We start from the raw sequence: 115,343 nt of genomic DNA on the forward strand, positions 1-115,343 counted from the left end.
CACAACCTCGCCCTCACCGGATAGTTCAACGGGCCGCGCAACGACCAACCGTGCCCGAGGCGACCCGAAGATCATTTACGGGACGGCCCTTAGGGGCGCGGGGCTGCATCACTGTGCGGCTCCGCCGCGCGGGCGCGACCAGCCACAAACAACCGGCACCCGCGCAGCAACAACAACCCCCACGACGAATAGGCGAAGAAAACCTAACGCCGCCGCATATCAGCAACCCGCGCCGCAGCCCGCTGCTCCGACCCGGGCGCCGGTTCACTCAGAACCGACGTCGCCCTGAGCCCCGCCGCGCCGCCGGACGGCACCCGCCGAGGTCCCGGGAGGGACACGTCTCGGCGCGGCTGGCGCGGGGGGACGGAATCACTCCCCGACGCCCCGGCGACAGCGATCTGCACACCCTGGTCGGCCAGCGCCTGCAACTCCGTGGCCGCACGGTCGTCGTGCGCCGGCGGTTCGTCGGTCACCAGCCGGGTGATCACATCGGTCGGCACGGTCTGGAACATCGTGTCCGTACCCAGCTTGGTGTGATCGGCGAGCACGACCACCTCCGCGGCGGCCTGCACCAACGCCCGGTCGACGGACGCCGACAGCATGTTGGACGTGGACAGCCCGCGCTCGGCGGTGAGACCGCTGCCGGAGAGGAAGGCCCGTGACACCCGCAGCCCCTGCAGGGACTGCTCCGCGCCGGAGCCGACCAGCGCATAGTTGGAGCCCCGCAGTGTGCCGCCGGTCATCACTACTTCCACCCGGTTGGCATGGGCCAACGCCTGAGCCACCAACAGGGAGTTGGTGACGACGGTCAGCCCGGGTACGCGAGCGAGCCGACGGGCCAGCTCCTGTGTCGTCGTACCCGCCCCGACCACGATGGCTTCGCCCTCTTCGACGAAGTTCGCGGCGAGGTCGGCGATGGCCGTCTTCTCAGCGGTCGCGAGATGTGATTTCTGCGGAAAGCCGGACTCCCGCGTGAACCCGCCCGGCAATACCGCACCGCCATGCCGGCGGTCGAGGAGTCCTTCTGCCTCCAGTGCGCGCACGTCCCGCCGTACGGTCACTTCGGAGGTCTGGACGACGCGGGCGAGCTCACGGAGCGACACGGCCCCGTTCGCTCGCACCATTTCGAGGATCAATTGGCGACGTTCTGCAGCGAACACGAAACTGACAGTAACCCCAACGACCGTCTGCTTTCAGCAGTTTGCGCCGAATAACAGAAGTTGTTCGCACAGAAGAGTCGGAAGTGGTATAGAGCCTACGCCTGGTGCTTATGCCGCACGAATGGTCGACAACTCCCTGTGACCAGCGGGGAATCGCTTTCGGCCGCCGCCGTCGGCCTAGCTCTCGCCGGTCTCCTTACGGGTATGGAGCTGTCGTGCCACCTCCGCGATCGACCCCGAAAGGGACGGGTACACGGTGAACGCGTTCGCGATCTGTTCGACGGTCAGGTTGTTGTCGACGGCGATCGAGATCGGATGGATCAGCTCCGAGGCACGCGGTGCGACGACGACACCGCCGACGACGATCCCGGTACCGGGACGGCAGAAGATCTTGACGAAGCCGTCGCGGATGCCCTGCATCTTGGCGCGCGGGTTGCGCAGCAGCGGCAGCTTGACGACCCGGGCGTCGATCTTGCCCGCGTCCACGTCGGCCTGCGTGTAGCCGACGGTGGCGATCTCGGGGTCGGTGAAGACGTTGGAGGAGACGGTCTTCAGGTTCAGCGGAGCCACCGCGTCGCCGAGGAAGTGGTACATGGCGATACGGCCCTGCATGGCGGCGACGGACGCGAGCGCGAAGACGCCGGTCACGTCACCGGCGGCGTACACGCCGGGAGCCGTCGTCCTGGACACCTTGTCGGTCCAGATGTGCCCGGACTCGCGCACCTTGACCCCGGCCTCCTCAAGACCGAGACCGGCACTGTTGGGGATGGCGCCGACGGCCATGAGGCAGTGGGTGCCGGAGATGACGCGGCCGTCGGAGAGGGTGACCTCGACGCGGTCGCCGACCCGCTTGGCGGCGGCGGCGCGGGAGCGGGCCATGACGTTCATGCCGCGGCGCCGGAAGACGTCCTCGAGGACGGCGGCGGCGTCCGGGTCCTCGCCGGGCAGCACGCGGTCGCGGGACGACACGAGGGTGACCTTGGAGCCCAGCGCCTGGTAGGCACCGGCGAACTCGGCACCCGTGACACCCGACCCGACCACGATGAGCTCCTCGGGCAGCTCGGTGAGGTCGTACACCTGCGTCCAGTTGAAGATGCGCTCGCCGTCGGGCAGGGCGTCGGGGACCTCGCGGGGGTGGCCGCCGGTCGCGATGAGGACGGCGTCGGCGGTGAGGGTCTCCTCGGTGCCGTCGGCGGCGGTGACGACGACCTTGCGGGAGCCGTCGAGGGCCTGCATGCCCTCAAGACGCCCACGGCCGCGCAGCACCCGGGCGCCGGCGCGCGTGACGGAGGCGGTGATGTCGTGCGACTGCGCGAGCGCGAGCCGCTTCACACGCCGGTTGACCTTCCCGAGGTCCACGCCCACGACCCGGGCCGCCTGCTCCAGGGGTGGCGTGTCGTCGGCGACGATGATGCCGAGCTCTTCGTACGACGAGTCGAAGGTGGTCATCACCTCGGCCGTAGCGATAAGGGTCTTCGACGGCACGCAGTCGGTCAGCACCGACGCTCCGCCCAGACCGTCGCAGTCGACGACGGTCACCTCCGCGCCGAGCTGCGCCGCGACCAGCGCCGCTTCGTATCCGCCGGGTCCGCCACCGATGATCACGATCCGAGTCACGTACTCCATTGTCCCGCACGCTTCAAGGTGCTACTGCCCGGGGGCCCGCCCGAGACGTCACTGTTACGGGAGTGACGCCCGATGCCGCTGCCGTACCCTCTCCCCATGTCGCTCTACGCCGCCTACGCCGGCAACCTCGACGCGCGGCTGATGACCCGCCGCGCACCGCACTCGCCGATGCGCGCGACCGGGTGGCTGAACGGGTGGCGGCTGACCTTCGGCGGCGAGCAGATGGGCTGGGAGGGCGCGCTCGCGACGATCGTCGAGGACCCCGACTCCCAGGTCTTCGTCGCGCTGTACGACATCGCGCCGATGGACGAGGACTCCCTGGACCGCTGGGAGGGTGTCGGCCTCGGCATCTACCGCCGGATGCGGGTCCGGGTGCACACCCTGGAGAGCGAGGAGTCGGCCTGGCTGTACGTCCTCGACGCGTACGAGGGCGGCCTGCCGTCGGCGCGCTACCTCGGGGAGATCGCGGACGCCGCGGAGTCGGCGGGCGCACCGCACGACTACGTGATGGAACTGCGCAAGCGCCCTTGCTGAGCACTCAGGGCTCTCTTCGTGCCCCATGGATCACTCCGGTCACACCCTTGGTTGGAAACGACAAGACAACGATCGATATCCCGTTCGCTCTGTCATCTACGCGCGTAGGCGGAAACCGGCTACGCTCATGCGCGTGAACGCATCTCTTCTTCCGGACGACATCCAGGGCGACCCCCACGCCGCCGCCGACGCCGCCGCCGCGCGCCTGCGCGAACTGACCGGCGCCGAGACCCACGACGTCGCCCTCGTGATGGGCTCCGGCTGGGCACCGGCCGTGGACGCCCTCGGCGCTCCCGACGCCGAGTTCCAGGTCACCGAGCTGCCCGGTTTCCCGCCGCCGGCGGTGGAGGGCCACGGCGGCAAGATCCGCTCGTACAAGATCGGCGAGAAGCGCGCTCTGGTCTTCCTGGGCCGCACGCACTACTACGAGGGCCGTGGCGTCGCGGCGGTCGCCCACGGTGTCCGCACCGCGGTGGCGGCCGGCTGCAAGACGATCGTGCTGACCAACGGCTGCGGCGGCCTCCGCGAGGGCATGCGCCCCGGCCAGCCGGTCCTCATCAGCGACCACATCAACCTCACGGCGACGTCCCCGATCGTCGGCGCGAACTTCGTGGACCTGACGGACCTGTACTCGCCGCGCCTGCGCGCCCTGTGCAAGGAGATCGACCCCACGCTGGAGGAGGGCGTCTACGCCCAGTTCCCCGGCCCGCACTACGAGACGCCGGCGGAGATCCGGATGGCCCGGGTGATCGGGGCCGACCTGGTGGGCATGTCGACGGTGCTGGAGGCGATCGCGGCGCGTGAGGCGGGGGCGGAGGTGCTGGGCATCTCGCTGGTCACCAACCTCGCGGCGGGTATGACGGGCGAGCCCCTGAACCACGAGGAGGTCCTCCAGGCGGGCCGCGACTCGGCGACCCAGATGGGCGCGCTGCTGGGCCAGGTGCTGGGCCGGCTGTAACCGGGCCCGAGCTTCCCATGCCCCCGTCGCTGGGGGCTGCCGCCCTCGGACGGGCTGAGTGATGCGGACCGGCGTTCACAGAATTCAGCCCCTCCGGCGTTTGAGGAGCGGGGGTCCAGGGGGCAGCGCCCCCTGGGACGGGAATGGGTAAGGGCGGCGGGGGCGAAAACCCCCGGCGGAACCCCACCCCCACCACACACGAACACGAGAGGTTGCCCGACGTGCACGACGATCTCATCGCACGAGCCAAGACCTGGCTGGCCGAGGACCCCGACACGGAAACCCGTGACGAACTCGCCAAGCTCATCGAGGCCGGAGACGTCACCGAACTCACCGCCCGCTTCAGCGGCACCCTCCAGTTCGGCACGGCGGGCCTGCGGGGCGAACTCGGCGCCGGCCCCATGCGTATGAACCGCACCGTCGTCATCCGCGCCGCCGCCGGCCTCGCCGCGTACCTCAAGGCCAAGGGCCAGACCGACGGCCTCGTCGTCATCGGCTACGACGCCCGCCACAAGTCCGCCGACTTCGCCCGCGACACGGCGTCCGTGATGACCGGCGCAGGCCTGCGCGCAGCCGTGCTCCCGCACCCCCTCCCCACCCCCGTCCTGGCCTACGCCATAAGGCACCTCGGCGCGGTGGCCGGCGTGGAGGTCACGGCCAGCCACAACCCGCCCCGCGACAACGGCTACAAGGTCTACCTCGGCGACGGCTCCCAGATCGTCCCGCCCGCCGACGCGGAGATCGCGGCGGAGATCGACGCGATCGTCTCCCTCGACGACGTCCCCCGCCCGGAGGCCGGCTGGGAGACCCTCGACGACGCCGTCCTGAACGCCTACCTCGCCCGCACGGACGCCGTCCTCGCCCCGGACTCCCCGCGCACCGCCCGCACCGTCTACACGGCGATGCACGGCGTCGGCAAGGACACCCTCCTCGCCGCCTTCGCCCGCGCCGGCTTCCCCGCCCCGGAACTCGTCGCCGAGCAGGCCGAGCCCGACCCGGACTTCCCGACCGTCGCCTTCCCCAACCCGGAAGAGCCCGGCGCGATGGACCTCGCCTTCGCGAAGGCCCGCGAGACCGACCCCGATCTGGTCGTCGCCAACGACCCGGACGCCGACCGCTGCGCCGTGGCCGTGAAGGAGCGCCGTGAGGGCGGGGACTGGCGGATGCTGCGCGGCGACGAGGTCGGCGCCCTGCTCGCCGCGCACCTGGTCCGCCGCGGCGCCCAGGGCACCTTCGCCGAGTCGATCGTCTCCTCCTCGCTCCTCGGCCGGATCGCCGAGAAGGCGGGTCTGCCGTACGAGGAGACCCTCACCGGTTTCAAGTGGATCGCCCGCGTGGACGGCCTGCGCTACGGCTACGAGGAGGCCCTCGGCTACTGCGTGGACCCGGAGGGCGTACGGGACAAGGACGGCATCACCGCCGCCCTGCTCATCACGGAGCTGGCGTCCGAGCTGAAGGAGGAGGGCCGCACCCTGCTCGACCTCCTCGACGACCTCGCCGTCGAGCACGGGCTGCACGCCACCGACCAGCTCTCGGTGCGCGTCGAGGACCTGTCGGTCATCGCGGACGCCATGCGGCGCCTGCGCGAGCAGCCGCCGACCGAGCTCGCGGGCCTCGCCGTCACGAGGGCCGAGGACCTCACGCAGGGCACGGACAAGCTGCCGCCCACGGACGGGCTGCGGTACACGCTCGACGGCGCCCGTGTCATCGTCCGCCCCAGCGGCACCGAGCCCAAGCTCAAGTGCTACCTGGAGGTCGTCGTCCCGGTCGGCACCCACGCCGACCTGCCCGCGGCCCACGCGAAGGCGTCGGACCTGCTGACGACGATCAAGCGGGACCTGTCGGCGGCGGCCGGTATCTGGACGCCGTTGGGGTGCCCCGACCGACCGGGGCACCCCAACGGGTGATTTCACCAGGCCGGTTGACGCGCGCTGCGGCCCCCGGCCCCCTCCCCGGGAAACGGTGGACGGACACCCCCGTCCACCGAGCCCCGGAGCCGCCCCGTGTCCTGGACCGCCCCCGAAACCGCCCCCGGCGGCAGCATCCCGGGCAGCCGGCGACCCGGGACCAACCGCGGCCCCCACCGCCCGGCCGTACACGCCCTGCGGCACGCGGCCCCGGCGCTGGCCGCCTTCCTCGCCGTACGCCTAGCGGGTCTGCTGTTCCTCGCGCTGTGGGCGCATCACCAGGATCACGGTGTCTGGCCGATCCTGGCGCGGCAGTGGGACTCGAAGTGGTACCTCGGGATCGCGGACCACGGTTACGCCCGTGAAGTCGGCCCCAAGGGCAACAACCTGGCGTTCTTCCCGCTCTACCCGGTCCTCGTCAAGGCGGTCGCGGCCGTCACCCCCGGCACCCGCGCCACCACCGGCCTGTGCCTCGCCGTCGCCGCCTCCTTCCTCGCGGCCTGGGGCGTCTTCGCGGTCGGCGACCGGCTGTACGGCCGCCGGGTCGGCGTACTGCTCACCACCCTGTGGGCGGCGTTCCCGGTCGGCCTGGTGCAGTGGATGGGGTACACCGAATCCCTGTTCACGGCGCTGGCGGCCTGGTCCCTGTACGCCCTGCTGGCCCGCCGCTGGCTCATGGCGGCGGCCCTTGCCGTGCTCGCCGGTCTGACCCGCCCGACCGGCATCGCGCTGGCGGCCGCCGTCACCGTGACGGCCCTGCTGTCCCTGCGCCGCGGCTTCTCCGTGCCCGCGCTGACGGCCGCTGTCCTCGCCCCGCTCGGCTGGTGCGGGTTCATCGCGTGGGTGGGGCTTCGGGTGGGCCGCTGGGACGGCTACTTCGCCGAACAGCGGGTGTGGAGCAACGAGATGGACGGCGGCCGGCGCACCCTGCGCGAGATCCGCCATCTGCTGGTGCGGGACGCGAGCCCGCATCTCTTCCTGGTCATGGTGACGCTGGTGCTGGTCGCCGCGGTGGCCCTGTTCGCGCTGTCGGCGCGCGACCGCCAGCCGCTCCCCCTGCTGGTCTTCACGGGCGTGACCCTGCTCATCGTCCTGACCAGCGGCGGCGTCTACTTCCCCCGCGCCCGCTATCTCCTCCCGGCCTTCCCGCTCCTCCTCTCCCTGGCCCTGCGCCTCTCCGCCGCCGCCCGCCGCCACCGGGTCGTCGTCCTGACGGCGGCGGTGGCGGGCTCGATGTACTGGGGGGCGCACATGGCGCTGGTGTGGCCGGGAGCGCCGTGACGCCGCCCTCCTACGGCAGCAGCACCAGCCCCGCCACGAAGACCAGCGCCAGGATCAGCGCGAGCGGCCACTGCGGACGTCCGCGCTCCCGGTCGCTCGCGGCGACGGTGGGCCGCAGCGCCGGGTCCTTCCACATCGCGGTGATCTCGGCGGCGGTGCGCTCGTAGGGGTGGATCCAGCCGCAGCGGAGCTCCAGCCTGGGCCAGCGGGCGCTGTGCATGGTCCAGGTGGTGAAGGTGGCCCGCTTGCTGTCGATCGTCAGCTCGCTGCCCTTGCAACGGACGACGCGGATGTCGTCCCAGGCGATGTGGCGGGTGCGGCGGAACCCGTTGAACCAGAGGCCCTCGCTGTCGGCGGTGACGGTCCACGCGATCCGGTGCGACAGGAACAGGGAACCGGCCGCCACCAGGGTGCCGCAGAGGACGTACCGCCAGAACCAGCCGCTCTCGTTCATGACGACCGGGACGAACCACAAGACGATCACGACAGCGGTGAGCCGGTCCGTCCACCCCGCACGCCACCGCCGTACGGCCCCCGACCCGGGCTCGGCGACCGCCGCCTCTGCGGCGATCCGGCCCAGTTCCTGGTACGCCGCCTTACGCGTCCCCGCCCGCTTCTCCCCCACGATCCGGCGCCGCCCGAACCCGTCCGACAGCGGCCGTACGGGCCCCTGCGAGCGCTCGGTCACCGGCGGCTCTTCCGGGTCCTCGTCGGCGCTGACGAGGAGGATCTCGGCGCCGTCGTGGGGGGTGCCGTAGAGGACGGCCTCGCGCAGGGGGCCGGGCTCGCCGCTGTCGACACGGTCGAAGAGCGCCTCTATCTCCGCCTCGTCCTCGTCGTCGTCCTCGTCGTCGTCCGCTTTCTCGAAGAAGGGCTCACCCTCGTCGTCCAGCTCCGACACCGAGACCGTGAACAGCGGCCGCAGCGCGCCCAGGTCGTCGGCCGCGTAGACCTCGGTCTCCACATCCGCGTTCTCCCGTACGAGGACGCGCAGGACGGGGACGGGGGCGCGGCGCAGCGCGGCGGCCCGGCGGCGGCCGAGGAGGCCGGAGAGTACGACGGTGAGGCCGAGCCCGCTCCCGAAGAGGGCAGCCGTGCGGAGGAGGCCGTCATCGGCCCCGGTCGTGGCGGCCGTCACGGCGCCGGCCGTGGTCACGATGGCACCGAACCCGATGAGGGCCTTGCCCCGCAGGAACGTCTTGCCCTTGTCGGGCAGTACGGCCGTCACCCCACCGGCCGCCGCCAGCGCCGTCTCCCGCTGCCGCCGCCGCGCGACCAGCCGCAGCATGGCGACCACCCAGACGAGCAGCAGGACAGCCAGCACGGGCACACTCACGGCCCACTCCATCGGCTGCTGGAGAGGGACCACGAACAGCAGAACCGGCACCGAGAAGCGCACCACCTCGGGCCGCGCCACCAGCCACACCCCGTGCAGCGCCAGTACGGCGGCCGCCCACGGCGCCACATCGGCGTGCCGGCTCAGCAGGAGCGCGCCGACCAGCCCGGCCACGACCGCGCCGACCTGCACACCCATGTCGAACCGTACCGGCACCCAGCGCGCGGGCGCGGCCTCCGCCCATCGCCGTGCCTGCTCCCCGTCCCAGGGAAGACAGCCGTCGGGTATCGCGGACGCGGGCAGCGGCAACGGCCGCTGGAGGTTCGTGCTCATCGTCTTCCAGACACTCGGACCACATGTGTGGTTGCAGTCCTCGGGTCCTTTTCCGGGCGGTACGCCGAGGTGGGCGCACATCATGGCGCCGGAAACCGTGAAGGGAAAGGCGCGTCAGCCCGTGGCCAGAAGGATCGCCAGCAGTACCGCTCCGGCCAGCGCCGGGCCGAAGATCTCGTACGCCCAGCGCACCGTCACCTCGCCCTGTGCGCTCTCCGCGTTCCCGCGGGTCTCCGCCAGTTCGCGCAGGTCGTCCATGACCTTGTCGTTCTTGGCCCGCGCGGGGCCCTCGTCGGGCGCCGGGCCGCCCGACAGCCCGAGCCCGAGCCCGCCCGCACGGCCACCGGCGCGCTCCCCGCGCTCGGCCTTCGCGATCCGGCGCGTCGCCTTCTTGCGGTCCCGCAGCGACACCGGAAGGGCCCAGAGCTGGAACTTGGTGCCGGACGCGGCGATGACCTCATTGGAGTAACCGGAGGCCAGCGAGGCGACCTGCCCCCAGGGCAGCACGACGATGCGGAAGGGGTTGCGGACGCGCAGGCGGTCGTCGTCGGCGAAGACGGCGGGGCGCAGTGTGAAGGCGACGATCAGCGGGACCACGAGGATCATCGCGGCGAGCGCCAGCCAGGGCGTGCGGTCCTCGCCCTGGAACAGGGCGTCGATGCCGAGCCAGAGGACGATGGCCAGCAGCAGGACGCCTCCGGCGATGCCGGCGGATGAGCGGTAGGTCCGGTCCTTGGTCGTCATGAGCCCGATTCTGCACGACGGTGCCGGGGACGCTCGTACGCGGTGCCGCCGTCGGAGATGAGCACCCGGGGGTGTACAGCCGCTACGCGCGTAGATATGCTCGGCTGGTGACCATGCCCACCACTGCATCTACCGCACACCCGCTTACGGATGTCACCGCGTCCGACAGCACGCTGCGTCGCTTCCTCCACGGGCTGCCCGGCGTCGACGCGGTCGGCCTGGAGGCGCGCGCCGCCTCCCTCGGCACCCGTTCCATCAAGACGACCGCGAAGGCGTACGCCATCGACCTCGCCATCTCGATGGTCGACCTGACGACGCTGGAAGGCGCGGACACCCCGGGCAAGGTCCGGGCGCTCGGCGCCAAGGCGGTCCACCCCGACCCGACCGACCGTACGACACCGGCGACCGCGGCCGTCTGCGTCTACCCCGACATGGTGGCCGCCGCCAAGGAGGCCGTCGCCGGTTCGACCGTGAAGGTCGCCTCGGTCGCCACCGCCTTCCCGGCGGGCCGCGCGGCCCTCGACGTCAAGCTCGCCGACGTGCGCGACGCCGTCGCCGCGGGTGCCGACGAGATCGACATGGTCATCGACCGCGGGGCGTTCCTCGCGGGCCACTACATGAAGGTGTACGACGAGATCGTCGCCGTGAAGGAGGCCTGCGGGACCAGCGCCCGTCTGAAGGTCATCTTCGAGACCGGCGAGCTGTCGACGTACGACAACATCCGGCGTGCCAGCTGGCTCGGCATGCTGGCGGGCGCGGACTTCATCAAGACGTCCACGGGCAAGGTCGCGGTCAACGCCACCCCCGCCAACACCCTGCTGATGCTGGAGGCCGTACGGGACTTCCGTGCCGCCACCGGCGTCCAGATCGGCGTGAAGCCGGCCGGCGGCATCAGGACGACGAAGGACGCGATCAAGTTCCTCGTCCTGGTCAACGAGACCGTCGGCGCGGACTGGCTGGACAACCACTGGTTCCGCTTCGGCGCCTCCTCGCTCCTGAACGACCTGCTGATGCAGCGTCAGAAGCTGGCCACCGGCCGTTACTCCGGCCCCGACTACGTGACGGTGGACTGATCACCATGGCATCCGCATCTGCTTTCGAGTACGCCCCGGCGCCCGAGTCCCGCTCGGTCGTCGACATCGCACCCTCCTACGGCCTGTTCATCGACGGCGAGTTCGTGGAGGCGGCGGACGGCAAGGTCTTCAAGACCGTCTCCCCCGCGACCGAGGAGGTCCTCTCCGAGATCGCCCAGGCGGGCGAGGCGGACGTCGACCGCGCGGTCAAGGCCGCCCGCAAGGCCTTCGAGAAGTGGTCGGCGCTGCCCGGCTCGGAGCGCGCCAAGTACCTGTTCCGCATCGCCCGGATCATCCAGGAGCGCAGCCGCGAGCTCGCGGTCCTGGAGACCCTGGACAACGGCAAACCCATCAAGGAGACCCGCGACGCCGACCTCCCCCTGGTCGCCGCGCACTTCTTCTACTACGCGGGCTGGGCCGACAAGCTCGACCACGCGGGCTTCGGCGCGAACCCACGTCCGTTGGGCGTCGCCGGCCAGGTCATCCCCTGGAACTTCCCCCTGCTGATGCTGGCGTGGAAGATCGCCCCGGCGCTGGCGACGGGCAACACGGTGGTCCTCAAGCCCGCCGAGACGACCCCCCTCTCGGCGCTGTTCTTCGCGGACATCTGCCGCCAGGCGGGCCTGCCCAAGGGCGTCGTCAACATCCTTCCGGGATACGGCGACACAGGCGCGGCCCTCGTCGAGCACCCCGACGTGAACAAGGTGGCCTTCACCGGCTCCACGGCGGTCGGCAAGGCGATCGCCCGGCAGGTGGCGGGCACGAAGAAGAAGGTCACCCTCGAACTGGGCGGCAAGGGCGCGAACATCGTCTTCGACGACGCCCCGATCGACCAGGCGGTGGAAGGCATCGTCAACGGGATCTTCTTCAACCAGGGCCAGGTCTGCTGCGCGGGCTCCCGGCTCCTCGTCCAGGAGTCGATCCAGGACGAGCTGATGGACTCCCTCAAGCGCCGCCTGTCCACCCTCCGCCTCGGCGACCCGCTGGACAAGAACACGGACATCGGCGCGATCAACTCCGCCGAACAGCTCGCCCGCATCACCTCCCTGGTGGAGCAGGGCGAGGCGGAGGGCGCCGAGCGCTGGTCCCCGGCCTGCGACATCCCGTCCGCCGGCTACTGGTTCGCCCCGACGCTCTTCACGAACGTCACCCAGGCGCACACCATCGCCCGCGACGAGATCTTCGGCCCGGTCCTGTCGGTCCTGACCTTCCGCACCCCCGACGAGGCGGTCGCGAAGGCCAACAACAGCCAGTACGGCCTGTCGGCGGGCATCTGGACGGAGAAGGGCTCGCGGATCCTCGCCGTGGCGAGCAAGCTCCGCGCGGGCGTCATCTGGTCCAACACGTTCAACAAGTTCGACCCGACCTCGCCGTTCGGCGGCTACAAGGAGTCGGGCTTCGGCCGCGAGGGCGGTCGGCACGGCCTGGAGGCGTACCTCGATGTCTGATCAGAACCGTCTGAGCGTCTTCAAGACCTACAAGCTGTACGTCGGGGGCAAGTTCCCCCGCTCCGAAAGCGGCCGGGTGTACGAAGTGACCGACTCCAAGGGCAACTGGCTGGCGAACGCGCCCCTTTCGTCCCGCAAGGACGCCCGTGACGCGGTGGTCGCCGCCCGCAAGGCGTTCGGCGGCTGGGCGGGCGCGACGGCGTACAACCGCGGTCAGATCCTGTACCGCGTCGCCGAGATGCTGGAGGGCCGCAAGGCGCAGTTCGTGCGCGAAGTGGCCGAGGCGGAGGGCCTTTCGAAGACCAAGGCCGCCGACCAGGTCGACGCGACGATCGACCGCTGGGTCTGGTACGCGGGCTGGACCGACAAGATCGCCCAGGTGATCGGCGGCGCGAACCCGGTGGCGGGCCCGTACTTCAACCTGTCCTCCCCGGAACCGACGGGTGTCGTCGTGGTCCTGGCCCCGCAGGAGTCGTCCTTCCTGGGCCTGGTCTCGGTCGTCGCCCCGGTCATCGCGACCGGCAACACGGCGATCGTGATCGCGTCCGAGAAGGCCCCGCTCCCGGCCCTGTCCCTCGGCGAGGTGCTGGCCACCTCGGACGTCCCCGGCGGTGTCGTCAACGTCCTGTCCGGCCGTACGGCGGAGATCGCGGCGCCGCTGGCCGCGCACCAGGACGTCAACGCGATCGATCTCGCCGGCGCCGACGACGTGCTGGCGAAGGAGCTGGAGATCGCGGCGGCGGACAATCTGAAGCGGGTTCTCCGTCCACAGCCTGTGGACGAGGTCGACTGGTCGGCGACTCCGGGGATCGACCGGCTGACGGCGTTCCTGGAGACGAAGACGGTCTGGCACCCGACGGGGTCGCTGGGCGCGTCCGGCTCGTCGTACTGACGCGGGCCGCAGAGACCGGAGAGCCGTGTCTCCCCTCCGTCCGGGGGAGGCGCGGCTCTCTGTGTGCCGTCGTCACTGGTTGTCGAGTCGTGAGTGCTCGTCGAGCCGTCAGTGGTCGTTGAGGAGACTCGCCGCCCGGCCGACCACCGGGATGCTCCCGATGGACTGCGCCTGCGCCCAGGGCGGCACGTTTCCGACCCCCTCTCCATGCACCGAGTAACCGGATAGACACGAAGGGTAGTTGAGGTGTGACGCTTGCTTCAAAGCCGGCCCGCGGGGTCGATGAACAGCAGGTGAATGCCTCACACTGGTGTCCCGTGAGTTCCCCTTCGTCCATACCTACGCGAGTCGTGCTGCTCTGCGGCCCCTCCGGCTCCGGCAAGTCCCTTCTCGCGGCCCGCTCCGGTCTTCCGGTGCTGCGCCTCGACGACTTCTACAAGGAGGGCGACGACCCGACTCTGCCGCTGGTGGCGGGGAGCTCCGACATCGACTGGGACCATCCCGAGTCCTGGGACGCGGACGTGGCGATCGCGGCGATCACCGAACTGTGCCGCACGGGCCGTACGGACGTCCCGCAGTACGACATCTCGCTCAGCGCCCGCACCGGCGCCGAGACCGTGGACATCGGGCGGACCCCGCTGTTCATCGCGGAGGGCATCTTCGCCGCCGAGATCGTCACGCGCTGCCAGGAGCTGGGTGTGCTGGCCGACGCGCTGTGTCTGAGCCGGGGCCCGGTGCGGACGTTCCGCCGCCGCTTCCTGCGGGACCTCAAGGAGGGCCGCAAGTCGGTGCCGTTCCTGCTGCGGCGGGGCTGGCGGCTGATGCGGCAGGAGCGGACGATCGTCGCCCGCCAGACCGCGCTCGGCGCCCACGCCTGCGACAAGGACGAGGCGCTGGGCCGGCTCGCGGCGGCCGCGGCGGGCCGCCGTCCGGCGGCTTCGACTCCGGCGGGCTGAACGACTTCAGTGCCTTCGTCGTCGTAGGACCATGACGATCAGACGTGGAGCACTGTTGGTGACGGCGGCGATGCTGGCTCTGGCCGGATGCGGCCAGTCGAGCGGCTCGGCCTCCTGCGCGGGCCTGGTGACCTATGACGGGCGGGGCTATCTGCCCACCGAGAAGTCCGCCTTCACCGTCGGCGAGCGGCTGGGCACCGCCACGGTCGAGGCCTGCGACGACACCGGGGACGGCGTGGACAACGGCTCTCCCGAGCGCCGGACCGGTGCGTACGCCATCGAGGGCCTCGACCCGGCCGAGGGGGTCGCCGTCGGGGACACGCCCGGCGAGGTGGCTCCCATGGCGGCCCGCTGAGCACACACCGAAGCGGGACTGGACGGACCCCCCGGCCCTCCAGTCCCGCTTTTTGGTGCTTCCCCCGTGGTGGTGCTTCCCCCGTTTCCCCCCGGTGGTGCTTCCCCCGTGAAACCCCCCGGTACTGCTCCCCCGTGTCCCCCGTACCACCGCACCGCCGTTACTGCTCCCCCGTGGCGGTGCTCCCCCCGACCCTCAGGCGACGAGCTCCCCGAAGGCGTCCTCCTCGTCACGGCCGAAGCTGAGGACCTCGTCCTCGCGCAGTCGACGGAGCGACCGCCAGATGCTGGACTTCACCGTGCCGACACTGATGCCGAGGATCTCCGCGATCTCCGGGTCGGTGCGGCCCTCGTAGTAGCGGAGGACCAGCATCGTGCGCTGGAGTTCGGGCAGCCGGGCCAGCGCCTGCCACAGGACCGCGCGCAGTTCGGTGCCGCGCATCGCGTCCGTGTCGCCGGGCGTCTCCGGCAGTTCCTCGGTCGGGTATTCGTTCAGCTTGCGGCGGCGCCACGCGCTGATGTGCAGATTGGTCATCGTCCGCCGCAGGTATCCCCCGACGGCGGCCTTGTCACTGATCCGGTCCCATGCCTTGTACGTCGAGAACAGCGCGCTCTGCAGCAGGTCCTCGGCCTCGAAGCGGTCACCGGTGAGGTGGTAGGCGGTTGCGTACAGGGAGGCACGACGCTCCTGGACGTAGGCGGTGAACTCCGCCTCCGACAGCGAACGACGCTCCCCCGAGCCCTCCCTGTACGCGCTTCCCCCGTGTGCTTCCCCCGTGAAACCGTCAACCACCGTCATGTACGCGGTGTGCTGACGCCCGGCGCCGCGAGCGCACCCCCGCCCGCTCACGGCCCCGGACTTCTCAGAACCCCGGCCCCCGTTCACGTCGTGCAGGCGCGTGACCACTGCGCTGGTGCTGTTGCTGTGCAGCGTGTTCATCTCGCGCCCCCCGTCGTGGACTTCCGGTGTTCGGCTTGCTCAGGCGGTGGAGTTCGTTGCCGCTTCCTTGCCTGTGCCGAAAAGCTTGCCCTCGCACCTTCATGGCCGTGTCCGCCGACTGTCACAGACCTGTCACAGGGGTCGGCCTCAGGGAGGACACAGCTCGGACACAGAGAGCTGCGCTGCGTGCACGTACCTGTACAGGAGTCGAAACCCGACCCCGCCATGGGCCAGAATGAGCCCCGTGCCTTCCCTGTTGCTGATCGAGGACGACGACGCCATCCGTACCGCCCTGGAGCTGTCTCTGACACGCCAGGGTCACCGGGTTGCCACGGCTGCCACCGGTGAGGACGGTCTGAAGCTGCTGCGGGAGCAGCGGCCGGACCTGATCGTGCTGGATGTGATGCTGCCCGGCATCGACGGGTTCGAGGTGTGCCGGCGCATCCGGCGCACGGACCAGTTGCCGATCATTCTGCTGACCGCGCGCAGTGATGACATCGACGTGGTGGTGGGCCTTGAGTCCGGCGCCGACGACTATGTCGTCAAGCCCGTGCAGGGGCGGGTGCTCGACGCCCGTATCCGTGCCGTGCTGCGGCGCGGCGAGCGGGAGGCCAACGACTCGGCCTCGTTCGGCTCGCTCGTCATCGACCGCGCGGCCATGACCGTGACGAAGAACGGCGAGGATCTGCAGCTGACGCCGACCGAGCTGCGGTTGCTCCTTGAGCTGAGCCGGCGGCCCGGGCAGGCCCTCTCCCGGCAGCAACTGCTGCGTCTCGTCTGGGAGCACGACTACCTCGGTGACTCGCGGCTCGTGGACGCCTGTGTGCAGCGGCTGCGCGCCAAGGTCGAGGACGTGCCCTCGTCCCCGACCCTGATCCGTACGGTCCGCGGTGTCGGCTACCGGCTGGACACGCCTCAGTGACACAAGTGCAAGGGGGGGTCCGCGGCTGGGCCGCGGCTCGCAAGGGACATCTGTCGCGGCTGCGGTTCACCAGTCTGCGTCTGCGGCTCGTGGTGGTCTTCGGACTTGTGGCGCTCACCGCCGCGGTCTCCGCTTCCGGGATCGCCTACTGGCTCAACCGCGAGGCCGTGCTCACCCGTACCCAGGACGCGGTGCTGCGCGACTTCCAGCAGGAGATGCAGAACCACGCGGGCCTGCTGCCCGAGCTCCCCGAACAGTACGAACTCCAGCGCACCGCGGCCGCGATGGCCAACAGCAGCCAGCGCTTCAGCGTGCTGCTCGTCGCCGAGGGCTCCGACGGTACGGAACTGTCCTCCAACTCCGGTGCCATGAACGGCTTCTCGCTGCAGGACGTGCCGCAGTCGCTGCGGGCCGCGGTGAACGACGAGCAGAAGGTCGACTCGTCCAACAAGTACGCGTACCACCTGTACTGGCAGCGGATCGTCGACGACGGCACCCCGTATCTGGTGGCCGGCGCCAAGGTGATCAACGGCGGCACCACCGGCTACATGCTCAAGTCCCTCGAACCGGAGGCGAAGGATCTCAACTCCCTCGCCTGGTCGCTCGGTATCGCCACCGGCCTCGCCCTCATCGGCTCGGCGCTCCTCGCGCAGGCCGCCGCCACGACCGTGCTGAAGCCGGTGCACCGGCTCGGGGTCGCCGCGCGCCGGCTGGGCGAGGGCAAGCTGGACACCCGGCTCAGGGTCTCCGGCACCGATGAACTCGCCGATCTGTCACGGACGTTCAACGACGCGGCCGAGGCACTGGAGAAACGGGTCGACGACATGGCCGCGCGCGACGAGGCGTCCCGCCGGTTCGTCGCGGACATGAGCCATGAACTCCGTACGCCCCTCACCGCGATCACCGCCGTCACGGAGATCCTGGAGGAGGAGCTGGAGGCGGAGTCGGGCTCGGTCGACCCGATGATCGAACCGGCGGTACGGCTGGTGGTCAGCGAGACGCGCCGCCTCAACGACCTCGTCGAGAACCTCATGGAGGTCACCCGCTTCGACGCGGGCACCGCCAGGCTGGTCCTGGACGACGTCGACGTCGCCGACCAGATCACCGCCTGCATCGACGCCCGGGCCTGGCTGGACGCGGTCGACCTCGACGCCGAGCGCGGCATCCACGCCCGGCTCGACCCGCGGCGCCTGGACGTCATCCTGGCCAACCTCATCGGCAACGCGCTCAAGCACGGCGGGTCGCCGGTGCGGGTCTCGGTCCGCGCCGCGGACCACGAGGTCGTCATCGAGGTGCAGGACCACGGGCCGGGCATCCCCGAGGACGTCCTGCCGCACGTCTTCGACCGCTTCTACAAGGCGAGCGCATCCCGCCCCCGCTCCGAGGGCAGCGGCCTCGGCCTCTCCATCGCCCTGGAGAACGCCCACATCCACGGCGGCGAGATCACCGCCGCGAACTCCGCCGAGGGCGGCGCGGTGTTCACCCTGCGCCTGCCCCGGGACGCGTCGGAGCTGGCCCAGGAGGGCGAGGGGGAGAAGAGCTCATGAGCGTACGGCGAGGGCAGGGACGTCAGGGCATGGTGACCGTACGACGGCTGCTGGCGCTGCCCGTGCTGGCGGCGCTGGCCACCGGGTGCGGCATCCGGGCCACCGAGGTCCCGACCGACTTCGGCCCCGCACCCTCCCGCGTGCACTGCTCGGTCTCCGAGCCGGAGGTGTCCGCGCAGTCCTCGCGCGGGCTGCCGGTGCAGGTGTTCCTGCTGTGCGGGGCGTCGCTGGTGGCCGTCGACCGGACGGTGCACGTGGAGGACGGTACGGCGGACTCGCAGCGGCGGGTGCTGGTCGCGCAGGAACTGCTGAACGAGCTGGCGGCGGCGCCCTCGTCCGGCGAGCGGGAGGCCGGGTACTCGACGACGGTCCGCGACGGCATGACGGTGACCGGGCCGCGCCCCCAGGACCCCGAGGACACCCTCCGGCTCAGCCACCCGCCGGGCGCCCTCACCAAGTCCGCCCTCTCCCAGATCGTCTGCACCTTCTCCGACTCCGCGGCCGCCGAGGGCGACGGCTCGGTCATCCTGGGCGGCCCCGACAAGACCCCCCTCCGCAGCTACGAATGCACCGACGAGGTCCGAGCGTCCCCCACCCGAACGGAACCACCGTCGACGGAGGTCACGGACGGCTGACGGGGGCGGCCACTCGGGGACGGCATGCTGCGGCCGCATGGGCGCGGCGGCGAATCACGGCCGCACAGAGCGGCGGACGGTGACCGCCGGCGGACGCACATGGGGTGAGGGTCCGCGGACACGCCAGGGCCACGGACGGTGACGCCCGAGGGGGCCAATGGCGGCGCACGCCGGGTGACGGGCCTACGGCCGCACGAGGCGGCGGAGACGAGGCGCCGGGGGCGGGTCACCCGTGGGACGACGCACCCCGGACACGCCAGGGCCACCGATGGCACCGCCCGAGGGAGCCGGTGGCGGATGCACGTGCGGTGACCGCTACGGCCGCACAAGCGCGGCGGAGACGGGACGCCCGAGGGCCGTCACACATGGGGCGGCAAACCCCGGACACGCCAGGACCACCGACTGCGGCGCCCGAGGGGGCCGGTGGCGGATGTGCGCGGGGTGACAGGCCACGGTCGCACGGCAGTCGCTCGCGGCCCGGTCAAGGGTGGGTCGGGCCTGCTGGACGTGGGTGTGTCGAGTGGCTCGGGTGGGGTGTGTCGGACGCCTCATCCGGGTGCCCGGAACCGATCCCGCCGCACGCGGCGTCTAGGGGGGCGTGCAGCGTCAAGGCTCCATCGGCAGCAGCGCCGTGATCCGTATGCGTGCGACAGGGGGTGTCCTCCTTGTCGCACACCTCGCGTTCGTCGCCTGGCTGACCCTGCGCCCTCTGGACGTCCCGTGGATGACGCCCCCGAACCTGACCCCGCTCGCCGGTATCCGGGCCGACCTGGCACTCGGCTGGCCGCAGGCGGCGCGGCGGATCGCGGAGGGGCTCGCTCTCCTCGCCCCGCTGGGCGTCCTGCTCCCGCTGGCCCACGGCAGGCTGTACGTCTCCCCGCTCGCGTCTCTGATCCGTTCGGTCGCCGCGGGCGCCCTGATCTCGCTGGGCATCGAGCTGCTCCAGACCGGCGTCCCCGGTCAGGTCGTCGACATCGACTCGGTGCTCCTGAACACCGTCGGTGTGGCGCTCGCCCACGCCGCCTTCATCCCGGCCGGCCGCGCCTGGCTCCGCCGCAGGTCCCGCTCCCTCAAGCCGGCACCCGTCCGCAAGGAGGACGCGGCTCAGGGTCGTACCCCGACGATTCCCAGGGTCGGGATCGCACCGTAGAGCGACGCTTCGTCCCCTTCGTCTCCGTAGCGTTGAAGGCAGATGAGGAAGCCGGAAAGGCCGCCTCCCACGACGCTCACGAAGGAGCCGCACATGTCCCGCCTTGCCCGCCCCACCAACGGCCGCATGATCGGCGGAGTGTGTGCCGCGCTGGCACGGCGCTTCGGCACCTCGGCCACCACGATGCGAGTGATCTTCCTGCTGTCCTGTCTGCTGCCGGGTCCGCAGTTCCTGCTCTACATAGCGCTGTGGATCCTGTTCCCGTCCGAGGACAAGGCCGACCGGACCCAGGCCGCCTGGTAACTCCCGTACACGCAGACGCCGATGGGGCGCACCCCGGACAACGGGTGCGCCCCATCAGGGCATTCGGCTGCGGTCAGCCGAGCGGGAGCCCGTTGACCGGCAGGCCCTGCGTCGGCAGGCCGGTCTTACCGACCGGGAGTCCGCCCAGCAGGCCCGCGACCGGCTTGGCCGGACCGTCGGCGAGGGCGCCCTGAGCGGCCGGCGCCACCGCGGCCAGGCTCGTGGCGACCGCCGGCTGCGCCTGCGACAGGGCCTCGCCGGCAACCGGCAGCGCCTTGGCGACGTTCTGCGCCGGGAGCGTCTGGGTGACGGTGTCCAGCGCCTGGGAGGCGTCCGGAACGGTCGGCGCGGCGTTCGCGGCGCCCGCGCCGGCGGCGGCGAAGGCGGCACCGAGGGCAGCGACACCGAGGGTCTTGGCAGCAGACTGCTTCATGAAAATGCGTCCTCGAAATGGGATGACGTGGGTGTGAGCGGTCCATGAACGTAAACACGCACAGGCACCCGCCGCAAACATCGAAATGCGGACGGATGGTGGACACCCGTCCGCATTCCGATTTCCGAGGCGTCCCCCGATCAGCCCTCCGACTCTACGGAACCGCTGGTGGACGCGGTCTGCTGGAACAGCCATTCGGACTTCAGCTCGGCATATCCGGGCTTGATGACGTCATTGATCATCGCGAGTCGTTCATCGAAAGGAATGAACGCTGATTTCATCGCATTGACGGAGAACCACTGCATGTCGTCGAGCGTGTAGCCGAATGCTCCGACCAGATGCTCGAATTCCCGGCTCATGCTGGTCCCGGACATCAGCCGGTTGTCGGTGTTCACGGTGGCCCGGAAGTGCAGCCGCCGCAGCAGCCCGATGGGGTGCTCGGCGTAGGAGTCGGCGGCGCCGGTCTGGAGGTTGGAGCTGGGGCACAGCTCCAGCGGGATCCGCTTGTCGCGGACATAGGAGGCGAGCCGGCCGAGCTTGACCGAGCCGTCGGCGTGGACCTGGATGTCGTCGATGATGCGGACGCCGTGACCGAGCCGGTCGGCGCCGCACCACTGCAGGGCCTGCCAGATGGAGGGGAGCCCGAAGGCCTCACCGGCATGGATGGTGAAGTGGTTGTTCTCGCGCTTGAGGTACTCGAACGCGTCGAGGTGCCGGGTGGGCGGGAATCCGGCCTCGGCGCCCGCGATGTCGAAGCCCACCACCCCCAAGTCCCGGTAGCGGTTGGCGAGTTCGGCGATCTCCAGGGCGCGGGCGGCGTGCCGCATCGCGGTGAGCAGGGCGCCGACACGGATGCGGTTCCCGCCCGCGCGGGCGATCCGCTCGCCTTCCCGGAAGCCCTCGTTGACGGCCTCGACGACTTCTTCGAGGCTCAGCCCGCCTTCGAGATGCTGCTCGGGCGCGTACCGCACCTCGGCGTAGACGACTCCGTCGGCGGCGAGGTCCTCGGCGCACTCGGCGGCGACCCGCACCAGGGCCTCGCGGGTCTGCATGACGCCCACGGTGTGCGAGAAGGTCTCCAAGTACCGTTCCAGCGAGCCGGAGTCGGCGGCCTCGCGGAACCAGGCGCCCAGCTTGTCGGCGTCCGTCTCGGGGAGTTGGGAGTACCCGGTGGCCCGGGCGAGCTCGACGATGGTGCCGGGCCGGAGCCCGCCGTCGAGGTGATCGTGCAGCAGAACCTTGGGTGCCCGGCGGATCTGGTCCGAGCTCGGGGTGGTTCCCGTCCGGTCATTCTGGCTCGTCATCTCCGCACTGTAACTCCTACGCGCGTAGATCGCGCGCTGTACAACTCCGCCGATACGTAACGGTGACCGCCCCGACGGGTGGAGTACACCGACGCTTCTGACACTGTTCTGTCATGGCACAGCAAGCGACGCCGGTTCGCACGGCCCGGCTGGGGCGGGCGCTCGGTCCGGAACCGACGGCGGTGAGCGGGGTGGTGCTGCTGCTCCCCGGCGGCGAGGCGACCTCGGACCGCAGACCGTCCCCCATGATGGCGGCCGCCTCCGTCCGCGGCCTCGGCCGCCGGCTGACCCGCGCGGGCCGCGCGGAGGGTCTGGCCGCCCATGTCGTCCACTACCGCTACCGCGGCTGGAACGGCACCGAGGCCCATCTCGCCCGGGACGCCGACTGGGCGGTGGCGGAGGTCGTACGGCGTTACGGCGACGTCCCCGTCTGTCTCGTCGGTATCGACATGGGCGCCCGGGCCGCGCTGCACGCGGGTGGTCACGAGGCCGTCAACTCCGTGCTGGCGATCGCCCCTTGGCTGCCCGAGGAGGATGTGGCCGCACCCCCCGAACCGGTGAAGCAGCTCGCGGGCCGCCGGGTTCTGCTGGTGCACGGCACGAACGACGAACGCACCGACCCCGAGCTGTCGTTCCGGCTCGCGGCGCGGGCGAAGAAGGCGAACCGGGATGTGTGCCGGTTCGAAGTGCACTCCGACAAGCACGCGTTGCGCCAGCACCGGGAAGAAGTCCTGGCGCTCGCCGAGGACTTCGTGATGGGCTCGCTGTTCGGGCGGGCGTTCTCCCGCCCGGTCGAGGACGCGCTGGCCGCGCCGCCGCCGCTGGGGCTGCGGATGCCGCTGGCGGCGGGCTTCGGGCGGTCACTGCGCCGGTAGTCGGCCTTCCCACTCGCTTCACACCCCTCTCATAACCCCCTTGCAACCTCTTACTGAAAATGATTATCGTCTTTACGTGCCCACGGGGGGCATGTCCATGACCTAAGAGGGGTCCTCTTTTGCGTACCCGCAACCGCCTGCTGACCGTCGCCGGTCTCGCCGCCGCCACGCTCGCCACCGCCGGTCTCAACAGCTCGGCGTTCGCCGCGACCACGCTGTCGTCCGGCCACGTCGACGTCCTCGACGCCGACTGGGACGGCTCGGCGCTGAGCCTGCACACCCACGACGAGGAGACCGACACCGAGTACGACCCGGCGGACGTCACCCTCGCCGTACCGGCCGCCGCGAAGGTCGCCAACCCCGGCTACTCCTTCCTCGGCGCGGGCAGCCAGGTCTGGCTGCTGCCGGACACCCAGGCCGAGGCGACCGCCGCCGGGGTGCTCTTCCCCGGCATCTCCACCGAGCACCTCACCACGGGGGTCTTCGCCAGCAACAACGTCACCTTCACGCTGGTCAGCGCCACTCGCAACGGCGCGGCCACCGAGGACTTCAGCGTCTACGCGGGCAGCGGCAGCCGCTGGTTCGACAGTGACACCGCCACCAGCAGCTTCAAGTCCAGAACCTTCGCCGTCGCCACCCACAACCACGCCAACTGGGCCTTCGAGGAGGCCGGTACCTACAAGCTGACGTTCCGGGTCAGCGGCACGGTCGGCGGGGCCGCCAAGACCGCCACCTCGACCTACACCGTCGTCGTCAGCTCGTGATGCAAGCCCTGACGCGCGGAAGACCCGCTTGCACCGCGGCCGCTCTCACCGCGGCGGCCGCCGTGCTCCTGGGCGCGGCAGGGCTGGTCGTCGCCGGCGGCAGCGGGGACGCCCGCGCCGCCGGCGGTGCCGTCGTGCTGAGCGAGGGCGAGCTGGACCTCACGCCCCGGCTCGTGGACGGCGAGCCGCAGTTGCAGATCGACGACCGCAGCGGCACCGCCCCGGTCGTACGCGAACCGTCCGAGGTCGTCCTGCACGTCGTGCCGTCCGCCCTGCAGTACACGCCCGACCCGGTGGCCACCGCGCTCGGTACGACCAACATGGACTCCTGGCAGCTCAACGGCTGGGAGGCGGAGAACATCTTCGCCGCCGAGCCCGGCTGGAAGGGCACCGAGGCGGGCGGGGACACCGAGGTCGCGCTCACCGGGTACGACGGGCCGGGGGTCTTCGGACTGGCCACGTACACCCGGGAGATCGACAGTGTGAACGGCCCGGCGATCGCCCATCTCGGCAGCGCGGAGGGGGTGCAGCGGGCCTTCACCCTGGCCGGGGACGAGGAACGGCTGCTGCCCGTCTGGGAGTTCACGGCCGAGGGCGTCTACCGTCTCACCTTCAGGGTGACCGCGGGCGGTGCGGCCGACACCGAGACACTGGCCGTGGTGGTCGGCGACGACATCGATCCGTCGACCGTGCTGCCGGGTGACGGGAGCAGCAGCCCGACGCCGTCCGCGAGCCCCACCACCACTCCCCCGGCCACCGCGCACGTCATCTCCGAGGGCCACGTCGACATGGCGGCCCGGAAGGTCGACGGCGACCTGGAGTTCCGGATCAAGGAGGGCTCCGAGCTCGACCACGAGTGGTACGAGCCGGGCCAGGTCGTGATGCACGTACGGCCCGCCGCCAAGCGGAAGATCCCCGAGGGGTACGACTTCCTCGGCACCCCGGGTGATGCGGTGTGGTGGCTGCCGTTGCAGCAGAACGCCGGGATCGTGTGGCCCGGTTGGAACACCGGGGAGTTCCCGAGGACCGAGCTCGACGGCAAGGTGTCGTTCCGGCTGGACTCCGTACAGGGGCCCGGGAACATCGCGATGTTCTACGGCGACTCGACGGGCACCGCGGTCGTCTCCCTGAACAGCGGCGACGGACTGCCCGACACCCACACCCTGGCCGGCGGGACGCACGCCCACTTCGACTGGGCGTTCTCCGCGGAGGGTGTCTACCGGACCACGTTCACCGTGAGCGCCACGCTCGCCGACGGCACAAAGGTCCAGGACAAGGAGACCATCGCCTGGGTGGTCGGGGACGGCACCGATCCGTCGACGGTGACCCCGGGGGCGGGTGACGAGCCGACGGCGACGCCTACGGCCACACCGACCTCGGCGCCGACACCGACACCGACGGCGAGCGCGAGCGAGACCGGGGCGGCCACGCCTTCGGCCTCCGCGTCGGACTCCGCTCCGGCCGCGGCTTCGCCGGGTGCTTCCGGAGCGATGGGCGGCGGCACGCCCGTCACGACCGGCTCGCTCGCCGCCACCGGCGGCCAGGCGGCGACGGTCGCGGGGATCGCGGCGGCGGCGCTGCTGGCGGGTGGCGGCGCGGTGTTCCTCGTACGACGACGGCGTACAGCCCAGTGAGAGGAGAAAGCCCCATGCGGGGCCGTCCCATGCGTACCGCGGCCGTGGCGCTCGCCGCGGCCTGTGTGCTGGTCGCCGGGTGCAGCCGGAGTCAGTCCGGGGCGTCCGAGGCCGAGTTGAAGGTCTCCACGACCACGGCGATCATCGCCGATCTGGTCCGCCAGGTCGGCGGTGACCGCGTCGACGTGACCTCGATCGTGCCGCACCACGGCGACCCGCACTCCTATGAACCGAGCCCCGGGGACGCGGCGAAGGTCGCCCGTGCGGACCTCGTGTTCGGCAACGGACTGCTGTTGGAGGAGCCCGGGATCATGAAGATGGTCCACAGCAACGCGCGCGAGGACACACCGAAGGTCGAGATCGCCGAGCGGCTTGAGCAGTACGGCGGCACGGTGATGAAGCTGGAGGAGGATCTCGGGCTCGATGTGCTGTGGCTGGGCTGGGCGGTCGAGGGCGAGGTGGCCGGGGACGGCTCCCAGGTCCGGACGACCGCGACCGAGTTGGAGGGGCCGGGAGACCTGCGGGTCTACCTCACCGACACGCTCGGCAGGCCCAAGGTGTACGTCGACTCCAGTGACGGTTTCGACGGCTCGGACTCCTTCGCGCTGCCGCCCGAGGCGCATACGCATGTCAACTGGGCGTTCAGCGAGCCGGGGATCTACCGGCTGACGGTCGAGGGGCGGACCGAGACGCTCGACGGCAGGACAGAGCGGTTCGGCAGCGGGACGTTCACCTTCGCCGTCGGGACCGCGGCGCCGAAGGGCGTCACCGTGCTCGACGGCGGGCACGCGGACGTGGCGCTCAACGCCGAGACCGGGAAGGTGTACGTCCGCGCCGACGACGACAGGAGCGGCGAGCGGACACGGCTCGCGCCCGACGAGGTCGTGCTCAACGTCCCCGACCGGGCACGGGAGTCGGTGCCCGAGGAGCCGTCGTACGCCTTCCTCGGGAAGGCCGGTGATCCGCTGTGGGTGCTGCCGCAGGCCGTGCTCGGCAAGCATGTGCACGGCGATCTGGACCCGCACGCCTGGGAGGACGTCGCCAACGCGGAGGCGTATGTGCGGCGCATCCAGGCCGAGTTGGCGAAGGCGGACCCGGGCGGGGCGAAGACGTACGAGAAGAACGCCTCGGCCTATCTCAGGACGCTCGGCGCGCTCGACGAGGAGGTCGGGCGGACGCTCGCGACCGTCCCGGAGCGCAACCGCAAGCTCATCACCACGCACGACGCCTTCGGCTATCTCGCCAAGGCGTACGGCATGGAGGTCGCCGGTTTCGTGGTGCCGGTGCCCAACCAGGAGCCCAGCGCGGCCGAGGTGGAGCGGCTCGGGGACACCATCCGGGAGAAGTGGGTCCCGGCCGTGTTCGTGGAGCCCAACCTGGCCTCGCGGGCGAACGTGCTGAAGCGGGTCGCGCAGGACGAGGGGGTCGAGGTCTGCACGATCTACGGCGACTCCTTCGACGACCAGGTCCACGACTACGTATCGATGATGCGGCACAACGCGACGGAGCTCGCCAAGTGCCTTGGAGGGAAAGCCTGATGACGGGCAGGGAACGGGTCGCGGTGGCGGTGACGGTGGTGCTGGCCGCCGTGCTGAACGGGGGCGGGGTCGCCGTCGCGGACGGGCCGTCGAGCGGGCTGGGGCGGATCGCCTACGCCGACGGGGAGTTGACGCTCGATCCGGCGGACGGGACCCATGTGGTCGAGGCCGGGGAGGCGGACTCGGCCGCGCCCGGCTGGGACACGACCGGAGTGCCGGCGGGTGTGCTCGTCGGTGACACGGTGACGTGGTCGCTCACCGGGGTGGACGGACCGGGAGACGTGACGGTGTCACGGTCCGGGCAGGACCGGCCGCTCTTCGACAGCTCGGACGACGTGCCCGACCGGGTCGAGGTACCGGTGGGCGAACAGGCCGTCACTCACTGGGAGTTCAGCGAGGAGGGCACGTACCGGCTGATCTTCGAGGCGGCCGGTACGGCGGCGGAGGACGGACGGGAGCTGTCCGTCGGGACCGTGTACACGGTCGTGGTCGGCGGCGACGACCGGCCCGTCGAGCCGCTCCCGGCCCCCGCACCCGAGGTGCGCACGCGTGTCCTCGCCGCTCCGGCGAAGCCGCCACGCGCCGCCGCCGTCTCGGACGCCACCTCGGACGTCGTCTCGACGCGCACGGTTCTCGACGAGGGGCACATCGACTTCGCCGCCCGGGTCGTGGACGACAGGCTCCAGATCCACGTCAAGGACGGGACGGTCCCCGGGAGGACGACCTGGCGGGAACCCTCCTCCCTGGTCCTGAAGGTGAATCCGGCCGCGAAGAACACCCTGCCCGACAACGACGCCTTCTCCTTCCTGGGCCGGCCCGGCACCGATGTCTGGCTGCTCGACCAGGTGCAGCAGGACGGGCTGCTGTGGCCCGGATGGTCGACGGACAACGTAGGGGCGGGGGCGCTGAAGGGCGGCGTGTCCTTCGCGCTGACCGGCGTCGAGGGGCCGGGCGCGTACGCGCTGTACACCTACGACGCGATGTCCGGCGCCGATGTGCTGTTCAACAGCAAGGACGGGGTGCCGGACTCCTTCGAGGTCCCCGCCAACACGCACGCGCACGGCGGATGGGCGTTCACCAAGGAGGGCACCTACCGGCTGACGTTCCGGATGAGCGGGAAGCTCGCCGACGGAACGGCCGTGAGCGACACGGAGACGGTGGCGTTCGTGGTCGGGGACGGGAACGCGGACGCGGTGCGTCCCGGAGGTTCCTCGTCGGACACGCCCGGGGCGTCGGACACTTCGAAGGGCTCTTCGTCCTCTTCATCCTCTTCGTCCTCGTCGGCCGATGCGGGCAAGTCCGGTTCGGGCACGGGTGGTTCCGGGCCGTCCGGCTCCATGGCCAGCACGGGCGCCGGCAGCCCCGCCCTCCTCGGCGCCGCGGCCGCCGGGCTCGCGCTCGCCGGCGGGGGTGCGGTGTGGGGCGTACGGCGTCGGCGGCGGGGCGTATGAGCGGGGTGCTGCGCGTAGAGGGCGCGTCGGTCGTGCTCGGGGGGCGGCTCGCGCTGGAGCAGGCCTCGCTGGAGGTGCAGGGGGGTGAGCTGGTCGGGTTGATCGGGCCCAACGGGGCCGGGAAGACGACCCTGTTGCGGGCGGCGCTTGGACTGGTGCCGCTGGCCTCGGGGGCGGTGTCGCTGGCGTCGCGGCCGGGGTATGTGCCGCAACGGCACGAGTTCGCCTGGGACTTCCCGATCGATGTCGCGGGGGCCGTGCTGACCGGACGTACCCGGGAGGTCGGGTGGCTTCGGCGGCCCCGCACCGCCGACCGGGAGGCCGCCCGGCGGGCCCTGGAGCGCACCGGACTCACCGCGCTCGCCCGGCGGCCCATCGGGGAGCTGTCGGGCGGGCAGCGGCAACGGGTGCTGGTGGCACGGGCGTTGGCGGCCGAGCCGCGGATCCTGTTGCTCGACGAGCCGTTCACCGGCGTCGACGTGCCCACCCAGGAGCTCCTCAACCAGCTGTTCCGCCGGCTCGCGGCCGAAGGACGGGCGCTGCTGATGACCACCCATGACCTGGCGGCCGCCGCTCGCACCTGTGACCGGGTGGTGCTGATCAATCGGACGGTCGTCGCGGAGGGCGGCCCGGAGCTGCTGGCCCAACCGGACCAGATGCTGCGGGCGTTCGGACTCGACCGGGCCATGCCTACGGAGACGGTGACGTGATCGACTTTCTGCTGGACCCCTGGGAACTGCCGTTCATGCAGCGGGCGTTCACCGTGGCCGCCGTGGTGGGGCTGGTGTGCGGGGTGGTCGGGGTGTACGTGGTGCTGCGCGGCATGGCGTTCATCGGGGACGCGGTGGCGCACTCGGCGTTCCCGGGGGTGGCGCTCGCCTACACCTTCGAGGGGAACCTGCTGCTCGGCGGGGCCGCCGCCGGGATCGTGACCTCGGTGCTCATCGCCTATGTGTCGCAGAACCGGCGGCTGAAGGAGGACACCGTCATCGGGGTCTTCTTCGCGTTCGCGTTCGGGCTCGGGATCGTCCTCGTCTCGACGCGGGACAGCTGGACCACGGACCTGTCGTCGTTCCTGTTCGGGCAGGTGCTGGCGGTGTCGGCGCAGGACGTGTGGACGGTCGCGGGGATCGGGGCGGTGCTCGTGGCCGTCGTCCTCGCGCTGCGGAAGGAACTGGTCGCGGTCAGCCTGGACCGGGAGACGGCCCGGGCGGCGGGGCTGCCGGTGTTCCGGCTGGACCTGACGCTGTACGTGGTCGTGACCTCGACGATCGTGATGTCCCTCGAGGCGGTCGGCAATGTCCTCGTCCTCGCGCTGCTCATCACGCCCGCCGCGACCGCCCGGCTGCTGACCGAGCGGCTGTGGACGATGACGCTGCTCGCGTCGGTGATCGGGTGCGCGGGGAGTCTGGCGGGGCTGTACGTGTCGTACGCGTACGACCTGGCGGCCGGGGGCTCCATCGTCGTCGTCCTGACCGGTGTGTTCGTGGTGGTGTGGTGCCTGGCGCCGAGGCACGGGCTGCTGGCGCGGCGCACGCGCGCGCGTGCCCTGCCCTCGGCGTCGGCGTCGGCGTCGGTCAGTCGGGAAGCAGACGGCCGCGCTGTGCCAGCAGGAACTTCTTGAAAGCCGCCACCGGTGGGGTGTCCGGGTGGCCGTCGAGCCAGGCGACGCCGATCTCGCGTACCGCGCGCGGGGCGGTGACCGTCAGCTCGACGACGCCCGGGCGGGCCACGGCGGGAGGGGGCAGGAGGGCGACGCCGAGACCGGCGGCGACCAGGCCCCGCAGCGTCTCGGCCTCCTCGCCCTCGAAGGCGATCCTCGGCTTGAAGCCGGCCTCCTGGCAGAGGTCGTCGGTGATGCGGCGCATGCCGTAGCCGGGTTCCAGGGTCACGAAGGTCTCGTCGGCGGCCTCGGCGAGGCGGACGCGCTTGCGGCTCGCGAGGCGGTGGTCGGCGGGGACGACCAGGCGCAGCTTCTGCTCGTCGAGGCGGCGCCCGACCAGGTCCGGGGCGTCCGGGACCGGGGAGGTCAGACAGAGGTCCAGTTCGCCGGCGCGCAGCCGCTCGATCATCGCCTCGCCGTAGTTCTGGACGAGGCTGAAGCGGACGCGGGGGTGGTCGGCACGGAAGGCGCGGATCAGGCCGGGGACCGTTTCCGAGCCCATGGTGTGCAGGAAGCCGAAGGCGACCTTGCCGGTGGCGGGGTCGGCGTCGGCGCGGACCTCCTCGGCGGCGCGGTCGATCTCGGCGAGGGCGCGTTCGACGTGGCCGAGGAAGGCACGCCCGGCGGGGGTGAGGGAGACGGTGCGGCCGATGCGGGCGAACAGGTCGACGCCGAGGTCCTGTTCGAGGCGGACCATGGCCCGGGAGAGCGTGGACTGGGGGACGTTCATCTCCTGGGCGGCGCGGGTGACGTGCTCGGTGCGGGCGACGCCGGCGAAGTACGCCAGTCGCGGGGCCAGCACCATCGACATCTCCGACGTATCCGCCGACATGTCTTCTGTGTCACTGGACGGTGACAGGCGAGGCCGTGAGCTGTGTTGATGCACCATGGGAACGATTATGACGAGTTCATGCATTGGACGCATGAACCGAGGCGTACGTAACTTCGAGACATGCCTGCCAGTACCGAGGCGTCCACGACCATGGGCGCCGTTTCCGCTGTTCCTGTCGTCGACTCCCGGATGGCCCCGGGCGGCCCCGGCTACCGCCGGATGAGCTTCGCCCTCTTCCTCGCCGGCGTCGCGACCTTCGCCCTCCTCTACTCCACGCAGGCGCTTCTGCCGCTGATCTCCGGCGAGTTCGGGGTGGCGGCGAGCGACGCGAGCTGGACGGTGGCGGCGGCGACGGGCGGACTGGCGCTGTTCGTCCTGCCGATGAGCGCGGTGTCGGAGCGGTACGGACGCCGTACGGTCATGACGGCGTCGCTGGCGGTCGCGGTGACGGTCGGTCTGCTGGTCCCGCTGGCTCCTTCGCTGCCGGTGCTGGTGGCGTTGCGGGCGTTGCAGGGCGCGGCGCTGGCGGGCCTGCCGGCTTCCGCGACGGCGTATCTGGCGGAGGAGGTCCGTCCGAAGGCGCTGGTCACGGCGATCGGCCTGTTCGTCGCGGGCAACAGTGTCGGCGGTATGAGCGGCCGGGTCATCACGGGCTGGGTGGCGCAGGAGTGGGGCTGGCGTGTGGCCCTCGGTGTCATCGGGGCGATCGCGGTGGCGTGCGCGGTGGCGTTCCGGCTGCTGCTGCCGGCGCCGAAGCACTTCGCCGCCGGGTCGCTGAAGCCGCGGGTGCTGGTGCGGACGGTTCGTGAGCATCTGTCGAACCCGCTGATGTGCCGTTTGTACGCGATCGGCGCGCTGTTCATGACGGTGTTCGGCGGCGTGTACACGGTGATCGGGTACCGGCTGACGGAGGCGCCGTTCGGGCTGCCGCAGGGGATCGTCGGGTCGATCTTCCTGGTGTACCTGGTGGGTACGGTGTCGGCGTCGACGGCGGGTCGGCTGGTGGGCCGTCTCGGTCGCCGGGGCGCGCTGTACGCGGCGGGCGCGACGACGGCGAGCGGTCTGGTGCTGTCGCTGGCCGACTCGCTGGCGCTGGTCCTGCTGGGGCTGGTGCTGATCACCGGCGGGTTCTTCGCGGGGCACGCGGTGGCGTCGTCGGCGGTCAGCAAGACGGCGACGGAGGGGCGGGCGCAGGCTTCGGCGCTGTATCAGTCGGCGTACTACATCGGGTCGAGTGCGGGCAGCACGGTGGGTGCGATCGCGTTCCACGCGGGTGGCTGGGGCGGGACCGTCTCGGTCGGGCTGCTGGCGGTGCTCGGCGTCGTGACGATCACGGTCCTCGGGACGCGGGCGGCGCGGGCTCGGCAGCGGGTCCTGGTGGCCTGAACCGGGGCTCCCCTTGTCATCCCCCTTGCTTCCCCCTGGTCGAGGTCGGTCGGCCAGGGGGACTGCCTTTTCTTCGCCCCCGCCGCCCCTTCCCGTTCCCGTACCTGGGGGCTGCCGCCCCCAGACCCCCGCTTCGGCCCTGAAGGGGCCTCGTCCTCAAACGCCGGACGGGCTGAAAACAGCCCCTCCGGCGTTTGAGGAGCGGGGGTCCAGGGGGCAGCGCCCCCTGGGACGGGAACGGGAAGGGGCGGCGGGGGCGAAGAACCCTCTGAGCTGCGCCTTCGCGCACTCGGCACGCCATTGTCAGTGGGCTGCGATAGCTTCGAACGTGCTGGGCGCAAAGGCGCGACACAGGACGCCACAGGGGTGGGTGGACGATGACGGACAGCACGACGACAGCGGACCTCGACGTCAGGCTGGAGAAGCACCGGGTCGAGCTGACCGGGTACTGCTACCGCATGCTCGGCTCGTCCTTCGAGGCGGAGGACGCGGTGCAGGACACGATGGTCCGCGCCTGGCGCAGCTACGACAAGTTCGAGGGCCGCTCAAGCCTCCGCTCCTGGCTGTACCGCATCGCGACCAACGTCTGCCTGGACATGCTGACGGCCGGCAACAAGCGCGCGAGGCCGATGGACCTCACCGACTCGACGCCCCTCGCCCAGGCCGCCCTCTCCCCCCGCCCGGACCACACCTGGCTGGAGCCGATGCCGGACGCGCGCGTGCTGCCGACCGTCGAGGACCCGGCGGAGGCGGCCGTCGCCAAGGAGTCCGTGCGGCTCGCCTTCATGGCCGCCCTGCAGCAACTCCCGCCCAAGCAGCGCGCGGTGCTGATCCTGCGCGAGGTGCTGGCCTGGAAGGCGACCGAGGTCGCCGAACTGCTCGGCACCACGGTCGCGTCGGTCAACAGCGCGCTGCAGCGGGCCCGCGCGACCCTCGCCGAGCGGGACGGACACGGCGGGGAGGCCGTGGTGTCCGATCCGCTGGACGAGGAGCAGCAGAAGCTGCTCGACCGCTATGTCGCGGCGTTCGAGGGCTACGACATGACGGCGCTGACGGCCCTGCTGCACGAGGACGCCATCATGACGATGCCGCCGTTCGACCTGTGGCTGACGGGCGTCGACGACATCACCGGCTTCATGACGACACTCGGCGCCTCCTGCGCCAACTCCCGGCTGCTGCCCGTCCAGGCCAACGGCCTGCCCGGGTTCGCGCACTACAAGCCGGACGAGGAGGCGGGCGGCTACACGCCGTGGGCGGTGCAGGTCCTGGAGATCTCAGACGGGCGGATCACCGGGTTCCACTGCTTCCTCGACACCGAGCGGTGGTTCCCGCTGTTCGGGCTCCCGCTGCATCTCGACGCCGTCGACGACACTCTCGACGACGCTCTCGAAGCGGAGTCCGACCAGGTCGAGGAGGGCGTGTAGGGCCGGGTCGGGGTCTCTGAGCCGGATCCGGCCCCCGGCCCGCCGGGCGGCGAGCTGGAGCCGCGCCAGCAGATCGACGACGGCGAGCCCCGGCGGTCCGAGCCCGCCCACGTCACAGTCCACGACCCCGGCCCCGGTCGTGTCCAGCAGCGCCCGCACGTCCTCGCACAGCCCCGCCACCTCGTCCCGGGTGACGGGGCCGGCCAGCACGAGCACGGCGGGTGTCATGGCATCCACGATCTGTAGACCGGGCGGGCGGGCGGAACTCATCGCGGCGCGGCGGTTCCACGGGTCGGGATCGCATTGACCTGGGCGCCGTCTTCCCCAGAGGGTTGGGTGTATGCCCCACGGATCAGCACCGTCTCGGATACCTGACGTCCTCCTCACCTCCGAGGAGGTTCCGTGCAGGGGGTGCTGACCGGATTCGCCGTCATCGCGGTGGTCATCGCGGTCGGGTATGTGATCGGGCGGCGCGGCTACCTGGGGGAGAACGGCCGTGAGGTCCTCACCAAGCTCGCCTTCCACGTCGCCTCCCCGGCCCTGCTCTTCACGACACTCGCCCGGGCCGACCTGTCGGTGGTCTTCTCCAGCCGCCTGGTCGTGACGGCCCTGAGCACGGCGGCGACGGCGGGCGTCTTCGTCGCGGTGGGCGCGGTACGCGGCTGGGGCGTGGGCCGTACGACGATCGGCGCCCTGTGCTCCAGCTACGTCAACTCCGGGAACCTGGGCATCCCGATCGCGGTGTACGTCCTGGGCGACGCGTCCCTGGTGGCGCCGGTGCTCCTCTTCCAGCTCCTGCTGCTGACCCCGATCGCCCTGACCGTCCTGGACCTGTCGGCGAGGGACGGCAAGGACCCCTTGTGGCTGCGTCTGCTGACCCCGCTGCGCAACCCGATCGCGGTGGGCTCATTGGCGGGCGTGACGGTCTCGGCGACCGGTCTCCACATCCCCTCGGCCGTCATGGACCCGGTCACCCTCATCGGCAACATGTCCGTCCCGGCGGTGCTGTTGGCCTTCGGGATCTCGCTGTGCGGCAGCACGATGCCGGGCCGGGGCCCGGACCGCCAACTGGTCCTGCTCTCCGTCGCGTTGAAGTCGCTGGGCCAGCCGGTGGCCGCCTGGGCGCTGGCGGTGGGGGTGTTCGGGCTGCGCGGCCACCAACTCCTCGACGTGGTGGTGACCTCTGCGCTGCCCGCCGCGCAGAACCTCTATACGTATGCGTCCAGTTACGGCGTGGGCGAGCGCCTGGCCCGGGACTCGATCCTGGTGTCGACGGTGCTGGCGGTGCCGGTGCTGGTGGTGGTCGCGGCGCTGCTCGGCTGACCGCGGGTGCGAGAAACGAGCGCGGGTCCGAGAAACGAGCACGGAAGAGGGGCCGGTGCCCGAAAGCACCGGCCCCTCTCACATCACGTCATGTCCCGTCAGGCGATCCGCTCCAGCACCACCGGCGAAGCCGTGAAGTCCGTCCCCGGCGCCGCGATGTCGTACGAACCCTCCACCGCCTGGAGCGCGTACTCGAAGCGCTCCGGCGTGTCCGTGTGGAGGGTCAGGAGGGGCTGGCCCTCGGTGACCGTGTCGCCGGGCTTCGCGTGCATCTCGATGCCCGCGCCCGCCTGCACCGGGTCCTCCTTGCGGGCGCGGCCGGCGCCCAGACGCCAGGCGCCGACGCCGATGTCGTACGCGTCGAGGCGGGTGAGGACGCCCGAGGCGCTCGCCTTGACCACGTGCTGTTCCTTCGCGACCGGGAGCTGCGCGTCGGGGTCGCCGCCCTGGGCCGCGATCATGCGGCGCCAGACGTCCATCGCGGAGCCGTCGGCCAGGGCCTTCGCCGGGTCGGCGTCCTTCACGCCCGCCGCGTCGAGCATCTCGCGGGCAAGGGCGATCGTGAGCTCCACGACGTCCGCCGGGCCGCCGCCCGCCAGGACCTCGACCGACTCGCGGACCTCCAGGGCGTTGCCCGCCGTGAGGCCGAGAGGCGTCGACATGTCCGTCAGGAGCGCCACCGTCTTCACGCCGTGGTCGGTGCCCAGGCCGACCATCGTCGACGCCAGCTCGCGAGCGTCCTCCAGAGTCTTCATGAAGGCACCCGAGCCGACCTTCACGTCCAGGACCAACGAACCCGTGCCCTCCGCGATCTTCTTCGACATGATCGACGAGGCGATGAGGGGGATCGCCTCGACCGTTCCCGTCACGTCGCGCAGGGCGTACAGCTTCTTGTCCGCCGGAGCCAGGCCGTCGCCCGCCGCGCAGATGACCGCGCCCGTGGTGTCCAGGACGTGCAGCATCTCCTCGTTCGACAGGAGCGCGCGCCAGCCGGGGATCGACTCCAGCTTGTCCAGGGTGCCGCCGGTGTGGCCGAGGCCGCGGCCGGAGAGCTGGGGGACAGCTGCTCCGCAGGCCGCCACCAGGGGGGCCAGCGGGAGCGTGATCTTGTCACCGACGCCGCCCGTGGAGTGCTTGTCCGCCGTCGGGAGGGACAGGGACGAGAAGTCCATGCGCTCGCCGCTCGCGATCATCGCGGCGGTCCAGCGGGAGATCTCGCGGCGGTTCATGCCGTTGAGGAGGATGGCCATGTTGAGCGCGGCCATCTGGTAGTCGGCGACCTCGCCGCGCGTGTACGCGTCGATGACCCAGTCGATCTGCTCGTCGCTGAGCTCACCGCGGTCCCGCTTGGTGCGGATGACGGAGATGGCATCCATCGACAACACAGTCATGGCTTTCCTTCCGGACGTTCACAGAAATCGCGCGGCCCCCCTGAGCGATTCAGAGGGGCCGCACGGGAGTTACTTGGTGAGATGTCCCGGCCCGAAGGCCTGCGGCAGCATCTCGGACAGCGGCAGGATGCCCGCCGGGGTCTCCAGCAGGAGATCGGCGCCGCCGAACTCGTACAGCAGTTGGCGGCAGCGGCCGCAGGGGACCAGGACCTCGCCCCGGCCGTCGACGCAGGTGAAGTGCGTCAGACGGCCGCCGCCGGTGCGCTGCAGCTCCGAGACCAGCCCGCACTCGGCGCACAGGCCGAGTCCGTAGGAGGCGTTCTCGACATTGCAGCCGGAGACCGTACGGCCGTCGTCGACGAGGGCCGCGACGCCGACCGGGTAGCCCGAGTAGGGGGCGTAGGCGTGGCTCATCGCCTCGCGCGCCACCTCCCTGAGGGCGTCCCAGTCGAAGTCGGCGGCGGCCGAAGTCACTTGCCCTGCCCCTTCCGGTACGGCAGTCCGTCGGCCTTCGGCATCCGCAGGCGCTGTGCCGACAGCGAGAGGACGAGAAGGGTGATGACGTACGGGCTGGCCGTCACGACCTGGTTCGGGACCTCGTTCGTGGTGGCGTACCAGACGAACATGAGGGCCGAGATCACGGCGGTGATGGCGGCGGGGACGTACTTCTTCTTCCAGACGAGGTACGCGACGCCGAACACCAGCAGGATCGCCAGGAGCAGGATCAGCGCGTGGACGTTGGTGACACCGCCGCGCAGCTTGAGGCTGTCGGTGTAGCCGAACAGGCCCGCGCCGAGGGCGAGTCCGCCCGGCATCCAGTTGCCGAAGATCATCGCGGCGAGACCGATGTAGCCGCGCCCGGCCGTCTGGCCGTCGAGGTACACGTTGGACGACACGATCGACAGGAAGGCACCGCCGAGGCCGGCGAAGCCGCCGGAGATGATCACGGCGATGTACTTGTACTTGTAGACGTTGACGCCGAGGGACTCCGCGGCGATCGGGTTCTCGCCGCAGGAGCGCAGCCGCAGGCCGAACGGGGTGCGCCACAGCACGTACCAGCTGGTGGGCACGAGGGCCACGGCGACGACGGTGAGCGGCGACAGGCCGGTGATCAGACCGCCGAGCAGACCGGCGATGTCGGAGACCAGGAACCAGTGCTTCTCGTTGAGGGTCTGCAGCCAGTCGGACAGGCCGGGGACGTCGAAGGTGCCCAGCGACTCGATCGGCGGGGACTGCTTGGAGGAGCCCTGCGGGGCGTCCTCGAAGGTGAACTTCGACAGATAGCGGGTGGTGCCCAGGGCCAGGATGTTCAGCGCCACACCGGAGACGATGTGGTTGACGTTGAAGGTCACCGTGGCGATGGCGTGCAGTACGGCGCCCAGCGCGCCGCCGACGATGCCGACGAGCACACCGGTCCACGGGCCCCACTGGTAGCCGGCCCAGGCACCGAACCAGGTGCCGAGGATCATCATGCCTTCGAGGCCGATGTTGACGACGCCCGCGCGCTCGGCCCACAGACCGCCGAGACCGGCGAGGCCGATCGGGACGGCGGCGCGCAGCGCGGTGGACATCTGGCCGGTGGACGTGATGCCGTCCGCGCCGGTGATCAGGCGGACGATCGACGTCAGGATCAGGACGCCCGAGATGATCAGGAGGAGGACGGGCAGCGACATGCGGCGGCTGCCCTTGCCGGGCCGCTTGGCCAGCGCTTTGACGATGGTCGCGGTGGTCATCAGACCGCCACCTCCTTCTTGGTGTTGGCGGCGGCCGCGGCGAGCTCCTCGCCGACGCGCTTCTGCTGGCGGCGCAGGCCCCAGGTGCGGACGACCTCGTAGGAGATGACGACCGCGAAGACGATCAGGCCCTGCATGATCGTGGCGATCTCCTTCTCGTACGGCTCGGGAGTCGCGTAGTCGAGAGCGGGGGACGCCTTGTCGAGGAAGGCCCACAGCAGCGCGGCCAGCGCGATGCCGCCGGGGTTGTTGCGGCCCAGCAGGGCGATGCCGATGGCGGTGAAGCCGAGGCCCGCCGGGAAGCTGAGGCTGTAGGTGTGGGCGTCGCCGAGGAGCAGCGGCAGTCCGGAGATGCCCGCGACGGCGCCGGAGATGAGCATCGCGGTGAGGACCATGCGCTTGGCGTTGACGCCGGAGGCCGCGGCGGCGGTCTCGGACTCGCCGGTGGCGCGCAGGTCGAAGCCGAAGCGGGTGCGGTTCAGGACCGCCCAGTAGCCGATACCGATGGCGGCCGCGAGGAAGACCAGGCCGTAGATCTCACCGACGTCGTCGCCCAGGTTGAGGCCGGGGACCCAGCCGGACTCCTTCATCACACCGGTGGTGACGTTGTCGCCGAGCGGGACGCCCCAGTTGTCGGTGAGGGTGAGGTAGCCGATGACGCTGGTGGCGATCGAGTTCAGCATGATCGTGGCGACGACCTCGCTGACGCCCCGGGTGACCTTCAGGATGCCCGCGATACCGGCCCACATGGCACCGGTGAGGGCGCCGACCAGGATCAGCAGCGGGACCTGGAGGAAGGACGGCAGCGCGACGTGCGCGCCGACGACCGCGGTCATCATGGCGCCGAGGCGGTACTGGCCGTCGACGCCGATGTTGAACAGGTTCATCCGGAAGCCGAGGGCGACCGCGAGGGCGGCGATGTAGTACATCGACGCCTGGTTGATGATCAGAACCTGTACGTCGGAGAAGCCGGCCTGCTCGATCATGAGCGAGTACGGCTCGATCGGGTTCTTGCCCGAGGCGATCAGCACGACCGAGGTCAGCAGGATCGCCGCGACGAGCGCCAGGGCCGGTCCGGCCACGGCGAGGAGCAGCCGCTCCTTGTCGAACTTCTTCATCGGGCCTCGTCCTCCGGGGCGCTGTCGTCCTCGACGTGCTCAAGGTGTCCGCTGGCGGCACCCGTCATGGCGGAGCCGAGCTCCTCCGGGGTGATGGTGGCGGGGTCGGCGTCGGCGACCAGCCTGCCGTTGTAGATCACCCGCAGGGTGTCCGACAGGCCGATGAGCTCGTCCAGGTCGGCGGAGATCAGCAGCACGGCCAGACCCTCGCGGCGGGCCTCGCGGATCCGGTCCCAGATCTGGGCCTGTGCGCCGACGTCCACACCGCGGGTGGGGTGGGCGGCGATCAGGAACTTCGGGTTGTGGCTCATCTCGCGGCCGACGATCAGCTTCTGCTGGTTGCCGCCGGAGAGGGAGGCCGCGGTGACGTCGATGCCGGGGGTACGGACGTCGTACTCCTCGACGATGCGGCGGGTGTCGGCCTGGGCGCTCTTCGGGGTCAGCCAGAAGCCCTTGGCGTTGGGCTCCTCGGTGACGTGGCCGAGGATGCGGTTCTCCCAGAGGGGGGCCTCCAGGAGCAGGCCCTGGCGGTGGCGGTCCTCGGGGATGTAGCCGACGCCGGACTCGCGGCGCTTGCGGGTGGCCCAGGAGGTGACGTCCTCGCCCTGGAAGAAGATGACGCCGGAGTCTGCGTTCTTGGTGCCGATCAGGGCGTCGATGAGCTCGGTCTGGCCGTTGCCCTCGACACCGGCGATGCCCATGATCTCACCGGCGTGGATGGTGAAGGAGACGTCGTCGAGAACCTTCTTGGCCTCGCCGCCCTCCGCGGCCAGGCCCACGCCGCCCGCGGGCTCGGCCTCGACGCCGAGGGAGGCGCCGCCGGACGCGTAGACGGTGAGGCCCTTGACCTCGATGACGGCCTGGTCGGTGACGGTCGACTCGGCGGTCTCGGGGGTGGGGAGCTCGCTGCCGACCATCATCTCGGCGAGCTGGCGCGGGGTGGTCTCGGACGGGACGGCGGTGCCGACCGTCGTGCCGCGGCGGATGACGGTGATCTCGTCGGCGACGGAGAGGACCTCGCCCAGCTTGTGGGAGATGAAGATGACGGCCAGGCCCTCGGACTTGAGCTCGCGCAGGTTGTCGAAGAGCGCGTCGACCTCCTGCGGCACGAGGACGGCGGTGGGCTCGTCGAGGATCAGGGTGGAGGCGCCGCGGAAGAGGACCTTGAGGATCTCCACGCGCTGGCGCTCGGCGACACCGAGGTCCTCGACGAGGACGTCCGGGCGCACGTTGAGCCCGTAGCGGTCGGAGATCTCCTTGATCTTCTTCCGGGCGGCGCCGCCGATGCCGTACAGCTTCTCGCTGCCGAGGACGACGTTCTCGAGGACCGTGAGGTTGTCGGCGAGCATGAAGTGCTGGTGGACCATGCCGATGCCGAGCGCGATGGCGTCGGCGGGGCTGGCGAAGCTCACCTGTTCGGAGCCGACCGCGATGGTGCCCTCGTCCGGCTTCTGCATGCCGTAGAGGATCTTCATCAGGGTCGACTTGCCGGCGCCGTTCTCGCCGACGAGGGCGTGGACGGTGCCCTTTCGGACAGTCAGGTGGATGTCGTGGTTGGCGACGACACCCGGGAATCGTTTGGTGATCCCCGCCAGCTCTACCGCGATCGGCGACTGAGCGGTGAGCGGAGGGCTGCTGGTCGCTTCGATGGCGCACTCTCCTTGGGAAAGGGGCCACTCTACGCGCGTAGCGCCCCTGCTTTAAATAGTGCCCGGACCTGACCGTTCTCTTTTGGCTGACGATCCGTTCCGAGCATTCTGCCGCGCGAACGGGGCGCGGGCGGCCCTGGCGCCGATCTCCCGTCGTCCGTCCGGAGGACGCGCCAGGCGTCGTCCGGCAGGCGGGAGATCGGCGCCAGGGCCGATCCTCCACGCACCCCGTTCCCGGGCCGTAACGCTGCCATTACAGCGCTTATTTGGCCAAGGCCTGTGACCGGGGAAGGTCAGCTGGTCTTCACCTTGATGGTGCCCGCGATGATGGCCTCGCTGGCCTTCTTGACCGCGGCCTGGATCTCGGCGTTGTTCGCGAACTCCGGGTTCGAGTTCGACAGGCTCACGCCGCCGTTGGAGAGGCTGCCGCGGATGACACCGGTCTCCGGCTTGCCGTCCTTGACGGAGTTGGCCAGGTCGTAGACCGCACCCTCGACGTTCTTCATGGCGGAGGTCAGGATCGAGGCCTTGTACGCCTTGAGCGCGTCCTGCTTGTACTGGTCGGAGTCGACGCCGATCGCCCAGATCTTGTTGGCGCTGGCGGCCTTGATGACACCCTGGCCGGACAGACCCGCAGCGGCGTAGATCACGTCCGCCTTGTCGTCGATCATGCCCTCGGCGGCGCTCTCACCCTTGTCGGGGCTGGAGAAGCCACCCTCGGCGGCGGTCTCGGTCAGGTACTGCTCCTTGACCGTGACGCCCTTCTTGGTGTCCTCGACGCCCTGCTTGAAGCCGGCGCCGAACTTGTGGATCAGCGGCACGTCCACACCGCCGACGAAGCCCACGACGTTGGACTTGGTGGACAGCGCGGCGGCGACACCGGCCAGGTAGGAGGCCTGCTCCTCGGAGAAGACGAGGTCCGCGACGTTGTCGGCCTTGGTCTGCTCGTCGTCGACGATGCCGAAGGTGGTCTTCGGGAACTTGGCGGAGACCTCCTTGACGGCCGACGCGTAGGCGAAGCCGACGCCGATGACCGGGTCGTAGCCCTGCTTGGCGAGGGCCTCCAGGCGCTCGACCTTGTCCGCCTCCGACTCGCCGTCCTGCGGCTCGACGGCCCGGGACTTGTAGCCGAACTCCTTGTCGGCCTTCTCCATACCGGCGGTCGCGGCGTCGTTGAACGACTGGTCGCCCCGCCCGCCGATGTCGTACGCGAGCGCGAGGCCCAGGTTCTTGCTGTCGGTGCTGCTGGACTCGGAGGACGAGCTGCCGCAGGCGGACACGGTCAGGGCAAGGGCTGCGGTTGCAACGCCTGCAACCGTGATACGGGACACCCGGCGCATGGAACGAGACTCCTTTGTGCAAGCGCCCAAACCAGGCGCTGGTTCCGCCGCAGCGTAACGCGCGTAGACCAGACGGAAAACCCCTTCTGTCCGGTCCGTTATCGAGCTGTGGCCACAGTTGCAGCACACATTACGGACAGCAGTACGCCCCTTGCGGTAGGCAAGGGGCGTACGACCTGGAACGGCGCCCGGAGGGGCGTATGAATGGGCCCTTACGGCCTTATGCGGAAGGTCTCACGACGGTCACGAGGTCTTCACGGTGACCTTGCCGTCGATGATCTCCTGCTTGGCCGCGTCGACCGCCGCGACGACGTCCGTCATGGCCTTGTACTTCGGGTTGGAGTCGGCGAAGCCCACGCCGCCGGACTTCAGGTCGCCGCGGACGACACCGGTGAGCGGCTTGCCCTCGTAGACGGACTTGGCGAGCTCGTAGACCGCGCCGCCGACGTTCTTCAGGGCCGAGCCGAGGATGTAGTCCTTGTAGTCCTTCAGCGCGGACTGGTTGTACTGGTCGGAGTCGACGCCGATGGCCCACACCTTGTTGGCGGCTGCCTCGGAGATCACGCCCTGACCGGAGAGACCGGCGGCGTGGTAGATGACGTCGGCGCCCTTCTCGATCTGGCCGCTGGCCGCCTCCTTGCCCTTGTCCGGGCTGGAGAAGCCGCCCTCGGCGGGCGTCTCGGTCAGGTACTGCGACTCGATCTTGATGCTCGGGTCGACGGACTTGACGCCCTGCTCGAAGCCGGCGCCGAACTTGTGGATCAGCGGGATGTCCACACCGCCGATGAAGCCGACGTGCTTGGCCTTGGATGCCTTGGCGGCGGCGACACCCGCGAGGTAGGAGGCCTGCTCCTCGGAGAAGACCAGGTCGGCGACGTTGGGGGCCTTGACCTGCTCGTCGTCGATGATGCCGAAGGTCGTGTTCGGGAACTTGGCGGCGACCTCCTTGACGGCCGACGCGTAGATGAAGCCGACGCCGATCACCGGGTTGTGGCCGGACTTGGCGAGCTCGGTCAGCCGCTGGACCTTGTCCGCCTCGGACTCGCCGTCGTTGGGCTGGACATCCCGGCCGCCGATGCCGAACTCCTTGTCGGCCTGCTGGAAGCCGGCATAGGCGGCGTCGTTGAACGACTGGTCGCCCCGGCCGCCGATGTCGTACGCGAGGCCGATGCCCTTGCCCGAGTACTTGCCGTCGGCGGACTTCGACGCGTCGTCACTGCCGGCACTGGTGCTGGACTCGCCACAGCCGACAGCCGCGAGGGCGATGACCGAAACGGCCACCACCGCTTGGGAGAACCTGGTCCTCCGAGAAATGGAACGCACAGCAAGCACCCCTTCATCCCACGGCCCGTCGAACGGCCCGCTTCCCCAATGAGCCGCCTCTGGTGGCTATTTCGGCGCACAGTAACGCGCGTAGAAGAGGAGGGGAACGGGGTTTCTCATGGCCGTTATCGAACCGTGCCGACATCGGGTTACGTTCGCGAGAACCCGGTTACATACGGGTGACACAAGGGGACGAAGGGGCGCCAAACCGGCCACCCCTTCACAAGATCTTCGTCGGCCCTCTCAGGAAGCTCCATCGAGCAGCGCGGCGGCTGTGAACAGCTCCACGCCGACCGTGATCGCCGACTCGTCGGCGTCGAAATCGCCCTGGTGGAGGTCGCGCACGGTGCGCTCGCCGGGCGTGCGGACCCCGAGCCGGGCCATGGCGCCCGGGACATGCTCCAGGTACCAGGAGAAGTCCTCGCCGCCGAGGCTCTGCTCGGTCCCCTCGACGGAGGCGGCACCGCGCCGGGCGGTCATCGCGTCCCGCAGCAGATCGGTGACGGCCGGGTCGTTGACGACGGGCGGCACACCCCGCACGTAGTTGATCTCGGACTTGGCGCGATGCAGGTTGGCGACCTCGTCGATCGCGGCGACCACGACGTCGGGCGCCTGCCGCCAGGCCTCGATGTCCAGGCAGCGCACGGTCCCGGACAGCTCGGCGTGCTGCGGGATGACGTTCGGCGCGTGCCCGGACTCGATCCGGCCCCAGGTCACGGCGAGCCCGGCCCGGGTGTCGATCCGCCGGGCCACGATGGCGGGCACGTCGGTGACGACACGGGCGGCGGCGGTCACCAGGTCGGTGGTCAGATGCGGCCGCGCGGTGTGCCCGCCGGGTCCGTCGAGGGAGATCTCCAGCCGGTCGCACGCGGAGGTGATGGCACCGGCCCGCAGCCCGATCCGCCCGGCGTCCACCCGCGGGTCGCAGTGCACGGCGAGGATCCGCCCGACCCCCTCCAGCACCCCGCACTCGATGGCGTCGGCGGCACCGCCGGGCAGCACCTCCTCGGCGGGCTGGAAGACCAGCCGCACGGGCCGGGGCAGCAGCCCCCGCTTGTGGAGATCGGCAAGAACGAGCCCGGCGCCCAGGACGACGGTGGTGTGCACGTCATGGCCACAGGCGTGCGCCCGATCGGGCACCGTGGACCGGTACGAGCACTCACTCTTCGTGTCCGGAATGGGAAGGGCGTCGATGTCGGCCCGCAGGGCGAGGGCGGGCGGCGCGCCGACGCTCCAGTCACCGATGTCACAGACGAGCCCGGTGCCCACCGCGAGCACACGGGGGTGCAGCCCGGCCTTCTCGAGCCGCGCCTTGATCGCCGCGGTCGTACGGAACTCCTGGTTGCCGAGCTCGGGATGCATGTGCAAGTCGCGTCGGAACGCGACGAGTTCGGCACGCAGCCCCTCGGGCAGCGTGCCGGGAAGCACGGCTTCCGCGGGGAGATCGGCCTCGGACTCTAGGGACATCAGTTGCTTCACCCTCTGAAGGGTAGGACGCCGAGGTGGCCAACTGACCCTCGATCAACAAAAGTTCAGCCCGTTAGGGGAAGAAAATCTGGCCGCCCTGCGCATACGTATCGACTGGGATGGGTAAACTCGCCCGACTTTCCGGCCGAGTGGATCATGTGATCCCCGGAGAGTGACCCGCGCCGGCCAGGACCGAAACCATCCGGCCACACCCGTCACGGCTGCCGTCACTCATCCACTACTCCACGGATACCACGCGCCGGGCCGCCCCGTCGGCTCTGTTCACCTGTCGGGACCGCACAACGCCGACAATCCACCCTGCCTCTACCGAGACGCTTGTTCCGGTCCCGGAATCATCACCGCCGCGCGACGTTTCCGCCACGCGGAGCGACGGGAGGGGCAGGATTCACCTGGACGGCGGAGGAGCGCGGGCCGCCACTAGGGTTCAGCCCTGTGAGCGCCGAGAACCCCGATTTCCTACGGGACACCCGTACCGCGTACGACACGATCGCCTACGACTTCGACAAGCAGTTCCCCGCGGAGGGGCTGGCGGGGCTGGTGCTGGAGCGGGCCCTGTTCGGGGCCTTCGCCGAGTGGGTGGGGGCGAACCGGGCATCCGGCCGGTCGGCCGCCCCCGTCGCCGACCTCGGCAGCGGGCCCGGGCACATCACCGCCCGGCTCGACGCCCTCGGGCTGCCGGTCTTCGGGGTCGACGTGTCGCCCCGGATGGTGGAGCTGGCTCGGCGGGCGTATCCGGAACTCCGGTTCCATGTGGGCTCGATGACATCCCTGGACCTGCCGGCCTCGACGCTGGGCGGGATCGTCGCCCTGTACTCGATCATTCATGTCCCGGACGATCAACTGCCCGCCACGTTCGCCGAGTTCGAGCGCGTGCTGGTACCCGGCGGGTACGTTCTCCTCGCCTTCCAGGCCGGGCGGGAGGAGGGGAACACCGAGCACCTCCACCTCGACGAGCGGTTCGGGCACGAGATCTCGCTCGACTACTACTGGCGGGACCCGGACACCGTGGCCGACCTGCTGAAGCAGGCCGGGCTGCGGCCGCACACCCAGGTGGTGCGCGAGCCCCAGGAGGGTGAGGTGCGGCCGCGGGCCTTCCTGGTGGCGCGTAAGGACACGGCCTAGTCAGGGCATGTCCTGGTCAGGACACCGCCCGGTCAGGGCACCGTCTAGGCGGTCGCCGCCACCGCCGACAGCCGGTGCACGTCCCTCGCCGTGCCGGTGACCCCGGACAGGAACCCCTGCGCGCGCGGCGAGGCGTTCTCGGTCAGCCAGTCGGGGTCGATGTCGCAGACCGCGACGCGGACCTCGGTGCCGGCCAGGGCCAGGGGCAGGGTGTGGACGACGGTGGAGGGGAAGCTGAGGATCGTCCGGCCGATGGGGCCGCGGCGGGCGATGAGTTCGAGGGGGAGGTCCGGGCGGACGATCTCCAGGCCGGTCTCGACCGCGAGGCGGTGGAGTTTCTCGGTGCTCTCGCGGCGGTGGGCGAAGTAGCGGGTGGTGCCGTGGGCCTTGGACAGGGCGCGGACGGCTTCGAGGTAGCGGTCGCCGTCGACCACGCCGGTCTCCACCAGCGACGTACCGACCATGTCGGCGCCCTTGCTGATGCGGGGCGGGCCGAAGCGGGAGCGGGTCCAGGCGAAGGTGTTCGACGACACCGTCACGCCCGCCGGGGTCTCCTCCATCGGCATCGACGAGAAGATCTGCACCCGGCGGTGCTCGCTCGGGGTCAGACGCCTGCGCGCCGAGGACGACACCGGCGCGAAGATCAGGTCGCGGGGGCCCGGGCGGCCGCCCTTGCGGTGCCAGCGCACCAGGCGTTCCCCGCGGGCCAGCTGGGCCACGAACTCCATGGTGGCCGTGCCGTCGTCCACCACGACCAGGTCGGGGGCGCGGGTGATCGTCAGCAGGAGCTGTACATAGCGGGAGAACGGGTCGCCCAGGACGACCCGCTCCGCCCGGCGGAGCAGACCCGCGAGGCCGCCGATGGTCTGGAAGGGCGCCGCGGCGCCGCCGCGGGCCTCCTCCCAGCGGACCTCGTGCCCCTCGTCCCGGGCCAGCTCGGACATCCGGCGGAGCTGGCCACGGGTCATGGGGTCGGTCGGGGACAGCACGACGAGGGTGAGCCCCGCGCCGGGTGCGTGGGCATGCGCCCACTCCAGCACGTTCAGGAGCTGTACCGGGCTCTCGACGAACGCGAGAGTGGAGTGGCCGGCAGATCCGGCGCGGCGGCTCATCGACGTACGACCGTCCCCTAAGTAGGTCAACTCAGAACTTCGGCCTCAGACCGAGACCGGCTCGCCCGCGGCCGCGGCGATCTCCGCCTCGGCCACGACGCCGGCGACACGGCGCAGCTTCTTCATCGGGCCGAGCTCGGAGTCGTAGACCTTCTTGACGCCGTCGCCGAGGGAGGCCTCGATGGTGCGGATGTCGCGGACGAGACGCTGAAGGCCCTGCGGCTCGACCGACGCGGCCTGGTCGGAGCCCCACATCGCGCGGTCGAGGGTGATGTGGCGCTCGACGAAGGTGGCGCCGAGGGCGACGGCGGCGAGGGTGGTCTGCAGGCCCGTCTCGTGGCCGGAGTAGCCGATCGGGACGTTCGGGTACTCCTCCTGGAGCGTGTTGATCACGCGCAGGTTGAGCTCCTCGGCCTTCGCCGGGTACGTCGAGGTGGCGTGGCAGAGAAGGATGTTGTCCGAGCCGAGCACCTCCACCGCGTGGCGGATCTGCTTCGGGGTCGACATGCCGGAGGACAGGATGACCGTACGGCCGGTGGCGCGCAGCTCGCGCAGCAGCTCGTCGTCGGTCAGGGAGGCGGACGCCACCTTGTGGGCGGGGACGTCGAACTTCTCCAGGAAGGCGACGGCCTCGGTGTCCCACGGGGAGGCGAACCAGTCGATCCCCTTCTCCTTGCAGTACTCGTCGATCTGGCGGTACTCGTCCTCGCCGAACTCCACGCGGTGGCGGTAGTCGATGTAGGTCATCCGGCCCCAGGGGGTGTCGCGCTCGATGTCCCACTGGTCGCGCGGGGTGCAGATCTCGGGGGTGCGCTTCTGGAACTTCACGGCGTCGCAGCCTGCCTCGGCGGCCACGTCGATGAGCTTGAAGGCGTTCTCCAGCTCGCCGTTGTGGTTGATGCCGATCTCGCCGCAGATGTAGACGGGCTGGCCGGGACCGGCGAGACGCTCGGAACCGAAGGCGCGCAGACGGGGGTTGGTGCTCATGGCAGACAAGTTCCTTAACTGGTGAGGGAGTCGAGAGAGGGGCCGAGGATCCAGCTGGCGATCTCTCGGATCGCGCCGTCACCACCGGGGACGGTGGTGACCGCACGGGCGGCGCCGCGTACCACGTCGTGGGCGCTCGCGACCGCCACGGGCCAGCCGACGAGGGCGAAGCACGGGAGGTCGTTGACGTCGTTGCCGACGTAGAGCACGCGCTCGGGCGCGATGCCCTGCTCCTCGCACCACTGCTTGAGTGCGAGGTCCTTCCGGTCGATGCCGTGCAGCACGGGGATCTTCAGCTTCCGTGCCCGGGCGGCGACGACCGGGTTCTGCTCCGTGGAGAGGATCAGCATCTTGAGCTCGCTCCTGCGGAGCGCCGCGATGCCGAGGCCGTCCCCGCGGTGCACGGAGACGAACTCCTTTCCATCGGCGTCGATCAGCACCCGGTCATCGGTCTGGGTGCCGTCGAAGTCCAGTACCACGGCGTCGATGTCGCCGTAGGTGGGGAGGGCGCCGGGCCGGTCGGCGTCGAACAGCGGCGCCAACGCCCGGGCCCGCGCGAGGTCGTGCGGGTCGTCGATCTCCAGCACCCGCGCCGGGTCGGTCCGTACGAGCTCGGTGCGGCCGAAGAAGCGGTGCTGGTGCTTGCGGAAGCCGGCCGCGTCCATCGCGTAGGCGGCGCCGGTCTCCAGCAGGTCCTGCGGACGGTCCTGGCGGCGGGGACGGTACGCCTTGTCGTGGTTGACGCCGTAACCGCCGCCGACGGCCGCGTCGGCCTCCGAGACGGTGCCCGCGGCGACCTCGTCCTCGGCGTCCCGCCACACGAACCCGTGGAAGGGCGCGACGGTGACGGCGGTGTCGGCGCCGTTCTCGACGATCGCGCCGGCGACCCCGTCGATGTCCTCACGGATCAGGAACGGGCTGGTGCACTGCACGAACACCACCACGTCGACCGCCGCGCCGTGCAGCGCCTCATGGGCGTCCATGGCGTGCAGCACGGCCGCCTCGGAGGTGGCGGTGTCCCCGGCGATCGCGGCGGGCCGCAGCACGACCTCGGCACCGGCCTCACGGGCGGCGGCGGCGATGGCCTGGTCGTCGGTGGACACGACCACGTCCGTCACGAGACGCGTGGCCCGGCACTCCCGGACGGCACGCGCCACGAGGGGCACACCGCCGACGGGGGCGAGGTTCTTGGCGGGCACACCCTTGGAGCCGCCGCGGGCGGGGATGACCGCGAGCACGCGACGCACGGTGGCGCCGGTGTCGGCCAGCGAGTCGGACATGGGTTGCACTCCTTGAAGTCCTTGAAGAGAGGGCGCGTCCTGTGCGCCGATCGCCGTGCTCACAGCTCCCCCATCCGCCGGATGACAGGGGCGACCCGCTGTACGCCGTGCCGGTAGGCACCCCGCGCCGCCCGGCGCACGATCTGCCGGACCGGTCCGGGCTCCTTGTCGGCGGCGGGGGCACCCGGCAGCGGACTGCCGTCGGGGCCGAGGTGATGGCGGGCGAGGATGCCCGGCAGATAGCCGGGAGCCGTGGCGGGCGTGTAATACGGAGTGAGCGGCGGCAACGCCGACCCGGCCAGCAGCTTGGTGATCCGCTCCCGCGCCGCGTCGAAGGCGGTCTCGTACGAACCTCCCCCAGAGGGGGGACCCCCAGCCGCGACCCCCTGCCGGGAGACCCACTCCGCATCCGGCGTCGGCCGGTACCCCGCGTCCAGCTGGTCCCAGGAGGCAAGGCACCCGGACCCGACGAAGTGATGGTTGCCGAGCACCTCGCGGACCCCGAGGTCGGTCAGGACGACGGTCGGGATCCGCCGGTGCAGCGATTCCAGGGCGGCCGTGGAACTGATGGTGACCAGCAGATCCGTACGGTCGAGGACCTCGCCCATGTTCCCGTACACCAGGCGGAAGTTGGCCGGCGGATCGAGCCGCTGGATCAGCTTCTGGTAGGGCTGTTCCTCGATGTGCGTGGTGTGCTCGCCCGGCTTGGAGCGGAGCTTCAGCAGCACTTCGCGCTCGGGGTGCAGCCTGGCGTGCTGGATGATCCGGTTCAGCAGGTACGTACGGTCCTTGCGGGTGTCCGGGACGGACGGCTGGACGGCGAACACCACGGTGTACGGGTCGTGTTCGCCTTCGTAGGCGGCCCCGCCGAGGAACGGCAGCGCCACCTCCGTCACCGACGAGGCATCGGCGCCGACCCCTTCGTACACGGCACGGAAACGCTCCGCGTCCTGGCGGGAGTTGGCGAGGACGAGGTCGGCCCCGTGCCGCAGCAGCAGGCCGTCGGCGAGCTTCTCGTAGACGACGCCGACGTAACCGGTGACGACGACGGGACGCTTCTCCCGGCCCTCCCAGACCCGCTTCAGCCCGTGCAGCATCGCCTGGACGCCACCGCCCACCAGGGCGATCACGACGACGTCGTACGACTCCTCGGACATGGCCCGAAGGAACTCGACGCTCGTGACCTCCCGCAGCGAGTCCGCCCGGACCCCGACCTCCGCGAGCTGGCGCGGGGTGGGGGTGGCGCGGCCGCGCAGCAGGTAGCCGTCGAGGGCGGGGCCCTCTTGCGCGTTCTCGTGCGGGGCGATGCGATGGGCGGTCAGGGCACCCCATTTCCAGCGGGTGTCGGAGTCCGCGAGGACCGCGATTCGCGTCGGCGTCGTTGTCGTTGCTGGCGTACTTGCTGGCACGTCGAAGACGCTAGGAAGCAATTCCCAGGAATGGCCCAACCGGGAATCAACGAAAAGTTAACAACAGCCCACCGAGAGCCGAACTGGCCCGTCAGAGCCCGGGAAGTACATGGGATGCACCGTTCCGACACATTGAGTTCACCCCCCGTACGATCACCGTCCAGTTGCCCTGCCGGACGGCCTTCTAGGCTTTCGCAGGTGCCAAAGCTTTCCGTGATCGTGCCGTTCTACAACGTGCAGCAATACGCCCCGGACACCCTCAGAAGTCTGCGGCTCAACGCCCGGAGCGACTTCGAGTTCATCCTCGTCGATGACAAATCGAAGGATGAAACGCCCGCCATTCTCGAACGGGCGGCCGAGTCACTTTCGGATGTCGCGCAGGTGAGATATATCCGCCATGAGGAGAACGGGGGTCTCGCCACCGCCCGCAACACCGGCCTTGACGCGGCGACGGGCGAGTACCTCACCTTCCTCGACGGCGACGACTGGCTCGCGCCGGGCTATCTCGCCGAGCTGGTGGCGGCCGTCGAGGGGCTGGGCTGCGACTTCATCCGCACCGACCACGTCCAGGCGACCGCCCGCGCCCGCACGGTGCACCGGGCCCCGGTGGGCCTGCGCGGCGAGGTGCTCAACCCGCGCGAGGCGATCCTGCCCGCCGACCGGACGACCTCCGTGGACTACGCGTACGCGTGGGCCGGTGCCTATCACCGCCGTCTCCTCGACAAGGGGCTGCTGCACTTCACGGACGGGCTGCGCACGGCCGAGGACCGGCCGTGGATCTGGAAGCTGCACCGGGAGGCGGAGTCGTTCGCCGTGGTGAGTCTGCTCGGGGTGTTCTACCGGCGCGGGGTGGCCTCCTCGCTCACCCAGATCGGCGACGCCCGTCAACTGGACTTCATCCGCGCCTTCGACCAGGTCATCGAGGAGACGGCGGGTGACCGGGACGCCGAGCGGCTGCTGCCGAAGGCGGTGCGCACCTACTGCGCGATCATCGCCCACCATCTCTCCGACGAGGCCAAGTGGGAGCCGGGCGTGGCCAAGCAGCTGCAGTCGATGAGCGCGGCGGCGATAAAGCGGATGCCGCAGGACGCGCTCGGCGACGTACTCGACACGATGGATCTGCGCCGCTCGTCCAAGCTGCGACGGCTGCGGCGCAAGGTCACCACAGCGAAGGCGGCCGCGTGATGTCCCCGACCACCCGTCCTGACTCCGGTCGTACGACCCAGATCTTCTGCGCCTCCACGCTGTACGGGGTCGCCACGCTCGCCGCCGCGCTCGACTCCGACCTCTTCGACGAGGCCGAACGCCGGGTGCTGCTGGTGTTCAACAACTCGGCGAACCCGGAGACCACTCCGGCGCTCGACGCGATGCCGGGCTTCGAGCCGCTGCGGGACCACTTCGACGACGTCCTGTCCTGGAACGAGGCCATCCGCCCCTTCCACCCGGGCTCGTGGACCCCGCGCACCGACGACATCCCGCTCTTCGAGCGCTATCTGCGGCTGCTGTGGGACCTCGGCGACGACCGGGTGGAGCTGGTCCTGGAGTCCATCCAGGTCACCCCCGCCCTCACCGTGGCCCAGCTGTTCACCGGGGCCCCCGTGCACGTGTACGCGGACGGTCTGATGAGCTACGGCCCGACCCGCAACAAGCTCGACCCGCTGGTCGGCACGCGGGTGCGCCGACTGCTCCACCTGGACCTGGTGCCGGGCGTCACGCCCATGCTGCTCACCGAGTTCAACGCACCGGCGCAGGTCGTGCCGACGGGCGCCTTCCTGAAGGTCCTCAGCGAACTCGGCGAGACGGTCACGGAGTTGCCCGAGCTGCCGGAGAACTCGGCGCTGCTGCTGGGCCAGTACCTCTCCGCGCTGAACATCCTCTCCGTGAAGGAGGAGGAGGACCTGCACGTGCGGATGATGCGCGGTGCGGTCGAACGCGGCCACCGTTCCATCGTGTTCAAGCCGCACCCCACCGCACCGGCCCGCTTCAGCCGCCTGCTGGAGACCGAGGCCGAGAAGCTGGGCGTCGACCTCACCGTCCTGGACACCCCCGTCCTCGCGGAGGTGCTGTTCGAGAAGGCCCGGCCCGCGCTGGTCGTCGGCTGCTTCTCGACGGCACTGTTCACTGCGTCCGTGTTCTACGACCTCCCGGTCGCCCGCATCGGCACCCAGGCGCTCCTGGAGCGGCTCACGCCGTACCAGAACAGCAACCGGGTCCCGGTGGTGCTGGCCGACGCCGTACTGCCGGACCTGGAGCAGCGGGCGGGCGAGGAGCCGCTGCCGGCCGACGAGCTGGACGGGCTGGTGACCGCGGTCGGGTTCACCATGCAGGACCGGATCTATCCGGGCCGGCGCGAGGCGGCGGAGAGGTACCTCGCCAAGCGGCTGCGCCCGCGCACCCAGCGCTACTTCAGGAAGAAGCGCCTCACCTCCCTGGGGCTGCCCGGCGGTATCCCGGAGCGGCTGGCGTTCCTGCCGCACAACTCCACCGCGCGGCGGGTGGTACGGCAGGCGCGGGCTTTGAAGAAGGCTGTGAAGCGCTGAGGAAAGCGGCGAGGAACGCGAATCAGACATGAACTCCCCGGAAAGGCCGTGGAAATACAGCCCAACCATCGAGTTACTCCGTTGATTCAATGGTGATGCGGTGTCCGTGTCCCTAGGATCACGGGCACCGCTATCCGAATCCGTGAGGCACTCATGACGAAGCTCGGCCGGCTCTACTCCCTCTTCGACAGCGTGACGCTGCCGGAGAACCTGCCCTACACCCAGTGCAGCACCTGGGAGCTGCAGTTCCTGTACCTGGTGGGGCGCCACCACCTCACGGGCCGGGACCGGATCGTCGAACTCGGCTCGGGCGGCGGCGGCTCGACGTACGCCCTCGCCCTCGGTCTCAGCGAAAGCCCGGTGTTCGACGCGAAGAGCGGGCGGCTGCACGCGTACGACTTCTTCCGCGTCGGCAAGGGGACGTTCGCCTCGGAGAAGTTCTTCGACTCCGGGCACAAGCCGGAGGACGACAACTCGTTCCTGAACGACTTCAAGGGGCGTCTGGAGCCCTTCCTGCCCTTCCTGGAGATCCACGCCGGTGACCTCTGGCAGACCTCCGACCCGGACGACACCAGCCCGGTGGAGTTCCTGCACATCGACATAGCCAAGACGGCCCGGGTGTTCCGCTGTGTGTCGGAGCGGTTCCTGAGCCGGATGAAGGTCGGCACGGTCGTCCTCCACCAGGACTTCGCCGGCCCCCGGCTGCCGTGGCTGCACCACAGCACGGGCGCGCTGCTGCCCTACATCGAGATCGCGGGCCCGCCGATCCGCTCCACCCTCGCCTTCGAGGTGACGAAGCCGATCCCCGCGGACGTCCTGAAGCGCATCACCGAGGACGACTACACGGTCGACGAGAAACTAGCCCTCATCTCCGCCGTCCAGGACAAGATCGACCGCGACCACACCGGCGGCATCCCCTTCAAGTCGGTCCTGGAGCTGTCGAAGGCGTACGTCGCCCACTACGACGGCCAGCACAAGCGTGCCTGGTCGATCGCCAGGCCGCTGGTCACGGACGAATATCTAAGCCGGACGCGCGCCGACCACTTCGAGCAGCTGAAGAAGGCGTACGAGGCCGAGCCCAAGGCCACGGCGATGACGCGGCTCAAGAAGCTGGTGGGGAAGAAGTAACTCCCCTCCGCGAGAAGCAACGTCCTTCCATGACACAGACAGCCGACCTGCTCCCCAGCGTGGCCGACGCCCGCACGGCGACCGGACCGCGCCGGGAACCCCGGTACCGGCGGCCCCTGTTCGCGCTCGTCGTCGTGGCGCTCCTCGCGCAGATGGCGGTGGCCATGCTCACGACGGCCGCGCGGCAGTCCCCGACCATCGACGAGCCGGTGTACGTCGGCACGGCCACGGTCTATCTCAAAGAGCACAGCCTGCGGTACAACCCCGAACACCCCCCGCTGGGCAAGCTCATCATCGCGACCGGAGTGCCGGCCGCCGACCCCCACCTCAAGGCCGGCTTCCGCGGCGACCAGAGCAGGCTCGGACGCCACCTGCTGTTCGAGACCGGCAACGACCCGTGGAAGCTGATGTTCTGGGCGCGGCTGCCGATGATCGTGCTGACGCTGCTGTTCGGGCTGGTCGTCTGCGCGTTCGCCCGTGATCTCCTGGGCCCCGTGGGCGGGTTGGTGGCCCTCGCGCTGTACGCCTTCTCGCCGGACGTCATCGCCCACGGCTCGCTGGCCACCCTCGACGTACCGGCGGCGGGCTTCGTGCTGACGTCGGTCTGGCTGACCTGGCGGGCCCGCAGGCGGCCGGCACTGTACCTCCCGTTGGCCGGAGTGGCGCTGGGCGCGGCCCTGGCGACCAAGATGAACACGCTGACGGCGGTTCCGGTGGTGCTGCTCCTCGTGGTGTCGTCCGTTCTGGCCGCCCGGGGCACATTCGGACGCGGTACTCGCAGTACGGCCCGCTCGCTGGCCCTCGGCGCCGCCTGGGCGGCCGGTACGGCGCTACTCGCGATCGCCGTCGTATGGGCCTCGTACCTGGTCGTCGACCCGCGGCTGCACTGGACGCCGCCCGCCGGCATGCCGACGGCACACGGTCTGAAGGCCACTGTCACCGACCTGCTCCCGCTCCCCCGCGAGTACCGGGACGGGATGCTGATCCAGTTCGGCAAGGAGGAGATCGTCCGGCCGGGCTTCCTGTACGGCCGGATGTACCACGGCTCGCTCTGGTACTACCTGCCGGCCGCCTTCCTGGTGAAGACACCGCTCGGCATGCTCGCCCTGTGGCTCGCGGGCGCCGTGGCGATGTGCGCGATCCGGCGGCTGCGGCCCGCCGCGGTGTACGTACTCCTCCCCACAGCCGTGCTGCTCGCCGCCGCGATGACCGGCACCCGTGACTACGGCACCCGGTACGCGATCTTCGTCCCCCTCTTCCTCGCCGTCGCGGCCGCGGCCGTGACAGCCGTACGACGAAGCTGGGCGAACGTCATGACAGCGTTGCTCGTCGCGTACGTCGCCGTCAGCTCACTCGCCACGTACCCGTACTACCTGCCGTACTCCAACGAGGCGTTCGGCGGACCGGCGAAGACCCATGAGTGGCTGCACGACTCGAACGTCGACTGGGGCCAAGACCTCGGGCGGCTCGCCGACCGGCTGCGGGAGCGTTATCCGGACGACAAGGTCTGGCTGGTCTACAAAGGCAGCGGCGAGCCCTCGTACTACGGCATCCACGCCTCCGACCCACTGACGGTCCCCTCGGACGAGGTGCACGGTCTGCTCGTCGTATCGGACTCCGAGGTCGCCCTGGCCGAGGCCCCGCTGCTCTCGCTGCTCGACGGCAGCCGGCCCGTCGACGAGGTCGGCCACTCGATCACTATCTACCGGCGGCCCTGATACCGCCGCCGTGGCCCGCTGCCCTGCTCACCCACGCACGTTCTGCAGGGACACACGCCGGAACACGATGGTCTCGTACGCCGTCCGAGCACCCGTCTCGTAAAGGACCCCCACACTGTCGCTGCCCATCTGCACGAGGTCCGAGTACCCGGCCTTCCGCGCGGAGAGGGTCAGCACCTTGCCGAAGGACCGCCCTCCATCGCTGCTGCGCCACAGCGCCATCGCCGCACGGTCGGTCGGCACAGAAGGCGCCGAGAACAGCAAGTCCCTGCGCTCCCCGGCCAGTTGCAGCAGGCTGCCCTCCACCAAGGGAACGTCGTCCAGTGAACTCTGCTGCATGAAGCCTCGGTCCAGTCCGGCGCCCCCGTCACTGGAATAGGAGTCCAGTCGGTTCCCCGGGCTCGTGCCCTTCTGGTTCCTGGCGTTGAAATAGAGCCGTCCGGACGGCAGTTGGGCCGCCGTCGACTCGTTGGCGTTGTACACGCCTTCGTAGGAGTCCTCGACGAAGCCAAGGTGCCAGGACCTTCCCCCATCATCGCTGTAGATCGTGTGCACTCCGTAGTACTTGGGTTCCTGACCGGTGTCCGACGACCCCGATGGCGGCGTCGCGGAGTGGTTGGCCGGGACGACCAGCCGACCCGCATGGTCACCCCGCGTCAGAGCCACGGCATGGCCCGGCCCTGTGGCATACCAGCGCCAGTCCGCCTTCTTCACGGCTGACGTGATCTCTCGTGGGGCGGAGAAGGAGCTTCCGCCGTCGACGCTCGTCTGCACGAAGACCCGTCGGCCGTCCTCTGCCGTGGCCTCACCGCGCAAGATCCGTGCTTCGGTGACGTCACCCCTGTGGTAGGTGGTGACGAGCACGATGTTCCCCGTTCGGGGATCGACAACCGGTGCCGGGTTACCTCTGGTGTTCCCGTCACCCTCCGCGACGACTTGCAGCCGCCCCCAGGTACATCCGCCGTCCCGCGACCTCCTGAGCACGACGTCGATGTCACCGTGGTCCTCCTTGCCGCCGGCCCGTCCTTCCGCGAAAGCGAGCAAGGTCCCGGCAGGGATCCGGACGACGGCGGGTATGCGGTAACTGGCATAGCCTCCAGCGCCCGAGACATAGGGCACCGAGGAGACGCATCCTCGTCCCGCCTCAGCGTCCGCGCTGTCGGCCCGATCCGCCCAGGGCCGGAAGAAGACCACCAGTACGGCAATACCTGTCGCGACAACGGCGAGCACGGACACACGACGGCTCGGAAGTGGGCGGCTCATTGCTCTCCAGATCGATGGGGCGCGTCACAGGACGGGACGCAACATTGCCGAAGGCCCCAGCGGAGTGATGTCCCGTGGGGCCTTCGCATTCACTCAACCGAGAGGACTCGGTCAGTCGGAGGCGAAGAACTCGACGATGTGACGGGCTACCTCGTCGAGTTCGTTGAGGGAGTACTCACGAGGCTCCGGACCGGATTCCTCCACACGAAATACCGGCCCGTCTCTCCGGAACCGGAACACTCGATCGTCCTGCCGGGGCGGGGGCGTGGTGAAGCGGAGGTCACCGTAGCTGATCTCCGGATAGAAACTCCGCAGTTCACCGAAAGACGCGAGACTGACGAGCAGCCGCTGGCCACCCGTGTGGTAGACCGAATCCAGCAGGTCCTGCCACTGGGCTTCGGCGACCCGTCCCTCCAAGAACGCGCGCGCCAGCCGCCCCGGTTGCATAAACGGGAACTCCGACACGTAGTCATCTAGAGGTTCACCATCCTGCCAGGCGGCAACCGCCCGAAGCGCCTGCTCGACGTCCTCGGTTCCTCCCCTCGCCCATTCAATGCGGGACTCGTGGATCGCCACGGAGAAGGACCTCTCCCAGGCCCCGACGTTGATCCAGACGTCACCACGATCAGTGGCAAGCATTGCCCCGGGGGTGCAGTCGAAAATCCCCTCGAGCATCAATCCGATCCCCGCAGCCCTGCGTTTGAGCGCCTTGGCCAAGCCTTCGGAAACGTCGAGGTCAGGGTAATGAAGAGCCGGATCCCATGAATCTTCCGGCAGCCTCTTGCTATTCATCCCAGGCAACCGATCCTTCGCACCTGCACATAGTGAACGGACTTCTGACCGGATCAAGTTTGCCGAAGGTGGACCAATCGGGCTCAGCGGGGCGGGGCGCTGGGGCGGACTTTCCACCTGGACCCACCTCGTAGAAGTGCACGGTATTCCATGACCGCTGACCATTGGCCACCGCCCTGGCGATCCAGCTCATCTCAAGCTCTGTGGCCAAGCCCCCCCTGAGACCGTTCCTGACCGCGCCTTCGAAATCTGTCTCCCATCCCGTTATGTTGACACGAAGCGTGACGTTGGGATCGCCGATCATTCGCTCCACAGGAAACTTCCAGCCGTCATCGGGGTTGGCCAGCATGTGGGTGTAGCCCTTCGATTCCGCCCACTCCCCGGTTCCCATGGTGCGCCATCCGAGGGCGAGATCGCAGTTGTGTACCAGGACCGGCGTGGAACCGGCGAGCACGTAATACGTGTGCAGTTCTTCGACGGTGAGGTTGTACATGTCGCCCGCACCGGCCCGGTTCCGTACGCCGACCAGTCGCACATGGCCGTCCTCAGCAGTGCTGAGGTCGTGCCCCGCGGTGAGTTCGCCGGCTGGGATCCACGCGTGTGCCGTGGCGTCCCAGAAGGGGTGCTTGAACGTGGTGGGAATGGTGACGGTACGGCCTTGCTCGTCACGGATCCTCAGGTCGACCAGGTCCGTGTCGCGGTGGCCACCCTGAGCGGTGACAGTGCGCGTCCCCTTGTGTTTGCCCGTCTTCGGGTCTGCCGCCTCCACCTTGTCGCCGGGTTTGATCTTCCCGATCTGTTTGGTGCGCCCGCCCTTCATGAGCACGCGGGTCGAGGAGGTGAAACTGCACAGGACCCGCCCGGCCTTGCTCATCGCGCTGATGAATCTCATGCCGCCCCGCGCGATGGCGCCGGCGTCGCCGGTGGACATGGCCAGGCCGAGGGTGTCGCACTTGTCCTGGTTGTGATTGAAGGCGCACTGGTACCAGGGTTCGAGCATCGTCATATCACCCAAGGCGGACATGACGGTCTTCAGGAGCTGCTTGTCGGAGTCGATTTCCGCCTGGGTGTAGCAGACGTCGTACTTTGGAAGGCCACTAGGATTGCCGACACACTTCGACGGCTTGAAGAAGTAGTCGTAAAGCTTCTGTGCCTTCTTCTGCTCCTTCTTCCTGAAGTATTCCTCGGTCGCCTTGTTGGCCTTGTTGACCTTCTCGATGTTCTTCTTCACGCACGCCGAGTTGCAGCGGTTGTCCTTCTTTCCGCACAGCTCGGGTTCGGCGTCGCACTTCGTGCGGCCTGTCGGATCCTTGTAGGTGACCGGGTTGTTCTCCGTGTAGCTGTAGCCGTTCATCTGCTGCGGGTCGGCCGAGTCCATGACCGGGTCGACGCTGATGAACCGGCCGGTCGTGGTGTCGTACTCGCGAGCGCCGAGATGGACCAGCCCTGTCGTGGTGTCGTCGGTGCCGCCGATGAAACCCCTCTGGCCGGGCCATGAGGTCGGGGCCTGGCCGCGGGCGGCGCCGAAGGGAGTGGAGCGGCGCTGCTGCATGGACAAGTCGGTGGCATTGACGGCGAGTTCCGAGGTGCCGTGGTGATCGCCGATGAGGAACGACAGCTTGCCGTCGTCAGTGCGGATCGCCTGGTTGCCGCCACCGAGGTCGTAGTAGCGGGTGGCCTTGGCGGTGGTGGCGGCCTTGGCGACAGTGACCTCGGTGGAACCGAGGTAGAGCGTGGTGTCCGCGTCGGTGCGACGGATCAGACGGTTGCCGTCGGCGTCATAGACGTATGAAGTGGTCTTGGTTCCCTCTGTGACCTTGGAGAGATGCCCCTCGGCATCCCAGTCGAGGGTCTGCTGGTCACCGCCGATCGTGCGGGTGCGGGTGTTGCCGACCCTGTCGTACGAGTAGGTGTCGATCGCCGTGCCGCCGGGTCCGGCGGTGGTGACCTGGGTCAGGCCATGCGGTCGCGGGGACTTGGGCGCGGGGTAGTCGTATGTGCGCTTGACGTCCTTGGCGGCATCGCCCGTGTTGTCGTGCAGCGTCTCGGTGCGCCGGTTGCCAGTGGCGTCGTAGGTGTACGACTGCCAGTAGGGGGCGGGTCCGCCGAGCAGTGACCCGGCGGTGGCGGAGCAGCCGGTGGCGCCCTGGGCCCAGGCCTCGGTGAGGCGGCCGAGGTGGTCGTAGCGGAAGCACTGGTTGTCGGTGCCGTCGCGCGACACGTCACTGATCGACGTGATGTTGCCCGCCTCGTCGTAGCCGAAGGTGGACGACTTGTCGACGCCGGGCACGCCCTCGCGGTCGACCCGCGTGTTGTACAGGCGCTGGGTGCCCCACTGGTAGGAGTTGTTGACCTGGGTCTTCTTGCCACCGCTCTGATAGGTGAACTGCAGTGGCTTGCCGGTGTAGCTGTAGGTGGTGCCGGTGATGTAGGTGACGCCGCCGGTGCCGGAGAGCGTGACCGGGCGCAGGACGTCGTCGTACGTCGGGGTGAGGACCTCGGCGGCGAGGCTGCCTACCGCCGGATAGCTGCTCGACTGGACGGTGCCGTCGAAGTTGTACTTGATGTTCGACTGATAGGCGCCGGCCAGGGCCCCCTCGGACGACGGGATCGTGGTGGTCACCCGGTTGGCGCGGTAGAGCGTGTCATAGAGACTGTACGTGGTGGTGTACGCGCTGCCGCTCACACCGCCGACGTAGCGGGTGGCGGTGGACAGCTGGCCCTCGTACCCGGCCGGGTCCCAGACGTGCTTGGTCAGCAATGGGCCCGTGGCCGTGCCGTCGTGAGTTTCCAGCTCACGGCCCAAGCCGTCGTAGACATGGGTGATGGTCTGCTTCGGCTCACGGTCGTCGGTGCTGGTGAGCAGCTGATTGCGGTCGTCGTAGGTGTAGGTGGTCTCACCCTTGTCGGGGTCCTTCGCCCCGATCTTGTTGCCCCGCTGGTCGTAGCTGTACGACCACTGGTTGCCGACAGAGTCGGTGACCGCGGACAGCCGCCCGGCGGGGTCGTAGTCGTAGTGGGTCGCGGAAGGAGTGCCGGTCGGCGTGGCAGCGTCGTACTGCAGCAAGTCGGTGGTGCGGCCGCGGGCATCGGTGACCGTGGTACTCGGGGTGCCACCGGCGGGCGGGGTGACCGTGGTGCGGTCGCCGCCGTAGCTGGTGCTGGTGGTGGCGAGCACGGTGCCGCCGTCGCCGTTGCCGGCCACCTGCCGGGACTTGGTGACGCGGCCGAGGCCGTCGTAGGTGTTCCAGGTCTGGGTCTCCACCGCCAGGGCATCGTCGAGCTTCAGCAGGTCGGTGGAGGGTGCGCCGGTGTTGTAGTACGGCGCGAAGACCTTGGCCGTCAGACCGCGTTCGTCGTAGAAGACGTCATTGATCAGCCGTCCGCCGGACGGACCGGGGGCCTGGGTCTGGCGGGCTCGTAGAAAGCCGTCGTACAGGGTGTACGAGGTGCGCTGCCCGCCATCATTCGTCAGTGTCTTCGTGGCCACCGCCACCGGCTTGCCGTCGGTGATGGTGTAGTCGAACTCGTAGTTCGGGGTCTGATTGTTGGCCTGTGAGCGGTTGGGCAGCCAGATCTTGAGACTGCGGCCGAGCGCGTCGTAGGTGGTGTCGGTGCGCTTGTTGTTGGTGTCCAGCACGGTCACGGGCAGTCCGCGCCGTGTGTCGTACGTGGTCTTGCTGGTCTGGGCGGTGGAGGCGGTGCCCGGGGTCGCCGGCGGGCTGGTGACGGTGACCGTGGTCGGGAAGCCCGCGGTCGGGTCGTACACCGTGGTGGTCGTCCGGCCGTCACTGCGGTCGGTCCGTGTCGGGACGCCGGTCTGGGTCGCGGTGACCGTGCCTGTGATGTCGGTGCTGGTGAGCTGACGACCGTAGGTGGTGTCGTAGGTGACGCCGGACTCCAGGTAGGTCGCCGTGGTGCCGTTGTGCGACTTCAGGCTCGCGATGCGCGTGGGGTCACCCTTGGTAGGGGCGGCGTCGTAAGCCTGCCCGTCGTAGGCAGTGCGGATGTCGGACAGAACGTCCTTGGCGCGGTTCGGAGTAGCGGCGCACTTGACCGCCACGGTCTCCACTCGCGAGGGCTTGGTGAGGATCCAGGCCGTGGTGTTGTCCACGTAGCTGGTGCGGGTGCACTGGTCGTCGGCCGCAGTGCCGGTGTCGCCGAAGTCCTCGAGCTGCGTGACACGGCCGGCGGTGTTCTCGTAGCTGTTGGTCCGGTATGTCTGCCGCCACTTGTCACCCACGCCGTCGTCGAGCGAGGTCCAGGTACGGACGGAGGCGGTGCCGGTCAGGTTTGCGGTGGTGGTGCCCCACACACGGACCCGACTGGCCGTCTGGTGGTGCCACGGCGTGCTGACGGTCTTCTCGAGCACCCGGCCACTGGGGCCGCTGTACTCCTCAGTCTTGTACTCGAAGCCGGCCGCGGAGTCGTGGTCGGTGATGGTGCCGCCGTTGTCGTCGGAGACGGTGACGGACTTGGTGCCGTCGGCGGTGGACGGACCCTTTCGGTCACCGTCCATGCCACGCAGGAAGTAGTGGTCGGTCTGCGACTTCATACCGACCGGATCCTGGCCGCCGGTGCGTTCTCGTATATGGCCGTAGCCGCGCCACTGCGACCAGGTCTTGTACTTCTCCTTGGTCAGGCCGTCATCGTCGGCGTAGTGCCAGGCCGCGCCGTCGAGGTAGTCGTAGCGGGTGACCATGTCCGGCGAGGAGTTGGTGCGGTCGGTCTCGGTGACCGACTCCACCACGTACTTGTTGAACCACTGCAAGGTCGGGCCGGCGTCACCGGACTTCGTGAAGTAGACGGGGTAGCAGCGGGTGGTGTTGGTCTGCGGGGCCGGGAGGTCGCCCGCGTCGCAAGCCGCCGCGGAGTAGTTGACGTCGATCTGACCGCCGGACTCGTCGGCGATGGTGGAGAGACGCTCCTTGATGAACGGCGCGGTGTCGTCACCGGCGATGTCGAGGCGGTTGGCGTCCTGGTGGTATCCGAAGGTGACCTTGGGCAGGGTGATCTCGGGGGTGGCCGACTTACCGGTGTGCTGGATCGAGTCGAGCAACAGTTGGTAGTCGATGTCTGCCATGCCCCAGCGGTGGTCCAGTGTCCAGGTGTCGATCGGGGTGTATGTGCCGTCCGATTTCAGCACTTGTGTGGTGACGCCGGTCAGGCGCTTACGGGTCCAGAAGCTCGGGGAGGCGGACTTGGTGCAGTCCTCCCCGGCCTTGCAATTCAGGTCCCACGGTGTGTCGTACCAGTAGAACTTCTGATCGTCGATCTTCGAGGCGTCGCAGGTCACACCGGTCTGCGGCAGGCAGCGCTCGGCTGAGGTGAAGGAGACCTTGGCCAGGGCCTTGGCCGAGTAGACAGCGTCCTTGCGCAGTCCGTATTCGATCCGGTCCAGGTAGCCGCCGCGGTCGTAGGCCGTCTCGTCGGCGGCCGTGATGTTCCGGGCGTAGTAGTTGGATTCCTTCTCGTAGTAGTAGGCGATCGCGTTGCCGTGGACGTCGACGGCGTAGTCGAGGTTCCACCGGTAGGCCTGCCGACACCAGGAGTCGGCGAAGGTGGCGGCGTGACAGGGCTCGCCCTCGTCGTCGCCGTAGACGGGGGTCGTCCAGGTCGACTCTGTTGTGTCCTTGCCGGACGCCCAGCCGGGCAAGCGGTTGTAGCCGAAGAAGTACTGGGTGCCGTCGGTCGTGGTGACCTTCCAGTACTCGTCGTCGCGGGCACCGTTGGAGCGGACGTCGGTGGTGGTGCCGTGGACACGTTGGATCTTGGTGCCGTCGTCGCCCTTGATCCTGAAGGTGTCCGTACCGGTCGGGATCAGCTCGCCGGCGCGCCCGTTGAACGAGATGGTGGCGTTGTCGTACGCCCAGCACATGTCGCCGGGCTTATTGCCGTCGGCGTTCTTCACGTCGTCCTCGGCGCAGCTCTTGTAACTGCGCTCGATGGAGCCGGGCCACAGGCTGAATCCGTCGCCCGCCCAGGAGGACTGGTTGTTGGTGGCGGACGTACGGCCGTCGATGGCCCCGGAGGAGTAGGACAGACCCACGCTGGGCGCGAACTTGCCCGGCACGCCCGGCACAGGCATGTCGTACGACCAGGAGAAGCTGCCCGAATTCAGGCTCGTCGACCAGGTCGCGGAGGGGGACAACTGGCTGGCGGTGTAGTCGCCGTTGTCGCTGGAGGCACCGTCGGCGGCGGCTGTGGTCGCCGCCAGCATCATCGGTCCGGTACCCGTGATGCTGATGTCGCCGGACAGCTGGGACCCGTCGTTGCGGGCGTCAATCGGTTGCTGCGTGCGGCACTTCGGGCGCTGCGGGGTCGTCACCGCGCAGGCGGGCAGCCGTACCAGCTTCAGGCGGGCGGCGTACGCACCGCCGTAGGACTGCGCGAAAGCGGAGTAGTCGACGCTGACGCCGACCTTGGCGCCCTGTGCGTCGGTCCCGCGCCGCAGAGAGAACAGCAGGCCCTCGACACCGGCATTCCGCGCAGCGGCCTCGTCCAGCACACGTACGGTCGCGGTGCCCGACAAGGGTGTCAGCGCCGCCTTCTTCACTGCGGGCGCCTTCTCTGCTCCCTTTGCTGCGGGTGCCGTGAGCGACACCGGCAGAGTTCCCGCCCGCCGGGTGACCGACTTCGCTCCTGGCCGCAGGGTGACCATGGCCGACCCGGCCTTCGGCCACGCACGCCGCGGCGCCGCGGCCGGCACCTTGCGCTGCCCGCCCGTCCCCCGCGGCAGCGACTTTACGGTGTGCCCGGACAGCGCCTTTTCCGATGCCGGGACCTTCGGCAAGTCATCCGCCTGCGCCACCGACGGCGTGAAGGCGCCCTGCAGCAGGGTCCCGACCAGCACCGCGGACACGGTCAAGGCGACTCTTCGCCGTGCTCTCGCCCACCCGCATTTGCTCACCGCCACAGCGGCCCCTCCTCAGCCCTGGAGCCCCCAAACAGGGGAGCTGTTCTGACGTGCGCGGACTTCTCTTCGATGCCACGGCGACTCAGCGGCGGGGGCGGGCCGGTGGTCCGCCCCCGCGCTGGTCTCGTCGGCTCTTACGGTCCGGGGACGGTGGACACGTCCGTACCGTTGGCCAGCCTGGCGATCTGCTCGTCCGAGGCCACGCCCTGGAAGGTCCACACGTCGTCGATCACGCCGGGCCAGTACTCGCCCCACGTGCCGTCGGTCTTGCCACGGCCGAGCTGAAGGCCTGCGGTGGCGTTGAACGGCAGGACGTTGGAGTTCCAGGACACCGAGTCGGTGCAGCCCTCGACATCCGGGCTGCCGTCCTCGTTGCTGTCGGCGCAGACGACCTGCTCCAGGTTGCCGTCGACGTACAGCCGCATCTGATCGGCGAAGGCGTCGTAGACCACCGCCAGATGGTTCCAACTCGTGTTGTTCATGAAGTTGGGATGCTCGGCCGCCGCTACGGTTGTGCCCTTGACGTCGGAGCCTGGCATCGCTAGCTGCCAGCGACCGGCGTTCACCGGGTCAGTCGCACTGGGCACATATCGCACCGCGAAGCCGCTGTTGACCAAACCCGCCTGCGAGAACACCGTCACCGGATGGTCCGGCCGCGCCGCGGTGCTCACCCACGCGGCAGCCGTGAAGCTGGTCCCGGTGGAGACGGGCGAGGTGGCCGTGGCGGCGTAGTCGCCGCTACCGTCCAGCAACAACCCACCGGTGCCTACGTAGTTGGAGTTGCCGGAGGTGTCGATCGAGGCGTTGCCGCTCAGCGTCAGCGCCCGGTTGCCCGAAGAGTCGTCGGCGGAGGTCAGCGGCGTGCCGGAGCCGGAGTCCAGCTTCCAGCGGCCCTGTACCACCGGACGGGCCTTGTTCAGCTCCTTGACCTCGTCGCCGGACAGGGCCCGGTCGAACAGCCGGACATCGTCCAGGTCACCCTTCATCAACGCTTGGGCGCCGCCGGTCGCCTTGTAGCCCAGGGTGACCGGGCCAGTGGCGAGCCAGGGGGTGGTGAAGGGCTGCGTGTCCTTCAGGACGCCATCGACGTAGAGCCGGATCTCGCCGGCGTCGTAGTCGTAGACACCCACGACATGAGTCCACTCTCCGAGCCGGGCGGCCGCACAGTTCACGTTCGCATCACAGGCGTTCTGCCGGGCCCGGACCAGCGTGGCGCTAGTCGAGTCGGAACCGGCTCGCAGGAAGACCCAGCCGCCCAGTGCCGAGGAGTGGACCAGTTCGAAGCCCGGGACACTGGTGCCTCCCTGGGTCACCGCCATCATCGCCCGGCTCTCCTTGTCCTTGGGCAGCCTGGCCCAGGCGGAGACCGCGAAGCTCTGATAGGTGTCCAGCACCGGCCGCGAGGTGATCACGCCGTCGTCGACGCCGTCAAAGGTTGCCGCGGTGCCGTCGACACCTGTCGAGCCCAGCACGGCTCCACCGTTGACGGTCGCCGTCAACTTCTGCGACCGACCGACGGCCGCGGTCGCCGTGGCCTCCTCGTCGAGCGGCCAGATCACTTTCGCCGGACGGTCGGTGTCCACCGACTGCTTGGCGTACAGGCGGGATATCTGCGTGTTGGCCAGTGGGTAGTCGAAGAACTGGACCTCGTCGATGCTGCCCCGGAAGAACCCGTTCAGCGCACCGCCGTTGTCCGTCGCCCCGAGCATGGTGCGCCCCCGTCCGTCCCACAGCGAGCTGTAGGCCGCCGTACCGACAAGCGCTCCATCGACATACAGCTTCACCTGGGAACTCGGGTTGTCGAAAACGCCGACCACATGTGTCCACACCCCGAGCCGGGCTCCGGAGCACTGCGTGTCCCCAGTCGCGCAGGCGGGCTGCATCGCACGGGACGCGGTCGTGTCGGCCGTGTCCTCCGTGTGCCGGGCGAACACCCAGCCGTTACGGGACGGCGAGTAGTAGAGCTCGTAGGCGGTGGCGTTCGCCCCGCCCTGAGCCACGGCCACGGCACCCGTAGCAGTGTTGATGTCGCCGAGCTTCGCCCACAGCGACACGGAGAAGCTCTTGCGCGTGTTGAGAACCGGGGAGGTGGTGGCGGCGTAGTCGTCGGTGCCATCGAATTGCAGGCCGTGGCCGAGGACGCCCTCCCCGCCCGGCGTCGCTCCGTTGAGCCGGGCGGACCACTCGCCGCCCACGCCACTGACCGTGGTGGAACCGGCCGACTCGTCGAGTTTCATGTTCAGCCGATCGGGCTGGCCCGCGTTGACCCGGAACTGGTAGGTGCGGATCTCACTACCATTTCCCGCGGCGTCGAAGGCCTGCGCGGTGATGAAGTTGACGCCGGACTTCGTCGGCATGAATCTCGTCGTCTGCGCGGCACCACCGGATGTGGTCAGCGTGTGCGCGCTGGTCGGATCACCGTTGATGCCGAACCAGTACTTGGACACGTCCGTGGACGAGGAGTCGATGGTGAAGGTGCCGTACCGGCCCACCCCGTCCAGCCACGGGTCGTTCGGGTCTTCAGAGTCCGAGGGTGGGTACTGGGTGGAGACGATCGAGGGACCGGCGGGCACGCCCCTGTCGTAGACCATGAGGCAGTCGGTCGCCGAACCCGCATTGCTCCACGGCGACCACTGAGCGCTGTCGTATGAACGCACATGCCAGCCGACGGCTTTGTCCTTGGGGATGCCCGCCGGAAGCGAGATCGAGAAGGGGGAGCCCGATTTCTTGTAGGTCGTCCGGGCCGAGGTCCAACGTGCCGTGTAGCCCTTGCCGTCACCTGTGTCCCAGGACGCCTGGAACTGCACCGCGATGTCATCGCCGTCCGGATCCGTCACGCTGTTCGCCCGGATCGTGGGCAGGATGCGAACCCGCTTGGGCGTGGAGGAGCAGGCACCGCCGGGGTCCTGCGTGAGCTGCGACATGCGGATCTGCGTCGGTGGACGGTTGTACTGGACCCGTAGCCATGCGTCGTCGGAGAACCGCTTCCAGGAGAGCACGTCGTTCTCGTCCCGGGCCTTCAGCCCGAACGTCGTAGTCGACCAACCGTTGGCCGCCGCCTGCTGAACCGCACGCAGAGCCCAGAACTCCACCGTGCCCCCTGGGCAGTCGCTGCTCCAACCCTTCGCCTCGCTCTGCGTCTTCTGCAGATCGGCCCAGAAACCGTCAGCGGTCTGCGTGTTCCACGTCGTCGAGGAGTTGATCCCCTTGGTACGCCACAACTGCACGTCAGTCTTGGTGCAGCTGTACGAGTGAGTCTCGTTGACCACGAACTCCGCCGACAGGATCGACTTGCCCGCGAAGCGCGAGGTCGGGACCGTGTAGAAGACACGCTTGACGTCCTCAGGCGCGCAACGCGCGTCGCCCGCGCAGTAGCCCATGCCCGAGTCGGAGTTGCCGTTGAATTTCCATTGTGGGGACGAGGCCCAGTAGCGCGAGACGAAGGTCCAGCTGCCAGCCTTCGGCGAGTACCACTGTGGGTCTATATAGACCGGGAACGTGGCGCTCTTCAGCAGTTCCTGGTCCGGCTTCAGCACCAGCGCATCATCACCCGAGGGAACGCTCACGCCGATGGGCGCGACCTTCGCAGACTCGCCAGGCCCGTGTGACGGACCACCTGCCTTGGCCAACGACCCGACTGCCGTGCGAGCCGCCCTGGCGGACGCCCCTTTGCTGGAGTCCCACATCATCGGTCGCGGGGCCTCGAAGACCGGCCCTCCGGCCCCCTTGTCGACCGCTGCGAGGCCGCCGCCCGCCGTGGTGCGTACGTCCATGCCGTCGGCGTCCATCGCCAACCGCAGCTCTGCCAGCTTCGGATTCGCTGCCGCTTCGGGTGTCTTGACGATCAGTACCTGCGAGGCGCTGTCGACGTCCGCCTTCACCTGGAGGTCCACGCCCTCGAGCACAGATGGATACGTGGCTGTGGCACCGTTGATCACCGGCTCCGGCAAGGCCGTCGGCCAGGACAGGGACAACTTCCGGCCCGCCCTCTCCAACGTGATCAGCGGCTGTTCCTTCCCGCCACCCGAGAACGCAATGCCCACCAACGCCACCTTGGGCCCGACGCTGCCGTCTGCACGCTTCTCCAGAGCGGTGTTGATGGCTTTCCACTCGCCATCCACTCGCGCCCGTACCGGACGCAAATGCTCCACGGCCTCGAAATTGCCGTTCGGCAGGGCGTATGTCTCGCTGGATTCACCACGCAGCGAGGTGATTTCCACCTTCGCTCCTGAGCGGGCGGCCTGATCGAAAGCGGCGTTTTCCGTCCCCTTCGCCGACGCGTCCCCCTGGGGCGCCTCCTGCTGTGCCTGGGGAGCGGCGTTCGCCATCCCCGTGAAGACCGGCACCATGCCGGCCAGCAACGTCAGACCTGCAACTGCGCTCACTGCTCGTGCAGCAGCGCGCATGCGTCTGGGAACCGTCATCCCAGCCCTCCCCCGGACTTTCAATCGGCAAAACGATCAAAGAACCGCCAAAGGAAGGTAAGTGGAGGTCCAGACCTCGTCCAGATCAACCGATCGACAAATACGGGGATTTGGCCGACAAGTATGTGGAGAATTCCTGTGATACCCATCACGGTGCCCGCACTTCACCTTTACGGCCGACGGCACATGAAAGCACATTCCAAAGCGTAGGAGAATTCAAGGTGAACACTCCATGGATGCGGCAATTTCTACATGCGCCAAACGACAGACAGCAGAACGCGCCCGGAGGCTGTGCACCCGGGCGCGTTCTGCTGTGTTTTTGCCTGCTGCGTGTCTGCGACGCCGAGGGAAGGCGCCCTCGAACTCAGCCCCCCAGGATCACCCTCAGGTCCGCCGCGTTCGCCTCCGTGACCTTCCACAGCTCCTGCTGGCGGCCATGGACGTCCGCGACCGTCTTGCTGTGGTCGGCGAGCAGGTCCTTGGAACGCTCGACGAGGCGGGCCGCGAGGTGGCGGTCGTGGACCGAGACGCCCCACTCCGGGCGCTCGATGTCGCGGAGGAAGTACGCCATCTTCGGGTGCGAGATGAGGCTGATGATGGGCGTGCCGACGCCGAACGGGATCATCCCGGCGTGGCCGCGCATGCCGATCACCAGCTTGGTGCGGGCGTAGAGCTCGCGGATCTGGTCGTTCTCGAAGTCGTACATCGGGATGACCGGCATCGAGACGCCGTGCTCGCGGCGCAGGTCGAAGGCGATCTTCTCGTCGTCGAGGGAGTGCGCGACGCACTGGACCTCGGCCAGCTCGCCCAAGTCCTTGACCGCCTGGGCCATTTGGGCGAGGAAGTAGCCGTAGTCGTGGCCGAAGCGCAGGCCCGCGCGGTCGTACGCGGCGTTGATGAGGATGGTGTTCTCGCGCTGCGCCGGGTCCTGCCAGCCGTCGACCAGCTGGCGCATGACCGTGGTGGGACAAGGCTGGAAGCGCACCTTGTCGTGCAGGCGCGAGGGCAGCATCGCGCGGACCTTCTCGATCGAGCCGTGGTTGCGCAGACCGAAGAAGGCGGACCGCTCGACGAGTTGGAGGAGCGACTCGCGGAAGCGGTTGGCGCGGTACGACTGGCCGTCGAAGGCGTTGAAGCCCACGGCGAAGACCGCGATCGGCACGTCGATGCGGCCCAGGAGCGCGTCGGGGACGTTCCACTGCCAGGCGCTGTTGCCGTTGGGCATGGTGTCCGGGATGAACAGGCCACCGCCGCCGATGACCAGGCCGCGGCGGGCGTTGACGCGTTCCAGGGCGGCCTCGTCGAAGAGCCGGTGGGCATGGACCGAGTGCCAGCGGCGGGAGGTGGTGTCCGGGCCGAAGGCCAGGCGGACCGTCTCCGGGAGGAGCTTGTCGCCGGCGTTGCCCTGTCGGTCCATGTAGAAGGCGACGTGGGCGAGTTGGTCCTCGGCGCTCCCCCGCTCCTGAGAGGGGACGGCCGCCGCGCGCTGCGCCCAGAGGCGGCTGGGGCGGTGGGTCGGGTCGACCGTGATGCCCGCGGTGGCGTACGCGAGGGCCTCGGTGGTGTCGCCGTGCACCCAGGCCATCTGGGCCAGCCGGGCATAGGCGGTGGCGGCCCGGTTGGGGGCGGCGGTGGCCAGCAGCAGCTGGGCCTTGGCCTCCTCGTACCGGGAGACGCTCATCAGGGCGTGGCCGAGCACCTCGTGCGGCCAGGCCTCGTCGAGCGGGATGCGGACCCCGCCGAGGATGTCGACGGCGTCCTGGTAGTCGCCGTTCGCGATGTGCGCGGCGGCGACCTTGCGGGCCACCTCCACATCGCCGGTGCGCTTGACGTGCGGGGTGCCGAAGTGGACGACCAGGTCGTGGTGGAGTCCGCCCTGCTTCTCCAGATAGGCCGCCTGGAAGTCGGCGTCCGACAGCTCGTACTCGCGCCATTTGTCCTCGGCCTGGCTGTACCCGGCCTCGCCGCCCTGCCACGGCTTGTGGCGGCCGGTGAAGTGCAGGATCGCGGTGTCCTCGGGGACCGGAAGGTCGCCGGAGAGCCGCCGCTTGACGAAGTTGTAGCGCGGGTCGAGGCGGACGAAGTCGCCGTCGAGGACCGAGTTGAGGATGCCCTGGTCGTGCTTGTCGAGCTCGTAGTCGCCGGAGCGCCCGCACTTGTCGAGCCTGGCGCAGAACTCGTCGCTCAGGTACTCGCGCTGGATGACGAGGAGCCCGGAGTTGAGCTTGTGCTGCCCGTAGAAGAACTGCGGGACGGCCGCCAACCCCTCGCGCAGCTGGAGGAGTTCACCGAGGTCACCGAGGACGACCATGTCGGTGTCGAGGGTGATGACGGTGTCGTACTCGCGGATCCTGAACACGTCGAGGATGAAGTACGCCTTGCGGACCAGGTAGTTGTCCTGGTCGCCCTTCTTGTACGAGTCGTAGTGCGTGTCGTTGACCCGCTTGAGGACGATCCTCGGGTGCAGGGCGCGGATCTGCGCCAGGGAACCGGGGCGCAGATCGTCGTAGAGGACGACGAAGTCCTCGCAGACGCCCGGGTTGGACAGGGCGAGGCTGCGCAGGAGGGTGAGGAAGCCGGGCAGGTAGTTCTCGTCGACGTAGGACGCGAAGGCGATGCGGCGCTTGCCGGTGAGCGCGTGGGCGTCGGTCGCGGGGGCCTGTGTCGCAGGCAGGGCGGTGGTCATCGCAGGGAGATCCTCATGTCGGTCACGCTCTGGGCCCGCTGCATGACCCATGCCTTCTCGCTGGTGTACTCGTGCACGGACGTGATCGCGAGCTTCATCGCCTCCTGGACGCGGTAGGCGCCGCTCTCGTAGAAGTCGAAGCCGATCAGGTCAAGGGTCGGGCTGACGTCCAGGAAGTCCAGCAGGTACAGCATGTTGAAGCCGGTCGTCGGGATGCCCGACCAGACGTCGGTGCCGAGCTTGCCGATGTTGCGGACGGGCCAGCGCAGCGACTCGTCGCCGAGGTAGGTCTGCGCGCCGGGCACGAGCCGGTTGCGCAGGGAGTACTTCCAGTCGCCGGAGATCCCGCCGAACACCAGCCGGGTGTCGACCCGCTGGTCCCAGTTGAAGCCGTGCTTGTGGATGGTGGCGTGGATGTCGGTGCGCGAGCCGGTGTGCTTGGGGTCGATCCGGTACGAGTTGAAGCGGACGACGATGTCGTACGCGTCGATCTCGGCGCCCATCGAACTGGCGCCGACGCGCCCGGAGTTGGCGATCAGGCAGATCGACTTGCCGGCGATCCGGTTGCGGAACTCACCGAGGCTGATCCACTCCACGCCGCCGACGGTGGGGTCGGCGACGGGGCCGCGCATGCGGTTGCGGCGCTGCTCGGCGTAGAGGCCGAGGGCCTCGGTGAGGGCGGCGAGGTCCGTCGACTCGGTGGTGCGCAGGTCCAGGTACTGGCTGAGGAGTTCCTGCCGGTCGGCGACCGGGGCGTCCTCGGCGGCCAGGGTGAGGAGCGCTCCCACGAGGCGCGGCTCGGCCTCGGTCCAGTCCCCCACGGCCTGTGCGGCCAGGCCCTCGGCCCAGACGTCGGTGGCGGCGCGGCGGGTGAACTGCTCGGCGCGCGGGTTCTGCCGCCTGAGCAGCGCGAGCAGCTCGCGCTCCTTCTCGGCCGCGACGCGCAGACCGGCGACCTTGGCGCGGACGCCGAAGCCGTCGTCGTCGGTGAGGGCGAGGTACTTCTCGTACGCCTCGACCGCCTCGGTCTCCTCGCCCAGGGCCTCCAGGAGCCGGGCGCGCAGCCGCCAGCCGGCGCGGGAGTTCTTGCGCTGGGCGATGACGGTGTCGCTGATGACGAGGGCGAGGTTCAGCTCGTCGTCGTAGCCGCACTCCAGGGCCTTGTTGGCGACGGCGAGCAGGGCGTCGAGGAGCTCGCCCGGGATGTTCGAGGACGGGGTGGTGGCGCCCTTGACGGCCCGCTTGAGCAGGGCGGTGGCACCGCCGGCCGGGGCGGGCGCGGGCGCGGTGGTGGCGGTCGTGCCCCACACCACCAGCAGCTTGCGCAGCTGTTCCGCGAGTTCGACGCGGCGCCGGTCGATGCTGCCGACGACCTTCCCGCTGTGCACCGCGCAGGCGCGCAGGCAGTCGTCCAGCTCCCCTCCACGCGCACGTGCACGTCTCTTCTGGACCGTCGTCATGGCACTCCCGATTTTTCTTACCAAAGGTGAGACGAGTTCTTGGGGTTTACCGCTTGTGTGGGGGGATTCTGAGGGAATTTAGGAAGCCAAAACGACATTCAGGTGAACTGGCCGGGACCGGACGGCTAATCGTTGGGTCGCCAACCAAGACATCCCTGTGATTCGGACTAATGTGCCTGTGTACACCCACAGGAACAGTTGCAGTCGAGGGGATTTCTGTGACCACGATGACCGTCCGCCAGGTCACCGAAGCACCACGGCGGCCGGAACGGGCGCAGCCCCGGGAGTCCCGGCTGCGCGCCCTCGACGGACTGCGGCTGGTGGCCGCGCTGATGGTCGCCGCATACCACTACGGCGGCCGGGGCGGCGAAGTCACCGCGGCCTGGGGAACGTCCGCGAAAGAGCAGTTCCCGACGCTGAGCGGCTATTTCGCATACGGCTGTCTCGGCGTCCAGGTGTTTTTCGTGATCAGCGGATTCGTGATCTGCATGAGCGGGTGGGGACGGCCGCTGAAGTCGTTCTTCGCGTCCCGCGCCTCCCGGCTGCTGCCCGCCTACTGGGTCGCGGTCGTGCTGGTCACGGCGGTGTTCGCGCTGCCGGTGGTCGCGTACAAGGCGGTGTCGCCGAGCGATGCGCTGGTGAACCTCACGATGCTGCAGCAGCCGCTGGGCGTGGACCGGGTGCTGGGCGTCTGCTGGACGCTGTGGGCCGAGGTCCGCTTCTACGCGCTCTTCGCGCTGTGTGTCGTCCTGCCGGGGGCCTCCCGCCGCCGGGTCATCATGTTCTGCGCGGGCTGGACGCTGGCGGCGGCGCTCGCGCAGGCCGCGCGTCAGCCGCTGCTCGACGTCGTGCTGATGCCGGAGTACGCGCCGTTCTTCATCGGCGGTGTCGGCCTCTACCTCGTGCACCGCGACCGGCGGGACGTGTACGCGTGGGGCATCGTGGGCGTGAGCTTCCTGATCGGGCAGCACTACGCGGTACGGAGCCTGTGGAACGCCACCGACCCGAACGCCTTCGCGCACCGCACCACGTTCGGCATCGTCGCCGTCGTCGCCTTCGGGTTCCTCGCCGTCGCCGCGATCGCGCTGGGGTGGCTCAACTGGGCGGACTGGAAGTGGCTGACGGTGGCCGGGGCGCTGACGTACCCCTTCTATCTCGTCCACGAACACCTGGGCTGGGTGGTGATCCACGGGCTGCACATCGGGCTGGGGCTGCCGTCCGGGGAGACCTTCGCACTGACGGTCGTGGCGATGCTCGCGCTGGCCTGGCTGATGAACCGGTACGTGGAGAAACCGCTGACTCCGAAGCTGCGTTCGGCTTTGGCCAAGGCTCACTGAGGGTCCGCGAGGTGTTCACCTGACGTTCCGCTCGGGGCCAGTTTGTCCGGTTCTCAGCGAGCAGGAATATGTCTCATGGACAACCCACAGAAAACCCCCACCCTCCCCGGCGAACTCAAAGACGTCCCCGGCTGGTTCCCGCCGCTCGACCAGGTGCTGTTCACCTGGCTGCTCGACCGGCAGGAAGCCCAGGGCCACAAGGGCGATCTGGTCGAACTCGGCGCCTACATGGGCAAGAGCGCGATCCTGCTGGGGCGGCACCTGGGCCCCGGCGAGCAGTTCACGGTCTGCGACCTCTTCGGCGGCGAGGCGCCGGACGGGGCGAACAAGGCGGAGACGGCCAAGTCGTACGCCTCGCTGACACGGCAGGCGTTCGAGCGGAACTATCTCTCCTTCCATGACGCCCTGCCCCGGGTGATCGAGGCGCCGAGCTCGGTGATCTCGTCGGAGGTGGCGGCGGGCAGCTGCCGGTTCGTCCACATCGACGCGTCGCACCTGTACGAGCATGTGCGGGACGACATCGGGGCGGCGCGTGATCTTCTGCAGCCGGAGGGGGTCGTGGTGCTCGACGACTTCCGGTCCGAGCACACGCCCGGCGTGTCGGTGGCCACGTGGGAGGCGGTGCTGAACCGGGAGCTGCGGGTGATCTGCCTCAGCACGCAGAAGCTGTACGGGACCTGGGGGGATCCGGGGCCGGTGCAGGAGGAGCTGCTGGAGATGCTGCGGGGCCGGACGGACTGCGGGCTGAGTGTGCAGGAGGCGGCGGGGCAACGGCTGATCCGAGCGCGGGCGAAGGGGATGCGGGCGCCGGAGTTCCCGAGGTCGCGTCACTACGTCGAACCGGCACCGGCACCGGCGCCCACCCCCGCGCCCCCGCACCGACGCTCCCCGGCCCGTCGTATCGCGGTGGACCTGCTGCCCCCGATCATCACCAGGACCGTCCGACGAGCCCGGACGAGCAGGGCCTGACGTTCAGCGGTACCGCGCCTCGATCCCCGCGATCACCAGCGCCAGGCCCTCCTCGAAGTGCCGTTCGTAGTCCTCGAAGATCTCCGCACCCGCCGCGGCCGACAGCGGGAAGTCGGTCATCAGGCGGGCGCGTTCCGCCAGGTCGAAGCCCTCTCGGCGTTCGCCCGGCAGGGGCTGCACGCTCTGTTCCTCGATGACGAAGCCGAGGGTGTAGAAGTACGTCGTCGAGGCCGCGCGGACCGCCTGGGCGAGGGTGAAGCCGGCCGAGGTGAACAGGCGCAGGTTGTCCTCCATCGCCTCCACGTGCACGAGGCTCGTGAAGCGTGTGCCGCTGAAGACCTTGGCGCCGTCGCGGTAGCCGAGCAGGGCGGTGCGCAGTCCGCGGTTGGTCTTCAGCAGCCGCTGCTGCCAGGTGTCGCCGGGATCCAGCGCGGTCCCGGCGATCATGCGGCGGTACATCTCCGTCGCCATCTCGTCGAGCAGCGCCTGCTTGTCCTTGAAGTGCCAGTACAGGGCCGGTGCCTTGACGTCGAGTTCCTTGGCGATGGCGCGGAGGGTCAGACCGTCCAGGCCCAGTTCGCCCAGGAGCTTCAAGGCCGTGTCCGCGACACGGAGCCGGTCGAGGGGCGCGCGCTTTTCCGTACTCACGCTTGACAGCTTAACAGCGTTAAGGGCACCCTTGCCGACAACAGAACTTAACGACGTTAAGGAGATCTGCGATGGATGTTCTGATTGTCGGAGCCGGCCCGACCGGTCTCGCCCTCGGTATCGACCTCGCCCGGCGCGGGGTGGACGCGCTGGTGGTGGAGAAGGCCGACGCGCTCTTCCCCGGCTCACGCGGCAAGGGCATCCAGCCGCGCACGATGGAGGTCTTCGACGACCTCGGCGTGGTGGACGCCGTTCGCGCGGCCGGGGGCGGCTACCCGGTCGGGATGATCTGGCAGGACGGCCGGCAGATGGGCGAGCACCAGATGTTCGACCCGGCCGAGGCGACGGAGGACTCCCCCTACAACGAGCCGATGATGGTGCCGCAGTGGAGGACCCAGCAGATCCTCGCGGCGCGGCTGGCCAAGCTGGGCGGAACGGTCTCCTTCGGACGGGAGCTGACCGGGCTCACGCAAGACGCGGAAGGGGTCACCGCCCACTTCGCCGACGGCACGGACCTCCGCGCCCGGTACGCGGTCGCCGCGGACGGCGGCCGCTCGGCGGTCCGGCGTGCGCTCGGCATCGGCATGACCGGCGAGCCGGTCGACCCGAAGCCGATGCTGGTGGCGGACGTACGGCTGACCGGCCTGGACCGCGAGCACTGGCACCTCTTCCCGCCGCGCGGCGAGGACGACGGGTTCCTGGCGATCTGCCCGCTCGCCGGCACGGAGGACTTCCAGGTGGCGGCCCAGTTCCCGGAGGGCAGCACGGTGGACGTGTCCCTGGACGGCGTCCGCAAAGTCATCGCCGCCCGCTCGCACCTGGACGCCGACGCGGTGACCGAGCTGCGCTGGGCCTCCGACTTCCGGCCCCGCATGGCCCTCGCCGACCGCTTCCGCTCCGGCCGGGTCTTCCTCGCCGGGGACGCGGCCCACATCCACTCCCCGGCGGGCGGACAGGGGCTGAACACCAGCGTCCAGGACGCCTACAACCTGGGCTGGAAGCTGGGGGCGGTGCTGAGGGGCGGGGCGCCTCTGTCGCTGCTGGACACGTACGAGGAGGAGCGGCGGCCCATCGCCGCGGACATGCTGGGCCTGTCGAAGAGCGTCCACCGGGGCGAGACGCGGCGCGGGGAGGCGACGCGGCAGCTGGGGCTGGGGTACCGGGACTCGTCACTCACGGAGGAGACCTGCGCGACCCCGGGGGCGGTGCGGGCCGGCGACCGCGCACCCGACGGGCTGCTGGACGGCGTACGCCTCTTCGACGCGTTCCGGGGGCCGCACTGGACGCTGGTGGCGGTGGGGACGGAGGCTCCCGGCGGGCTGCCGGAGGCGGTCAGGGTCGTGAGGGGTGAGGCGCAGGCGTCGTACGGGGCGGGGCTGTTCCTGGTGCGGCCGGACGGTTACGTGGGTTGGGCCGGTGACCAGGCAGCCGGGCTCACGGGCTACCTGGACCGCTTCGGCCTTCGCTAGTCGTCGCCGTCGAGGAGGGTGTCGACGGACAGTTCGAGGGTGACGCCGACGGACTCGGGGACGGGGACGGACTGGCCTCGCATCAACCGGAAGGCTCTGGGCGCATAGCAGTTGTGCTGAACGTGAGTGCTCAGGAAATCCGCTTCAACGACGGAAAGGTCAGGCACCGCGAAGTCGTCCACCCCCGTCGGCAGCCACAGACCGATGCCCAGTAGGCACATGAGTCCGCGTTCCTCTTGAGAACCTCACCGCGATACCCCTCCAGCTCCCGAGTGAGCCAACTTTCGGCTTCGAGTACGGTCGTCCGCCGCGCACGCACCACCGCAGCAACTCCCCTCCGGATACGGAAACTTACTCACCGTACCCGGCGTTGGTCACTCAGAACGCGTCCGACGGCACATAAGTCCCCCAAACCACCCGCAGGGCGTTGCACACCTCCCCCACAGTGGCCCGAGCCCGCAACGCCTCCCTCATCGGATACAGCACGTTCTCCTCCCCCTCCGCCGCCTTCTTCAGGGCGTCAAGGGCCGCATCCACCGCCCCCTGATCCCGCTCCGCCCGCAGCTTCGCGAGCCGCTCCGCCTGCTGGGCCTCGATCGCCGGGTCCACGCGGAGCGGCTCGTACGGCTCCTCCGCGTCCAGCTGGAAGCGGTTGACGCCGACCACGACCCGTTCGCCCGAGTCGGTCTCCTGGGCGATGCGATACGCGTTGCGCTCGATCTCCGCCTTCTGGAAGCCCTGCTCGATGGCCGCGACCGCGCCGCCGAGGTCCTCGACCCGGCGCATCAGATCGAGCGTCGCGGCCTCCACGTCGTCGGTCATCTTCTCGACGACGTACGACCCGGCGAAGGGATCGACCGTCGCCGTCACGTCCGTCTCGTACGCCAGGACCTGCTGGGTGCGCAGCGCCAGGCGCGCGCTCTTGTCCGTCGGCAGGGCGATCGCCTCGTCGAAGGAGTTGGTGTGCAGGGACTGGGTGCCGCCGAGGACCGCCGCCAGGCCCTGGACGGCGACCCGGACCAGGTTGACCTCCGGCTGCTGGGCGGTCAGCTGGACCCCGGCCGTCTGCGTGTGGAAGCGCAGCATCAGGGATTTCGGGTTCCTCGCGCCGAACTCGTCCCGCATCACCCGGGCCCAAATGCGCCTGGCGGCACGGAACTTGGCGACCTCCTCCAGGATCGTCGTACGTGCCACGAAGAAGAAGGACAGGCGGGGGGCGAAGTCGTCGACGTCCATGCCCGCCGCGACCGCCGTACGGACGTACTCGATGCCGTCCGCGAGCGTGAACGCGATCTCCTGCGCGGGGGACGCGCCCGCCTCCGCCATGTGGTAGCCGGAGATCGAGATCGTGTTCCACTTCGGGATCTCGGCCCGGCAGTACTTGAAGATGTCGGCGATCAGACGGAGCGAGGGCTTGGGCGGGTAGATGTACGTTCCCCGCGCGATGTACTCCTTCAGTACGTCGTTCTGGATCGTGCCTGTCAGCTGCCCGGCGGCGACCCCCTGTTCCTCCGCCACCAGTTGGTACAGGAGCAGCAGCAGCGCGGCCGGGGCGTTGATCGTCATCGACGTCGAGACCTTGTCCAGCGGGATCCCGCCGAACAGCACCCGCATGTCGTCGAGCGAGTCGATCGCCACGCCGACCTTGCCGACCTCGCCGTGCGCGATCGGGGCGTCGCTGTCGTGGCCCATCTGGGTCGGGAGGTCGAAGGCGACCGAGAGGCCCGTCGTGCCGTGGGCGATCAGCCGGCGGTAGCGCGCGTTGGACTCGGTGGCGGTGCCGAAGCCGGCGTACTGGCGCATGGTCCAGGGGCGGCCCGTGTACATCGACGGATACACGCCTCGGGTGAAGGGGTACGCGCCCGGTTCGCCCAGCTTCTCCGCCGGGTCCCAGCCCGCCAGGTCCCCGGGACCGTAGACCGGTTCGATGGGCAGTCCCGACTCCGACTCGCGCGTCATGTGTGCCGCCTCCCGCTGAGTGCCGACCCGCCGGTTCCTCACAACAATGCCGCGCCGTTCGCAACCAGTCATCCGCGGGAAGCCATCTGTAAGTGACACCGGTGCACATCGGTGCACACCGGTGGAACATCGGTTGCACACCGGTGGTGAGAAGGCGGGGGCTCGGATGCGTACAAAGGGCATGGGGAGAGTGATCGCCGCGTTGGTGGCGGCGGTGGCCGTGGGCGGCTGCACCGTGCAGGCCTCGGGAGGCGAGGGGAAGAGCCCGGTGCGGATCGAGCTGCCCAAGAACTCGCCCTCGTCCCCCGCCGGGAACGGCACGGCCGACGCCGAGGACGACAAGCCCTCCGCCGAGCCGACGAAGGCCGCGCCGAAGGTGCTGCTCGCCCCCGGCGACACCGGGCGTGACGTGCGTGAGCTGCAGGCCCGGCTGCGTCAGGTCGCCTGGATCTTCGAGGGGCCGACGGGGACGTACGACGACGCGACCGAGGAGGCCGTCAAGGGGTTCCAGGGCAAGCGCGGGCTGCCGAGGACCGGCGAGACGGACACCGTCACCTGGCAGCGGCTGCTGAAGATGACGCACGAGCCCGGAAAGTGGGAGCTGTATCTGATGGGCGGGCAGCCGGCCGCCGCGCCGGACGCGCGCTGTATGACCGGACGCGTGCTGTGCATCAGCAAGTCGAGCCGGACATTGCGCTGGATGGTGGACGGGCGGACCGAGATGACCGTGCCGGTGCGGTTCGGCTCGGAGTACACACCGACCCGGGAAGGCGTCTTCAGCGTCTACTGGAAGTCCCGGCACCACGTCTCGACGCTCTACGACTCCCCGATGCCGTACGCGATGTTCTTCAGCGGCGGCCAGGCGGTGCACTACTCGGCCGACTTCGCGGCCCGGGGTTACGCGGGTGGCTCGCACGGCTGCGTCAACGTCAAGGACGAGGCGGCGATCGCGGAGCTCTTCGACGAGGTGCGCAACGGCGACAAGGTCGTCGTGTACTGGTGACCTGTGGGGCGCGGGCGGGACCGGGGGAACGTGTCCCGCCCGCGCCTAGGTGCACGAGCCGTAGGTACGGGGGGAACCCCGGCTCTGTGCGACGGCCGATGACCAGTCGGCTCACTCATCTCAGCGCCAGGGCGGCCGAAATTGTCACACCGGGCGCGAAAAATGTTTCACGCCGTACAGAAGTGCAGCTCAGAGGGCTGAGTACGACGGACTGGGCGACGGGGCCGGTGAGGTCTCGGCGCGCCGCGGCTGGAGCGCGGCGGTGTCCGAGGAGCCCGGGGGCGGGGTCGGTGACACAGGGGTGAAGCCCCCGTTCTGGTGGTGGTCGTTGCCGTGGCCGCCGGGCCCTCGGTGGTGGCCTTCGTCGTCACCGCCCTGGCCGCCTCGACCGCCTCGACCGCCGTGGTCGTCCCGGTCGTTGTCGTCGTCGTTGTCCGAGTCCTGGCGTCCGGTCTGGCCGGACTGTCCGCCGGTGGCCCCGCCCATGCCCGCGCCCGTGCCCGCGTTCGGGTACGCCAGGATGTCCTTGCAGTACCTCCACACGTGCGTGGAGCCGCCCGCGTGCTCTTCCAGGTCCCGTCTCTGCTCGGTGGACAGCCTCTTGCCGTCGCGCATGTCGCGGCAGGCCGAGGGGGCGCCGTTCCACCAGGTGCCGTAGCCGCCCGGCCTGGCGTTCTTGCCGGTGCCGGGGGCGGTGCTCCCGGTGCCGCCCGCGTCGCCGTGGGAGCCGTCCGGGTCGGAGCCGGAAGCGGAGCCGTCGGGGGTCGGTTCGCTCTCGATGCCGTTCTCCGGGGAGGGGGAGGAGAGCGGGCGGTCCGACGGCGCTGCGGCCGAGACCGAGGCGTGGGGGGCGGGCTCGTCGTCGCCGAACGGCAGCACTCCGGTTCCGGCCGCCACGGCCACTCCGCCGGCCATGCCGAAGGCGAGCGCGGCGGCCAGACCGAGCCGCACCGATCGGCCCCGCCGGGAACGCGGGGCCCGGTGACCGGGCACGCCGATGCGGACGAGACCGGCGTCGGCCGGGTGGGGGTCGGCGCCGTGGGAGGCGCTGGCGCGGGGGCCGTTGGCGCGCGTGCCGGGGGCGGTGGCCAGGGGGGCGGTGCCGCGGTCCGCGCGCGCCTTGCGGAAGGCGGCCAGCGCGGCGGCCTCACCGGGGAGTTCGGTGCTGCTCGGCGGGTCCGCGGAGAGCGCGCCCAGGGTTTTCGCCAGGCGCTCGGCCTCGTCGCGGTCGGCGGGCTCGACAGCGTTGTCCAGTGACTCGCCGCGCAGCAAACGCTCCGCCGTTTCAGCGCTCAGCCAGCTGTACTGCTTGTCGGCCATCACATGTCCTTCTGCGTCCGCGGACGCGTATGCGTCACACTCGCGGACGTCACCGCACGGGTGTACGGATCTCGCTGCGGCGGGAGCGCGTCGAGCCCTCCGGCCGATTCCGGATCGCCGCCGAGCAGTTCGGCGAGCTTCTTCAGTCCGCGGTGCGCGGCCGTGCGTACGGCTCCCGGCCGTTTGCCCAGCGTCTCGGCGGCGGACTTGGCGTCCAGGCCCACCACCACGCGCAGCACGACGGCCTCGGCCTGGTCCTGCGGAAGACGGGCGATGAGGGAGAGGGTGCTGTCGGTGGCCAGGGCCTCCATGGCCTCGCCCGCGGTGTCCGACTCGGCGGCCTTGCCCGTCAGCTCGGTCTCGTCGCCGACTGTCGCGGGGCGCCGGCCGCGCATCCGTATGTGGTCCAGGGCGCGGTTGCGGGCGATCCGGGCGGCCCAGCCGCGGAAGCGGTCCGCGTCCCCGCTGAAGCGTTCCAGGTCCCGGGCGATCTGCAGCCAGGCCTCGGATGCGACGTCCTCGGCATCCGGATCGCCGACCAGCGTCCGGACGTATCCGAGCAGCCTCGGGTGCACGGCGCGGTACACAGTCCGGAACGCGGTCTCGTCCCCGTCCTGTGCCGCAAGCACCGCGGCGGTCAGCTCCGCGTCATCCCCCAGCACGCATGGTTCCTCGGTCGATGGTCGCGGCCTCGGGGGCCGCCTGCGATTGCGGTGGTTCCTCGCCTCCCGCTCGGCGCGAAAGGCACGTTACGACCTGAAACCGCTGCTCGTCCATGTCCGTACAAGATGCAACTACCTCGTGACGGGCCGGGTACTCCCCCGGTGTGACAGAAAACGCATCCGCGGCGCTGTAGGAAGTACGGGCCGCCGCGCGGCCCGTGCCGCGCGACGGCCGGGGCCTCTCCTGTGGGGGGTGGCGGCCCCGGCCGTCTCCGCGGCTCAGGTCTCCGCACGCGGACCGGACCGAACGGGGGCCACGGCTCCTTCGGGCCAGGGGTGCACGCCCGGCCGGGTTGCCCTGGCCCTTGGCGGACGTCTCGGCGGGCCTGTGGCCCCGAGGGACTACTGCTTCTTCTTGCCGGGGGCCTTGTCGGCCTGTTCCGCGCTCTTGTCCTCGCTCTTGTCCGCGCCCTTGTTCTCCTGCGCCCCGGGGGCCTCCGGAGTGTCCGGCTTGGCCGTGGCCGTGGCTTTGCCCTGGCCCTGGCCCAGCTGCTGTGCGCAGTACGCCGCGACATCGCCCTCGCCGCCCGCCGCCTCGACCAGCCGCTGCCAGGCGGTGGAGTCCAGGGCGTTGCCGCGACCCTGCACCTGCTCGTAGGCGCGGCAGTGGGCCTCGGTGTCCTGGGCGGTGACCGGGCGGTCGGGCTTCTCGGACGGGGTACCGGTGGAGGGGGCGGCGCTCGACCGGACGGGGGCGGAGGTCCGCGGGCCCGCCGGGTGCTTGCCCTGGTCGGAGTCGGAGGACGAGCCGACCGTGCCGATGCCGGCGACCGCGACACCGCCGAGGGTGACGCTCGCCACGGCCACGGAGAGGGTGACCCGCAGTGAGCGGGAGCGGCGCTGCTCCTTGGGGCGCCAGTCGTCCCGGCGGCGGGTGCGGGCGCGGTGCGCGCCGGCGTCACGGGCGGCGAGGAACGCGTCCACGGCGCGCTGTTCGCCCGCGCCGCCGGTGCGGTCCTCGCGCATGGCGGCGGCGAGCAGCGACTCCAGTCCGGCCGCGGTCTCGGGCGCGTTCGGGGAGCCGGTGCCGCCAGGGTGCACACGCCGACGGCCGGGGACCCCGCCGTCGTTCTGCCTTTCACCCATGTCAGTTCCCGTCCCTGTCCCTGTCCCTGGCCCTGTCCGGCCTGCCGTCGCCGTTGTCCGTTCCGCCGTCGTCCGCTCCGGCGTCGGCCGTTCCGGTGTCTCTGGTTCCGGCGTCTCTGGTTCCGGCGTCGTTCGCTCCGGCGTTGTTCATTTCGACTCCCCCAGCGTTGGGGAGTCGTCATCCGTCACACTTTCGACGCCCAGCTGAGCCGCCAGGCGCTTCAGCCCCCGGTACGCGGCGGTGCGCACGGCGCCCGGCCGCTTGCCGAGGACGCGCGCGGCGGCGGGGCCGTCGAGGCCCACGACCACCCGCAGCAGCACGGCCTCCGCCTGGTCCCGCGGCAGCCCCCGGACCAGCTCCAGGGCGTGGTCGGTGGAGATGGACTCCAGGGCCTGGTCGTGGGTGCTGTGCGGGCCCGGCAGCTCCAGTACGTCCTGCTCCAGCGCCGCCGACCGGGGCCGCACCTTCTGCCGGCGCAGATGATCGAGGGCCCGGTGCCGCGCGATGGTCGCGCTCCAGCCCCGGAATCCGGCGCCGTCGCCCTTGAACCGGCCGAGGTCGCGGGCGATCTCCAGCCAGGCGTCGGAGGCCACGTCCTCGGCGTCGTCGCCCACGATCCCGCGCAGATAGCCGAGCAGCCCGGGCTGCACGAGCCGGTACGCGACGGCGAACGCGGCCTCGTCGCCTTCCTGGGCCCGCGCGACGGCCGCGCCAAGCTCCCCGTCGTACGCCTGTACGCGGCGGGGTTCCCCTCCTCGACCCAAGAACTGTCCTCGTCCGTACCGGTTGGTGGCGATTTCATGCCGTACGGCATGAGCGCTCCTGCGGGGAATCCCCCACGGTCAACAGCGCCTGGCTGCACAGAAGTGTCACTGCGCCCCGGCAGCCACGGGGATGGCCGAGGGCGCGGCGGGCTTCCCCGGATCCACCGCGCCCACGGCCTGGTCATGGGACGTTCCGCCTTTCCCGCGGTTCCGCCCGGTGCCGGATCAGCATGTCCCGCTGTCCGTCGGGGACCTGGGCGACGGTCTGCCGACACCGGCCTTTGTCGCCCTGCGCCACGACGGCCTCGGCGGGGCCGGTCGGGCCGAGGGCGGCACCGGAGTGCCGGCCCGTGCCGTAGGCGATGTCGACGGTCTCCATCAGGCCGCGTTCCTTCTGCGGGTCCGCCCGTGGAGGGTCAGGTAGAAGGTCTGGAGGGACTCCTCGGGGGTGCCCGACTCGAAGCGGTTGAGTACCTTGCCGAGCGGGTTCCAGACCCGGCCGTCCGGCATGCGGACGCCGACGGGCTGGGCGAAGTACGCGCGCTGTGTCTCGTCCAGGTCGACCCAGACCGCGCCCGCGCGGCGGACCAGCACCTCACCGACGTAGGCGCCCAGGGCGAGGAGCGGCTCGCGGACCCGGTCCCGGTCGGCGCCGCCCTTGCGCAGGCCGTCGACGAGGAAGTCGACGACCCGCAGGCTGTTCACGGAGTAGTCCAGCGGCAGCCGGTTGCGGGCGGTGACCCGGGCGACGAACTCCGCCGCCGTCGTCCGCATCCCACTCGCGCACGGCACCCGTTCGGCCTGCTTCTCCATGGGCCCCACCCCTTCGCTCGACATGCACTCCCCGCTGTCCCAGCGGATGGCGACCCTGGAACATCACGCGTCCTGGGCGTGGCGATCCCCACACAGGAACCCCATAGGCCGCGCGCAACCTTTTGTTTTCTCGTACGTCGGGCGTGACGGAACGCGTGATGTTTGGCCAAAGCTGCGCGCTGTCTGTAAGTGCTGTCCGAGTGGCAGCCGATACGACCGAGTTCCGTTTCCAGGGGTGGGGTAGTTGAGTCCTCGCAGCAGCCGTGCGTACAAACCGCTGAGTCTCAGGAGACGGGCCTGGCTGACCGCCGGGGCCGTCCTCCTGAGCGGCGCGGGAATCGCCACGTACGCCATGGCCGATCCGAGCGCGCAGTCCGACGACGGCAGGGCCGGGAGCCGGGCGCCCGTCATCCACACGGTCCGGCTCCAGAGCGAGGGCGCGGGCCGCAAGGGGCTCGACAAGCGGGAGACGGACCCGTTCAGCGCGGTCCTCGTGACCTGGGACGACCCCGAGGCCAAGTCCCCGGGCACGGCCGAGGTGCGCACCCGGGACGCCGGGTCCGGCAAGTGGTCCGGCTGGCAGAAGCTCCAGGACGAGCCGAGCCAGGCCGACGGGGCCGAGGGTGAGCGGGCCGCGCTGCGCGGCGGCACGGAGTCGCTGTGGACCGGCGCCTCCGACGGCGTCGAGGTGCGGGTCGTGAACGCGGACGGCACGGAGGCGGGCGGACAGCCGGCCGGAATGGACGTCAAGCTCCTCGACCCCGGTACGGATCCCGCGGGCAGCGGGGTGGAACCGGCGGCGTTCGCGGCGGAGACGACGACACCGTCCGCGTCGGCCTCAGGGTCACCCACGGAATCGGTGTCCGCGTCGCCCACGGGGTCCACGTCCCCGTCGACATCGCCGTCGACATCGGCATCGGCATCGGTCTCCGCGTCGACCTCGCCGTCCGCCTCCGCCTCTCCCTCCCCCACCTCCACCGTCCCGGCCCCGCGCCCCTCCACGGTCGTGAAGCCGCCGGTCATCACCCAGGCCGAGTGGGGCGCGTCCACCGACTACGACGGCACCCCCGGCTACGGCGCCGAGATCAAGGCCGCCGTCATCCACCACACCGGCATGGACAGCGACAACACCCTGTCCTGTGCGGAGTCCCGGGCCCGGATGCGCTCCATCCAGCAGGAGCACTTCGCACGCGGCTACTACGACATCGGCTACAACTTCGTCGTCGACAAGTGCGGCCAGATCTTCGAGGGCCGCAGCGGCGGCATGGACCTGCCGGTGATCGGCGCGCACGACGTCGGGTTCAACACCAACACGGTCGGCATCTCCTACCTCGGCAACTACGAGTCGGCCAAGCCGAGCAAGGCCGCGCTCGACGCCATCGCGCGGATCGTGGCGTGGAAGTTCGGGATGTACGGCATCGACCCGACGGGCAAGGTCACCCTGGTCTCCGGCAGTGACGCGGGCGTCGACGGCAACAAGGTCGCCAAGGGCAGCTCGATCACCCTGCCGCGCGTCTTCGGGCACCGCGACACCAACGCCACGGCCTGCCCCGGCGCCAACCTCTACTCCAAGCTGTCGCGGATCGCGGCGCTCGCGAAGACACCGGGCATCTCGCACGCCCTCGCCACCTCCGACCACAACCGGGACGGCGTGACCGACCTGGTCGCGGGCGTACCGAAGGCGAACGCGGTGAAGGTGGTGCCGGGCAGCGTCAACGGGCCTGTCACGGCAAGCAAGGTGACGCTCACTCAGAACAGCGCGGGGGTTCCCGGCTCCACCGAGACCGGTGACGGCTTCGGTGCCGCCACCGCCTGGGGCGATGTCAACGGCGACGGTTACGCCGACCTCGCGATCGGCTCCCCCGGCGAGGACGACACGGTCGGCACCGACCGCGGCAATGTGACGGTGATGTACGGCCCGGCGCTCGACACCGGCTTCTCGTACAGCACTTCGGGCATCACGGCGACGGGCGCCAAGCTCGGTTCGGCCGTCACCGTCGGCGACTTCAACGGCGACGGCAAGGCGGACGTCTTCGCGGCGGGCGCGGGCAAGGGCGGCAACTGGAACGTGCGTCTCGGCGCCGGCAGGTACCAGTACGGCACGCTGACCTCCGCCACCGGCGCGGTCGCCTACCTGGCCGCCGCGACCGGCGACTTCAACCGGGACGGCTACGCCGACGTCGCCCTCAACTACCGCGACACCGGCGGCATCGGCCGCGTGGTCCGCTTCGCGGGTTCGGCGACGGGCCTGACCAAGGCCGGCGTGATCTCGGTCAAGGGCGGCCGGTCCATCGCGGCCGGTGACGTCAACGGCAACGGCTACGACGACATCGTCATCGGCCAGCCGGTGGCCTCCGAGTCGGGCGGCGTCTCGGGCGGTCAGATCACGATGGTCCCGGGCACGTCGACGGGCTTCACCACCACCGGAATGACGGTGGTCCACCAGGACACGGCCTCCGTCCCGGGCGGCAACGAGTCCGGCGACGCCTTCGGCACCTCCGTCTCGGTCGGCGACTACAACGCCGACGGCTACGCGGACGCCCTCGCCGGCGCCCCCGGCGAGGACCTGGTCCGCGACGGGGTGAACCGCACCAACGCGGGCAACGCGATCCTGGTGAAGGGCTCGTCGTCCGGCCTCACCGGGACCGGCTCGATCGGCATCTCCCAGGACACGGCCGGCATCCCCGGTTCCACGGAGACGGACGACCGCTTCGGCTCCACGGTCTCCCTGAGCGACCTGTCCGGCTACGGCCGCGCCGACCTCACCTTCGGCGCCGACAACGAGGACACCGGCGACGGCATCCTCCTCCATCTCCCGAGCAACAGCACGGGGTTGGGGTACGCGGATGCGGTGATCTACAGCAAGACGGCCCTGGGTACACCGACGGACGCGCGACTGGGGCAGGTCCTGACGCCGTAACCCGCCCGAAGACGCCTGCGCGCGAGGCCGAAGACGCCTGCGCACCAGGCCGAACGCCGACGGCCGGGGCCCCACCCACTGCATGGGACCCCGGCCGTTTCCTCTTGTCCGGCTCTCTTCGCTGCCACAGCCCGAACGCCGCCAGCAGCACGACTCCGCCCGCCAGCAGGGTCAGTACCAGCCCGGCCGACCTGGAGGGCCCGCGGAGGCGGCGGCGAAACCGAGCAGCCCGACCATGAAGGTGGTACGGCGTCCCACGAGGTCGGAGACCCGCCCGCCGAGCAGCAGCAGACCGCCGAAGGCCAGGGGGAACGTGGTGATGCCCCTCCCCCACTGCCCTAAAGGTGTGGGGACCCCCAGCCGGTTCCCGGCCTTTCACCGCGCCCCGTACCCCGCTCCGGTCGCGTCCCGGCACAGCAGCCGCAACGACCCGTGCCCGGCGAACCCCCGCCGCGCCTCGTCGATCGGGTCCCACAGCTTGCCGTCCGGCGTCCGGATCCAGTGGTCGCCCCCGCTCGCCCACCACTCCGCGCCGGACTGACGGACGATCACCTCACCGGCGTACGCCCCGAAACCGCGCAGCACCGCCTCGACGGCACCGTACGGCGTGCCCTCGCGCCGCAGGTCCTCGATCATGCGGTCGACGCGCCACAGGCTCTGCGCGGAGTAGTCGAGCCGGACCCGCGCGCCCTCACGCATCGTCGCCACCGCGTCCGCCGCCCACCGCATCGGCTTCGTCGCCGCCGAGGGCCTGGTCATCTGCTGTGTCGTCACATCTCCAAAAGCGTGCCGGCACGCCCGATCGTCACCCGTTTCCGGCCTGCTCCGCGAGACCGGCGCAGGACCGCCCCACCTCCGCCGCACGACGGCCACACAACGCTCTCAGGTGCGCACTTTGCCCGGGAGTGACGGTTGGCCGTCCCCGTGCGCTCCTCTCACTGATGAGCATGTACTTCCACTTCCGCGCCATACCGCCCGCCGCACTGCGCAACAGCCCGGCCTGGCTGGAGAAGCTCTTCGAGGACGACTGGGACGCCGTACGCGAGCGGATCGGCCGCCACCGGGAAGAGGTCCTGGACAAGGGTTACCTCGACCACGAACTCCTCTACGCCGGCACCGAGGGCGGTGAGGGCCCCCGCGCCCAAGTGGTCCTCGGCGGCCGCCCGATGCCCCATCCGGACCCGTCCCTGCCGCCCTTCCTGCTGCTGACCGCGGCCCAGGCGACCCGGGTCGCCGCCTATCTCACCGCCGCCGACTTCGACGACCTGTGGCTGGACGCCCGCGACCTGCTGCTGAAGCCGTACGGCGGCCCGGAGGCCGAACCGGAGGTGCACGGCGCGTTCGCGGCCGCCCACCGCGACCTCACCGCGTTCTACGGCCAGACCGCGCACTACGGGGACGCGGTGGTGAAGTGGTTGGTGACTTGAGGGATGGCATGAGGGACGACATGAGGGGACCGCGGCCGCACCCGTGCGTCAACTGCGCCCCCGAGCCCGCCGCGACACCACCGCCCGCAGCACGCGTCGCCCCTCCACGGACACCTCCAGCGCCCGCCGCAGCCCGGCCGTGCCATGCCCGGCGAGCACCTCAAGGACGGTGATCTGGCGGCGCAGTTCCGCGGCGACCAGCGGCGGCACCCCCTCCGTACGGCCCTCCCGGCAGCCGTCGACCGCGGTGTCGCCCACGGCGGGGTCGAGGATGCGGTGGATCTGGAGGGAGGCGACGGAGCAGGCGTCGGCCCAGACCCGCACCTCTCCGGCGTCGGGCACGGCGGGCGCGGCGTCGAGCATGCGGCGGGCCAGCACGGCGGCCTCGTCCTCGGCCGGGTCCTCCCCGCCCCCGAGCTTGCCGCGCGCTGCCTCCAGGCCTGCCGCCCAGTCGCCGGTGTCGGCGAGGCTCGCCCACAGCGGCCGCAGCAGTTCGTCGTCACCGCCCAGCAGCGGCACGCACCGATCCAAACAAGCCAACCCGCTGGCGGCCAGTCCGCGTTCGTCGGCCTGAGCGATCAGCTCCACCAGACTCATCCACGCCTCCCTCGCCTGCGGTCTTCCCTTACGGAGCCCGCACTTCCCCTTACTGCGTGCGACGGGGCCGGAGTGTCACAGAGGCACCACAGCGAGCCGGTCGAGCAGCCGGAAGAAGAGGTTTTCGGCCAAAGGGTCGGCCTCGGCGGTCAGTACGTCCAGCAGGACGTCCGCCTCGACCACGTGCCCGGCCTCCTCGGCCCAGGCGGCGGCCCGCTCGGCGGCGTCCCGCGGTTCCAGGAAGTAGTCCTCCAGCGTGGGGCCCTCGTCGTCGGCGCCGAGGTACTTGGCCATCGCGGCCCGCGCCAAACAGGTCGTCCAGGCCCCGCTCTCCGGCCCGGCCGCCTCCACGACCACACAGTCGCTGTCCATGACGTACCCGAACAGCGCGGGCGCCCCGGTCTCCCGGGCCAGCGCGTTCATCGACCCGACGTCCCCGTCCCCGCTCGGGTACTCCCACACCTGCCATCCGCCGGGCGCCTCCATGCTGAGGCTCAGCCCCTCGGCCCCGGCCAGCGCGTCCAGCTCCGCGAGCGGCCGCGCACTGCGGCCCACGACGTAATACCCCCAGTAGCCCATTTCCGGCTCCCCCCGGCGTCTCGGCTGCGGCTCGGGGCCGAATACACCACAGCCGTACGGCAGTTCGCAGCCGGATCGGACAATCCGGTACGTCAGGCGGGCATATCGGGCGGGTATATCGGGCGGGTCTATCGGGCGGGTACGTCAGGCGGGTACGGGGGCTGCTCCCTGGTGCGCCTTCTCGTTCTGCATCCGCGTCAGCCGCAGCACGACCGCGACGGCGAGCGCGGCGGCCACGATGTCGACGGCGTCGGAGAACAGCATCTGCCCCGCCGCGTCCTGGATCTCCGGCGCGGTCTCGGCCCGGCGGTAGGCGGTCTGGGCGGCCCGGCCGGAGAGCAGCGAGATGATCCAGAACGCCCACCAGGTGTTGACCAGCCCCTGCGACCGCACCGCGCCCCAGGGGGTGCTGGCGGCCCATATGTCCAGCGTGATCCGGCGCGGGAACCAGAGGTTGACGATCGGCACGAGCCAGCCCCAGACCGCCCAGCCCCGCTTCTTGCTGTGGCCGAACGGGTCGAACACCTCGGCGTTGACCCGCACCCGGTGGAACCAGCACAGGAACAGGACGGCGGCCGTGAGCAGCGCGACCGTCTGGACGACGCCGGCGACGGCGAAGAGCCGGTCCGCCCGGTCGGCCCGCCCGATGAGGGCGGCGCCGTGGCCGCCACCCGCGAGGTCGCCGGTGACGTCGTACATGACGACATCGGCGTAGACCGCGAACAGGTCGGTCGCGATGACCGCGCCGAGCCCGGCGACGGCGGCCCACCCGAGCCCGATCGGCGACCGCAGCCAGGCGGTCGGTGCGGCGTCGAACCGGGCGTGCGGATTTTCGATCATGGTGAGGCTGCCCCCCGAATACGGAACTGACGAGAACGCCGCGCCCGGCCCTCCCCAGAGCCTCACGCGCGGCTAGCGGAACATACGGTTCACCGACCCCGTACGTCCACTCGTCACCCTCAGCCCAGCCGGTCCGCCAGTGCCTTGAAGTCCGTCCAGGACAGCGGAGGCCGGTCCGCGTCCCACAGCTTCTGGGCCGTCGCCCTGAGCGGCATCCGCACCCCGGCCGCGACCTGCTCCTGGGTCTGGGAACCGGCGAGGTCGCACCAGACCGCGAAGGCCCCGCCGAGGATCTGGTCGTCGTACCTCGCCGGGACCGCGGTCGTGCCGCGCAGCACCCGTGGCGTCCACAGTGCGTAGATCCGTTCCCCCGTCGGATAGACGAAGTTGTTGGGCTGCCCGAGGACGTAGTACAGGAACTCGTCGTTGTAGTTGATCACCTCGCGCCCCGCACTCAGATACGCCACCGGCTGCCGCGCCCCGATCTCCTTGCCCGTCCAGTAGGTGACCTGGATGTCGGCGTCGGGCCGCACGGACGTGTCCGCGAAGAAGCCGTCGTTCCAGGCCCGCGGGGTCCGGTCGTGCGCGCGGACGGTGGCGGCGCGGTCGTTGAGCCACCCGGTGGTGAGATCGGCGACGGTCCCGCCCGCGCCGTAGGCCTCCTTCGCGGCCGCGGCCAGCTGCGGGTACGAGGCCTCGGGGTTGCTGCTCACCATCAGCGCCCGGTATTCGTCACCACCGAGGTGCCAGGGCCCGCCGGGGAAGAGTCCGGCGTACTCGTTCAGCAGATCGTCGACGATCTGCGCGGACGCGTCCTTGGAGATGTCGATCGCCCCGCGAACGGGGACCCCGGACATGTTCCTCAGCTGCAGCTCGGGATGCGCGGCCAGCACGGCCCCCAGATGCCCGGGCGAATCGATCTCCGGTACGACGGTGATGTGCCGCTCGGCCGCGACCTTGAGGATCTTCCTGACCTCGGCCTTGGTCAGATGCTGCGGGGCCACGATCTCGGGATGCGAGTCGGACTCGATCCGGAACGCCTGGTCGTCGGAGAAGTGCAACTGCAGCTGGTTGAACTTCAGATCCCCCAGCTCCCGCACCCGCTCCTCGATCCAGCCCGCACTGAAGTGCTTGCGAGCGGTGTCGAGGAGGAACCCGCGCACCGGCTTGGCGGGCGCGTCCCGTACGACACCTTCCGGCGCCGTACCCCCGCCGTGCACGGCCTGCTTGAGGGTGCGGGTCCCGTAGAAGACACCGGAGTCGGCGGCCCCGCTGACGGTGACCCGCCCACCGCGCACGGTCATGGTGTACGCCTCCGGGTCGCCCTTCGTCTCCGCACCGAGGGTCAGCCGCAGATCCCCGTCCCTGCCGTCCGCCTTCACCCCCGCGTACGTCAGCCCCAGCTCCCCCGCGACCAGCCGCCCCTCGTCGGCCAGTTCGGTGTCGTTCACGACGACCCGCGCCCCGCTCCTCGGCCGCCAGCCGGGTCCGCGCTCCGGGGTGTGCGCCTGTACGGCGGGAATGGTGCGCGGGGTCTGTGAGAGGGGGTAGGTCCGGGTGGGAGTGGGCGTCGGTGTGCCCTTCTGTGGTGAGGCACCGGGCTCGCTGCTGGACCGGCCGGCGGAGGGCTGGCGTACCGCCGATCCCGTCGGCCCGCTGTCGTCGCCCCCGTCGCCGGAGGCCCACAGCCCGAGCCCGACCCCGGCCCCGACCGTCACGGCCAGCGCCGTGACGACGAGCACCCGGGTCCTCACCTGCCGTGCCTTGCGCGCCGACGGCCGGCGCCTGTGCTGGCTCACGACCCCAACCTAGGCATGACGGGTGGCCGGAAGTGTCCACCAGGCGTTCCGAAACTCTGCCGTTCGAGTGAAATTCGGGCAATGGTCGGACACGTCACGCCCACTCTCGATAACGTGACGCAACACCTCACACAGCTTCCCCTGCCGAAACACACGTGACGCCCACACACCTTCCCGGCCGAGTCGCCATACCGGCCCTGCCCGAGCAGACCCGCACCCCACGGTCGCCGAACCTGCTGGACGCCTTCAACACCGCGTCCCCAGAAGACGTCCACCACCTCCTCCTCACCTGCCTCCGCAGCCTCCGCTGGGCCCGCCGGGTGGCGGACCACCGCCCCTACCCGGACCTGGACTCCCTGCAGGCCGCGTCGGACGAGGCGGCGTACGACCTGTCCCCGGGGGACTTGTCGGAGGCATTGGCGGGAGAGACGTTGCCGTCATTGCCGGACGGTACGTACGGGGCGGCCCATATGGCCCTGGACGCCGCACATGCCGCATACGAGGCCAAGTTCGGCCACTCGTTCGTCATCTGCCTGGACGGACTGTCCGCGGGCGAGGCCCTGGACCACGTACTGGCCGGAATCCGGTCACGATTGACAAACGATCCGGAGGAGGAGCGGGTGGTGGCGGCGGAGGAGTTGCGGCGCCTGGCAAAGGGCCGCCTGCTGGAACGGCTCACCCATCCCGGTGGCCCGCCCGTGCAACTTTGATCACATCGGTTGGGCCGCTGTAAGCATCCCGACAACACGTCGCTACGATGCTGGGGGCCGGAGGACCGTACCCGGCCGGGCCAGACCGACAGCACAAGCCGGCGGCCCCAATCCCCGCTCCCGGAGGGACTTCCGTGCCGGCTGGAACGCTGTACCGCGGCCGGGAAGGAATGTGGTCCTGGGTGGCTCACCGAGTCACCGGCGTCCTCATCTTCTTCTTCCTGTTCGTTCACGTGCTGGACACCGCTCTCGTCCGTGTCTCCCCCGAGGACTACGACAGGGTCGTAGCCACGTACAAGACCCCGCTCGTCGCGTGCCTGGAGTACGGCCTCGTCGCCGCCATCCTCTTCCACGCACTGAACGGCCTGCGCGTCATCGCCGTCGACTTCTGGTCGAAGGGCCCGCGCTACCAGAAGCAGATGCTCTGGTCGGTCGTCGGCCTGTGGGTCGTGCTGATGATCGGGGCGATCTACCCCGTCCTCGGCCACGCCGCTCGTGAACTGTTCGGGAGCTGACGCACATGTCTACTACTGAGAAGACCGCTGACGTCTCGGGCGTCGGCCCCGTCGAGGGCGAGTCCCTCTACAGCGTCGACAACCCGGCCCCCCTCATCGAGGCCCCGCGCAAGCGCACCAAGAAGACCCCGCGCTCGACCCGCGGCAACTTCGAGATGGCCGCGTGGCTGTTCATGCGGCTGTCCGGCATCGTGCTGGTCGTCCTGGTCCTCGGCCACCTGCTGATCCAGCTGGTGCTGGACGGCGGTGTGTCGAAGATCGGCTTCGCCTTCGTGGCCGGCCGCTGGGCGTCCCCGTTCTGGCAGGTCTGGGACCTGCTGATGCTGTGGCTCGCGATGCTGCACGGCGCCAACGGCCTGCGCACGGTCATCAACGACTACGCGGAGCGCGCGAACACCCGGCTGTGGCTGAAGGGCCTGCTCTACACCGCCACGGTGTTCACCATCCTGCTGGGCACGCTGGTGATCTTCACCTTCGACCCGAACATCCGCTAGGCACGGGGCTGAGGAATTCCTGATGAAGATCCACAAGTACGACACCGTCATCGTCGGCGCGGGCGGCGCCGGCATGCGCGCCGCGATCGAGTCGACGAAGCGCAGCCGTACCGCCGTGCTCACGAAGCTCTACCCCACCCGCTCCCACACGGGCGCCGCGCAGGGCGGCATGGCCGCAGCGCTGGCCAACGTGGAGGAGGACAACTGGGAGTGGCACACCTTCGACACGGTCAAGGGCGGTGACTACCTGGTCGACCAGGACGCCGCCGAGATCCTGGCGAAGGAAGCCATCGACGCCGTCCTCGACCTGGAGAAGATGGGCTTGCCGTTCAACCGGACGCCCGACGGGACGATCGACCAGCGCCGCTTCGGCGGTCACTCCCGCAACCACGGTGAGGCCCCGGTCCGCCGGTCCTGCTACGCGGCCGACCGTACCGGCCACATGATCCTCCAGACGCTGTACCAGAACTGCGTGAAGGAGGGCGTGGAGTTCTTCAACGAGTTCTACGTCCTCGACCAGCTGATCACCGAGGTCGACGGCGTCAAGAAGTCGGCCGGTGTGGTGGCGTACGAGCTCGCGACCGGCGAGATCCACGTCTTCCAGGCGAAGGCGGTCATCTACGCCTCGGGCGGCACCGGCAAGTTCTTCAAGGTGACGTCGAACGCGCACACGCTGACGGGCGACGGCCAGGCCGCCGTGTACCGGCGCGGTCTGCCGCTGGAGGACATGGAGTTCTTCCAGTTCCACCCGACCGGCATCTGGCGCATGGGCATCCTGCTGACGGAGGGCGCCCGTGGTGAGGGCGGCATCCTCCGCAACAAGGACGGCGAGCGCTTCATGGAGAAGTACGCGCCGGTCATGAAGGACCTCGCGTCCCGTGACGTCGTCTCGCGGTCGATCTACACGGAGATCCGTGAGGGCCGCGGCTGTGGCCCCGAGGGCGACCACGTCTACCTCGACCTCACGCACCTCCCGCCGGAGCAGCTGGACGCGAAGCTCCCGGACATCACCGAGTTCGCCCGCACCTACCTCGGCATCGAGCCGTACACGGACCCGATCCCGATCCAGCCCACCGCGCACTACGCGATGGGCGGCATCCCGACGAACGTCGAGGGTGAGGTCCTGAGCGACAACACGACGGTCGTCCCCGGTCTGTACGCGGCCGGCGAGGTCGCGTGTGTGTCGGTGCACGGCGCGAACCGTCTGGGCACGAACTCGCTGCTGGACATCAACGTGTTCGGCCGTCGTGCGGGCATCGCCGCCGCCGAGTACAGCCACACGGCCGACTTCGTCGAACTGCCGGAGAACCCGGCGGAGTTCGTGGTCGAGCAGGTCGAGCGACTGCGCAACTCGACGGGCACCGAGCGGGTTTCCGTGCTCCGCAAGGAGCTGCAGGAGACCATGGACGCCAACGTCATGGTGTTCCGCACCGAGCAGACGATCAAGACGGCGGTCGAGAAGATCGCGGAGCTGCGCGAGCGCTACAAGAACGTCGCGATCCAGGACAAGGGCCGTCGCTTCAACACGGACCTGCTGGAGGCGATCGAGCTCGGCAACCTCCTGGACCTCGCCGAGGTCATGGCGGTCTCCGCGCTCGCCCGCAAGGAGTCCCGCGGCGGTCACTACCGCGAGGACTACCCGAACCGCGACGACGTCAACTTCATGCGCCACACCATGGCGTACCGCGAGGTCGGCGACGACGGCACCGAGTCCATCCGTCTCGACTACAAGCCGGTCGTCCAGACCCGCTACCAGCCGATGGAGCGTAAGTACTGATGGCAACCCCTGTTCTGGACAAGGTCGAGGCGGAGTCCGCGGCCTCTCCGTACATCACGGTCACGTTCCGAGTCCGCCGCTTCAACCCGGAGATCTCGGCCGAGGCGACCTGGGAAGACTTCCAGCTGGAGATCGACCCCAAGGAGCGCGTCCTCGACGGCCTCCACAAGATCAAGTGGGACCTGGACGGCACCCTGACCTTCCGCCGCTCCTGCGCCCACGGCATCTGCGGCTCGGACGCGATGCGGATCAACGGCAAGAACCGTCTTGCCTGCAAGACCCTCATCAAGGACATCAACCCCGAGAAGCCGATCACGGTCGAGCCCATCAAGGGCCTGACGGTCCTGAAGGACCTGGTCGTCGACATGGAGCCGTTCTTCCAGGCGTACCGCGACGTCATGCCCTTCCTCATCACGAAGGACACGAACGAGCCGACGCGCGAGCGCCTCCAGACCGCGGAGGACCGCGAGCGCTTCGACGACACGACGAAGTGCATCCTCTGCGCGGCCTGCACCTCCTCCTGCCCGGTCTTCTGGAACGACGGCCAGTACTTCGGCCCGGCCGCGATCGTGAACGCCCACCGCTTCATCTTCGACAGCCGTGACGAGGCGGGCGAACAGCGCCTGGAGATCCTCAACGACCGCGACGGCGTGTGGCGCTGCCGCACCACCTTCAACTGCACGGACGCGTGCCCCCGTGGCATCGAGGTCACGAAGGCGATCGCCGAGGTGAAGAAGGCGCTGATCACGCGGCGGTTCTGAGCTTCGAAGTCCTGCCTCAGGGCCCTGTTTCCGTCACTTCGGGAACGGGGCCCTCTGGTGTTTTTGGCGTGATTTGCCTACTACTGAAGCAGGCCTTCCCGCGTCACACTGCGAGCCGAGAGCCGGTGTCGGCCACGGGACAGTGAGGGAAGCGTGACCGAGGAAGGGTCGAGATCGTCAGACGAGGGCGACCGCGCCCCTCAACTCGGCTACGGCGGAGCCTCGAAAGAAGCGCACTTCGTGGCCGCGCCCCTGCTCACTGCTGCGGCGCTGTCCCTCGCCGGAGTGGTCGCCGGTGCTGACACCGCCTTCCGCTGGCCGGGGGCGACGCTCATCCTCTTGGTCATTACGGCTATGACGCTGATCTTCAGCATGCAACTCGCATACAACGCGCGCGTGTATCTGTTCACCTACTCGGAGGTCAAGGATCACTACGACGGTCTGCCCAAAGCGACCGCGACAGAGAAGCGCATGCGCGAGGAGTACACCGATGCCAGGCGCATCTGGCGCTCGCGCCTGACCCCTGCGGTTCATACCTACAACGTCGGCACCCTGCTTCTCGGAGCGGGTGTCGCCGCGTCGCTAGTGCCGCCCGACGGCGGCGAAGAAGCACCGGCTCGTTGGACAGCCGCCGCCATCGTGTTCATCGGCACCATCGCCGACGGAATCTGGATAGTCCGCAAGAAGCCCTGACCTTCACCGAGCCCATCCGGAGGAAGCATGCTGCACTTGGCGCAGATGCCGTACTTCCCGGCCTGACACCCCCTGGAATGCCCTGCCCCGACTGCGATACAGATCTGCCGTGGCAAGCCGGCGGGCAGACCGACGTCCCGAAGAACGCCCGCCGGCCCACCGTTCAGGAGGCCTACGATAAGGCGGCCCAGGACAACGGCGAGACCTTGAAGAAGTACCTGAACACAAAGTACGACCGTCCGGCGCGGCACAAACGAGTCGCCCTGCAGCGCCACTCGTCAGAAGACCGGCCATGCCGCTTCGACGGCTGGCCCGAGTGGCTCCTCGCCCACTGCCCCAAGCCGGAAGACGTGGACCAGTGGGTCCCCAAGCTGCAGCCCTGGTGGACACCACCAGCACCGACCACCCACTGAGCTTCAGCCGAGTTCGTCGCCATCGTCCGCAACCCGGCCCCGGTCTGTCGTCCTGTGCTCGTACGACAGCTCGAAAGGCCCCATGTCCGCGAACAGTCCGGAGAGCCGGCGGAAGGTCGCTTCCTCGACGTCGGAGTCCGGCGGAAGCGGCAGGTGGAGTGCCTCGAGCAGATCGAAGCGGTGCAGATCGTAGGCGACATGCATCAGGCCGGAGTATGCCTGTGCTGCCGTCACCGCGCCCTTGTACGCCACCGCTGCAAGGGCGATGCCGACACCACACCACCACCAGACGAACGGTTCGTCGTACAAGGCCGTGGCGCCCGACGTGGTCAGAGCGAGGAACGCCCAGCAGAGGTTCACAGCCGTGTCGAGCACGTCGCGCGTGGAACGGAGGATCTCCGCCATACGGTCGGAAACCTGAAGGTAGAGGCGCGGCCACGAGGTCAGTGTCGTCAGGCCGTAGCGTTCACCTGCGGTCAACTCGCCCGCGCGTAGGGCGTTGCCGAGCGCTGTGGGGAGTTGAATCTCTGCGGGTGGGCGGGCCGCCAGGCGGCGGCGGGCGTCGGCCCTCACCCGACAGGCCGTGTCCCCACCACCGGTCCTGTCGGCTTTCTTCCGCAGTCCGTGCCAGCGCGCGCGCTGTATTCGAGCCAAGGCTCCCGCAAGACCGGCTGTGACCGGCCATCTGTCCCAGTAACCCTCCAGTACTCGAACCGCCCGCACCTGGAACGGTCGCAGCAGTAAGCCGAGAAGAGACGCACAGACGCCGACCGTCGCCGACACCTCGAACATGTCCGCCGGCCGCTCCGGCCATACGGCACCCCAGTCGCTCCGCCCTGAGAAGCTCCCCGTCCGTACCAGCGCGAGCACCCCCGCGACGAACAGCGCGCACGGCACGAAGTGCACCGACAGCACCCGTCGCACGAAGCCCGCTCCTCCCCAAACTCCCCTGAGCGCTGTTCAGTATGGAGCGCGGTGTCAAGTGGAGCCGAGGGCGGGCCGGAACTCGATCAGGACGGGGAAGGGCGTTCACCAGTCAACTCCGCAGTGGTTTCCGTGAGTTGTGAGGCTGTTGTTGCAGACTGCTCCTCATGGCGCTCCTGAGGAAAACCGCAGCTGCTCTCTCCGCCGCGGCGGCGGTACTGCTCGCGATACCCCCCGTTTCCGCCTCCGCGACCCCGCACCCGCACAACCGGACGCTCGCCCGCGAGACCTTCGACCGGCTCCCCCTCGGACCGGTCACCTCAGGGCGCGGGTGGACCGCCGACACGGCCGGCGGATCGTTGAGTGTCGTGGCCGGTTCCGGTGGTCAGGGGCGTGAGCTCCGGGTCCACACCGACGGCAACGGACGGGCCTTCCTCGTGTTCGACCAGCTCGCGCCACCCGGCAACAGCTTCTGGGCGCGCATGCGGTTGCGGGTCGACGCGTTCCCCATCGCTCCCGACTGGGCGCACTGGACGATCGCCGAGGCCTCCGGGTCCGACTCGCCCACCCTCGTCCGCCCCCTCGGCGGCCAGTACGCCCCCACCGACCACGGCAACTTCTGGGGCGTCGGCTCCGATCTCGGGCCCACCGGCGACTGGACCTCGTGGAAGACCTCCGCACCAGCCGTCGCCGGCACCTGGCAGTGCGTCGAGTTCCATCTGGACGCCACGGACAACCGCGTGACCGTCTATTTCGACCGGGTCGAGCAGACCGACCTGACCGTGTCCACGAAGGAACACGGGGGTACGGGCGACGACTTCGTGTTCCCGGACTTCGAGAAGCTGAAGCTCGGCTGGCAGCTGTACCAGGCCGACCCGGACCCGTCGTCGTACGACATCCGGCTCGACGACATCGTCGTGAGTACTCGGCGGGTGGGTGGCTGCGGCAAGTGACGCCGGGGCGCAGGCGGCCTACGGGGTTGGCCGGGCCCGTGCGGCTGTGATCAACTGCCCCCGCCATGTACACAGCAGCCTCTGGGGAGGGGCTGCCAGGAGGGGGAGGGTGCGCCGATGCGTGCCGTCGAGGAGCAGGTCGTCCAGCCGTGCCCGCAGTGCGGGGTGGAGATCCGTGGGGACCGCCGGTTCACCGTGTGGTGCGCGGCCTGTGACTGGAACGTGGATCCGCAGGGGCCGGACCGGCGGAAGCAGGGCAGGCTGGAGCGGCGGCGGCGCCGGATGGCCCAGCGGTACGGCGAACGGCTGCTGGAGGACCTGGCCGGCGCGGCCGGACGCCCGGAGCGCGAGCGTCCTGGACGGTCGGCGGCCGGTGTGCTGGCGTACACCGTCGCGCTGCTGGTGCACGGGGTGACCCTGGCCCTGTTCGCGGGCGGGCTGTGGTTCGTGATCGGCGGCTGGGGCGGCTTCGGCATGGTGGCCGGGCTGTTCCTGCTGGGTGTGGCGGTGACGCTCCGCCCGCGACTGAACCGGCTGCCCGCGGGCGCGCACACCGTGTCCAGGACCGCCGCACCCGAGCTGTACGCCCTGGTCGACGAGGTCGCGGTAGCCCTCGGCACCCGTGGCGTGGACGTCATCGTCCTCGACGGGCAGCCCAACGCGAGCGTCACGCATCTCGGCGTCCGCCGTCGGGTGCTCACGCTGGGGCTGCCCTTGTGGGAGGTGCTGTCCCCGCAGGAGCGGATCGCCCTCCTGGGCCACGAGTTCGGCCACTTCACCCACGGCGACACCCGGCACGGCATGGTCGTGGGCACGGCCTACGGGTCGCTGACCACGTGGCACTACTACCTGTCCCCGATCGAGCGGCCGTCCGGGGCGGAGTACGTCGTCAACCTGTTCTACTTCGTCCCCCGTTGGCTGATCACCGGTGTGGTGCTGCTGCTCGACCTCCTGACCACGCGGGCCTCCCAGCGCAGCGAGTATCTCGCCGACGCGGCGGCGGCCCGGGTCGGTTCCTCCGAGGCCGCGGCCGGACTGATGGACCAGCTCCTGGTCGCGGAGTCCATCGAGACGACGCTGTACCGAGAGGTCAACGCCCGGCGGATGCGCGGCTCGGCGCGGGTGAGCGCGCAGGACGCCGAGGGGCTGTGGGAGGCGCTCGCCACCCATCTGCGCTCAGTCCCGGAGTCCGAGCACGAACGCCGCCGTCGCGTCAGCGCCCGCCGCGGCCACAGTGTCGACGCCACGCACCCTCCCACCCACCTCCGCCGCACCCTGCTGCTCCGTCTCCCGCCCACGCCCGCCTCGGTGACCGCCGACGCCGGACGCACCGGACGCCTCGCCGCCGAACTCGCGGACCCGCGCGCCGCCGTGGCACTGGAGCTGGTCAGGGACGGCGTGGACGCGTGAATCCGGCCGCCGTTCCACAGCCGGCTCAGGGTCGTCGGGTCCGTGATCTCCGTGTCGGCCCGGATCAGGTCCTTGAACCGCTGGACGTGCCCCGTCGTCATCCCCCCACCAGTGCAACGAGCTTCAGGAACGTGACCTCGGTCCCGGGCCCCAGCTCGATCTCCTCGTCGAGCTCGGTCATCTGCCGGTCCCCGACCAGCACCAGGAAGCCGTTCCCCCGCGAACGCCTTCAGGGCCAGCGCCGTCTGCTTCTCGGGGTCCATCCGCCGGGGCGTGCGCAGGGCGTAGCCGTTGAGAACCCGCTCAGTGTCGTCCGGCTGGACCAGCCCCTGGAAGACCTCGGGCGTGCGGGAGTTGTACTCGGCGACCTCCTGGAAGACCCGGCGCCGGATCAGCTCCCGCACGCTGAGCCGCTCCTCGGCGATCTCCAGCCCCCAGCCGTCACTGCGGCCACCGCTTGTCGTCTCGTCGACGAACGTCGCGATTCCCATGCCGTCGACAGTACGATCCACCACTGACAACGCCCCCCGGACCCGGTTCCCGAACCGGCCCCGGATGCCGACCCGGCCGCGGCCTCAGTCCTCCCCGCCCCCGGTCCTCCCCGGCGCCACCGTCCGGCCGGCCGCACCGCAGGCCTCACCGCCCGCCCGGCCGCCTCACCGCACCGCAGGCCTGCGCCACTCCCGCGCCCCCGCCGCCCGCATCAACTCCACGGCCGGCCCCGGCTCTCCCGACACCAGCGGATGCACCAGCTCCAGACAACGCACCTGCTCCGCCAGTGACTTCCGAAGCTGCCGCAGGCTCCGCGCACCGAACGACACCCGGCCCCCGGCCACCCCCGCGGCGACCGCCAGTTTCCCGATGCCGACCTTGCACTCGGTCAGACCTGTGTCGCGGCAGGCGTGTATCTCGACGTCGCCGTCCCACAGCCCGAGGACGACCTGATAGCGCACGCCGGAGCCCGTGTAGGTCGCGACGGCGAGATGCCGGTCCCGCTCCCCCTCTCCGGGGCCGTCGAGGCCCAGTCTCCCGGCGACGTCCGCGAAGGCCGCTCGTACTTCGTCGTGGAAGGCCTCTGTTCCCGGAACCATTCCCGCCCCCTCCGCCCCACGGCACTGACGACGGCTCAGCGTACCGACGGAAGCCGCCCCTTCTCGGCCCAATGAGTGACCCCGCGGAAACGCCACCCCGCAACCACCGTCTCCACACCTAATCTGATGGCATGTCAGATGAACAGTCGTACGAACTGCTCGGATTCGACAACGTCCTGCTGCCCGTGGGAGACCTCGGCGAGGCCGTCGGCTTCTACGAACGCGCCGGGTTCGCGGTGGCGTTCCGGCTGGACGAGGCCGGGATCGCGCTGCTGAAGGTCGGCGGCGAGACACCAGGAATCCTGCTGCGGCAGGAGGAGCTGCTGCGGGAGGGCGGGTTCGGGCACCGGCCGTCGGCCTGGCCCTCCCCGCGCGTGTGGCTCGAAGTGCCGGACGCGCGCGTGGCGGCACGGGAGTTGCGCACGGCGGGCATCGCACTGCTCGACGAGCCCTTCTCCGCGGCCACCGGCTGGACCGTCGAGATCTCCGACCCCTGGGGCAACATCCTCGGCTTCACGGACTACAGCAAGCGTCCGGAACTCGGGCGCCGGCCATAGGCACACCCACGTGCCGGACGCGATCAGGACGCCGACGCCGTGACAGCGGTGCCCGCGCCACTGACTAGGCTCTTCGCCGTGCCCGCGAACACCGAAAAGGGCGGTACGCCCACCAGAACCGAGCCCACCAAGTCCGAGCAGACCCGCGCTCTGATCCTGGAGACGGCCATGCGGCTGTTCCAGGAGCGCGGTTACGACAAGACGACGATGCGGGCCATCGCCAAGGAGGCCGGGGTCTCCGTCGGGAACGCGTACTACTACTTCGAGGGCAAGGAGCACCTGATCCAGGGCTTCTACGACCGGATCGCCGCCGAGCACCAGACGGCGGTCCGGGAGGTCCTGGAGCGGGAGACCGACCTGGAGGCGCGGCTCGCGGGTGTGCTGCGGACCTGGCTGGACATCGCCACGCCGTACCACGAGTTCGCGGTGCAGTTCTTCAAGAACGCCGCCGACCCGGACAGCCCGCTCAGCCCCTTCTCCCCCGAGTCGGAGCACGCGCGCGTGGAGGCGATCAGCGTGCACCGCGCGGTGCTGGCCGGTACGAGGACCAAGGTGCCGGATGATCTGCGGGACGTTCTGCCCGAGCTGATGTGGCTCTCGCAGATGGGGCTCGTGCTCTATTGGATCTTCGACCGGACCGAGGGGCGCGAGCGGAGCTACCGGCTCGCCGAGCGCGGGGCCCGGCTCACCGCGCGCGGTGTCGCGCTCGCCCGGTTCCGGGTGCTGCGGCCGCTCGTGCGGGAGGTGCACGAGCTGTTCACGGACTTCCTGCCGGGGATGACGAGGATGATGCCGGACCCCGGCAGGAAGCCCTAGTCACCTCAATTGACGGCGTCGACCTCGCCCTCGGCCAGCTCGACGTCGTGCACCAAGGGGCCTTCGCCGACCACCACATGCCCCGCGCGGGAGGCGTACGAGGACGCCGTGGCCGCGAGCAGATACGTGCCGGGGGCCGGGACCGAGACGATGTACGAACCGTCGGCCAGGGACACCACCCGGTCCAGCTGGCGACCGCCCTTGGTCAGCAACGTGACCGCCGCGCCCGCGACCGGCTCGCCGTCGGTGTCCCGGACGAAGCCGTGCACGGCCGACGCGGGGCCGCCGTCGGCCTCGGCGACCTGGGCGACGGCCTCCTCCCTCGGCTCCACCGCGAGATGCGGCAGCCGCTTCTCCAGCCCGGCCGGCAGCCACCAGTTGGACGTGCCGAGCAGATGCATCGCGGCCGGCACCAGGGCCGTACGCAGGATGAACGCGTCCAGGGCCACCGCGGCGGCGAGGCCGATGCCCGCCATCGCGCCCTCCATGTCACCGCTGAGGATGAAGGCGCTGAACACGCAGATCATGATCAGGGCCGCACAGTTGATGACGCGGCTGGTCTCGGCGAGGCCGACGCGCACCGCGCGCGCGTTGTCACGCGTGTGCACCCACTCCTCGTGCATCCGGCTCACCAGGAACACCTGGTAGTCCATCGAGAGGCCGAACAGCAGCGAGAGCATGATGACCGGCAGGAACGCCGTGATCGGGCCCTCCTTGCCGATGCCGAGGAGCTCCGTGCCCCAGCCCCACTGGAAGATCGCGACCAGGACACCGAAGGACGCGGCCGCCGCGATCAGGTTCATCAGGGCGGCGGTCAGCGGGACCACCAGCGAGCGGAAGGCGATCAGGAGCAGCAGGAAGCCGAGCGTGATGATGGCCGCGATGAAGTAGGGCAGCCGGTCGCCCGTCACCGACGCGAAGTCCTTGAAGACCGCGGTGACACCGCCGACATGGGCCTCGGCGCCCGAGGCGGGGATCACGTCGTCGCGCAGCCGGTCGATCAGCTGGTCCGTCTGCTCCGACTGCGGTGAGGTGGTCGGGACGACCTGGATCAGCGTGACGCCGTTCGCGGGCGGTACGGCGGCCACCTGCGCCACGCCCTCGGTGGACTCGATACGCGAGACCAGACCCTGGGCGTCGCCTTCGGAGACGACCACCTGGAGCGGGCCGTTGAAGCCGGGACCGAAACCCTCGGCGAGCAGGTCGTAGGCCTGCCGGGTGGTCGTGGACTCCTGGTGGTTGCCCTGGTCGGTGGCGCCGAGCCGGATCGACAGCACGGGCAGCGCCAGGATCACCATGACCACGAGGGCCAGCCCGGCGACCGCGCGCGGCCGCTTCTCGACGTACGCCGACCAGCGCGCCGCAAGGCCGCTCGTGTGCTCCGGCTCCGGTCCCGTCGCGGCCAGCCTGCGCCGCTGGCGGCGGCTGAGGACACGCATGCCGAGGAAGCCGAGGAGCGCGGGCAGCAGGGTGACCGCGGCCAGGACGCTCAGGACGACGGTCAGCGAGGTCGCGATGACCACGCCGTCCAGGAAGCGCATGTTCATCACCAGCATTCCGGCGAGCGCGATGCACACCGTGCCGCCCGCGAACAGCACCGCGCGCCCCGAGGTGTTCAGGGCGGTGACCGCCGACTCCTCGGGCTTCATGCCGCGCAGGATGCCCCGCCGGTGCCGGGTCACGATGAACAGCGCGTAGTCGATGCCGACGCCGAGGCCGATCAGCGAGCCGAGCAGCGGGGCGACTTCGGGCACGTCCGTGACATGGCTGAGCAGCGAGGTCGCCATCAGCCCGGTGCTGAGGGCCGCGATCGCGACCACGAGGGGCAGCAGCATCGCGAAGAGCGAGCCGAAGGCCAGGAAGAGCACGACCGCCGCGGCGACGATGCCGACCAGCTCGGCCAGACCGGTCGGCGGCTCCTGGGTCCGGGTGATCGCCTGGCCGCCCAGCTCGACCTGGAGTCCGTCGCGCTCGGCCGCCTGCGCGGTGTCGACGACGTCCTCGACGAGCTCCTTCGGTACGGCGTTGGCCTGCTCCACGAAGGTGACCTGGGCGTAGGCGATCCGCCCGTCCTCACTGACCTGGGCCGCGCCGTTCGCGGCGTAGGGGTTGGTGACCTCACCGACCCCCTTCATCGCGCCGATCTCCTTCAGCGCCGGCTCGATCCGGGACCGTACGGACTCGTCCCGTACGGAGCCCTCGTCGACCTTCCACACCACGGTGTCGGTGTCGCCCGCGCTCTGCGGGAAGGCCTTCTCCATCAGGTCGTACGCGCGCTTGGAGTCCGTGTCGGGGAGGGAGAACTCGTTCGCGTAGTCCGTGCCCGCGGCCGAACCCGCGAAGCCCAGACCGAACACGGCCCCCACCCACAGCAACAGGACCACCAGCCGGTGCCGATAGCACCACCGTGCCAATGCCGCCACGCTCAACACTCTCCAGTCGGTCGTCGGTTGGTCCCCCAGGTCCTGGGCAACAGCATTGGCGGCGGCGCGCGGGCGTGGACACCGGATACGACCGACTCTCAAGGAACTCCAAAGCACGGAACCCGCCCGACTGTCAGTGGGCCCGCCGATACTGGGGGCATGACGACGGCTCCAGGCACCGTGCTGATCGTGGAGGACGAGGAGAGCATCGCGGACGTCCTCGCCATCGCGCTGCGCTACCACCGCTTCGAGGTGATGACCGCGGGCACCCTCCGCGAGGCCAGGGCGCTCATCGAGCGCACCCGGCCCGACGTGGCGCTGCTCGACGTCATGCTGCCCGACGGCGACGGCCGCGCCCTGGGCAGGCAGCTGCGCGCCGAGCGGCCGGAGATGGCGCTGGTCTTCGTCACCGCGCGCGACGCGCCGGGTGAGATCGTCGGCGCCCTCGGCTTCGGCGACGACTACATCACCAAGCCGTTCAACATCGACGAGGTCGTCGCCCGGATCACGGCCGTCCTCAGGCGCACCCGTCCCGCGGACGTGCTGCCGCAGCGACCGCCGCTGACGTACGGCGATCTGGAGCTGGACGAGACGACGTACAGCGTGCACCGCGCGGGGCGTTCCGTGGAGCTCACCCCCACCGAGTACGCGCTGCTGCGCTTCCTGGTGCGCAACGGCGGGCGGATCGTGCCCAAGGAGCAGCTCCTGCGGCACGTCTGGCAGTACGAGCACAACCCCGCCGAATCGACCGTCGTGGAGACCTACATCAGCTATCTGCGGCGCAAGCTGGACGCGCTGGGACCGCCGGTGATCACCACCCGGCGCGGTGTGGGATACGGGCTGGCATGAGGTTCGGCGGCAGGCGCGGCATCCACTCGCTGCGCGTCCAGCTCACCCTGGCCAATGTGGCGCTGCTGCTCCTCGGCATCGTCGCGGCGACCGCGGTGAGCGTGATGGGCATGCGGTACTACCTGCTGGACCAGATCGACTCCGAACTCACCAAGACCCGGAACTCGCTGGGCAGTTCGCAGCTCACCCTGGAGACGATCGACGGGCTGAGCAAGCTGGCGATCGTGCGTGAGCGGTTCCTTCAGCAGGACGACCCGGACGAGGGGGAGGCGCGGCCCGACCAGATCCTCACCGCGGTCGACGAGCGCGGCGGGACGGTCGCGCTGGCCGGCTTCACCCCGAGCGGCGTCCAGAAGGACCTCGCGGCGGCCGTGGACGACCCGCGCGCACTCGCCGGCGACGTCGAGCCGCACGACGTCCGGGTGCGCGGCGACGCCTACCGGGCGACCGCGACGGTGCTCGCCGACGGCACGTACATCCTGCTCGCCACCTCCACCGAGGCCGTCCACAAGGGCATCGCCAAGGCGCTGCGACTCGATCTCGCCATCGGAACCCTGCTGTTGGCGCTGCTGGCCTGTCTGACGATGTTCAGCGTGCGGCGCCGGATGCGGCCGCTGGAGGACATGGTGGAGACCTCCTCGGCGATCGCCGAAGGGGATCTGACCCGTCGGGTGCCGTCCAGCCGGGAGGCCACGCTGGAGGTGGAGCAACTGCGGGTCTCCCTCAACTCGATGCTCCAGCAGGTGGAGTCGGCGTACCGCACGCGCGAGCGCAGCGCGGCCCAGCTGCGCCGGTTCGTCGCCGACGCCTCGCACGAGCTGCGCACCCCGCTGTCCGCGATACGCGGCTATCTCCAGCTCTACGACAAGGGCATGCTGCGCGAGGAGGCCGAGCGCAAGCGGGCCTGGGCGCGGGTCATGGCCGAGGCGGACCGCATGGGGCGGCTCGTGGACGAACTCCTCACCCTCGCCCGCCTCGACCAGCAGCCCGACCTCCGCTTCCGGAACGTGGACCTGAGCCGCCTGGTCCGCGACGCGGCCGAGGACCTGCGCATACAGCAGCCCGAGCGCCCGATCACCGTCGGCGCCGACGGGACGCTCCTGGTGCACGCCGACGAATCGGGGCTGCGGCAGGTCCTGGGCAACCTGGTGGCCAACGTACGCACCCACACGGCCCCCGACGTACCGGTACGCCTCGGGGTGGAACGCGCCGACGGACTCGTCCGGCTGTCCGTCGCGGACAAGGGCCCCGGCCTCTGCAAGGAGGACGCGGCCCGCATCTTCGACCGCTTCTTCCGCGCCGGCGGCGGCGCGGGCAGCGGCCTCGGCATGGCGATCGTGCAGGGAGTCGTCCAGGCACACGGCGGACGCGTGGCGGTACTGACGGCACCGGGCGAAGGGCTGACGGTGACGGTGATACTGCCGACACACGCGAGCGCGAGCGTCGACACGAACGGCAAGGACCGCTGACGCGGCCGGGCCTCGTCGACACGGACGTATCCCCCACAGGCGCGGCTCAGGGGTTGCGCGGACGCGGCCTCACGGGCGCTGCCGGGGCGTCGGGGCCACGAAGACCAAGCCTCGGCACGGGAGTTGGCGCGCAGGGCTGCGGATGCGGCGCGGGCGGAGACCAAGGGCGCGGCACGGACATCGGCGCGGATGGAGACCACAGGGCGGCTCACGGGCTGGCGCGGACGGACCCCGTGGGCGCGGCTCGGGAGGTGGCGCTGGGCGTGAACTCGGCGGTGCTGCTGGGGAGTCGGAGGGGCGCGGGCATTGTGCAGAGGGCGGTGTCGGCGTGGGGCTGCGGATGCGGCTCAGGTGCCGGGGTGGGTGTGGGTCCTGGTGCTCGGGGTCGGCGTGTGCCCGGGTCAGGTGTTCGCCAGTATCAGCGCCCAGACGGTCTTGCCGTGACGGCCCCGGCTCCACACCCCCCACGCGGCGGCGATGTTCTCCACCAGGTGCAGTCCGCGGCCCGCCTCCTCCCACTCCCCCACCACCCTCAGGCGCGGCTCCAGCTGTCCCTCGTCGGAGACCTCGATGAGACAGGAGCCGTCGGCGAGAGCGGTCACCGCGACCTCGAACTCGCGCTCCAGCAGGGGCCCGTGGCGTACGACGTTGGTCGCCAGCTCGGACACCAGCAGTACGGCGTCGGCCAGCGCCGGATCATCGGCCCCGTGCCCCCAGTCGGCCAGATGGTCCCGCACCCGGCGCCGGGCCAGTCCGACGGAAGCCGGGTGCCGGGGCAGCCGGAAGGAGTTGCGTCTCAACACGTTTGCTCCTCATCCCACGCACACCTCCGTCACATGGTGCTGCGTAGGGCTGCTACCCCGCGTCACTCCGGCGAATGTCCATGCCGCGAGATCGCGTCAGATCCAGGTGAGCCGCCAGAGGCGGAAGACACCCGTACCGTCCGACAGATACTGGCCACCGCCGACATCCTCACTGGTCACGACGTACTCCTTGGCCTGCCACAGCGGGATGACCGGAACATCTCGGGCGACGACGTCCTGCATCGCCCGGAAGTCCTCCGTGGCGTCGCCGCGGTCCTCGTACTTCTGGCTGGCCTGAATCAGTCGGTCGACCTCGCCGCTGCTGTACCCGGTGTTCATGGTTCCGTCGGTGCCGACGAGCGGGCCACCGTAGGTGTCCGGGTCGGGATAGTCGGCGACCCAGCCGACCGCGTACGCGTCGAGCTTGCCGGTGGCCCAGCGCTTCTGGAAGTCGGTCCACTCGTAGCCCCTGACGGTCACCTTGAACAGACCGCTCGACTCCAGCTGCCGCTTGATCTCCTTGGCCTCGGCGGCGGCGGAGGCGCGGCCGATGCCGTAGCCGTAGGTGAAGCGGACCGGCACGGACACGCCGGCGTCCTCCAGCAGCGCCCTGGCCTTCGCCACGCTCTGCTTGGGGTAGGCGTCGAAGAACGACGTGCTGTGCCCGGTGATACCCGTCGGGATCAGCGAGTACAGCGGGTCGACGGTCCCCTCGTACACCGTGGCCGCCAGCCGCTCACGGTCGATCAGCCAGGCCATCGCCTGCCGGACCGCGGTGTCGTGCAGCGGCGCGGAGGCGCGGGTGTTGAGGTAGAGGTTGCGGACCTCGGAGCTGTCGGCCTCGGAGACCCGCATGGTCGGGTCGCTCGGGTTGAGCTCGGCGAGCGTCTTCGGCGGCAGCTGCCGGGTGGCCGCGTCGACCTGCTTCTTCGCCCACGCGCTGTTGAGGGCGTCGGCGTTCTTGTAGTAACGCAGCTCGATGGGCCGCCCCGTGTCCTCGGTCGCGCCCTTGTAGTCCGGGTTGGGCCTGAGGACCGCCTTGGAGTCCTTCGTATACGCCGACAGCTGGTACGGGCCGGTGCCGTCCACGCCGTCGTCGGTGCGCAGTGCGTTCGCCGGGTACTTGGTGCGGTCGACGATCGAACCGGCTCCGGTCGCCACCTTGAACGGGAACGTGGCGTCCGGGCTCGACAGCCGGAAGGTGACGGTCAGACCCTTCGCCGACACCGACTTGAGGGTGTCGAGCAGGGAGGAGGGGCCGACCTCCGACTTGATCTCCATGACCCGCTCGAAGGAGTACTTCACGTCCTCGGCGGTCATCGTCCGCCCGCTCGGGAAGGTGAGCCCCTCCCGCAGTCTGCACTGATACGTCATCAGGTCCGTGCCCTCGAACTCGCAGCTCTCCGCCGCGTCGGGCACCGGCTTCGCGCCGCCCGCCTCGAAGGTCAGCAGCGACTGGAAGACGTTGCTGAACAAGGCCCAGGAGCCGGCGTCGTAGGCGCCTGCCGGGTCGAGGGACGTGACGACGTCCGACGTACCCACCTTGATGGTCTTGTCCGGATCCTCCTGCGACGGCATCAGCTGCCAGCCGCCCACTCCCACGGCTGCAAGTACCAGCAGCGTCGCGAGAATCCGTATGCGAACCGATCGCATCGGTGCCCTCCCCGGGCCCTTGCGGCCCCAGTGCGTCTGCCACTCCCCTAGCGGCGCGGCTCACCTAACCACACGCGTTTCACCTGGGGGAAGAGGGATCTTGAGAGTTGAGAAAGTCATTGCCGCAAGCTGTTACCACCTCGTTTCACAGGGCCCTCACAGAGTCCGCCCGGAAACCACGCCGGTCCTGCTTCGACGTCAGGCCTGCTTCGACGCCAGCTCGATCACCGTGATGTCCGACGGGGCACCCACCCGGGTCGGCGGCCCCCAGGCGCCGGCGCCACGGCTGACGTAGAGCTGGGTGTCGCCGTAACGTTCCAGCCCCGCAACGGTCGGGTTCGCGGCCTCCGCGAAGAAGTTGCCGGGCCAGAGCTGGCCGCCGTGGGTGTGGCCGGAGAGCTGGAGGTCGACGCCGTGCTCGACGGCGTCATGGATCTGCACCGGCTGGTGAGCGAGGAGCACGCACGCGCGTGCCGTGTCCCGGTCGCCGAGCGCCCTGGCGAAGTCCGGGCCCTGCCCCTCGCTCTCGCCCGCGATGTCGTTGACACCGGCGAGATCGAAGTACGACAGCTCCGTACGGTCGTTCTCCAGCGGGCGCAGGCCGAGCCGCCGTACCTCCTCGACCCACTGCTCCGCGCCGGAGAAGTACTCGTGGTTTCCGGTGACGAAGAACGAGCCGTGCCGTGCCCGGAGTCGGGCGAGGGGCGCCGCCGCCGGGCCGAGGTCCTTCACACTGCCGTCGACCAGGTCGCCGACGACGGCGATCAGGTCGGGCTGGGTGGAGTTGATCGTGTCGACGACGGTCTGCGCGAAACCGCGGCCGAGGACCGGGCTGAGGTGGATGTCGCTGACGACGGCGATCCGGTAACCGTGCGCCGCGCGCGGCAGCTTGGCCAGCGGCACGGTGACCCGCTTGACCTTCGGACCGCGCAGCACGCCGTACGTGCCGTAGCCGACGGTCCCGAGGGCGGCGGCGGCCGCGGCTCCGCCGACGACCCGGGAGACGAAGAGACGGCGGGAGGGGGCGCGGAGAAGGGACTCGGCGGGGGTGGAGGGGGCAGCCACGCCCGGCGACGCTCCGGAGGCCTGGGCGGCAGGGGTGGCGGCGCTCGGCGACTCTGCGGAGGCGGAGGGCTCTGTGGAGGCAGCGTGCTCTGTGGAGGTCGTTGCGGCGAGCTGGGCCGGGGCTGCCTGCTGTGAGTCCGTCGCCGACTCGCTCTGCCCCGCTCCCGCCGGGACCGGCTCCGGCACGCTCGGCACCGGCTGCGCGGGCTGCCGTACCGGCTGCGCCGCGCCCGCGCGTCGCGCGTCCCGCCGTTCCAGGAACCGGCGCAGCAGGGGTCGTACGACCTCACCCGCCACCACGCCCAGCAGCAGGTAGATCGACAGGGCCAGCCACAGGAAGCCCGGCCAGGCCAGTACGCGCTGGAGCCAGAAGGGCGCGCCCGTGCGCTCGGCGACGAGCGCGGCGACGGCCAGCACCCAGCCTCCGGCGATCAGCACCGCGCCCAGCCGGCGGCCCCAGCCGGGCCCGCGGGTCGTGTCGCGGAACAGCCGCCGCCACACGTACCAGTTGGCCGTGACCAGGACGGCAAGGGCGAGCAGCGCGAAGACGATGACCACGGAGGCGTATCCCTTGTTCTCGGTGGTGGTGCCGGGGGTTGGTTATGACGTGCGGCGCAGTGCGCGTACGCCGCGCAACCCGATGCCCCCGACGACCGTCCCCAATACGAAGGAGACGACGGCGAGCAGCAGGTGCACCCAGAAGTACGCGGTCGGGTCGCCCGCGTCGTCGAACGCGAGCCCGCTGCCGTCCTTGACGAGATTCTTGACGAAAGTGATCCAGATGACCCAGCTCCACACCCCGAAGGCGAGCAGGAACCAGGAGACGGGGCGGCTGAGCTTCATACGCCCAGTATCTCCGCCCGGTGCCCGGCTCCTCGGCCGGGGTGGAGAGGGCGGCAAGACTTCCCGGCGCTCGGCATGTACGTTTCCGCTCGTGCCCGCTCCCAAGAAGACCGCCAGGGGCTCCCTGCTGGTCACTTCCGCCGCCCTGACGTCCTTCGCGCTGACCGCAGCGCCCGCCTTCGCGGCCCCCGCTCCGGCCCCGTCGAGTTCGGCCTCGGCTTCGAGTTCGGCGTCGGCTTCGAGTTCGGCGTCGGCTTCGACCAGCCCGTCGGCCACTCCCCCGGCGAACATGTCGACCGTGGGCGGCGCCCGGCTCGGGCAGGCGGGGACGCAGGCCAATCTGGCGACCGGGGTGCCGGTGCTGCCGAAGGACATCACCGCGCGGTCGTGGATCGTGGCCGACGCCGAGTCCGGCGATGTGCTCGCCGCGCACAACGCGCACTGGCGGCTGGCCCCGGCGAGCACCCTGAAGATGCTGTTCGCCGACACCGTCCTGCCGAAGTTCCCGAGCACGGCCAAGCACAAGGTGGTCCCCTCCGACCTCGCGGGCGTCGGCGCCGGCTCCAGCATGGTCGGGATAAAGGAGGACGAGACGTACACCGTCCGCGATCTGTGGCTCGGTGTCTTCCTGCGCTCGGGCAACGACGCCGTGCATGTGCTCTCCGCGATGAACGGCGGCGTGAAGAACACCGTCCAGCAGATGAACGAGCACGCCGAGGAGCTCCAGGCCCTCGACACGCATGTGGTCAGCCCGGACGGCTACGACGCCGAGGGACAGGTGTCGAGCGCGTACGACCTGACGCTGTTCGCCCGCTCCGGACTTCAGAAGAAAGATTTCCGCGAGTACTGCTCGACGGTCACCGCGAAGTTCCCGGGCGAGACCAAGAAGAACAAGAAGGGCAAGAAGGTCCGCGGGTCCTTCGAGATCCAGAACACCAACCGGCTGCTGTCCGGCGACTCCGACATCGACGTCTACCAGGGCATCGCCGGCGTCAAGAACGGCAACACCACCAACGCCGGCGCCACCTTCACCGGCGTCGCCGAGCGGGGCGGCAAGGTGCTGCTCGTCACGGTCATGAACCCCGAGAAGGACGAGCACAACGAGGTCTACAAGGAGACCGCGAAGCTCTTCGACTGGGGCTTCAAGGCCGCGGGCAAGGTCGAGCCGGTGGGCGAGCTGGTCCCGCCGAAGGGCACGGCCCAGGCGAGCGCCCAGCCGGGGGCCGACGACGACGGCCAGGCGGGCGGCGCCTCCGCCTCCGCGTC

Annotated in this window: 97 protein-coding genes and 1 pseudogene (1 of these 98 running past the window's edge); 49 read left to right on the forward strand and 49 right to left on the reverse strand. The window is 70.0% G+C overall.

Going from position 1 to position 115,343, the window contains the following annotated elements; genetic code table 11:
- Positions 1 to 203: 203 nt before the first annotated feature.
- Together PH203_RS21270 and PH203_RS21275 are read right to left on the reverse strand one after the other, a co-directional pair.
- Complete coding sequence (locus PH203_RS21270; protein ID WP_289921917.1) at positions 204 to 1,160, reverse strand: DeoR/GlpR family DNA-binding transcription regulator; 957 nt, start codon at positions 1,158 to 1,160, stop codon at positions 204 to 206.
- A gap of 177 nt (positions 1,161 to 1,337) precedes the next feature.
- Positions 1,338 to 2,786 (reverse strand): NAD(P)H-quinone dehydrogenase, encoded by a 1,449-nt coding sequence (locus PH203_RS21275; protein ID WP_289921918.1) that lies wholly within the window; start codon positions 2,784 to 2,786, stop codon positions 1,338 to 1,340.
- 96 nt (positions 2,787 to 2,882) lie between these two features.
- On the opposite strand from PH203_RS21275, the gene PH203_RS21280 reads away from it, so the two are divergent.
- The 4 genes from PH203_RS21280 (at position 2,883) to PH203_RS21295 (ending at position 7,466) form a co-directional block, all read left to right on the forward strand.
- The gene (locus tag PH203_RS21280) at positions 2,883 to 3,320 is read left to right on the forward strand and encodes a gamma-glutamylcyclotransferase (RefSeq protein WP_289921919.1); all 438 of its coding nucleotides are present in this window, start codon (positions 2,883 to 2,885) and stop codon (positions 3,318 to 3,320) included.
- Positions 3,321 to 3,453: 133 nt separating this feature from the next.
- Entirely contained in the window at positions 3,454 to 4,278 is an 825-nt protein-coding gene (locus tag PH203_RS21285) for a purine-nucleoside phosphorylase (protein WP_171148276.1), read from the forward strand.
- Positions 4,279 to 4,499: 221 nt separating this feature from the next.
- Positions 4,500 to 6,185, forward strand: a complete 1,686-nt coding sequence (locus PH203_RS21290) for a phospho-sugar mutase (protein WP_289921925.1) — start codon at positions 4,500 to 4,502, stop codon at positions 6,183 to 6,185.
- A gap of 135 nt (positions 6,186 to 6,320) precedes the next feature.
- The gene (locus PH203_RS21295; protein ID WP_289922445.1) at positions 6,321 to 7,466 is read left to right on the forward strand and encodes a hypothetical protein; all 1,146 of its coding nucleotides are present in this window, start codon (positions 6,321 to 6,323) and stop codon (positions 7,464 to 7,466) included.
- Positions 7,467 to 7,476: 10 nt separating this feature from the next.
- On the opposite strand, the gene PH203_RS21300 is transcribed toward PH203_RS21295, so the two are convergent.
- Both PH203_RS21300 and PH203_RS21305 read right to left on the reverse strand, forming a co-directional pair.
- A complete protein-coding gene (locus PH203_RS21300; RefSeq protein WP_289921926.1) occupies positions 7,477 to 9,135 on the reverse strand; it encodes a hypothetical protein in 1,659 nt (552 codons plus the stop codon).
- A 114-nt stretch (positions 9,136 to 9,249) separates the two neighbouring features.
- The gene (locus tag PH203_RS21305) at positions 9,250 to 9,879 is read right to left on the reverse strand and encodes a PH domain-containing protein (RefSeq protein ID WP_289921928.1); all 630 of its coding nucleotides are present in this window, start codon (positions 9,877 to 9,879) and stop codon (positions 9,250 to 9,252) included.
- Between the two features lie 113 nt (positions 9,880 to 9,992).
- Between PH203_RS21305 and deoC the strand changes: the two genes are divergently transcribed.
- From deoC to PH203_RS21330, 5 genes are all read left to right on the forward strand, one after another.
- Entirely contained in the window at positions 9,993 to 10,952 is a 960-nt protein-coding gene (gene deoC / locus PH203_RS21310) for a deoxyribose-phosphate aldolase (RefSeq protein ID WP_289922446.1), read from the forward strand.
- Positions 10,953 to 10,957: 5 nt separating this feature from the next.
- Positions 10,958 to 12,400, forward strand: a complete 1,443-nt coding sequence (locus PH203_RS21315; protein ID WP_289921929.1) for an aldehyde dehydrogenase family protein — start codon at positions 10,958 to 10,960, stop codon at positions 12,398 to 12,400.
- A complete protein-coding gene (locus tag PH203_RS21320; RefSeq protein WP_289921931.1) occupies positions 12,393 to 13,292 on the forward strand; it encodes an aldehyde dehydrogenase family protein in 900 nt (299 codons plus the stop codon). Before PH203_RS21315 ends, PH203_RS21320 begins: the two co-directional genes overlap by 8 nt.
- A 317-nt stretch (positions 13,293 to 13,609) precedes the next feature.
- On the forward strand, positions 13,610 to 14,248 hold the full coding sequence (locus PH203_RS21325) for a uridine kinase (RefSeq protein WP_289921932.1): 639 nt from the start codon (positions 13,610 to 13,612) through the stop codon (positions 14,246 to 14,248).
- Positions 14,249 to 14,279: 31 nt separating this feature from the next.
- Positions 14,280 to 14,603 carry a DUF6281 family protein gene (locus tag PH203_RS21330; protein ID WP_289921933.1) on the forward strand — a complete coding sequence of 108 codons (324 nt, stop codon included), beginning with the start codon at positions 14,280 to 14,282 and terminating at the stop codon, positions 14,601 to 14,603.
- A gap of 195 nt (positions 14,604 to 14,798) precedes the next feature.
- On the opposite strand, the gene PH203_RS21335 is transcribed toward PH203_RS21330, so the two are convergent.
- A complete protein-coding gene (locus tag PH203_RS21335; RefSeq protein WP_289921934.1) occupies positions 14,799 to 15,542 on the reverse strand; it encodes a SigE family RNA polymerase sigma factor in 744 nt (247 codons plus the stop codon).
- 244 nt (positions 15,543 to 15,786) lie between these two features.
- Between PH203_RS21335 and afsQ1 the strand changes: the two genes are divergently transcribed.
- The 5 genes from afsQ1 to PH203_RS21360 all read left to right on the forward strand — a co-directional run bounded on the left by afsQ1 (position 15,787) and on the right by PH203_RS21360 (position 20,099).
- Entirely contained in the window at positions 15,787 to 16,464 is a 678-nt protein-coding gene (gene afsQ1 / locus PH203_RS21340; RefSeq protein WP_289921935.1) for a two-component system response regulator AfsQ1, read from the forward strand.
- Entirely contained in the window at positions 16,461 to 18,011 is a 1,551-nt protein-coding gene (locus PH203_RS21345; RefSeq protein ID WP_289921936.1) for a HAMP domain-containing sensor histidine kinase, read from the forward strand. Before afsQ1 ends, PH203_RS21345 begins: the two co-directional genes overlap by 4 nt.
- Entirely contained in the window at positions 18,008 to 18,646 is a 639-nt protein-coding gene (locus tag PH203_RS21350) for a hypothetical protein (protein ID WP_289921937.1), read from the forward strand. Before PH203_RS21345 ends, PH203_RS21350 begins: the two co-directional genes overlap by 4 nt.
- 598 nt (positions 18,647 to 19,244) lie before the next feature.
- A complete protein-coding gene (locus PH203_RS21355; RefSeq protein WP_289921938.1) occupies positions 19,245 to 19,796 on the forward strand; it encodes a VanZ family protein in 552 nt (183 codons plus the stop codon).
- Between the two features lie 93 nt (positions 19,797 to 19,889).
- Positions 19,890 to 20,099 (forward strand): PspC domain-containing protein, encoded by a 210-nt coding sequence (locus PH203_RS21360; RefSeq protein ID WP_289921939.1) that lies wholly within the window; start codon positions 19,890 to 19,892, stop codon positions 20,097 to 20,099.
- 73 nt (positions 20,100 to 20,172) lie between these two features.
- Here the strand turns inward: PH203_RS21360 and PH203_RS21365 are convergent, their stop codons facing one another.
- Positions 20,173 to 20,532: an ATP-binding protein gene (locus PH203_RS21365; RefSeq protein WP_289921940.1), complete on the reverse strand. Its 360-nt coding sequence runs from the start codon at positions 20,530 to 20,532 to the stop codon at positions 20,173 to 20,175.
- 140 nt (positions 20,533 to 20,672) lie between these two features.
- Positions 20,673 to 21,836 carry an adenosine deaminase gene (locus tag PH203_RS21370; protein ID WP_289921942.1) on the reverse strand — a complete coding sequence of 388 codons (1,164 nt, stop codon included), beginning with the start codon at positions 21,834 to 21,836 and terminating at the stop codon, positions 20,673 to 20,675.
- 113 nt (positions 21,837 to 21,949) lie between these two features.
- On the opposite strand from PH203_RS21370, the gene PH203_RS21375 reads away from it, so the two are divergent.
- From PH203_RS21375 to PH203_RS21405, 7 genes are all read left to right on the forward strand, one after another.
- Positions 21,950 to 22,711 (forward strand): alpha/beta fold hydrolase, encoded by a 762-nt coding sequence (locus tag PH203_RS21375; RefSeq protein ID WP_289921943.1) that lies wholly within the window; start codon positions 21,950 to 21,952, stop codon positions 22,709 to 22,711.
- A gap of 119 nt (positions 22,712 to 22,830) precedes the next feature.
- Complete coding sequence (locus PH203_RS21380; RefSeq protein ID WP_289921944.1) at positions 22,831 to 23,475, forward strand: choice-of-anchor M domain-containing protein; 645 nt, start codon at positions 22,831 to 22,833, stop codon at positions 23,473 to 23,475.
- The gene (locus PH203_RS21385; RefSeq protein ID WP_289922448.1) at positions 23,475 to 25,109 is read left to right on the forward strand and encodes a choice-of-anchor M domain-containing protein; all 1,635 of its coding nucleotides are present in this window, start codon (positions 23,475 to 23,477) and stop codon (positions 25,107 to 25,109) included. The genes PH203_RS21380 and PH203_RS21385 overlap by 1 nt, the downstream gene beginning before the upstream one ends.
- A 14-nt stretch (positions 25,110 to 25,123) precedes the next feature.
- On the forward strand, positions 25,124 to 26,647 hold the full coding sequence (locus PH203_RS21390; RefSeq protein ID WP_289921945.1) for an anchored repeat ABC transporter, substrate-binding protein: 1,524 nt from the start codon (positions 25,124 to 25,126) through the stop codon (positions 26,645 to 26,647).
- Complete coding sequence (locus PH203_RS21395) at positions 26,647 to 28,098, forward strand: choice-of-anchor M domain-containing protein (protein WP_289921946.1); 1,452 nt, start codon at positions 26,647 to 26,649, stop codon at positions 28,096 to 28,098. Before PH203_RS21390 ends, PH203_RS21395 begins: the two co-directional genes overlap by 1 nt.
- On the forward strand, positions 28,095 to 28,808 hold the full coding sequence (locus tag PH203_RS21400) for an anchored repeat-type ABC transporter ATP-binding subunit (protein ID WP_289921947.1): 714 nt from the start codon (positions 28,095 to 28,097) through the stop codon (positions 28,806 to 28,808). The genes PH203_RS21395 and PH203_RS21400 overlap by 4 nt, the downstream gene beginning before the upstream one ends.
- Positions 28,805 to 29,722 carry an anchored repeat-type ABC transporter permease subunit gene (locus PH203_RS21405; RefSeq protein WP_289921949.1) on the forward strand — a complete coding sequence of 306 codons (918 nt, stop codon included), beginning with the start codon at positions 28,805 to 28,807 and terminating at the stop codon, positions 29,720 to 29,722. The genes PH203_RS21400 and PH203_RS21405 overlap by 4 nt, the downstream gene beginning before the upstream one ends.
- On the opposite strand, the gene PH203_RS21410 is transcribed toward PH203_RS21405, so the two are convergent.
- Positions 29,676 to 30,650, reverse strand: a complete 975-nt coding sequence (locus PH203_RS21410) for a LysR family transcriptional regulator (RefSeq protein ID WP_289921950.1) — start codon at positions 30,648 to 30,650, stop codon at positions 29,676 to 29,678. The genes PH203_RS21405 and PH203_RS21410 overlap by 47 nt on opposite strands.
- Before the next feature lie 63 nt (positions 30,651 to 30,713).
- Here PH203_RS21410 and PH203_RS21415 point away from each other — a divergent pair, with 63 nt between their 5' ends.
- Together PH203_RS21415 and PH203_RS21420 are read left to right on the forward strand one after the other, a co-directional pair.
- On the forward strand, positions 30,714 to 31,979 hold the full coding sequence (locus PH203_RS21415) for an MFS transporter (protein WP_289921951.1): 1,266 nt from the start codon (positions 30,714 to 30,716) through the stop codon (positions 31,977 to 31,979).
- 377 nt (positions 31,980 to 32,356) lie between these two features.
- Complete coding sequence (locus tag PH203_RS21420; protein WP_289921953.1) at positions 32,357 to 33,403, forward strand: sigma-70 family RNA polymerase sigma factor; 1,047 nt, start codon at positions 32,357 to 32,359, stop codon at positions 33,401 to 33,403.
- Between the two features lie 30 nt (positions 33,404 to 33,433).
- On the opposite strand, the pseudogene PH203_RS21425 reads toward PH203_RS21420, so the two are convergent.
- A pseudogene (locus tag PH203_RS21425) lies at positions 33,434 to 33,673 on the reverse strand (hypothetical protein); the annotation flags it as partial.
- 132 nt (positions 33,674 to 33,805) lie between these two features.
- Between PH203_RS21425 and PH203_RS21430 the strand changes: the two are divergent.
- Positions 33,806 to 34,726 (forward strand): AEC family transporter, encoded by a 921-nt coding sequence (locus tag PH203_RS21430; RefSeq protein WP_289921954.1) that lies wholly within the window; start codon positions 33,806 to 33,808, stop codon positions 34,724 to 34,726.
- A gap of 98 nt (positions 34,727 to 34,824) precedes the next feature.
- Here PH203_RS21430 and PH203_RS21435 read toward each other — a convergent pair whose 3' ends face one another.
- The 8 genes from PH203_RS21435 to PH203_RS21470 all read right to left on the reverse strand — a co-directional run bounded on the left by PH203_RS21435 (position 34,825) and on the right by PH203_RS21470 (position 44,747).
- Positions 34,825 to 36,108: a thymidine phosphorylase gene (locus tag PH203_RS21435; RefSeq protein WP_289922449.1), complete on the reverse strand. Its 1,284-nt coding sequence runs from the start codon at positions 36,106 to 36,108 to the stop codon at positions 34,825 to 34,827.
- 78 nt (positions 36,109 to 36,186) lie between these two features.
- Positions 36,187 to 36,591, reverse strand: coding sequence for a cytidine deaminase (locus PH203_RS21440; RefSeq protein ID WP_289921955.1), 405 nt, complete (start codon positions 36,589 to 36,591; stop codon positions 36,187 to 36,189).
- Positions 36,588 to 37,850, reverse strand: coding sequence for an ABC transporter permease (locus tag PH203_RS21445; RefSeq protein ID WP_289921956.1), 1,263 nt, complete (start codon positions 37,848 to 37,850; stop codon positions 36,588 to 36,590). The genes PH203_RS21440 and PH203_RS21445 overlap by 4 nt, the downstream gene beginning before the upstream one ends.
- Positions 37,850 to 38,968, reverse strand: coding sequence for an ABC transporter permease (locus PH203_RS21450; protein WP_289921957.1), 1,119 nt, complete (start codon positions 38,966 to 38,968; stop codon positions 37,850 to 37,852). Before PH203_RS21450 ends, PH203_RS21445 begins: the two co-directional genes overlap by 1 nt.
- Complete coding sequence (locus PH203_RS21455; protein ID WP_289922450.1) at positions 38,965 to 40,575, reverse strand: ABC transporter ATP-binding protein; 1,611 nt, start codon at positions 40,573 to 40,575, stop codon at positions 38,965 to 38,967. Before PH203_RS21455 ends, PH203_RS21450 begins: the two co-directional genes overlap by 4 nt.
- A gap of 335 nt (positions 40,576 to 40,910) precedes the next feature.
- Positions 40,911 to 41,957, reverse strand: a complete 1,047-nt coding sequence (locus PH203_RS21460) for a BMP family ABC transporter substrate-binding protein (RefSeq protein ID WP_289921959.1) — start codon at positions 41,955 to 41,957, stop codon at positions 40,911 to 40,913.
- Between the two features lie 243 nt (positions 41,958 to 42,200).
- Entirely contained in the window at positions 42,201 to 43,238 is a 1,038-nt protein-coding gene (locus tag PH203_RS21465; protein WP_289922451.1) for a BMP family ABC transporter substrate-binding protein, read from the reverse strand.
- A 285-nt stretch (positions 43,239 to 43,523) separates the two neighbouring features.
- The gene (locus PH203_RS21470; protein ID WP_289921960.1) at positions 43,524 to 44,747 is read right to left on the reverse strand and encodes a M20 family metallopeptidase; all 1,224 of its coding nucleotides are present in this window, start codon (positions 44,745 to 44,747) and stop codon (positions 43,524 to 43,526) included.
- A 453-nt stretch (positions 44,748 to 45,200) separates the two neighbouring features.
- On the opposite strand from PH203_RS21470, the gene PH203_RS21475 reads away from it, so the two are divergent.
- Positions 45,201 to 45,890: a class I SAM-dependent methyltransferase gene (locus PH203_RS21475; RefSeq protein WP_289921961.1), complete on the forward strand. Its 690-nt coding sequence runs from the start codon at positions 45,201 to 45,203 to the stop codon at positions 45,888 to 45,890.
- A 44-nt stretch (positions 45,891 to 45,934) separates the two neighbouring features.
- On the opposite strand, the gene PH203_RS21480 is transcribed toward PH203_RS21475, so the two are convergent.
- From PH203_RS21480 to PH203_RS21495, 4 genes are read right to left on the reverse strand one after another with little or no spacing between them, the layout of a single operon-like run.
- Positions 45,935 to 47,002: a hypothetical protein gene (locus PH203_RS21480; RefSeq protein ID WP_289921962.1), complete on the reverse strand. Its 1,068-nt coding sequence runs from the start codon at positions 47,000 to 47,002 to the stop codon at positions 45,935 to 45,937.
- Between the two features lie 45 nt (positions 47,003 to 47,047).
- A complete protein-coding gene (locus PH203_RS21485) occupies positions 47,048 to 47,989 on the reverse strand; it encodes an N-acetylneuraminate synthase family protein (protein ID WP_289921963.1) in 942 nt (313 codons plus the stop codon).
- 14 nt (positions 47,990 to 48,003) lie between these two features.
- A complete protein-coding gene (locus PH203_RS21490; protein ID WP_289921964.1) occupies positions 48,004 to 49,269 on the reverse strand; it encodes an acylneuraminate cytidylyltransferase in 1,266 nt (421 codons plus the stop codon).
- A 59-nt stretch (positions 49,270 to 49,328) separates the two neighbouring features.
- Positions 49,329 to 50,678 (reverse strand): DUF6716 putative glycosyltransferase, encoded by a 1,350-nt coding sequence (locus tag PH203_RS21495; RefSeq protein WP_289921965.1) that lies wholly within the window; start codon positions 50,676 to 50,678, stop codon positions 49,329 to 49,331.
- A gap of 198 nt (positions 50,679 to 50,876) precedes the next feature.
- Here PH203_RS21495 and PH203_RS21500 point away from each other — a divergent pair, with 198 nt between their 5' ends.
- The 4 genes from PH203_RS21500 (at position 50,877) to PH203_RS21515 (ending at position 56,064) form a co-directional block, all read left to right on the forward strand.
- Positions 50,877 to 51,863, forward strand: coding sequence for a glycosyltransferase family 2 protein (locus PH203_RS21500; protein WP_289921966.1), 987 nt, complete (start codon positions 50,877 to 50,879; stop codon positions 51,861 to 51,863).
- A complete protein-coding gene (locus PH203_RS21505) occupies positions 51,863 to 53,218 on the forward strand; it encodes an alpha-2,8-polysialyltransferase family protein (RefSeq protein ID WP_289921967.1) in 1,356 nt (451 codons plus the stop codon). Before PH203_RS21500 ends, PH203_RS21505 begins: the two co-directional genes overlap by 1 nt.
- 153 nt (positions 53,219 to 53,371) lie before the next feature.
- Positions 53,372 to 54,346, forward strand: a complete 975-nt coding sequence (locus PH203_RS21510) for a hypothetical protein (protein WP_289921968.1) — start codon at positions 53,372 to 53,374, stop codon at positions 54,344 to 54,346.
- A gap of 152 nt (positions 54,347 to 54,498) precedes the next feature.
- Positions 54,499 to 56,064, forward strand: a complete 1,566-nt coding sequence (locus PH203_RS21515; protein WP_289922453.1) for a phospholipid carrier-dependent glycosyltransferase — start codon at positions 54,499 to 54,501, stop codon at positions 56,062 to 56,064.
- Between the two features lie 27 nt (positions 56,065 to 56,091).
- Here the strand turns inward: PH203_RS21515 and PH203_RS21520 are convergent, their stop codons facing one another.
- The 6 genes from PH203_RS21520 to PH203_RS21545 all read right to left on the reverse strand — a co-directional run bounded on the left by PH203_RS21520 (position 56,092) and on the right by PH203_RS21545 (position 73,605).
- On the reverse strand, positions 56,092 to 57,294 hold the full coding sequence (locus PH203_RS21520; protein ID WP_289921969.1) for a sialidase family protein: 1,203 nt from the start codon (positions 57,292 to 57,294) through the stop codon (positions 56,092 to 56,094).
- A 144-nt stretch (positions 57,295 to 57,438) separates the two neighbouring features.
- A complete protein-coding gene (locus PH203_RS21525) occupies positions 57,439 to 58,119 on the reverse strand; it encodes a hypothetical protein (protein WP_289921970.1) in 681 nt (226 codons plus the stop codon).
- Positions 58,112 to 64,981 carry a polymorphic toxin-type HINT domain-containing protein gene (locus tag PH203_RS21530; protein WP_289922454.1) on the reverse strand — a complete coding sequence of 2,290 codons (6,870 nt, stop codon included), beginning with the start codon at positions 64,979 to 64,981 and terminating at the stop codon, positions 58,112 to 58,114. Before PH203_RS21530 ends, PH203_RS21525 begins: the two co-directional genes overlap by 8 nt.
- A 188-nt stretch (positions 64,982 to 65,169) precedes the next feature.
- The gene (locus tag PH203_RS21535) at positions 65,170 to 69,420 is read right to left on the reverse strand and encodes a LamG-like jellyroll fold domain-containing protein (RefSeq protein ID WP_289921971.1); all 4,251 of its coding nucleotides are present in this window, start codon (positions 69,418 to 69,420) and stop codon (positions 65,170 to 65,172) included.
- 403 nt (positions 69,421 to 69,823) lie between these two features.
- Positions 69,824 to 72,145 carry a glycosyltransferase gene (locus PH203_RS21540; RefSeq protein WP_289921972.1) on the reverse strand — a complete coding sequence of 774 codons (2,322 nt, stop codon included), beginning with the start codon at positions 72,143 to 72,145 and terminating at the stop codon, positions 69,824 to 69,826.
- A complete protein-coding gene (locus tag PH203_RS21545; protein WP_289921973.1) occupies positions 72,142 to 73,605 on the reverse strand; it encodes a glycosyltransferase family 29 protein in 1,464 nt (487 codons plus the stop codon). The genes PH203_RS21540 and PH203_RS21545 overlap by 4 nt, the downstream gene beginning before the upstream one ends.
- A gap of 227 nt (positions 73,606 to 73,832) precedes the next feature.
- Between PH203_RS21545 and PH203_RS21550 the strand changes: the two genes are divergently transcribed.
- Positions 73,833 to 74,942, forward strand: a complete 1,110-nt coding sequence (locus PH203_RS21550) for an acyltransferase (protein WP_289922455.1) — start codon at positions 73,833 to 73,835, stop codon at positions 74,940 to 74,942.
- A 75-nt stretch (positions 74,943 to 75,017) separates the two neighbouring features.
- A complete protein-coding gene (locus PH203_RS21555; RefSeq protein WP_289921974.1) occupies positions 75,018 to 75,911 on the forward strand; it encodes a class I SAM-dependent methyltransferase in 894 nt (297 codons plus the stop codon).
- A 3-nt stretch (positions 75,912 to 75,914) separates the two neighbouring features.
- On the opposite strand, the gene PH203_RS21560 is transcribed toward PH203_RS21555, so the two are convergent.
- Positions 75,915 to 76,559: a TetR/AcrR family transcriptional regulator gene (locus PH203_RS21560; protein ID WP_289921976.1), complete on the reverse strand. Its 645-nt coding sequence runs from the start codon at positions 76,557 to 76,559 to the stop codon at positions 75,915 to 75,917.
- Between the two features lie 71 nt (positions 76,560 to 76,630).
- Here PH203_RS21560 and PH203_RS21565 point away from each other — a divergent pair, with 71 nt between their 5' ends.
- The gene (locus tag PH203_RS21565; RefSeq protein WP_289921978.1) at positions 76,631 to 78,028 is read left to right on the forward strand and encodes an FAD-dependent oxidoreductase; all 1,398 of its coding nucleotides are present in this window, start codon (positions 76,631 to 76,633) and stop codon (positions 78,026 to 78,028) included.
- On the opposite strand, the gene PH203_RS21570 is transcribed toward PH203_RS21565, so the two are convergent.
- A complete protein-coding gene (locus PH203_RS21570; RefSeq protein ID WP_289921979.1) occupies positions 78,025 to 78,249 on the reverse strand; it encodes a hypothetical protein in 225 nt (74 codons plus the stop codon). The two genes, PH203_RS21565 and PH203_RS21570, sit on opposite strands and share 4 nt — an antisense overlap.
- Before the next feature lie 157 nt (positions 78,250 to 78,406).
- Complete coding sequence (locus tag PH203_RS21575; protein ID WP_289921980.1) at positions 78,407 to 79,987, reverse strand: methylmalonyl-CoA mutase family protein; 1,581 nt, start codon at positions 79,985 to 79,987, stop codon at positions 78,407 to 78,409.
- A gap of 181 nt (positions 79,988 to 80,168) precedes the next feature.
- Between PH203_RS21575 and PH203_RS21580 the strand changes: the two genes are divergently transcribed.
- Complete coding sequence (locus PH203_RS21580; protein WP_289921981.1) at positions 80,169 to 80,990, forward strand: L,D-transpeptidase family protein; 822 nt, start codon at positions 80,169 to 80,171, stop codon at positions 80,988 to 80,990.
- A 189-nt stretch (positions 80,991 to 81,179) separates the two neighbouring features.
- On the opposite strand, the gene PH203_RS21585 is transcribed toward PH203_RS21580, so the two are convergent.
- From PH203_RS21585 to PH203_RS21615, 7 genes are all read right to left on the reverse strand, one after another.
- A complete protein-coding gene (locus PH203_RS21585; protein WP_289921982.1) occupies positions 81,180 to 82,310 on the reverse strand; it encodes a hypothetical protein in 1,131 nt (376 codons plus the stop codon).
- On the reverse strand, positions 82,310 to 82,972 hold the full coding sequence (locus PH203_RS21590; RefSeq protein ID WP_289921983.1) for an RNA polymerase sigma factor: 663 nt from the start codon (positions 82,970 to 82,972) through the stop codon (positions 82,310 to 82,312). Before PH203_RS21590 ends, PH203_RS21585 begins: the two co-directional genes overlap by 1 nt.
- Positions 82,973 to 83,374: 402 nt before the next feature.
- Positions 83,375 to 84,118 carry a hypothetical protein gene (locus tag PH203_RS21595; RefSeq protein WP_289921984.1) on the reverse strand — a complete coding sequence of 248 codons (744 nt, stop codon included), beginning with the start codon at positions 84,116 to 84,118 and terminating at the stop codon, positions 83,375 to 83,377.
- A 1-nt stretch (position 84,119) separates the two neighbouring features.
- Positions 84,120 to 84,269 (reverse strand): hypothetical protein, encoded by a 150-nt coding sequence (locus PH203_RS21600; protein WP_289921985.1) that lies wholly within the window; start codon positions 84,267 to 84,269, stop codon positions 84,120 to 84,122.
- On the reverse strand, positions 84,266 to 84,883 hold the full coding sequence (locus tag PH203_RS21605; RefSeq protein WP_289921987.1) for an RNA polymerase sigma factor: 618 nt from the start codon (positions 84,881 to 84,883) through the stop codon (positions 84,266 to 84,268). Before PH203_RS21605 ends, PH203_RS21600 begins: the two co-directional genes overlap by 4 nt.
- A gap of 181 nt (positions 84,884 to 85,064) precedes the next feature.
- Complete coding sequence (locus PH203_RS21610; protein ID WP_289921988.1) at positions 85,065 to 85,262, reverse strand: hypothetical protein; 198 nt, start codon at positions 85,260 to 85,262, stop codon at positions 85,065 to 85,067.
- Positions 85,262 to 85,696, reverse strand: a complete 435-nt coding sequence (locus PH203_RS21615; RefSeq protein WP_289921989.1) for a hypothetical protein — start codon at positions 85,694 to 85,696, stop codon at positions 85,262 to 85,264. The genes PH203_RS21610 and PH203_RS21615 overlap by 1 nt, the downstream gene beginning before the upstream one ends.
- 244 nt (positions 85,697 to 85,940) lie before the next feature.
- On the opposite strand from PH203_RS21615, the gene PH203_RS21620 reads away from it, so the two are divergent.
- On the forward strand, positions 85,941 to 88,616 hold the full coding sequence (locus PH203_RS21620) for an N-acetylmuramoyl-L-alanine amidase (RefSeq protein ID WP_289921990.1): 2,676 nt from the start codon (positions 85,941 to 85,943) through the stop codon (positions 88,614 to 88,616).
- A 375-nt stretch (positions 88,617 to 88,991) separates the two neighbouring features.
- On the opposite strand, the gene PH203_RS21625 is transcribed toward PH203_RS21620, so the two are convergent.
- Positions 88,992 to 89,390, reverse strand: a complete 399-nt coding sequence (locus PH203_RS21625) for a hypothetical protein (protein ID WP_289921991.1) — start codon at positions 89,388 to 89,390, stop codon at positions 88,992 to 88,994.
- A gap of 167 nt (positions 89,391 to 89,557) precedes the next feature.
- Between PH203_RS21625 and PH203_RS21630 the strand changes: the two genes are divergently transcribed.
- Positions 89,558 to 90,043: a DUF1877 family protein gene (locus tag PH203_RS21630; RefSeq protein WP_289921992.1), complete on the forward strand. Its 486-nt coding sequence runs from the start codon at positions 89,558 to 89,560 to the stop codon at positions 90,041 to 90,043.
- Between the two features lie 48 nt (positions 90,044 to 90,091).
- On the opposite strand, the gene PH203_RS21635 is transcribed toward PH203_RS21630, so the two are convergent.
- The 4 genes from PH203_RS21635 to PH203_RS21650 all read right to left on the reverse strand — a co-directional run bounded on the left by PH203_RS21635 (position 90,092) and on the right by PH203_RS21650 (position 93,801).
- A complete protein-coding gene (locus PH203_RS21635; RefSeq protein WP_289921993.1) occupies positions 90,092 to 90,640 on the reverse strand; it encodes a hypothetical protein in 549 nt (182 codons plus the stop codon).
- 75 nt (positions 90,641 to 90,715) lie between these two features.
- A complete protein-coding gene (locus PH203_RS21640; RefSeq protein ID WP_289921995.1) occupies positions 90,716 to 91,219 on the reverse strand; it encodes a hypothetical protein in 504 nt (167 codons plus the stop codon).
- 144 nt (positions 91,220 to 91,363) lie between these two features.
- A complete protein-coding gene (locus PH203_RS21645; protein ID WP_289921996.1) occupies positions 91,364 to 92,059 on the reverse strand; it encodes a DUF4328 domain-containing protein in 696 nt (231 codons plus the stop codon).
- 119 nt (positions 92,060 to 92,178) lie between these two features.
- A complete protein-coding gene (locus PH203_RS21650; RefSeq protein WP_289922456.1) occupies positions 92,179 to 93,801 on the reverse strand; it encodes a glycoside hydrolase family 20 protein in 1,623 nt (540 codons plus the stop codon).
- Positions 93,802 to 94,013: 212 nt separating this feature from the next.
- Here PH203_RS21650 and PH203_RS21655 point away from each other — a divergent pair, with 212 nt between their 5' ends.
- From PH203_RS21655 to PH203_RS21685, 7 genes are all read left to right on the forward strand, one after another.
- Positions 94,014 to 94,568: a 2-oxo-4-hydroxy-4-carboxy-5-ureidoimidazoline decarboxylase gene (locus tag PH203_RS21655; protein WP_289921997.1), complete on the forward strand. Its 555-nt coding sequence runs from the start codon at positions 94,014 to 94,016 to the stop codon at positions 94,566 to 94,568.
- Between the two features lie 134 nt (positions 94,569 to 94,702).
- The gene (sdhC, locus tag PH203_RS21660) at positions 94,703 to 95,083 is read left to right on the forward strand and encodes a succinate dehydrogenase, cytochrome b556 subunit (RefSeq protein WP_266888806.1); all 381 of its coding nucleotides are present in this window, start codon (positions 94,703 to 94,705) and stop codon (positions 95,081 to 95,083) included.
- 5 nt (positions 95,084 to 95,088) lie between these two features.
- Positions 95,089 to 95,577, forward strand: coding sequence for a succinate dehydrogenase hydrophobic membrane anchor subunit (locus PH203_RS21665; protein ID WP_289921998.1), 489 nt, complete (start codon positions 95,089 to 95,091; stop codon positions 95,575 to 95,577).
- 22 nt (positions 95,578 to 95,599) lie between these two features.
- On the forward strand, positions 95,600 to 97,354 hold the full coding sequence (sdhA, locus tag PH203_RS21670; RefSeq protein WP_289922000.1) for a succinate dehydrogenase flavoprotein subunit: 1,755 nt from the start codon (positions 95,600 to 95,602) through the stop codon (positions 97,352 to 97,354).
- Positions 97,354 to 98,115 carry a succinate dehydrogenase iron-sulfur subunit gene (locus tag PH203_RS21675; protein WP_046261720.1) on the forward strand — a complete coding sequence of 254 codons (762 nt, stop codon included), beginning with the start codon at positions 97,354 to 97,356 and terminating at the stop codon, positions 98,113 to 98,115. Before sdhA ends, PH203_RS21675 begins: the two co-directional genes overlap by 1 nt.
- Before the next feature lie 153 nt (positions 98,116 to 98,268).
- Positions 98,269 to 98,808 (forward strand): hypothetical protein, encoded by a 540-nt coding sequence (locus PH203_RS21680; protein WP_289922002.1) that lies wholly within the window; start codon positions 98,269 to 98,271, stop codon positions 98,806 to 98,808.
- 77 nt (positions 98,809 to 98,885) lie between these two features.
- Entirely contained in the window at positions 98,886 to 99,221 is a 336-nt protein-coding gene (locus PH203_RS21685; RefSeq protein WP_289922003.1) for a hypothetical protein, read from the forward strand.
- 3 nt (positions 99,222 to 99,224) lie between these two features.
- Here the strand turns inward: PH203_RS21685 and PH203_RS21690 are convergent, their stop codons facing one another.
- Complete coding sequence (locus PH203_RS21690; protein WP_289922004.1) at positions 99,225 to 100,013, reverse strand: hypothetical protein; 789 nt, start codon at positions 100,011 to 100,013, stop codon at positions 99,225 to 99,227.
- A gap of 299 nt (positions 100,014 to 100,312) precedes the next feature.
- Here PH203_RS21690 and PH203_RS21695 point away from each other — a divergent pair, with 299 nt between their 5' ends.
- Both PH203_RS21695 and PH203_RS21700 read left to right on the forward strand, forming a co-directional pair.
- Entirely contained in the window at positions 100,313 to 101,098 is a 786-nt protein-coding gene (locus tag PH203_RS21695; RefSeq protein WP_289922005.1) for a hypothetical protein, read from the forward strand.
- A gap of 117 nt (positions 101,099 to 101,215) precedes the next feature.
- The gene (locus tag PH203_RS21700; RefSeq protein ID WP_289922007.1) at positions 101,216 to 102,508 is read left to right on the forward strand and encodes a M48 family metallopeptidase; all 1,293 of its coding nucleotides are present in this window, start codon (positions 101,216 to 101,218) and stop codon (positions 102,506 to 102,508) included.
- A 656-nt stretch (positions 102,509 to 103,164) separates the two neighbouring features.
- Here PH203_RS21700 and PH203_RS21705 read toward each other — a convergent pair.
- Positions 103,165 to 103,599 carry a hypothetical protein gene (locus tag PH203_RS21705; RefSeq protein WP_289922008.1) on the reverse strand — a complete coding sequence of 145 codons (435 nt, stop codon included), beginning with the start codon at positions 103,597 to 103,599 and terminating at the stop codon, positions 103,165 to 103,167.
- 131 nt (positions 103,600 to 103,730) lie between these two features.
- On the opposite strand from PH203_RS21705, the gene PH203_RS21710 reads away from it, so the two are divergent.
- Together PH203_RS21710 and PH203_RS21715 are read left to right on the forward strand one after the other, a co-directional pair.
- The gene (locus tag PH203_RS21710; protein WP_289922010.1) at positions 103,731 to 104,156 is read left to right on the forward strand and encodes a VOC family protein; all 426 of its coding nucleotides are present in this window, start codon (positions 103,731 to 103,733) and stop codon (positions 104,154 to 104,156) included.
- A gap of 78 nt (positions 104,157 to 104,234) precedes the next feature.
- Positions 104,235 to 104,972, forward strand: coding sequence for a TetR family transcriptional regulator (locus PH203_RS21715; protein WP_289922011.1), 738 nt, complete (start codon positions 104,235 to 104,237; stop codon positions 104,970 to 104,972).
- Positions 104,973 to 104,977: 5 nt separating this feature from the next.
- On the opposite strand, the gene PH203_RS21720 is transcribed toward PH203_RS21715, so the two are convergent.
- Complete coding sequence (locus PH203_RS21720; RefSeq protein WP_289922457.1) at positions 104,978 to 107,386, reverse strand: MMPL family transporter; 2,409 nt, start codon at positions 107,384 to 107,386, stop codon at positions 104,978 to 104,980.
- 168 nt (positions 107,387 to 107,554) lie between these two features.
- On the opposite strand from PH203_RS21720, the gene PH203_RS21725 reads away from it, so the two are divergent.
- A complete protein-coding gene (locus tag PH203_RS21725) occupies positions 107,555 to 108,244 on the forward strand; it encodes a response regulator transcription factor (RefSeq protein WP_289922012.1) in 690 nt (229 codons plus the stop codon).
- On the forward strand, positions 108,241 to 109,713 hold the full coding sequence (locus PH203_RS21730; RefSeq protein ID WP_289922013.1) for a HAMP domain-containing sensor histidine kinase: 1,473 nt from the start codon (positions 108,241 to 108,243) through the stop codon (positions 109,711 to 109,713). Before PH203_RS21725 ends, PH203_RS21730 begins: the two co-directional genes overlap by 4 nt.
- 401 nt (positions 109,714 to 110,114) lie before the next feature.
- Here the strand turns inward: PH203_RS21730 and PH203_RS21735 are convergent, their stop codons facing one another.
- The 4 genes from PH203_RS21735 to PH203_RS21750 all read right to left on the reverse strand — a co-directional run bounded on the left by PH203_RS21735 (position 110,115) and on the right by PH203_RS21750 (position 114,077).
- Positions 110,115 to 110,516: an ATP-binding protein gene (locus PH203_RS21735; RefSeq protein ID WP_289922014.1), complete on the reverse strand. Its 402-nt coding sequence runs from the start codon at positions 110,514 to 110,516 to the stop codon at positions 110,115 to 110,117.
- Between the two features lie 96 nt (positions 110,517 to 110,612).
- On the reverse strand, positions 110,613 to 112,169 hold the full coding sequence (locus PH203_RS21740) for an ABC transporter substrate-binding protein (protein WP_289922015.1): 1,557 nt from the start codon (positions 112,167 to 112,169) through the stop codon (positions 110,613 to 110,615).
- Between the two features lie 198 nt (positions 112,170 to 112,367).
- Positions 112,368 to 113,792, reverse strand: a complete 1,425-nt coding sequence (locus PH203_RS21745; RefSeq protein ID WP_289922016.1) for a metallophosphoesterase — start codon at positions 113,790 to 113,792, stop codon at positions 112,368 to 112,370.
- A gap of 42 nt (positions 113,793 to 113,834) precedes the next feature.
- Positions 113,835 to 114,077, reverse strand: a complete 243-nt coding sequence (locus PH203_RS21750; RefSeq protein WP_289922017.1) for an SCO4848 family membrane protein — start codon at positions 114,075 to 114,077, stop codon at positions 113,835 to 113,837.
- A gap of 91 nt (positions 114,078 to 114,168) precedes the next feature.
- Between PH203_RS21750 and PH203_RS21755 the strand changes: the two genes are divergently transcribed.
- A protein-coding gene (locus PH203_RS21755) for a D-alanyl-D-alanine carboxypeptidase (protein ID WP_354671253.1) crosses the window boundary here: on the forward strand, positions 114,169 to 115,343 show its 5' portion. Its footprint extends 160 nt past the window's final position; only the first 1,175 of its 1,335 coding nucleotides appear in the window; its start codon is at positions 114,169 to 114,171; its stop codon lies off the right edge, out of view.

It is taken from the genome of Streptomyces sp. S.PB5 (assembly GCF_030403745.1).
Taxonomy (GTDB): Bacteria; Actinomycetota; Actinomycetes; order Streptomycetales; family Streptomycetaceae; genus Streptomyces.

Excerpts from the sequence above, each read along its gene's own strand:
- PH203_RS21630 (WP_289921992.1), top strand. The coding sequence starts at position 89,558 with ATGAGCATGTACTTCCACTTCCGCGCCATACCGCCCGCCGCACTGCGC.
- PH203_RS21515 (WP_289922453.1), top strand. The coding sequence starts at position 54,499 with ATGGCGGTGGCCATGCTCACGACGGCCGCGCGGCAGTCCCCGACCATC.
- PH203_RS21615 (WP_289921989.1), bottom strand. The coding sequence starts at position 85,696 with ATGGAGAAGCAGGCCGAACGGGTGCCGTGCGCGAGTGGGATGCGGACG.
- PH203_RS21595 (WP_289921984.1), bottom strand. The coding sequence starts at position 84,118 with ATGGGTGAAAGGCAGAACGACGGCGGGGTCCCCGGCCGTCGGCGTGTG.
- PH203_RS21390 (WP_289921945.1), top strand. The coding sequence starts at position 25,124 with ATGCGGGGCCGTCCCATGCGTACCGCGGCCGTGGCGCTCGCCGCGGCC.
- PH203_RS21450 (WP_289921957.1), bottom strand. The coding sequence starts at position 38,968 with ATGAAGAAGTTCGACAAGGAGCGGCTGCTCCTCGCCGTGGCCGGACCG.
- PH203_RS21695 (WP_289922005.1), top strand. The coding sequence starts at position 100,313 with ATGGCGCTCCTGAGGAAAACCGCAGCTGCTCTCTCCGCCGCGGCGGCG.
- PH203_RS21460 (WP_289921959.1), bottom strand. The coding sequence starts at position 41,957 with ATGCGCCGGGTGTCCCGTATCACGGTTGCAGGCGTTGCAACCGCAGCC.
- PH203_RS21320 (WP_289921931.1), top strand. The coding sequence starts at position 12,393 with ATGTCTGATCAGAACCGTCTGAGCGTCTTCAAGACCTACAAGCTGTAC.
- PH203_RS21375 (WP_289921943.1), top strand. The coding sequence starts at position 21,950 with ATGGCACAGCAAGCGACGCCGGTTCGCACGGCCCGGCTGGGGCGGGCG.
- PH203_RS21510 (WP_289921968.1), top strand. The coding sequence starts at position 53,372 with ATGACGAAGCTCGGCCGGCTCTACTCCCTCTTCGACAGCGTGACGCTG.
- PH203_RS21395 (WP_289921946.1), top strand. The coding sequence starts at position 26,647 with ATGACGGGCAGGGAACGGGTCGCGGTGGCGGTGACGGTGGTGCTGGCC.
- PH203_RS21705 (WP_289922008.1), bottom strand. The coding sequence starts at position 103,599 with ATGGTTCCGGGAACAGAGGCCTTCCACGACGAAGTACGAGCGGCCTTC.
- PH203_RS21685 (WP_289922003.1), top strand. The coding sequence starts at position 98,886 with ATGCCCTGCCCCGACTGCGATACAGATCTGCCGTGGCAAGCCGGCGGG.
- PH203_RS21410 (WP_289921950.1), bottom strand. The coding sequence starts at position 30,650 with ATGGTGCATCAACACAGCTCACGGCCTCGCCTGTCACCGTCCAGTGAC.
- PH203_RS21575 (WP_289921980.1), bottom strand. The coding sequence starts at position 79,987 with ATGACGCGCGAGTCGGAGTCGGGACTGCCCATCGAACCGGTCTACGGT.
- PH203_RS21545 (WP_289921973.1), bottom strand. The coding sequence starts at position 73,605 with ATGACGACGGTCCAGAAGAGACGTGCACGTGCGCGTGGAGGGGAGCTG.
- PH203_RS21415 (WP_289921951.1), top strand. The coding sequence starts at position 30,714 with ATGCCTGCCAGTACCGAGGCGTCCACGACCATGGGCGCCGTTTCCGCT.
- PH203_RS21300 (WP_289921926.1), bottom strand. The coding sequence starts at position 9,135 with ATGAGCACGAACCTCCAGCGGCCGTTGCCGCTGCCCGCGTCCGCGATA.
- PH203_RS21585 (WP_289921982.1), bottom strand. The coding sequence starts at position 82,310 with ATGGCCGACAAGCAGTACAGCTGGCTGAGCGCTGAAACGGCGGAGCGT.
- deoC (WP_289922446.1), top strand. The coding sequence starts at position 9,993 with ATGCCCACCACTGCATCTACCGCACACCCGCTTACGGATGTCACCGCG.
- PH203_RS21385 (WP_289922448.1), top strand. The coding sequence starts at position 23,475 with ATGCAAGCCCTGACGCGCGGAAGACCCGCTTGCACCGCGGCCGCTCTC.
- PH203_RS21740 (WP_289922015.1), bottom strand. The coding sequence starts at position 112,169 with ATGCGATCGGTTCGCATACGGATTCTCGCGACGCTGCTGGTACTTGCA.
- PH203_RS21505 (WP_289921967.1), top strand. The coding sequence starts at position 51,863 with ATGTCCCCGACCACCCGTCCTGACTCCGGTCGTACGACCCAGATCTTC.
- PH203_RS21700 (WP_289922007.1), top strand. The coding sequence starts at position 101,216 with ATGCGTGCCGTCGAGGAGCAGGTCGTCCAGCCGTGCCCGCAGTGCGGG.
- PH203_RS21600 (WP_289921985.1), bottom strand. The coding sequence starts at position 84,269 with ATGAACAACGCCGGAGCGAACGACGCCGGAACCAGAGACGCCGGAACC.
- PH203_RS21730 (WP_289922013.1), top strand. The coding sequence starts at position 108,241 with ATGAGGTTCGGCGGCAGGCGCGGCATCCACTCGCTGCGCGTCCAGCTC.
- PH203_RS21305 (WP_289921928.1), bottom strand. The coding sequence starts at position 9,879 with ATGACGACCAAGGACCGGACCTACCGCTCATCCGCCGGCATCGCCGGA.
- PH203_RS21565 (WP_289921978.1), top strand. The coding sequence starts at position 76,631 with ATGGATGTTCTGATTGTCGGAGCCGGCCCGACCGGTCTCGCCCTCGGT.
- PH203_RS21580 (WP_289921981.1), top strand. The coding sequence starts at position 80,169 with ATGGGGAGAGTGATCGCCGCGTTGGTGGCGGCGGTGGCCGTGGGCGGC.
- PH203_RS21710 (WP_289922010.1), top strand. The coding sequence starts at position 103,731 with ATGTCAGATGAACAGTCGTACGAACTGCTCGGATTCGACAACGTCCTG.
- PH203_RS21665 (WP_289921998.1), top strand. The coding sequence starts at position 95,089 with ATGTCTACTACTGAGAAGACCGCTGACGTCTCGGGCGTCGGCCCCGTC.
- PH203_RS21280 (WP_289921919.1), top strand. The coding sequence starts at position 2,883 with ATGTCGCTCTACGCCGCCTACGCCGGCAACCTCGACGCGCGGCTGATG.
- PH203_RS21370 (WP_289921942.1), bottom strand. The coding sequence starts at position 21,836 with ATGACGAGCCAGAATGACCGGACGGGAACCACCCCGAGCTCGGACCAG.
- sdhA (WP_289922000.1), top strand. The coding sequence starts at position 95,600 with ATGAAGATCCACAAGTACGACACCGTCATCGTCGGCGCGGGCGGCGCC.
- PH203_RS21335 (WP_289921934.1), bottom strand. The coding sequence starts at position 15,542 with ATGAACACGCTGCACAGCAACAGCACCAGCGCAGTGGTCACGCGCCTG.
- PH203_RS21635 (WP_289921993.1), bottom strand. The coding sequence starts at position 90,640 with ATGAGTCTGGTGGAGCTGATCGCTCAGGCCGACGAACGCGGACTGGCC.
- PH203_RS21445 (WP_289921956.1), bottom strand. The coding sequence starts at position 37,850 with ATGACCACCGCGACCATCGTCAAAGCGCTGGCCAAGCGGCCCGGCAAG.
- PH203_RS21470 (WP_289921960.1), bottom strand. The coding sequence starts at position 44,747 with ATGTCCCTAGAGTCCGAGGCCGATCTCCCCGCGGAAGCCGTGCTTCCC.
- PH203_RS21330 (WP_289921933.1), top strand. The coding sequence starts at position 14,280 with ATGACGATCAGACGTGGAGCACTGTTGGTGACGGCGGCGATGCTGGCT.
- PH203_RS21610 (WP_289921988.1), bottom strand. The coding sequence starts at position 85,262 with ATGGAGACCGTCGACATCGCCTACGGCACGGGCCGGCACTCCGGTGCC.
- PH203_RS21420 (WP_289921953.1), top strand. The coding sequence starts at position 32,357 with ATGACGGACAGCACGACGACAGCGGACCTCGACGTCAGGCTGGAGAAG.
- PH203_RS21360 (WP_289921939.1), top strand. The coding sequence starts at position 19,890 with ATGTCCCGCCTTGCCCGCCCCACCAACGGCCGCATGATCGGCGGAGTG.
- PH203_RS21485 (WP_289921963.1), bottom strand. The coding sequence starts at position 47,989 with ATGAGCACCAACCCCCGTCTGCGCGCCTTCGGTTCCGAGCGTCTCGCC.
- PH203_RS21540 (WP_289921972.1), bottom strand. The coding sequence starts at position 72,145 with ATGACCACCGCCCTGCCTGCGACACAGGCCCCCGCGACCGACGCCCAC.
- PH203_RS21725 (WP_289922012.1), top strand. The coding sequence starts at position 107,555 with ATGACGACGGCTCCAGGCACCGTGCTGATCGTGGAGGACGAGGAGAGC.
- PH203_RS21640 (WP_289921995.1), bottom strand. The coding sequence starts at position 91,219 with ATGGGCTACTGGGGGTATTACGTCGTGGGCCGCAGTGCGCGGCCGCTC.
- PH203_RS21400 (WP_289921947.1), top strand. The coding sequence starts at position 28,095 with ATGAGCGGGGTGCTGCGCGTAGAGGGCGCGTCGGTCGTGCTCGGGGGG.
- PH203_RS21275 (WP_289921918.1), bottom strand. The coding sequence starts at position 2,786 with ATGGAGTACGTGACTCGGATCGTGATCATCGGTGGCGGACCCGGCGGA.
- PH203_RS21365 (WP_289921940.1), bottom strand. The coding sequence starts at position 20,532 with ATGAAGCAGTCTGCTGCCAAGACCCTCGGTGTCGCTGCCCTCGGTGCC.
- PH203_RS21570 (WP_289921979.1), bottom strand. The coding sequence starts at position 78,249 with ATGTGCCTACTGGGCATCGGTCTGTGGCTGCCGACGGGGGTGGACGAC.
- PH203_RS21315 (WP_289921929.1), top strand. The coding sequence starts at position 10,958 with ATGGCATCCGCATCTGCTTTCGAGTACGCCCCGGCGCCCGAGTCCCGC.
- PH203_RS21555 (WP_289921974.1), top strand. The coding sequence starts at position 75,018 with ATGGACAACCCACAGAAAACCCCCACCCTCCCCGGCGAACTCAAAGAC.
- PH203_RS21645 (WP_289921996.1), bottom strand. The coding sequence starts at position 92,059 with ATGATCGAAAATCCGCACGCCCGGTTCGACGCCGCACCGACCGCCTGG.
- PH203_RS21750 (WP_289922017.1), bottom strand. The coding sequence starts at position 114,077 with ATGAAGCTCAGCCGCCCCGTCTCCTGGTTCCTGCTCGCCTTCGGGGTG.
- PH203_RS21350 (WP_289921937.1), top strand. The coding sequence starts at position 18,008 with ATGAGCGTACGGCGAGGGCAGGGACGTCAGGGCATGGTGACCGTACGA.
- PH203_RS21490 (WP_289921964.1), bottom strand. The coding sequence starts at position 49,269 with ATGTCCGACTCGCTGGCCGACACCGGCGCCACCGTGCGTCGCGTGCTC.
- PH203_RS21550 (WP_289922455.1), top strand. The coding sequence starts at position 73,833 with ATGACCGTCCGCCAGGTCACCGAAGCACCACGGCGGCCGGAACGGGCG.
- PH203_RS21525 (WP_289921970.1), bottom strand. The coding sequence starts at position 58,119 with ATGAATAGCAAGAGGCTGCCGGAAGATTCATGGGATCCGGCTCTTCAT.
- PH203_RS21690 (WP_289922004.1), bottom strand. The coding sequence starts at position 100,013 with ATGTTCGAGGTGTCGGCGACGGTCGGCGTCTGTGCGTCTCTTCTCGGC.
- PH203_RS21675 (WP_046261720.1), top strand. The coding sequence starts at position 97,354 with ATGGCAACCCCTGTTCTGGACAAGGTCGAGGCGGAGTCCGCGGCCTCT.
- PH203_RS21480 (WP_289921962.1), bottom strand. The coding sequence starts at position 47,002 with ATGAGCCGCCGCGCCGGATCTGCCGGCCACTCCACTCTCGCGTTCGTC.